91 protein-coding genes, 2 tRNA genes, 2 pseudogenes and 2 riboswitches (2 of these 97 only partly in view) are annotated in these 115343 nt (G+C 72.8%); of the genes and pseudogenes, 43 read left to right on the top strand and 52 right to left on the bottom strand.

Annotation, left to right across the window (positions count from 1 at the left end; all coding sequences use genetic code 11):
• From UQW22_RS09490 to UQW22_RS09480, 3 genes are all read left to right on the top strand, one after another.
• Positions 1-306 carry the 3' end of a leucine-rich repeat domain-containing protein gene (locus UQW22_RS09490; protein WP_407316472.1) on the top strand. 1311 nt of this gene lie to the left of the window's left edge, so only the last 306 of its 1617 coding nucleotides appear in the window; its start codon lies off the left edge, out of view; the stop codon is at positions 304-306.
• A gap of 94 nt (positions 307-400) precedes the next feature.
• Positions 401-979, top strand: a complete 579-nt coding sequence (locus tag UQW22_RS09485) for a hypothetical protein (RefSeq protein WP_407316470.1) — start codon at positions 401-403, stop codon at positions 977-979.
• Between the two features lie 137 nt (positions 980-1116).
• Positions 1117-3711 carry a LuxR C-terminal-related transcriptional regulator gene (locus tag UQW22_RS09480; RefSeq protein ID WP_407316468.1) on the top strand — a complete coding sequence of 865 codons (2595 nt, stop codon included), beginning with the start codon at positions 1117-1119 and terminating at the stop codon, positions 3709-3711.
• A gap of 275 nt (positions 3712-3986) precedes the next feature.
• On the opposite strand, the gene UQW22_RS09475 is transcribed toward UQW22_RS09480, so the two are convergent.
• The 3 genes from UQW22_RS09475 to UQW22_RS09465 form a co-directional block, all read right to left on the bottom strand.
• Positions 3987-4059 (bottom strand) — tRNA-Ala (locus UQW22_RS09475).
• 108 nt (positions 4060-4167) lie between these two features.
• Complete coding sequence (locus tag UQW22_RS09470) at positions 4168-5295, bottom strand: hypothetical protein (RefSeq protein WP_407316466.1); 1128 nt, start codon at positions 5293-5295, stop codon at positions 4168-4170.
• A 69-nt stretch (positions 5296-5364) separates the two neighbouring features.
• The gene (locus tag UQW22_RS09465; protein ID WP_407316464.1) at positions 5365-6000 is read right to left on the bottom strand and encodes a GNAT family N-acetyltransferase; all 636 of its coding nucleotides are present in this window, start codon (positions 5998-6000) and stop codon (positions 5365-5367) included.
• A gap of 66 nt (positions 6001-6066) precedes the next feature.
• On the opposite strand from UQW22_RS09465, the gene UQW22_RS09460 reads away from it, so the two are divergent.
• Positions 6067-6723, top strand: coding sequence for a 5-formyltetrahydrofolate cyclo-ligase (locus UQW22_RS09460; protein ID WP_407316462.1), 657 nt, complete (start codon positions 6067-6069; stop codon positions 6721-6723).
• Positions 6724-6730: 7 nt separating this feature from the next.
• Here UQW22_RS09460 and UQW22_RS09455 read toward each other — a convergent pair whose 3' ends face one another.
• Complete coding sequence (locus UQW22_RS09455; protein WP_407320767.1) at positions 6731-9295, bottom strand: penicillin acylase family protein; 2565 nt, start codon at positions 9293-9295, stop codon at positions 6731-6733.
• 174 nt (positions 9296-9469) lie between these two features.
• Between UQW22_RS09455 and UQW22_RS09450 the strand changes: the two genes are divergently transcribed.
• The 3 genes from UQW22_RS09450 to mscL all read left to right on the top strand — a co-directional run bounded on the left by UQW22_RS09450 (position 9470) and on the right by mscL (position 11072).
• Entirely contained in the window at positions 9470-9829 is a 360-nt protein-coding gene (locus UQW22_RS09450) for an FmdB family zinc ribbon protein (protein WP_407316460.1), read from the top strand.
• Between the two features lie 94 nt (positions 9830-9923).
• Positions 9924-10574 carry an SAF domain-containing protein gene (locus tag UQW22_RS09445; protein WP_407316457.1) on the top strand — a complete coding sequence of 217 codons (651 nt, stop codon included), beginning with the start codon at positions 9924-9926 and terminating at the stop codon, positions 10572-10574.
• A gap of 102 nt (positions 10575-10676) precedes the next feature.
• Positions 10677-11072 carry a large conductance mechanosensitive channel protein MscL gene (gene mscL, locus UQW22_RS09440; RefSeq protein WP_407316455.1) on the top strand — a complete coding sequence of 132 codons (396 nt, stop codon included), beginning with the start codon at positions 10677-10679 and terminating at the stop codon, positions 11070-11072.
• Between the two features lie 4 nt (positions 11073-11076).
• Here mscL and UQW22_RS09435 read toward each other — a convergent pair whose 3' ends face one another.
• Both UQW22_RS09435 and UQW22_RS09430 read right to left on the bottom strand, forming a co-directional pair.
• Complete coding sequence (locus UQW22_RS09435) at positions 11077-11334, bottom strand: hypothetical protein (protein WP_407316453.1); 258 nt, start codon at positions 11332-11334, stop codon at positions 11077-11079.
• A complete protein-coding gene (locus UQW22_RS09430; RefSeq protein ID WP_407316451.1) occupies positions 11331-15533 on the bottom strand; it encodes a hypothetical protein in 4203 nt (1400 codons plus the stop codon). The genes UQW22_RS09435 and UQW22_RS09430 overlap by 4 nt, the downstream gene beginning before the upstream one ends.
• Before the next feature lie 330 nt (positions 15534-15863).
• On the opposite strand from UQW22_RS09430, the gene UQW22_RS09425 reads away from it, so the two are divergent.
• From UQW22_RS09425 to UQW22_RS09405, 5 genes are all read left to right on the top strand, one after another.
• Positions 15864-17090: an MFS transporter gene (locus UQW22_RS09425; RefSeq protein WP_407316449.1), complete on the top strand. Its 1227-nt coding sequence runs from the start codon at positions 15864-15866 to the stop codon at positions 17088-17090.
• An 80-nt stretch (positions 17091-17170) separates the two neighbouring features.
• Positions 17171-19189 (top strand): sigma-70 family RNA polymerase sigma factor, encoded by a 2019-nt coding sequence (locus tag UQW22_RS09420; protein WP_407316447.1) that lies wholly within the window; start codon positions 17171-17173, stop codon positions 19187-19189.
• 51 nt (positions 19190-19240) lie between these two features.
• Positions 19241-19633: a nuclear transport factor 2 family protein gene (locus tag UQW22_RS09415; RefSeq protein WP_407316445.1), complete on the top strand. Its 393-nt coding sequence runs from the start codon at positions 19241-19243 to the stop codon at positions 19631-19633.
• Between the two features lie 29 nt (positions 19634-19662).
• Complete coding sequence (locus UQW22_RS09410; RefSeq protein ID WP_407316443.1) at positions 19663-22686, top strand: non-ribosomal peptide synthetase; 3024 nt, start codon at positions 19663-19665, stop codon at positions 22684-22686.
• Positions 22683-23231 (top strand): hypothetical protein, encoded by a 549-nt coding sequence (locus UQW22_RS09405; RefSeq protein ID WP_407316441.1) that lies wholly within the window; start codon positions 22683-22685, stop codon positions 23229-23231. The genes UQW22_RS09410 and UQW22_RS09405 overlap by 4 nt, the downstream gene beginning before the upstream one ends.
• A 25-nt stretch (positions 23232-23256) precedes the next feature.
• On the opposite strand, the gene UQW22_RS09400 is transcribed toward UQW22_RS09405, so the two are convergent.
• From UQW22_RS09400 to UQW22_RS09380, 5 genes are all read right to left on the bottom strand, one after another.
• The gene (locus UQW22_RS09400; RefSeq protein ID WP_407316438.1) at positions 23257-24996 is read right to left on the bottom strand and encodes a choice-of-anchor A family protein; all 1740 of its coding nucleotides are present in this window, start codon (positions 24994-24996) and stop codon (positions 23257-23259) included.
• A 266-nt stretch (positions 24997-25262) separates the two neighbouring features.
• Complete coding sequence (locus tag UQW22_RS09395) at positions 25263-25646, bottom strand: hypothetical protein (RefSeq protein WP_407316436.1); 384 nt, start codon at positions 25644-25646, stop codon at positions 25263-25265.
• Between the two features lie 278 nt (positions 25647-25924).
• Positions 25925-33520 carry a DUF5979 domain-containing protein gene (locus UQW22_RS09390; protein ID WP_407316434.1) on the bottom strand — a complete coding sequence of 2532 codons (7596 nt, stop codon included), beginning with the start codon at positions 33518-33520 and terminating at the stop codon, positions 25925-25927.
• Between the two features lie 311 nt (positions 33521-33831).
• Positions 33832-40197, bottom strand: coding sequence for a hypothetical protein (locus tag UQW22_RS09385; RefSeq protein ID WP_407320684.1), 6366 nt, complete (start codon positions 40195-40197; stop codon positions 33832-33834).
• A gap of 182 nt (positions 40198-40379) precedes the next feature.
• Positions 40380-40940 (bottom strand): RNA polymerase sigma factor, encoded by a 561-nt coding sequence (locus tag UQW22_RS09380; protein WP_407320682.1) that lies wholly within the window; start codon positions 40938-40940, stop codon positions 40380-40382.
• Positions 40941-41257: 317 nt separating this feature from the next.
• On the opposite strand from UQW22_RS09380, the pseudogene UQW22_RS09375 reads away from it, so the two are divergent.
• Both UQW22_RS09375 and UQW22_RS09370 read left to right on the top strand, forming a co-directional pair.
• Positions 41258-42328, top strand: a pseudogene (locus UQW22_RS09375) (collagen-binding domain-containing protein); the annotation flags it as partial.
• Positions 42302-42844, top strand: coding sequence for a DUF5979 domain-containing protein (locus UQW22_RS09370; protein ID WP_407320766.1), 543 nt, complete (start codon positions 42302-42304; stop codon positions 42842-42844). The pseudogene UQW22_RS09375 and the gene UQW22_RS09370, both read left to right, overlap by 27 nt.
• A gap of 65 nt (positions 42845-42909) precedes the next feature.
• Here the strand turns inward: UQW22_RS09370 and UQW22_RS09365 are convergent, their stop codons facing one another.
• The 5 genes from UQW22_RS09365 to UQW22_RS09345 form a co-directional block, all read right to left on the bottom strand.
• Entirely contained in the window at positions 42910-43173 is a 264-nt protein-coding gene (locus UQW22_RS09365) for a hypothetical protein (protein WP_407320680.1), read from the bottom strand.
• A 249-nt stretch (positions 43174-43422) separates the two neighbouring features.
• Positions 43423-44460, bottom strand: coding sequence for a glycoside hydrolase family 43 protein (locus tag UQW22_RS09360; protein ID WP_407320679.1), 1038 nt, complete (start codon positions 44458-44460; stop codon positions 43423-43425).
• Positions 44457-45350, bottom strand: coding sequence for a carbohydrate ABC transporter permease (locus tag UQW22_RS09355; RefSeq protein WP_407320677.1), 894 nt, complete (start codon positions 45348-45350; stop codon positions 44457-44459). Before UQW22_RS09355 ends, UQW22_RS09360 begins: the two co-directional genes overlap by 4 nt.
• Positions 45347-46333 carry a carbohydrate ABC transporter permease gene (locus tag UQW22_RS09350; protein WP_407320676.1) on the bottom strand — a complete coding sequence of 329 codons (987 nt, stop codon included), beginning with the start codon at positions 46331-46333 and terminating at the stop codon, positions 45347-45349. The genes UQW22_RS09355 and UQW22_RS09350 overlap by 4 nt, the downstream gene beginning before the upstream one ends.
• A gap of 3 nt (positions 46334-46336) precedes the next feature.
• Entirely contained in the window at positions 46337-47653 is a 1317-nt protein-coding gene (locus UQW22_RS09345; RefSeq protein ID WP_407320674.1) for an ABC transporter substrate-binding protein, read from the bottom strand.
• A gap of 156 nt (positions 47654-47809) precedes the next feature.
• On the opposite strand from UQW22_RS09345, the gene UQW22_RS09340 reads away from it, so the two are divergent.
• Together UQW22_RS09340 and UQW22_RS09335 are read left to right on the top strand one after the other, a co-directional pair.
• Positions 47810-48820: a LacI family DNA-binding transcriptional regulator gene (locus UQW22_RS09340; protein ID WP_407320672.1), complete on the top strand. Its 1011-nt coding sequence runs from the start codon at positions 47810-47812 to the stop codon at positions 48818-48820.
• A gap of 79 nt (positions 48821-48899) precedes the next feature.
• A complete protein-coding gene (locus UQW22_RS09335) occupies positions 48900-50708 on the top strand; it encodes a glycoside hydrolase family 2 protein (protein WP_407320671.1) in 1809 nt (602 codons plus the stop codon).
• 106 nt (positions 50709-50814) lie between these two features.
• On the opposite strand, the gene UQW22_RS09330 is transcribed toward UQW22_RS09335, so the two are convergent.
• From UQW22_RS09330 to UQW22_RS09310, 5 genes are all read right to left on the bottom strand, one after another.
• On the bottom strand, positions 50815-52650 hold the full coding sequence (locus UQW22_RS09330; protein ID WP_407320669.1) for a family 43 glycosylhydrolase: 1836 nt from the start codon (positions 52648-52650) through the stop codon (positions 50815-50817).
• Between the two features lie 173 nt (positions 52651-52823).
• On the bottom strand, positions 52824-53342 hold the full coding sequence (locus tag UQW22_RS09325; protein ID WP_407320668.1) for a DinB family protein: 519 nt from the start codon (positions 53340-53342) through the stop codon (positions 52824-52826).
• Positions 53343-53374: 32 nt separating this feature from the next.
• Positions 53375-55522, bottom strand: a complete 2148-nt coding sequence (locus UQW22_RS09320) for a DEAD/DEAH box helicase (RefSeq protein WP_407320666.1) — start codon at positions 55520-55522, stop codon at positions 53375-53377.
• 282 nt (positions 55523-55804) lie between these two features.
• Positions 55805-55877 (bottom strand) — tRNA-Arg (locus UQW22_RS09315).
• Positions 55878-56048: 171 nt separating this feature from the next.
• Positions 56049-57278, bottom strand: coding sequence for an ROK family protein (locus tag UQW22_RS09310; protein WP_407320665.1), 1230 nt, complete (start codon positions 57276-57278; stop codon positions 56049-56051).
• Between the two features lie 94 nt (positions 57279-57372).
• Between UQW22_RS09310 and xylA the strand changes: the two genes are divergently transcribed.
• The 4 genes from xylA (at position 57373) to UQW22_RS09290 (ending at position 63054) form a co-directional block, all read left to right on the top strand.
• Positions 57373-58536, top strand: a complete 1164-nt coding sequence (gene xylA, locus UQW22_RS09305; protein ID WP_407320663.1) for a xylose isomerase — start codon at positions 57373-57375, stop codon at positions 58534-58536.
• Positions 58537-58687: 151 nt separating this feature from the next.
• Positions 58688-60196: a xylulokinase gene (locus UQW22_RS09300; protein ID WP_407320662.1), complete on the top strand. Its 1509-nt coding sequence runs from the start codon at positions 58688-58690 to the stop codon at positions 60194-60196.
• Between the two features lie 7 nt (positions 60197-60203).
• On the top strand, positions 60204-61613 hold the full coding sequence (locus tag UQW22_RS09295) for a serine hydrolase domain-containing protein (RefSeq protein ID WP_407320661.1): 1410 nt from the start codon (positions 60204-60206) through the stop codon (positions 61611-61613).
• Positions 61614-61704: 91 nt separating this feature from the next.
• Complete coding sequence (locus UQW22_RS09290) at positions 61705-63054, top strand: glycoside hydrolase family 6 protein (protein WP_407320660.1); 1350 nt, start codon at positions 61705-61707, stop codon at positions 63052-63054.
• A gap of 84 nt (positions 63055-63138) precedes the next feature.
• Here UQW22_RS09290 and UQW22_RS09285 read toward each other — a convergent pair whose 3' ends face one another.
• The gene (locus UQW22_RS09285) at positions 63139-63645 is read right to left on the bottom strand and encodes a dihydrofolate reductase (protein ID WP_407320659.1); all 507 of its coding nucleotides are present in this window, start codon (positions 63643-63645) and stop codon (positions 63139-63141) included.
• Entirely contained in the window at positions 63642-64460 is an 819-nt protein-coding gene (locus tag UQW22_RS09280) for a thymidylate synthase (protein ID WP_407320657.1), read from the bottom strand. The genes UQW22_RS09285 and UQW22_RS09280 overlap by 4 nt, the downstream gene beginning before the upstream one ends.
• 42 nt (positions 64461-64502) lie before the next feature.
• Here UQW22_RS09280 and UQW22_RS09275 point away from each other — a divergent pair, with 42 nt between their 5' ends.
• Positions 64503-65105 carry a hypothetical protein gene (locus UQW22_RS09275; RefSeq protein WP_407320656.1) on the top strand — a complete coding sequence of 201 codons (603 nt, stop codon included), beginning with the start codon at positions 64503-64505 and terminating at the stop codon, positions 65103-65105.
• A 6-nt stretch (positions 65106-65111) separates the two neighbouring features.
• On the opposite strand, the gene UQW22_RS09270 is transcribed toward UQW22_RS09275, so the two are convergent.
• The gene (locus UQW22_RS09270; RefSeq protein WP_407320655.1) at positions 65112-65408 is read right to left on the bottom strand and encodes a hypothetical protein; all 297 of its coding nucleotides are present in this window, start codon (positions 65406-65408) and stop codon (positions 65112-65114) included.
• A 97-nt stretch (positions 65409-65505) separates the two neighbouring features.
• Here UQW22_RS09270 and UQW22_RS09265 point away from each other — a divergent pair, with 97 nt between their 5' ends.
• The 5 genes from UQW22_RS09265 to UQW22_RS09245 all read left to right on the top strand — a co-directional run bounded on the left by UQW22_RS09265 (position 65506) and on the right by UQW22_RS09245 (position 69863).
• Positions 65506-65976, top strand: a complete 471-nt coding sequence (locus tag UQW22_RS09265) for an OsmC family protein (protein WP_407320653.1) — start codon at positions 65506-65508, stop codon at positions 65974-65976.
• 7 nt (positions 65977-65983) lie between these two features.
• Positions 65984-66478, top strand: coding sequence for an SRPBCC family protein (locus UQW22_RS09260; protein ID WP_407320652.1), 495 nt, complete (start codon positions 65984-65986; stop codon positions 66476-66478).
• 10 nt (positions 66479-66488) lie between these two features.
• Positions 66489-67196 (top strand): hypothetical protein, encoded by a 708-nt coding sequence (locus UQW22_RS09255; RefSeq protein ID WP_407320650.1) that lies wholly within the window; start codon positions 66489-66491, stop codon positions 67194-67196.
• A 135-nt stretch (positions 67197-67331) separates the two neighbouring features.
• Positions 67332-68621: an aminotransferase class I/II-fold pyridoxal phosphate-dependent enzyme gene (locus UQW22_RS09250; RefSeq protein ID WP_407320649.1), complete on the top strand. Its 1290-nt coding sequence runs from the start codon at positions 67332-67334 to the stop codon at positions 68619-68621.
• Positions 68622-68882: 261 nt separating this feature from the next.
• Positions 68883-69863: a hypothetical protein gene (locus UQW22_RS09245; protein WP_407320648.1), complete on the top strand. Its 981-nt coding sequence runs from the start codon at positions 68883-68885 to the stop codon at positions 69861-69863.
• A gap of 77 nt (positions 69864-69940) precedes the next feature.
• Here the strand turns inward: UQW22_RS09245 and UQW22_RS09240 are convergent, their stop codons facing one another.
• From UQW22_RS09240 to UQW22_RS09225, 4 genes are read right to left on the bottom strand one after another with little or no spacing between them, the layout of a single operon-like run.
• Positions 69941-70726: an amino acid ABC transporter ATP-binding protein gene (locus tag UQW22_RS09240; RefSeq protein ID WP_407320647.1), complete on the bottom strand. Its 786-nt coding sequence runs from the start codon at positions 70724-70726 to the stop codon at positions 69941-69943.
• A 28-nt stretch (positions 70727-70754) separates the two neighbouring features.
• Complete coding sequence (gene ehuD / locus UQW22_RS09235; protein WP_407320646.1) at positions 70755-71402, bottom strand: ectoine/hydroxyectoine ABC transporter permease subunit EhuD; 648 nt, start codon at positions 71400-71402, stop codon at positions 70755-70757.
• Entirely contained in the window at positions 71399-72160 is a 762-nt protein-coding gene (locus tag UQW22_RS09230) for an amino acid ABC transporter permease (protein ID WP_407320645.1), read from the bottom strand. The genes ehuD and UQW22_RS09230 overlap by 4 nt, the downstream gene beginning before the upstream one ends.
• 4 nt (positions 72161-72164) lie before the next feature.
• On the bottom strand, positions 72165-73121 hold the full coding sequence (locus tag UQW22_RS09225; protein ID WP_407320644.1) for a transporter substrate-binding domain-containing protein: 957 nt from the start codon (positions 73119-73121) through the stop codon (positions 72165-72167).
• A 240-nt stretch (positions 73122-73361) separates the two neighbouring features.
• On the opposite strand from UQW22_RS09225, the gene UQW22_RS09220 reads away from it, so the two are divergent.
• The gene (locus UQW22_RS09220; protein ID WP_407320643.1) at positions 73362-74117 is read left to right on the top strand and encodes a GntR family transcriptional regulator; all 756 of its coding nucleotides are present in this window, start codon (positions 73362-73364) and stop codon (positions 74115-74117) included.
• A 4-nt stretch (positions 74118-74121) separates the two neighbouring features.
• On the opposite strand, the gene UQW22_RS09215 is transcribed toward UQW22_RS09220, so the two are convergent.
• Complete coding sequence (locus UQW22_RS09215) at positions 74122-75567, bottom strand: serine hydrolase domain-containing protein (RefSeq protein ID WP_407320642.1); 1446 nt, start codon at positions 75565-75567, stop codon at positions 74122-74124.
• Between the two features lie 65 nt (positions 75568-75632).
• Here UQW22_RS09215 and UQW22_RS09210 point away from each other — a divergent pair, with 65 nt between their 5' ends.
• The 5 genes from UQW22_RS09210 to UQW22_RS09190 all read left to right on the top strand — a co-directional run bounded on the left by UQW22_RS09210 (position 75633) and on the right by UQW22_RS09190 (position 79419).
• Positions 75633-76544: a hypothetical protein gene (locus UQW22_RS09210; RefSeq protein WP_407320641.1), complete on the top strand. Its 912-nt coding sequence runs from the start codon at positions 75633-75635 to the stop codon at positions 76542-76544.
• Positions 76541-76942, top strand: a complete 402-nt coding sequence (locus UQW22_RS09205; RefSeq protein WP_407320639.1) for a GntR family transcriptional regulator — start codon at positions 76541-76543, stop codon at positions 76940-76942. Before UQW22_RS09210 ends, UQW22_RS09205 begins: the two co-directional genes overlap by 4 nt.
• Positions 76943-76978: 36 nt before the next feature.
• A complete protein-coding gene (locus tag UQW22_RS09200; protein WP_407320638.1) occupies positions 76979-78007 on the top strand; it encodes an ATP-binding cassette domain-containing protein in 1029 nt (342 codons plus the stop codon).
• On the top strand, positions 78004-78828 hold the full coding sequence (locus UQW22_RS09195) for an ABC transporter permease (RefSeq protein ID WP_407320637.1): 825 nt from the start codon (positions 78004-78006) through the stop codon (positions 78826-78828). Before UQW22_RS09200 ends, UQW22_RS09195 begins: the two co-directional genes overlap by 4 nt.
• A gap of 219 nt (positions 78829-79047) precedes the next feature.
• Positions 79048-79419: a hypothetical protein gene (locus tag UQW22_RS09190; RefSeq protein WP_407320867.1), complete on the top strand. Its 372-nt coding sequence runs from the start codon at positions 79048-79050 to the stop codon at positions 79417-79419.
• A 573-nt stretch (positions 79420-79992) separates the two neighbouring features.
• Here the strand turns inward: UQW22_RS09190 and UQW22_RS09185 are convergent.
• The 4 genes from UQW22_RS09185 to UQW22_RS09170 all read right to left on the bottom strand — a co-directional run bounded on the left by UQW22_RS09185 (position 79993) and on the right by UQW22_RS09170 (position 84205).
• Entirely contained in the window at positions 79993-80934 is a 942-nt protein-coding gene (locus tag UQW22_RS09185) for a universal stress protein (RefSeq protein WP_407320636.1), read from the bottom strand.
• A 152-nt stretch (positions 80935-81086) separates the two neighbouring features.
• Positions 81087-81818 carry a C40 family peptidase gene (locus tag UQW22_RS09180; protein ID WP_407320634.1) on the bottom strand — a complete coding sequence of 244 codons (732 nt, stop codon included), beginning with the start codon at positions 81816-81818 and terminating at the stop codon, positions 81087-81089.
• A 96-nt stretch (positions 81819-81914) separates the two neighbouring features.
• Positions 81915-82106: riboswitch (cyclic di-AMP (ydaO/yuaA leader) on the bottom strand.
• Positions 82107-82391: 285 nt separating this feature from the next.
• Positions 82392-83135: a C40 family peptidase gene (locus UQW22_RS09175; protein ID WP_407320633.1), complete on the bottom strand. Its 744-nt coding sequence runs from the start codon at positions 83133-83135 to the stop codon at positions 82392-82394.
• Between the two features lie 51 nt (positions 83136-83186).
• A riboswitch (cyclic di-AMP (ydaO/yuaA leader) is annotated at positions 83187-83344 on the bottom strand.
• Positions 83345-83506: 162 nt separating this feature from the next.
• Positions 83507-84205, bottom strand: a complete 699-nt coding sequence (locus UQW22_RS09170) for a metal-dependent transcriptional regulator (protein ID WP_407320632.1) — start codon at positions 84203-84205, stop codon at positions 83507-83509.
• 103 nt (positions 84206-84308) lie between these two features.
• Between UQW22_RS09170 and serC the strand changes: the two genes are divergently transcribed.
• Positions 84309-85436 (top strand): phosphoserine transaminase, encoded by a 1128-nt coding sequence (gene serC / locus UQW22_RS09165; protein WP_407320631.1) that lies wholly within the window; start codon positions 84309-84311, stop codon positions 85434-85436.
• A gap of 90 nt (positions 85437-85526) precedes the next feature.
• Positions 85527-86297 (top strand): MHYT domain-containing protein, encoded by a 771-nt coding sequence (locus tag UQW22_RS09160; protein ID WP_407320765.1) that lies wholly within the window; start codon positions 85527-85529, stop codon positions 86295-86297.
• Positions 86298-86359: 62 nt separating this feature from the next.
• On the opposite strand, the gene UQW22_RS09155 is transcribed toward UQW22_RS09160, so the two are convergent.
• From UQW22_RS09155 to UQW22_RS09125, 7 genes are all read right to left on the bottom strand, one after another.
• Positions 86360-87658 (bottom strand): MFS transporter, encoded by a 1299-nt coding sequence (locus UQW22_RS09155; protein WP_407320630.1) that lies wholly within the window; start codon positions 87656-87658, stop codon positions 86360-86362.
• Positions 87655-88080 (bottom strand): MarR family winged helix-turn-helix transcriptional regulator, encoded by a 426-nt coding sequence (locus UQW22_RS09150; protein WP_407320629.1) that lies wholly within the window; start codon positions 88078-88080, stop codon positions 87655-87657. Before UQW22_RS09150 ends, UQW22_RS09155 begins: the two co-directional genes overlap by 4 nt.
• A gap of 65 nt (positions 88081-88145) precedes the next feature.
• Positions 88146-88880: a class I SAM-dependent methyltransferase gene (locus UQW22_RS09145; protein ID WP_407320628.1), complete on the bottom strand. Its 735-nt coding sequence runs from the start codon at positions 88878-88880 to the stop codon at positions 88146-88148.
• Complete coding sequence (locus UQW22_RS09140) at positions 88877-90601, bottom strand: methyltransferase domain-containing protein (RefSeq protein WP_407320627.1); 1725 nt, start codon at positions 90599-90601, stop codon at positions 88877-88879. Before UQW22_RS09140 ends, UQW22_RS09145 begins: the two co-directional genes overlap by 4 nt.
• Complete coding sequence (locus tag UQW22_RS09135; protein WP_407320626.1) at positions 90598-91773, bottom strand: glycosyltransferase; 1176 nt, start codon at positions 91771-91773, stop codon at positions 90598-90600. Before UQW22_RS09135 ends, UQW22_RS09140 begins: the two co-directional genes overlap by 4 nt.
• Positions 91770-92717: a glycosyltransferase family 2 protein gene (locus UQW22_RS09130; RefSeq protein WP_407320624.1), complete on the bottom strand. Its 948-nt coding sequence runs from the start codon at positions 92715-92717 to the stop codon at positions 91770-91772. The genes UQW22_RS09135 and UQW22_RS09130 overlap by 4 nt, the downstream gene beginning before the upstream one ends.
• Positions 92718-92861: 144 nt before the next feature.
• Positions 92862-94490, bottom strand: a complete 1629-nt coding sequence (locus tag UQW22_RS09125) for a DUF2142 domain-containing protein (RefSeq protein WP_407320623.1) — start codon at positions 94488-94490, stop codon at positions 92862-92864.
• A gap of 113 nt (positions 94491-94603) precedes the next feature.
• Here UQW22_RS09125 and UQW22_RS09120 point away from each other — a divergent pair, with 113 nt between their 5' ends.
• From UQW22_RS09120 to UQW22_RS09110, 3 genes are all read left to right on the top strand, one after another.
• Positions 94604-94972, top strand: coding sequence for a hypothetical protein (locus UQW22_RS09120; protein ID WP_407320622.1), 369 nt, complete (start codon positions 94604-94606; stop codon positions 94970-94972).
• Positions 94973-95092: 120 nt separating this feature from the next.
• Positions 95093-95956, top strand: a complete 864-nt coding sequence (gene rfbA, locus UQW22_RS09115) for a glucose-1-phosphate thymidylyltransferase RfbA (RefSeq protein ID WP_407320621.1) — start codon at positions 95093-95095, stop codon at positions 95954-95956.
• A 105-nt stretch (positions 95957-96061) separates the two neighbouring features.
• The gene (locus UQW22_RS09110; protein ID WP_407320764.1) at positions 96062-96256 is read left to right on the top strand and encodes a winged helix-turn-helix domain-containing protein; all 195 of its coding nucleotides are present in this window, start codon (positions 96062-96064) and stop codon (positions 96254-96256) included.
• A 45-nt stretch (positions 96257-96301) separates the two neighbouring features.
• Here UQW22_RS09110 and rfbD read toward each other — a convergent pair whose 3' ends face one another.
• Positions 96302-97165: a dTDP-4-dehydrorhamnose reductase gene (gene rfbD / locus UQW22_RS09105; RefSeq protein WP_407320620.1), complete on the bottom strand. Its 864-nt coding sequence runs from the start codon at positions 97163-97165 to the stop codon at positions 96302-96304.
• Between the two features lie 49 nt (positions 97166-97214).
• Here rfbD and UQW22_RS09100 point away from each other — a divergent pair, with 49 nt between their 5' ends.
• Positions 97215-97832: a dTDP-4-dehydrorhamnose 3,5-epimerase family protein gene (locus UQW22_RS09100; protein WP_407320619.1), complete on the top strand. Its 618-nt coding sequence runs from the start codon at positions 97215-97217 to the stop codon at positions 97830-97832.
• Positions 97833-97836: 4 nt separating this feature from the next.
• Here the strand turns inward: UQW22_RS09100 and rfbB are convergent, their stop codons facing one another.
• From rfbB to tagD, 3 genes are read right to left on the bottom strand one after another with little or no spacing between them, the layout of a single operon-like run.
• The gene (gene rfbB, locus UQW22_RS09095) at positions 97837-98832 is read right to left on the bottom strand and encodes a dTDP-glucose 4,6-dehydratase (protein WP_407320617.1); all 996 of its coding nucleotides are present in this window, start codon (positions 98830-98832) and stop codon (positions 97837-97839) included.
• 2 nt (positions 98833-98834) lie between these two features.
• Positions 98835-100289, bottom strand: coding sequence for an NCS2 family permease (locus tag UQW22_RS09090; RefSeq protein ID WP_407320616.1), 1455 nt, complete (start codon positions 100287-100289; stop codon positions 98835-98837).
• Between the two features lie 41 nt (positions 100290-100330).
• Positions 100331-100723 carry a glycerol-3-phosphate cytidylyltransferase gene (gene tagD, locus UQW22_RS09085; RefSeq protein WP_407320615.1) on the bottom strand — a complete coding sequence of 131 codons (393 nt, stop codon included), beginning with the start codon at positions 100721-100723 and terminating at the stop codon, positions 100331-100333.
• A gap of 107 nt (positions 100724-100830) precedes the next feature.
• Between tagD and UQW22_RS09080 the strand changes: the two genes are divergently transcribed.
• Positions 100831-101082 carry a DUF2530 domain-containing protein gene (locus tag UQW22_RS09080; RefSeq protein WP_407320614.1) on the top strand — a complete coding sequence of 84 codons (252 nt, stop codon included), beginning with the start codon at positions 100831-100833 and terminating at the stop codon, positions 101080-101082.
• Between the two features lie 376 nt (positions 101083-101458).
• On the opposite strand, the pseudogene UQW22_RS09075 reads toward UQW22_RS09080, so the two are convergent.
• Positions 101459-101944, bottom strand: a pseudogene (locus UQW22_RS09075) (SDR family NAD(P)-dependent oxidoreductase); the annotation flags it as partial.
• A 170-nt stretch (positions 101945-102114) separates the two neighbouring features.
• Between UQW22_RS09075 and UQW22_RS09070 the strand changes: the two are divergent.
• On the top strand, positions 102115-102735 hold the full coding sequence (locus tag UQW22_RS09070) for a TetR/AcrR family transcriptional regulator (protein ID WP_407320613.1): 621 nt from the start codon (positions 102115-102117) through the stop codon (positions 102733-102735).
• Between the two features lie 43 nt (positions 102736-102778).
• Here the strand turns inward: UQW22_RS09070 and UQW22_RS09065 are convergent, their stop codons facing one another.
• The 5 genes from UQW22_RS09065 to UQW22_RS09045 form a co-directional block, all read right to left on the bottom strand.
• Entirely contained in the window at positions 102779-105862 is a 3084-nt protein-coding gene (locus tag UQW22_RS09065; RefSeq protein ID WP_407320612.1) for a sacsin N-terminal ATP-binding-like domain-containing protein, read from the bottom strand.
• Positions 105859-106725, bottom strand: coding sequence for a DUF3027 domain-containing protein (locus UQW22_RS09060; protein WP_407320610.1), 867 nt, complete (start codon positions 106723-106725; stop codon positions 105859-105861). The genes UQW22_RS09065 and UQW22_RS09060 overlap by 4 nt, the downstream gene beginning before the upstream one ends.
• 13 nt (positions 106726-106738) lie before the next feature.
• Positions 106739-107122 (bottom strand): cold-shock protein, encoded by a 384-nt coding sequence (locus tag UQW22_RS09055; protein WP_407320763.1) that lies wholly within the window; start codon positions 107120-107122, stop codon positions 106739-106741.
• A 115-nt stretch (positions 107123-107237) separates the two neighbouring features.
• Positions 107238-108740, bottom strand: coding sequence for a sugar transferase (locus UQW22_RS09050; protein WP_407320608.1), 1503 nt, complete (start codon positions 108738-108740; stop codon positions 107238-107240).
• 138 nt (positions 108741-108878) lie between these two features.
• Positions 108879-109616, bottom strand: a complete 738-nt coding sequence (locus UQW22_RS09045; RefSeq protein ID WP_407320607.1) for a WHG domain-containing protein — start codon at positions 109614-109616, stop codon at positions 108879-108881.
• A gap of 115 nt (positions 109617-109731) precedes the next feature.
• On the opposite strand from UQW22_RS09045, the gene UQW22_RS09040 reads away from it, so the two are divergent.
• Both UQW22_RS09040 and UQW22_RS09035 read left to right on the top strand, forming a co-directional pair.
• Complete coding sequence (locus UQW22_RS09040; protein ID WP_407320605.1) at positions 109732-110649, top strand: NAD-dependent epimerase/dehydratase family protein; 918 nt, start codon at positions 109732-109734, stop codon at positions 110647-110649.
• Positions 110650-110801: 152 nt separating this feature from the next.
• Positions 110802-113135, top strand: coding sequence for a helicase-associated domain-containing protein (locus tag UQW22_RS09035; RefSeq protein ID WP_407320603.1), 2334 nt, complete (start codon positions 110802-110804; stop codon positions 113133-113135).
• 18 nt (positions 113136-113153) lie between these two features.
• Here the strand turns inward: UQW22_RS09035 and UQW22_RS09030 are convergent, their stop codons facing one another.
• Both UQW22_RS09030 and UQW22_RS09025 read right to left on the bottom strand, forming a co-directional pair.
• Complete coding sequence (locus tag UQW22_RS09030) at positions 113154-114008, bottom strand: ABC transporter permease (protein WP_407320601.1); 855 nt, start codon at positions 114006-114008, stop codon at positions 113154-113156.
• On the bottom strand, positions 114005-114994 hold the full coding sequence (locus tag UQW22_RS09025) for an ATP-binding cassette domain-containing protein (protein ID WP_407320599.1): 990 nt from the start codon (positions 114992-114994) through the stop codon (positions 114005-114007). Before UQW22_RS09025 ends, UQW22_RS09030 begins: the two co-directional genes overlap by 4 nt.
• A gap of 76 nt (positions 114995-115070) precedes the next feature.
• Here UQW22_RS09025 and UQW22_RS09020 point away from each other — a divergent pair, with 76 nt between their 5' ends.
• A protein-coding gene (locus tag UQW22_RS09020) for a TetR/AcrR family transcriptional regulator (protein ID WP_407320598.1) crosses the window boundary here: on the top strand, positions 115071-115343 show its 5' end (the start). The gene runs 615 nt beyond the window's last position; the window shows 273 of its 888 coding nt (coding positions 1-273); it begins with the start codon at positions 115071-115073; the stop codon falls past the right edge of the window.

Here is a 115343-nt window from a genome sequence, read left to right as displayed (position 1 = left end):
GGCAGCGTGGTCGTCGAGGTAGTCGAGGTCGACGAGGTCGACGAGGTCGACGGAACGGACACCGCCGACGCTCCGGCGGGGTTCGTCGACGACAGCGGGGTGTCCAGGGGCGGGACGGATGGGGGCGACGACGGCGCGAGGCCCGCGACGACGCCGGTTCCGACCGACACCGTCGCGGCGTCGTCCGCGCTGCCCGCCACCGGCGCCTCACCGGCTGTGACCGTCGTGGTCGCCGTCGGGACGATGCTGCTCGGCATGGCGCTCGTCCTGACCGCCCGTCGCGCCGCAGCCGGGCGGAGAGCATGACCGTCCACCACGCGGTCACCGCCGCCGTCTCCTGTCCGTGACGGCACCCATGATCACCCGAGAGGTAGCACCCACGATGAGAACCCTCTGCCGCATGCCGGCCCGCGCGTTCGCCGCAGCCGCCCTGACCACCCTGCTCGTCGGCGGCTGCGCCGCAGGTGACGACACCATCCCCGACGACGACGACGTCGAGGAGTCCGCAGCAGGCACGGAGACCGACGCGGCGGCCGGCCCCGACGGTGCCCCGGAGACCGAGCCGGAGGCGACCGCATCGGACGAGGGTTCCGGGCCGGAGGAGCCCGACGACGACGGGTCGAGCGCCGGAACGGTGACCGTCGGCGGCATCGAGTACTCGCTCGACGAGGTCCGCAGCTGCGATCCGCTGCAGGACGCGGGGATCGACCGCGAGCTCGAGCTGCAAGGTCTGGGCACGCACGAGGGAGAGCGTGTCCAGGTCGACGTCTCCGTGCAGACGATCGGCGGTGCGCCGTTCGACGACGTCTCGTGGGCCGGGCCCGAGGGAGTCTTCGGCAGTCCGGAGTCGGCCGAGGTCGTGCACGAGGACGGCAGAATCATCGGTGCGGCCACCCTGGTCGACGGGCTGACGCAGACCGAGACGGTCGACGTCGAGTTCGTGATGGACGTCCCCGCCGAGACCGTCGCCTGCCGGTGAGCGCCGACATCGGTCAGGTGCCGGCGGGGGCGGACCCGGGCGGGTGAAGTCCTCGACACCCGTCCGGCCCGGCGGGTCGTCGGGGCCGGGGCGCCATAGTTTGGAGGCCTCAGCCCCGCACCGGAGGACGATCACGCTTGCCCGGCCCTGCCCTGACGTCGAACGCCCATGGCGAGATCGTCGCCCTGACCCGCACTGGTCGGGCGGTGCTGATCACCGGCCCGCCCGGCATCGGCAAGAGCCACCTGCTGCGCGCCGTGGCGGCGGACCACGAGGGTCGAGGCGGCAGCGCACCGGTCCTCAGCGCCTGCGGCCTCGGCCGGGAGATCCCCCTCGGCGTCTTCTCGGGCCTGCCGGGCATCGACCCCGCGGAGCAGACGCCGGCCGGCCTCGTCGACGTCCTGACCCGGCGCCGCTCGACCACCCTGCTCCTGGTCGACGACGTCGAGCACCTCGACGACGCCTCCCTGTTCGTCGTGGGCCAGCTGCTGCGCAGGGCTCGCCTCCGCGCCGTGCTCACCGCCCGTGACCTCGCCGCCCTCCCCGAGACCGTCGGGAGCCTGTACGACGCCGGCGACCTCGACGCGGTGCGACTCGAAGGGCTCGACACCGCCCGGTCGGCGCAGCTCCTCACGGACGAGCTGTCGGGTCCCGTCACCCCGGCGACCCTGCCCCGCCTGGTCGCCGCGACGGGCGGCAACCCGTTGCACCTGCGCGAGGTCGTGCGCGGCTCTCTCGACGAGGGCCGCCTCGTGCCGACGCCGCACGGGTGGGAGCTGGTGGGCGACCCTGTGCCGACGACCCGCCTGGCACAGGCCCTGCGCCGCCGGTTCGACCGGCTCGACGAGGCCGCCCGCGAGGCCGCGGCCGTCGTCGCGATCGCCGGCGAGTGCCCACCGGCGGCCCTGGACGACGCACTGCGGCGCGCCCTCGTCCGGGCGGGGGTCGTCGACGTCACCACGGACGGACGGCTGCAGCTCGCGGGCCCCCTCGACGGTGAGGCGCTGCGTGCCGCGATGCCTGCCGCGCTGTGGCGAGATCTCACTGCCGAGGCCGTCCGTGCCCTGCGCGACGGCGACGCGGCCTCCGCCGGGCCGGGACCCGGCGGGCCGTCCCGCCGTCGGGCCGCACTTCTGGCGCTCGACCTCGGTGAGCCGTTCGATGTCGCCGCGACCCTCGACCTCGCGCGGCTGGCCCTGGCCGCCCACGACGACCGCCTGGCGTTCAGAGCTGCCAACGCCGCGCTCGGCCAGGCGCCCGACGCGGTCGAGGCGCACCGGATCGCGGGCCTGGCCGCTTCCGGGCTCGGGGACACCGAGCAGGGCGACCGGTATCTGGACGCGGCCCAGGACAGGGCGACGACGCCCGCCGAGCAGGTGGCGGTCGCCCTCGCCCGGGCACACCACCACGGGCTGCACCACCGGGACGCCACGGGAGCGCGGACGGTCCTGGAGGAGACCCTGGCCCGGCTGCCGGACGGCGACGACGCCGCTCACCTGCGCCGCGCCGCCCTGCGGTGGCGTGCGGTCGCCGGCGCCACGGCCACCACGCCCGTCGAGGCACCGAGCGGACCCACCGACGCCGAGACGACCTACGGGATGATCATGGTCGCGATGTCGGGCGTCGTCACCGGACCGCTGGAGATGACCGAGCGGCTCGTGGACCGGCTACGGCGGGCGCCTGCGGAGATGCTCGCGCAGGTGCCGGCCGGCTCGCTGCTCGTCGAGCTGGCCGACGCCATGGCCCTGTCCTACACCGGCGACGTGCAGGCCACGCGCCGCCGGGTCCGGGACGCGATCGCCGCGGCCACCGAGCAGACCCCCGAGGCGGTCGGCGCATGGCAGTACGCCCTGGGGCTGACCGAGCTGCTGGCCGCCGACGCCGAGGAGGCCTTCGCGCTGGCCACCGATGCCGTGTCCCGGCTGCAGTGGCGGGACGTCTCGGGTGTGCTGCCGGCCGCCCTGGCGCTCGCGGGAGCCGCGGCGCAAGCGACGGGCCGCACTGTCGAGGCGCGCAAGGCGTGGGACGCCCTGCCGGGCGCGGCCTCCGGTGACCCCAAGGTGGTCATGCTGCGCACGTGGGGCGAGGCGTGGCGCTCCGGCGCGGACGGGTACCGCGACCGGGCCGCCGAGCAGCTGGTCGACTCGGCCCGGTGGCTGCTCGCGGCCCAGCACACCTACCTCGCCGGCATGCTCGCTCACTGCGCCGTCCGCATCGACCGGCAGGTGTCGGCCGCGACGTCCGTCCTCGACGACGCCGTGGCGACGGCCGGCGGGGGGCTGCTGCAGCTCCTCGCCCGGCACGGGCGCGCGGCGGCGGACGGGGACCTCGAGGCGCTGTCCACGATCGCCGACGAGGCGAACGAGCTCGGGCTGGTGACCACGGCCACGGACACCTGGCTCGCACTCGCCGACCACCTCGACCGCAGGCGGCGCACACCCGCCGGCCGGCGCCACCGGGTCCGGGCGGACGCGCTACGGTCCCAGGTACCAGGCATGGCCACCTGGCGGGGCGACGCCGACCGGAAGCTGTTGCTCAGCGCCCGCGAGCTGCAGGTGGTGCGGCTCGCCGCTGAGCGGTACCCGGCCAAGGAGATCGCCGCGGTCACCGGGACGTCACCGAACACGGTCACGAACCAGCTCTCGTCCGCGTTCCGCAAGCTCGGCGTCCGCAGCCGTGCCGAGCTGCGGGAGTGCCTCGCCGCCGGGCCCGACCGGACTGACCTAGGTTGAGCACGTCATGAACCGGCCGGTGCCCGCGCCCGCGACGCCGGGCAGGTTTGCCGCGGTTCAGCGATCTTGATGATTCCCTGAGGTGTTCCCGACGGGGCCCTGACGGTGCGTCACTAGCGTGAGGAACAGACGCCCTGCCGGGCTCATCCCCCTAAGCGGGTCCGGCGGGGCGTCAACCATCTCCCCTCCCGTCGCTGCCGTAGCTGCCGTAGCTGCCGTAGCTGCCGTCGAGGGACGACGAAGGCCCGGAACCATCGGTTCCGGGCCTTCTGGGGTGGAGCTAGGGGGATTCGAACCCCCGACCTTCTCATTGCGAACGAGACGCGCTACCAACTGCGCCATAGCCCCATGCACTGCCCCGTGGAGCGGTAGCAAGATTAGCACCCTGCCACCGTCCCCGACCAAATCGGCCCGCCGGCCGGGACGTGACGTGGGCCACCCGGCCGGGCAGGTGAGTCAGCCCGCGGCCCGGCGTCGGGCCAGGATCTGCTCGAGCGGCAGCCCGAGCGTCTCGGTGCGGGGGCGGGGCTCCTCGGTGGTCGACGAGGCATCCTGCCCCCCGTCACGCGCCGGGTGCACCGGCGCGGAGGGAGCGGACGCGGCCGAGGACGCGGCGGCCGGACCTCTCTCGCGTGCCGGTTCCGGTGTCTCCACGTCCCGGGTCCGGTGCGTCGGCACGGTCGTGGCCTGCTCCCGTCGCGGCGCGGCGGGCTTGGTCACGTAGGTGGGCAGGGGCACGGGAACCGGCTCCCAGGGCTCGCCCGTGGGGCGCGACGGGACCGGAGCCTCTCGGACGGGCTCCTGGTCGTCGTCGCCCGCCCGGTCGCCCGAGCCGGCGACGGAGGTGGCCGGCTCGCGCGGTGCGGTCGCACGCCCGGCGGGCTCGGGTTCCGCCGCGGGCGCCGTCTGCTGCACGCGCGGGATCATCCGTGTGCTGGTGTCCGACGGGTGCACGGCGCGCCCCGTGATCCGCGCCCGGTTGCGCGGTGCGTACGGTCCGCCGTGCGCCAGCGTGCGCTGCTGGGTCGCGCGCTGCTGCTCGGCCCGTCGCTCCGCACGCCACCGTGCGTCCGAGCGCCGCGCCGCGAGCACCGCGAACCGGCCCAGGAGCAGCACGACCGCCAGCATCGCCGAGGGGATCATCGCACCCCACCACACCAGGTACCCCAGCCCGACGGCGGCCCACGCCCCGCCCGTGCCCAGCGCCAGGAGCAGCGTCACCAGCAGGCGGCGGCGCGCCCGCGCGGCACGCCGTTCCAGCACGGCGAGCCGCTGGGTGCGTACGCGCGGCGTCGCGCCCGACGGCGGCCCGGCCGCCCGTGCAGCGGCGAGCGGGAGGCCGCCGGTCGCCGTCGAGACGCTGTCGCGGTCCTGTCGCATCGCACGCTCCTTCCGTCGTCCACCGGCCCCCGGTCCACCTGTGCCCGCGTCCGCCACCGCGAGGACCCGCAGACCGCCGGAGAACCGGTCGTCGAGCTGCGCGTCGGCGAGCTGCTGACGGTGACGCACCCGCTGCGGGACCCAGAAGCCCAGCCACAGCACGAACAGCGCGAGGGCTGCGAGTCCTGCCGGCGACGTCTCCACACGACGACGGTAGGCGAGGCAGGGCGAGCCGTGCCGGACCGACTGGCGGCGTGTCCGCGACCTGGACGCTCAGGCGCCGCCGCGCACCTGCTGCCACCGGGCCAGCAGCCCGCCCGGCACCTCCTCGGCCGTCAGCGCGAAGGTGCGGTGGTCGCGCCAGTCGCCCTGGATGTGCAGGTACCGCTCCCGCAGCCCCTCGTCGCGGAATCCGAGCTTGGCCACGACCCGCAGGCTCGCCACGTTCTCGGGCCGGATGTTGATCTCGATCCGGTGCAGCCCCAGCACGAAGAAGCAGTAGTCCGTCGCCATGGCCACCGCGGTGGGGATGATGCCGCGGCCCGCGTGCTCGCGCGCCACCCAGTAACCGATGCTGCCCGAGCACAGCGACCCGTACTGGATGGACGACACGGTGAGCTGTCCGACGAGCGCTCCGTCCAGCTCCACCACGAAGGGCAGTCCCGTACCCGCCCGGGCCTGGGCGCTCAGCGCACGCACGTAGTCCGCGAACGAGGTGGCCTCGGGCCGGTCGCCCGGCGTCGTCGCCTCCCAGCTCTGCAACCAGGACGCGTTGAGCTGGCGCAGCCGCATCCACTCGCCGCCGTCCCGGCGGCGCAGCGGGCGCAGCACCACGGCGCCCGACGGCGTGTCCTCCCGCAGGGTGACGGGCCAGGGCCTGGTCACCGCCCACCTCTTCGCATCGTTCATCCCGGTTTCCCTCGTCCACCCGGCGCGCCGGGTCCCCCGTGCCCCGGACCCTGCCACAATAAGGACATGCACGGCGACCTCAAGGCCTCGACAGCGCGCCAGCCGTACCCGGTCGTCGCGGGCATGGAACCCGAAGACGCCAAGGACGAGCTCCGGCGCGCGATCCGTCACCATCGCACGGAACGGTCCCAGCGGCTCCGCGACGAGGCTGCCGCCGCGCTGGCCGAGGTCCTCGCCACCATCCCCGCGGTGCGCGACGCCGCCGTCGTGGTCGCCTACGCGGCGCGGCCCACCGAACCGGGCACCGGCCCGCTGCTGGAGATGCTCGCCGGGCGCGGTGCGCGGGTGCTGCTGCCCGTCCTCGGTGCCGGGCTGGCCCGCGACTGGGCCGACTACACCGGTCCGTCCGACCTGCTCGAACGCGCTCCGGGACGCCCGCCCGAGCCGGGCGGACCCAACCTGGGCGCCGACGTGATCGCCGAGGCCGACGTCGTCATCGCCCCGGCGCTGGCCGTCGACACCCGCGGTACGCGCCTGGGGCAGGGCGGCGGCTGGTACGACCGCGTGCTCAAGCAGGTGCGCGCCGGCGTGCCGTCCGTCGCCGTGGTGTTCCCCGAGGAGCTGTACGACGCGACGCAGCGGCCGCTGCCCGTGCTCCAGCACGACGTGGCGGTGGACGCCGTCGCGACGCAGGACGGCTGGCTCCCGCTGCCGGCGGTCTAGCCGGCGCTCAGGGCACGAGCGTCGCCGTGTCCTGCGCCGACTCCTCCACGGCCTGCCGGCTGAACGGCCAGGCGAACGTCTCCCCGGCCGCCCATGCCGAGAGCTGGTCCGTGTAGTGCGCGGACCCGGGGTGCCCCGACGTGCCGGTCACGGTCACCCACGTCGATCCGTCCAGGTCGCCGAGGTCGACGACCATCCGCATCGACGGGCCGGTGGTCACCGCGAAGCTGCCCGTGGAGGCGTCCCACGACGTCGCGTTGACGATGGAGCTGCCGCCGGGCATCTCGACGGGTCGCGGGTTGACGTAGTCGCGCACGAGCGCGGGCACGCCCTCGCCCCCGACGACGGGGTGGCTCAGGGACAGGGTGTGCAGCGCGCCCCAGCTCCAGTCCTCCGGCTCCTTGGACAGCTCGACCGTGAGGTCGCGGCGTGCCGTCACCAGGGCCTGGGTCAGGGCCTCGTCCCGGGTCTCGACGACGTTGACCGTCGACCGGTCGTCCCAGAACGGGTCCTCGGGACGCTCCAGCATGTCGCGCACGACGACGAGCCACCGGGAACCGCCGCTCGGGCGCATGCCCTCCGGCACGTCGTCCCAGAACGTGGCCCGCAGCAGGTTGCGCCAGACCGCGTTGAAGTACGCCGCCGCCGCGGAGTCCGTGCCCGTCGTGTAGTCCCACCCGGCCAGCAGCTCCTGGCCCGCGGCGTCGTACGGGTCGTCGAGCTCGACGTCGAGGAGCACCGGGACGAGCTCGGCGGCGAACGGAGACCAGTCGTCGTTCTGCAGGCCGTTCATGTCGGTGACGGTGAACGGGCGGCCGGCCGCGACCTGCTCGCCGAGGAGCTCGCGGATGCGTTCCGAACGGAACCCGTGGTCCCAGTCCTGCGTCAGGTACGGCCCGGCCCCCGAGGGCAGCACCGCCTGGTTCGCGGCCACGATGAACCCCTCCTCGGGGTCCAGCGCACGCGGCATGTCCTCCGCGTCGACCCAGCCCTGCCAGTCGTAGCGCGGGTCCCAGCCCGGCCGCGGCCAGGTGCCGTCCGCGGGGACCGGGCCGGTGACGCGGCGGCGGTCCGGCACGCGCCCCGGCGCCTGGTAGCCGATGTGGCCGTCCGTGGTCGCGAACACGATGTTCTGCGCCGGCACGTCGAAGAGCGCGGCCGCGGCCTGGACGTCGTCGGCGTCGCTTGCGGCGTCCATCGCGAAGATCGCGTCCGCCGTGCGTCCCGGTTCGAGGGCGGTCCACGACAACGACACGGCGTACTCGCCGAACGCGGTGCCCGCCTCGGTCGGGGAGCCGACGACGGCGCCGACGTCGACGACGGACGACACCACCGGGCCGTGGCCGGTCGAGCGCACCTCGAGCTCGACAGGGTCGCCGCCCGCGACCCGGATCGTCTCGGAGCGCACCTCCATCGGCTCCCACTCCTCCGCGTCGGCGTCGCGCAACCAGGTGTCGTCGCGGATCCGCTCGACGAAGAAGTCCGTGACGTCGGCACCCATGTTGGTCAGGCCCCAGGCGAGGTCCGCGTTGTGCCCGATGACCACCCCGGGGAACCCCGCGAGCGAGAACCCGGCGACGTCGAAGGGACAGTCGTCGCCCACCTGCTCGCAGTGCAGGCCCACCTGGGACCACAGGCTGGGCACGTCGAGCGCCAGGTGCGGGTCGTTGGCCAGGATCGGGGAGCCGGACTCCGTGAGGTCTCCGGACACCACCCACGAGTTGGACCCGGTGCCCTCGCCGGTGCCGACGAGGACGGGGACGGCCTCGACGGCGGCGGCGGCGGACGACACGGCGCCGTCCAGCGCCGCGTCACCCCAGGCGACCTCCGTGACGGAGCGGGACCCCCGGGCCCCGCCCTCGTCGCCGACGGTCAGGTCGCTCTCCGCGAGGATCGGCGTGTTGCCTCCCTCGGCGAAGCTCGGGAACAGCTCGTTCACGAGCTCGACGTCCTCGAGCGTGCTGTAGGCGAGCGCCCGGTCGAGCTCGTCGTCGTAGTTGCCGCGCAGGTCCCAGGCCATGGCCTTGAGCCAGGCCAGGGAGTCGACGGGGTCCCAGGGTGCCGGGTCGGGGACGTCGACGGCGGTGCCGAGCACGGTGTACTCGAGGGCGATCTCGTCCGGGCTGCGGTCGGCGAGGTAGGCGTTGACCCCCTGCGCGTACGCCTGCAGGTAGCTGCGCGACTCCGGGGAGACGAGGTTCCACTCCTCCTCGGCGACGTCGCGCCAGCCGAAGGTGCGGATGACCTTGTCGGCGTCGATCGCGGCGGGGACGTCGCCGACGAGCTCGGCGAGCCGGCCGGCCGTCACGTGGCGGCGGTAGTCCATCTCGAAGAACCGTTCCTGGGCGTGCAGGTAGCCCTGGGCGGCGAAGAGGTCCTCGGACGTGGAGGCGTAGACCTGGGGCACACCCTGCTCGTCGCGGTGGACCGTGACCTGACCGGTCAGCCCGGGCACGTTCTGCGTCCCGGACACCTCGGGCAGCGGCTTGCGGACCGTGACGACGGTGAACGTGACGGTCGCGACGAGCGCGAGCGCCACCAGCACCGCGACCCCGACCAGGGCGCGGCGCAACCGGGAGTGCGCAGGAGCGGGATCGGCCTCGCCGGCCGGCCGGTCCGGCTCACCGGGTTCGAGGTCGGAGTCGTTCGCTGAGGGCAGGTCGCTCGCTGACACGCAGGCGAGACTACCGTCCGCGTATGATTGGCACTCGCAACTTCTGAGTGCCAGCCCGACGAGGAGAGCCCCGTGCCCACGTACGCCTACCGGTGCGCCGACTGCGGCCACGCCTTCGACATCCACCAGGCGTTCACCGACGACTCGCTGACCGTCTGCCCCGAGTGCTCCGGACAGCTGCGCAAGCAGTACGGGTCGGTGGGCGTGACGTTCAAGGGGAGCGGGTTCTACCGCACCGACTCGCGCAACAGCTCGAAGAGCTCGGGCGGCTCGTCGTCCGGGGACTCCGGCTCCGGCGCCAAGAAGTCCGGCAGCTCCGGCTCGTCCGGCTCTGGTTCCAGCGGCTCGTCGGGCTCGGGTTCGTCGGGCTCCGGCTCCTCCGGATCGGGGTCCAGCGGATCCGGGAGCTCGTCGAAGGCCGCCCCCGCCTGACAGCGGGCCACCGTCGCCACCCACAGGCCGCCGTCGTCCACACGGACCCACGCCACTGCCTCGGCGTGCCGGACACCGGCCTAGCGTGCCGGGCATGCAGCCCACCACCAGGACCCGGCTCGCCCGCCACGCCCGGACGGTGTTGTGGCGCGGACGGTTCGTCGTCGCCGCCGTCTGCTGCGGTCTCGCCGCCGGCGCGACCGTCGAGGCGCTGCGGCCCGCGCCGCCGCCCACCCAGGAGATCGTCGTCGCGGCCCGCGAGCTGCCCGCCGGCGCGGCGCTGACACCCGGAGACCTGGACACGGTCACGGTGGCGGCCGAGCTCGCCCCGCCGGGCGTGCTGACCGACCCCGCCGACGCCGTCGGCCGGTCCCCGGCCGTCGCGCTGGCCCAGGGCCTGCCCCTGCACGCCGACCTCGTCGCCGGCGGCGGCATGGCAGCCCGCGCGCCCGACGGGACCGTCGTCGTCGGTGTGCGGCTCACCGAGGCGTCGTGGCTGCGACCCGGCGACCGCGTCGACCTGCTGGGCACCGACGACGACGCCGACTACCTCGCGCGCCGGGCGCTCGTCCTGCCCCCGCTCGGGTCCGACGACGACGCGCCCGGTGCCGCGGGGCTGCTCGGCAGCGCCCCACCCGCGGCCCGGGACGCGGCCGTCACCCTCGTGGCCGTCGACCCCGACGACGCCGCTGCCGTCTCGTCCGCCGCCGAGTGGGGCGCCGTGGCCGCCGTGCTCGTGCCCTGAGGGCCACGTTGCTGTCACGCCGCGCGCCCGCGACAATCGGTGCCGGGTGCCGGGACCGTCCCGGCGGGGCGCACCGCGCCCGGGCAGGAGGACTCACCACGCATGCTGGCCGGATTCAAGACTTTCATCCTGCGGGGCAACGTCATCGACCTCGCCGTCGGGATCGTCGTCGGGGCCGCGTTCACGGCCGTCGTCACCGGGCTGATGAACGGGATCATCACGCCGTTGATCGCCGCGATCTTCGGCAAGCCGAGCATCATGAACGTCTGGTCGTTCACGATCAACGGCTCGCAGTTCAGCATCGGGCTGTTCCTCGACGCCGTGCTGAACTTCCTGCTCGTCGCCGCGGCGCTCTACTTCGTCATCGTCCTGCCGATGAACAAGCTCAACGAGCGCCGGCAGCGGGTGGACGACGAGGTCGCCGAGGAGCCGGCGGCCGACCTGGCGCTGCTCACCGAGATCCGCGACCTGCTCGCCGCGCAGTCCCGGCAGCCCTGACCCGTCACCAGTGCGGCGGCACGTCGCGGCGCAGGCGCTCGTCGTTGGAGTCGTGACCGCCCTCGTCGTCGGTCGTCGCGCCCCAGACGGTCTCCCGCTCGGTCCCGCGGCGCACGGCCCGCCGAGGGCCGCGCCGCCGGCCGGGAGCGGGCTCGGTCGGCACGGCCGACTCGTCCGCCACGGCCGACTCGTCCGCCACGGCGGACCGGTCGGCCGGCGCGCACCGGGGGGACTCGTCGGAATGCTTCGCGGGGTCGGTCACTCCCCCATCGTCTCCCGCGGGTCCTGGACGATCTCGTCGGGCACGTCGTCGGCCAGCACCGGCACGACGACCTCCGGCGGCACCGGTACGCCGCCAGGGGTGCCGACCCGGTCGTCGCGCACCTGCTGCACCAGCCGGCGCACCCGGTCGGCCTCGCCCTCCGGGTCGAGGAACGCCGCCGCCGACCACACCTGGGCGACGGTCCAGCCGAGCCGTTCGAGGCGCTGCGCGAGCTGGCGGTCACGCACCCTGACCGACGGCTCCGCCACGTAGGCGGCGTCGTCCGTCAGCACGGCCACGAGCAGCTCCCCCGGCAGGTCCGGGTGGCCCACCACGAGCGGGATCCGGTCGCCGTCGCCGATGCCGTAGTCCGTCTCCACGAGGTACCCCAGCCTCCACAGCCGCTCGCCGAGGTCCATGAGCAGCCGGTCCGGGACCCGCCCGGCGTCGATCCCGTTGCCCAGCTCGACCTGGTCCGCGACGCCGGACCGGCGCTCCGCGAGCTCGAGGAGCTCGCGCAGCAGGCGCGGGCCGCGCCCGCGCAACCGGTCGGGGTCGAGGGCGTCGGCAGGGAAGCACGAGACCACGTGCAACCGGTGCCGCGTCGCGCCGAGCGCACCGAGGAGCATCGCCGCCCCGCCGTCGTCGCCGAGCACGCCGAACCGGTGCAGCACCCGCCCGTGGGGTGTGCGGCCGAAGCCCAGCGAGAGCAGGATCGTGTCCCGGGACAGACCGGCGACCCCCGTGATGTCGGCCACGACGACGGGTTCGGCCCGGCGCCCCGAGAAGAACGGCGCGAGGGCAGGGTTGGCTCGCACCTCGGCCAGGAGCGCGTCCCGGATGCGGTCGGCGTGCGCCGCGGTGACGGTGACGATGCCCAGGGTCTCCTCGGGACGGGTCAGGGCGTGCTCGATGGAGACCTCCACGACGCGGTCCACCTCGGCGCGGGTGCTCTCGACCGACCCGGAGTCCGGGTCGGGCATGCCCGTGCCGTCGACCACGTCGAGCCGGACCAGCGCCTCCGGCCGGGGCAGCGGCGCGGGACGCAGCAGCCCCTCGTAGCCGTGCGCGGCCAGGAGCCGGGTGAGCTCGGGGTCGCGCCGGTTCTCCTGCGGCTGGAGGGTCACCGTCGGCAGCAGCTCCGACAGCTCGCGCACGCTCGTGCCCGACGCCGTGCGCGGGTCCCCGACGACGACCACCTGCCGGCCTCGGGCGAGGCAGGTGACGACGACCTCGATCGGCACGTGCTGAACGGCGTCGAGGACCACCAGGTCCACGGTGCGGTGCGGCGGCAGCAGGTGCGGCACCAGGGTCGGCGTCGCCAGGACGACCGGTCGCAGGCGCCGCGCGACGTCGCCGTAGTCCTCGACGAGGTCGCGCAGGGACGTCATCCGCCCCTCGATGAGCTCGGCGAACAGCGCCTCCGCGCCCTCCCTGTCCTCGCGCATCGCCGTGCCCAGGTGCGCCCGGGCCGCGACCCTGGCCGGCTGGGACAGCGCGGCGAGGTGACGGACGTCCAGGTCGCGGAACCGACGGGCCAGCGCGTCGAGACCGGCGCCGTCCTGCCCGGCGAGGGTCGGGTCGCCGTCGAGGATCTGCTCGAACACCGTCGTCCACCAGGCCAGGTCGAGCTCGGCGCCCACCTGGTCGGCGGCCGCACGCCGGGAGGTGAGGTCGTCCACGAGCTCGCCGATCCCGGCGTCGCGGGCCCGACGCAGCAGGTTCGTGCGCTCCGGCAGGGTCTCCAGCGCCTCGGGGTCGCCGGCGAGCCGGTGCAGGCGTTCGGTGAGCGCGTCGAGATCCAGGTCGAGCAGGCGGCCACCGTGGGTGGTCGGGCTCAGGACCGGTTCCAGGGCGGCCAGGTCGATACGGACGGCCTCGTAGGTGTCCTCGATGGTGGCCAGCCCCTCGGGCAGGGTGGGCCACCCGCCGCGGGGCGAGTGCTCGGCCCAGACGTCGCGCTGCTCGGCGACCTCGACGAGGGCCGCGTGCAGGTTCGTCACCCGCACGCCCGGCCGGACCATGTCACGCGCCCGCTTGCGCAGCCGGCGGCGCGTGAACCAGCCCATCTCGACGCCGCGCTCCCGGCGCCAGCCCCGGGTCGCGGTCGCCTGGACCAGGTCGGTGGCGGTGCGCTCGAAGACCATGGGGTGGAAGACGTCCAGCGTGCTGCGCATCCCGGCGAGCATCGAGAGCTGGGTGCCCCACGAGCTCACGGTGGTCGGGGCGGCCAGCCCGGTCACCTCGCCGGTGTAGGCGATCTGCCGGCGCAGCTGCGGCAGGCTCGCCTCCTGCAGCCGCCGCACCCTCGCCAGCGCCTCGCGAGCCTCGTCCATCGTGGTCAGGTGGGCCCCGAACCACGGTGTCGACGACGGTCGCAACGTGAACGCGCCGAGCGCGGCCGCACGTCCCAGGTCCGCGGCGAGCCGCCGTCGTCGGTCGCCGTCCAGGGCGACGGCCGTGCGGGCGTCCAGCCGGACGGACGTCGACGGCGCCGGACGCTCCGAGGTGAGTCGGGCCAGCTCCTGCAGCGCGTCGTAGGCAGAGACCCCCCACGGCTCGCGCCGGGCGTGCAGGGCGTCGATGTACCCGGTGAGCTGGGCGCGCGCGCCGATGAGGGCGTCACGCAGGCCGGCCGTCTCCGCCGTGCTCACGGACTCGGGTTCGGTCGCCATCGCGGACAGCAACCGTTCGGACATGTCGTCACGCCACGTCTGCCGCGGGGTCACGTCCAGCGAGAGGCCTTCGAGACCGAGCTCGTCCAGGCGCTGCGCCAGCCGGTCGGCGGCCCGGCGGTGACCCGTCACGTACAGCACCGACCGGCCGGCGGCCGCCGCCTCGGTGACCACGGCGGCGAGAGTGCCCGCGACGTCCGCTCCGAGCGGCGCGTCGACGAAGAAGTGCTGCCCCGAGCCCAGCACGTCGACCACGTGCCGCTGGTGCGGGTCCAGGTCACCGACGCCACGCTCCCGCGACGGGTCGGCATCCCCCCGGCGCGAGGACGGCAGCTCCGCCGTCGACACCCGCTCCACCGCCTGGTCGGCACCGGCGAGCGCCGCGACCAGTTCGTGGCGGCCCAGCGCGGGCGCCAGCTCGTCCAGGTCGTCGACGAGGGCCTGCCCCGGGTGCACGAACGTGCCCACGAGCACCCGCTTCTCCCACCGGAAGTCGGCGAGGTGCTCGGCCGCGAGCGCGGCCACCCGGTCGAGCACGTCGTCCGGGTCGAACCCGGCGGCCGTGAAGGTCGCCTGGGCGAGGGCGGTCAGGTCCTCGCGCACGCCGCGGGCCCGCAACGTGCGCGCCAGGACCGGGTTGATCTCCGCCGTCGGCTCCAGCGTGAGCTCGTAGTCGGTCTCGCCGTCGCCGCGAGGCGTGAGCGTCACCGGCCGCAGCAGGATCGGCACGTGCACGGTCCGGGTGCCCGGCGTCACCTCGTCGGGCGGGGTGGGGCGGCGCGCCGGGGCGTCCCGGCGCCGGGCCACGCTCACGACCGGGATCGACGTCGTGACGGCCGGGGCCGTGTCCGCCGCCGCCTGCGCGAGACGGGCAGGTGACGCGGCGGAGGCGGAGCCGACGTCGTTCGGCGAGTCCGCGGAGTCCTCCGGCGGGCTCGGCGAGCTCGCGCTGGCCACCTCCGCGAGCGCGGTCAGGTCACCGTGCCGGTCACCGGCTGTCTGGCCCGCCTCGCCCGCCTCGACGGGCTCGGACCACGACGCGACACCGATCGCCAGGGACGTCGGGGCCAGACCGTACTGCGCGGCGTGCTCCGCCGAACGGACGACGACGGCGCGCGCCCGGCGCCGTGCCGTCGGGAACGTGCCGGGTTCCCGCACCAGGTTGGACAACCGCGTGGAACGTCCGGCGAACAGCTGGGCGACACCGGAGGGGTGCGCGGCCGACAGGTCGACGACGGCCTCGCCCAGCGTGCCGACGTCCGTGAGCGTGGAACCCCCGACCATCTCGGCCAGCCCGGCACGCCACCGGCGCACCGCCTCGACGAGCGGGGTCGTCGTGGTGGGCCCGGACGGACGCGGCGGCCCGTCGGGTCCGGTCGGCTCGTGCGGACCGGTCGTCGGGGGGCGCGAGCCGGCGTCCGACGGGCTCGTGGCGTCGGACGGCCGCTGCGGCGCGCTGTCGTCCTGCGGCTCGACCGAGGGTTCGGCCGCGGCCGCGGCTGTGGATCGGCGGAGGACTCTCACGCGAGCACGGTAGACCCGGTCGTCCGGGCGGCGGCGCCGGGCACGCCGGGTCGGCCGGAATCACCGGCGCACCGAGCGGGCCGAGCGGTCGAACCGTCGACGCCCCCTCGGCGGGGGTCCGAGGAGGCGTCTGACCGGAAGTCCGGTCGAGGACAGCGCGCACCGCGCAGGGGGCGGGCGATGCGCGCTGCCACCAGGTAGTCTGCCCCGCGTCTCACCTGGCAGTCAATACAGAAACAGCATTCACCGCCTCCGGTGCGAGACCGCTCCCACACCCTGTGACGTCGAAAGATGTGGCACCGGTCCCGGTCGCGGTCCTACGCTCCACCGGTGAGGAGAGTCATCGAGGCGGTCGTGCCGGCACGGATGGGTGTGCCCTTCCGGTGGATGCTCGCGTCGAGCTGGACGAGCAACATCGGTGACGGAATCGCGCTGGCCGCCGGACCCCTCCTCGTCGCCTCGCAGACCGACTCGGCGTTCCTCGTCGCACTGGCCGCGATGCTGCAACGGCTGCCGTGGTTGCTCTTCGGGCTGTGGGCCGGTGCGCTCGCCGACCGGCTCGACCGGCGACGCGTCGTCGTGGTCGCCAACCTGCTGCGGGCCGCCGTCGTGACCCTGCTCGTCGCGGTGATCGCGACCGGGCACGTCTCGATCGAGCTCGTGCTGCTCGCCATGCTGCTCATGGGCACCGCCGAGGTGTTCGCCGACACCACCTCCCAGACGCTGCTGCCGATGCTCGTGCCCACGAACGACCTCGGTACCGGCAACGCCCGCCTGCAGGCCGGCTTCCTCACCGCGAACCAGCTCGTCGGGCCGCCCGTGGGCGCGGCGCTCTTCGCCCTCGGCACCGCGTGGCCGTTCGCCGTGCAGGTGGTCACCGCGCTGCTCGCGGTCCTCCTCATCGCCCGGATGACGCTGCCCGCCGTACCTCCGCCGGCCGAACCGACCCGGGTACGCCAGGACATCGTCGACGGCCTGCGCTGGACCTGGACCAACCCGCCGGTGCGGACCCTCGCCCTCGTGATGCTCTCCTTCAACATCACCTGGGCGGCACCGTGGGGCGTGCTCGTCCTCTACTCCCTCGACCACCTGCACATGGGGCCGGTCGGCTACGGCCTCCTGACGACGTCGGCGGCGGTCGGCGGGCTGGTCGGCACCGTGCTCTACGGACGGCTGGAGCGCCGGTTCGCGCTGTCCACGCTCATGAAGGTCTGTCTCTCGCTCGAGGTGCTGTTCCACCTCGTCCTCGCCCTGACCGAGACAGGATGGGTGGCGATGGTGGTGCTGTTCGTCTTCGGCGCCTACGGCTTCGTGTGGGGGACGGTGGCGAACACCGTGCGGCACCGGGCCGTGCCCACCCGCTACCAGGGACGCGTCGGGTCGCTGTACATGATGAGCCTCTTCGGCGGCATCGTCGTGGGCAACGCGCTCGGCGGCGTCATCGCCCAGCACTGGGGACTGACCGCGCCGTTCTGGTTCGGGTTCGTTGGCGCGGCGCTCACGCTGGCGCTCGTGTGGCGCCAGCTCGCCCACGTGGCGCACGCCCAGGCGGACTGAGGCCGACCCGGCACGGGCACCGCCCGGCGTGCGTGACAATGGGTGGGCAGCAGGCACGTGCGCGGGGGGAGGCTGCGTCGATGAGGTTCGGTCACCGAGGACCGCAGGACGGCGAGGCCGCCGATCTCCACGAGCTCGGCGACGACCAGCTCGCCACGGCGGCCCGGACGGGCACCGAGCGCGCGTTCGGCGTCCTGTGGGACCGCCACGCCGGGGCCGGAATGGCCGCCGCACGCCGGATGACGGCCGCCTTCGACCCCGAGGACCTGGTCCAGGAGGCCTACCTCCGCATCTGGAACGCCCTGCTCAACGGTCGCGGCCCCGACGGTCCGTTCCGCCCGTACCTGTACAAGACGCTGCGCAACATCGCGGCCTCCTGGTCCCACCGGCCCGCGGACCTGCCCGTCGAGCACCTGCCCGAGCAGGCCGACCCGCGCGACCTGTCCGACGACGTCGTCGAGGGCTCCGTGGCGATGCACGCCTTCCGCGCCCTGCCCGAGCGGTGGCAGTCCGTGCTGTGGTACCTCGAGGTCGAGGAGATGCGGCCCCGCGAGGCGGCGCCCCTGCTCGGGCTGTCTGCCTCGGCCACCGCGGCGCTCGCCTACCGGGCCCGCGAAGGGCTGCGACGGGCGTGGCTGCAGGCACACATCAACGTCGGGGCGGTGGCACCGGCCTGCCGGTGGAGCGTCGAGAGGATGGGCGACTTCCTGCGCGACAACCTCAGCCGCGACGTCCACCACAAGGTCCGTCGGCACGTGGCGCAGTGCGACGACTGCACCGCGCTCGTCGGTGAGCTCGACGACGTCTCGACGCGGTTGCGCGCCGGGCTCCTCCCGCTGTTCCTCGGTGTCCCCGCGCTCGCCGCCGAGGCGGGGCTCGGCGGGACCGCAGCGGTCGGCGCCGCCGGTGGGAGCCCCGGTGCCGGGGCCGGCGGGACCGGGCGTCGTGCGGGACGGCTCAGCACCCGTCAGGTCCAGGCCGTCGTGGGTGGTTTCGCGGTCACCGCCGTCGTCGGCGCCGCGGCGTGGGCAGGCAGCGCCGTGCTGGGCGGTGCACCGGTGTCCGAGGCACCGGGCGCGGTCCCCGTGGCGTCCTCGGCCCCGCCGTCGTCGGCCGGCGAGGAGACGCCGGAGGAGCCGGAGGAGCCGAGCACGACCTCGGAGCCGACGCCCTCCGATGCGGAGGATGCCCAGGAGACCGATCCCACCGAGGGGACGACGTCGCCCGGGCCGGGTGGGGCAGCACCAGGCACAGCACCCGCCGGGGCCGACGACGCACCGGACGAGAACCTCACGACCGGGGCCGACGAACCCGCACCGGCGCCCGAGACCTCGACGGTCGTGCCGACACCTACGCCCGCACCCACGCCAGCCGTCACGTCGACGGCGACGCCCACGCCCTCCCCGACCAGGACCGCGCCCACGCCCACGCCCACGCCCAGCCCGTCACCGACACCGACGCCCAGCCCGTCGCCCAGTCCGACACCGACCGAGGACCCGCCCGACCCGCCGGTGCTCGGCACGACCACCCCTGCGGGCACCGTCACGGTCTTCCCCCGGACCAGCGGTCAGGCACCGCCCGGGACCGTCGTCACGGTCACCGACGAGGCCGGATCGCCCGTGAACTCCCTCACCGTGGGCGAGGACGGCACCTGGGAGCTCACGCTCGACGGCCTGGGGACCGGGTACCACGGCGAGCTCACCGTGACGCAAGCCGCCCCGGGCCAGGCACCGGTCGAGGACCCGATCGGGACGTACACGTTCGACCTGCCGCAGATCCTCGAGCCGGCCGACGGCGCCGTGGTGACCGGACGGCTGACCTTCGGGCGGCCGGGGCTGACGGTAGACGTCGAGTTCGACGGCACCCCCGAGCTCCACGTACGCGCCCTCGTGGACGGGAAACAGACCGCGACCCGCCACACCCTCGGGAACGTGCCCTTGAAACGTGTGGTGTACGACCTGGAACCAGGGACGCACACCTTCGGGCTCCGGGTCACGGAAGGACCTGAGGCGAATCCTCGCTACGGCCCGACGACGACGGTGACCTTCACCGTGGTCTCCCCCTTCGGTGTCGCGGGTGCGGTGCCCGCATACCCGTGAGACGGTGAGTTCGGCTCGACACCCCACCCACCTCACACTGAGGAGAGTTCCGTGTCCCTGACCCACCGCAGCGTCCTCGCGAAGGTCTACGAAGCCTTCAACGCCGCCGACGCCGACGCCCTCGACCAGCTCTTCCACGACGACGCCGTCATGTCGATCCCGGGTGAGACGCAGATCTCCGGCGTCTACCACGGCAAGGCGGAGATCCTCGGCATCTTCGCTCGCATGGCGCAGCTCACCGACGGCACCTCGCGGGCCGAGGTCCGCCGTATCACCCTCGACGACGACGGCGGCGTGGTGATCGCCGTCGACGCGGCCACGCGCTTCGGGGAGCAGGTCACGGCCGAGTTCGCCGACGTCTACACCCTCCGGGACGGCGCCGTGAGCGAGCTCCGCGTGTTCCCCGCCGACCCCGCAGCGATGACGTACTTCTGGCGCGACTGAGCCCGACCAACCACAGTCAAGGAGTCCTCATGACCGACCTCCGTGGACTGATCGAGCACCTCGACGGCCTGACCGAGCGGCAAGCAGACGAACCGGCGGTGGTCGACGCCTCCGGGACGAGTACCTATGCCGACCTGCGACGGGCCTCGACCAGGATCGCCGCTGACCTCGCGGCAGCAGGGGTCGGACACGGCGACGTCGTCGGAGTCCTGGGACCCCGGGGCCGTCGCACCCTCGCGGCGATGATCGGGGTGCTGCGCCGGGGCGCCGCGTACATGCCGATCGACCAAGCCGTACCGCGTCGCCGGTTGGCGACCATGCTCGACGTGGCCGGCTGCGGAGTCGTCGTCTCGACGGCACCGGACACGTCGGTCGCCGAGGGCCTGGTCGACATCGTCGACGCCCGGTCGGACGAGTCGACCGCCGACGTTCCGGACCTGCGCGACGTCACGGTCCCCTCGACGGCGGAGGACCACGCCTACGTGATGTTCACCTCGGGATCCACGGGCACGCCCAAGGCTGTCGCCGTGTCGCAGGCCGGTGTGGCGCGGCTCGCCACGCAGAACGGGTGCTGGAGCGTCGGGCCGGGCAGCCGCTTCCTGCACGCCTCCGCGCTCGCCTTCGACGCCTCGACCATCGAGATCTGGTCGTCGCTGCTGAACGGCGCCTGCCTCGTCGCCGTCGACACCGACATGCTGCTCGCCCCCGAGGCGCTCCGTGAGCACCTGCGCCACCACGAGGTGGACACCGCGTTCTTCACCACCAGCCTGCTCCACCACCTGGCACGGACGTCGCCCGAGGTGTTCGACGGCCTGGCTCAGGTGATCACCGGCGGCGAGGCTCTCGACGCCCGGTACGCCGAGGTCGTGGCACGACACGTCGGCGTCCTGATCAACGTCTACGGTCCCACCGAGGGGACGGCGGTGGCCATCGCCCACGTCGTCGAACCAGGGGCTGCCGGTCCGGTGCCCATCGGCCGACCCCTTCCGTACGTCGAGTGCCTCCTGCTCGACGGCGACCGAACGGTCTCGGGGGAGGGCACCGGCGAGCTCCTCATCGGGGGCGTCGGCGTCGCCTCGGGCTATCTCTCCGACCCGGAGCGGACGCGAGAACGGTTCGTGGAGATGAGCGTCGGCGAGAGCGGGGCCCGCGCGTTCTACCGCACCGGGGACCTGGTCCGTCGATCGTCGGACGGTACCTACGAGTTCGTGCGCAGGCTCGATGGACAGGTGAAGATCCGTGGGTTCCGGATCGAGCTGGGCGACGTCGAACAGTCGCTCCGCGGTCTTGACCACGTCGGCGAGGCAGTCGCGGTCGTCGTCGGCGAGGGGGCCGACAAGCGGTTGGTCGCCGTCGTCGTCCCGGCTGCAGGCGTGCGGTTCGACGCGGCCGGTCTCCGTGCCCGGCTGTCAGAGGTCCTTCCGACCTACATGCTGCCCAACGACATCGTCCAGGTGACCGAGATTCCCCGGACGCAGAACGACAAGGCGGATCGCGCAGCGCTGCAGCGCATCGCGGCCGAACGCACCGCCGCGCCAGGTCCGGACCACCGACCTCGACACGGGTCGGTCGCCGATCAGGTCGCGGAATCGTGGATGGCGACACTCGGCACTTCGGAAATGGCGCCGGACGAGCACTACTTCGACGTCGGCGGGACCTCGCTCGGCGCTGCTCGCCTGGTCGCCCGGGTCCAGGCCGACCTGGGTCTCGCAGGGGCGACCGGCTACGACCTGATCCGTGCGCTGCTCTCCGCACCACGCCTGGACGAGTTCACGGCGCACGTGATGTCGGTGGTCGCTGGCACCAGGTCGGCGGCCGACGAGATCGACGGCGACGCGGACCGCTGGCACGGCGACGTCCATCTCCCCGCGACCACACCGCTGACGACCGCTCCGACGGGGGACCGCATCCTCCTGACCGGCGCGACCGGATTCTTCGGTTCCTATGTGCTGCGCGACCTTCTCGCCACCACCGACGCTGTCGTCGAGTGCGCGGTCCGCGCCCCCGACCCCGTGGCTGGCCGGGAGCGCATCGCCGAGGCCCAGATTCGCTACGGGCACGGACCGCTCGACGCCGCCGACCGTGTCGTCGCGCTCCCCGCGGACCTGACGGAGGCGGACCTCGGGCTGTCGCCGGACGACTTCGACGCGCTGGCGCGCCGTACACGCGCCATCCACCACTCGGCCGCTCACGTCAACTTCGTCTATCCCTACGAGTGGCTGCGACCGACGAACGTCGACGGGACTCGCACGGTGGCCCGGCTCGCGTTGCGGGGTGGTGGGATCCCCGTGCACTACGTGTCCACGATCGCGGTCCTCTCCGGGATGGGGTCGGCGAACGTCCGGCACCTCTCGGAGAACGACGACGTCGGCCATGTGGAGCGGATGTCGATGGGCTACCCGGAGAGCAAGTGGGTGGCGGAGAAGATCCTGGGCCTGGCGGCGGAACGCGGTGTCCCGGTGTCGGTGTACCGCCCGTACGAGATCACGGGGAACCTGCGCGACGGCGCCTGGAACACCGAAGCGGCGATCGTCGCACTCTTCAAGGCCATCGTCGAGATGGGTCTCGCACCCGACGCCCGCCTGCCTCTGGATTTCGTGCCGGCGGACTACCTGGCGCGTGCGTTGGTCCATCTCGCCGAACGGCCGGATCACGTCGCGGCCACCTACCACCTGACGAACCCGTCCTTCGCCGTCCTGTCCGACATCGTCGAACGTCTGCGGCTCGCGGGACACCGGATCAGGACGATCGGCTACGACGAGTGGGTCGGTGCGCTGCGAGAGTTCTGCACCGCTCACCCGGAGCACCCGATCGTGGCGTTCCTGCCGATCTTCACCACCGTGGCTGCCCAGCGCGACGTCAGCGTCAAGGAGCTGTACTTCGAGGACCTGTTCCCTCAGTTCGGCCGCGAGAACGTCGAGGCAGGGCTCGCGGGGTCAGGCATCGAGTGCCCCCCGGTCGACGAGGCGATGCTGGACACCTACATCTACTGGTTCCACACGATCGGATGGATCGATGCTCCGGCACGCACCGACGTGTTCGAGAGGGCGTGATCGTCGACCTCTGGGTCGGTCCGGTGGTCCCGGTGGCGCGCTGCGCCGCCTCGCTGTCCGCGGAGGACGCGGCCGCTGTCCGCCGGGCGGCGACGCCGGCGGTCGCCGACCTCGTCGCGACGTCGCGGGCGATGCAGCGCTCGGTGCTCGCCCGGGCGCTGGGCGTCGGCGTCGAGGACGTCCGGATCGCCCGTCGCTGCGCGCGCTGCGGTCGCAGCGGCCACGGTCGTCCGGTGGCCGTGGACGGGCCGGCGTACTCGATGGCGAGGGCCGGTCGGGTCGCGGCGATGGCCGTCGTCCCGGACGGCGTCGTCGGGCTCGACGCCGAGAAGGACGGCGTGGGTTCACGCGCCTGGGTGCGCGGCGAGGCCGCGCTCAAGGCCCGGGGCCTGGGGATCGACCGGCTGTGGGCACCGGAGCCGCAACGGATCTTCGACGGTCTGCACCTGGTCGACCTGCGCGCGGGTCCGCAGATCGGCGCCCTCGCGACCGACCGCCCGGTCACCTCGGTGCACTGGCACCGGTGGCGTCCCGGGCCGCCCTGAGCGTCAGGGCGGCCCGGGACGGCTCTCACACCCGTCCGCCGCGGGCTCGGCGGCGCGCCATGACGACGAGCCACGCACCGGCGGCGAGCAGCGCGACCGCGACCGCCGCGGCGATGCCGGCCTCGGTCCCGGTGACGGGCAGCGTGCCCGTCTCGTCCGACGTCGCGACCACCTGGTCGGCCGTGTCCGTGTCGGGGTCCGCTCCCGTCACCTGCTGACCGGTGGTGTCCTGCGGGTCCTGGTCCTGGGACCCGCCCGGCTCGTCGACCTCCGGCTCCTCGACCTCGGGCGTGGTCTCGTCGCCGGGCTCGGTCACCTCGGGCGTGGGCTCAGGGGTCTCCTCCTCGGTGCCGACGGCGTCCGCGGTGTTGGTGAGGGTCACCCGCACGACCTCGTCGGCCGTCACGGTCACCGACGACGGCGAGAACTCCGGAGCACCCCACACGACGCCCTCGACCTCGGGCAGACCCGACTCGGCGAACGTCACGATCGTCCCGGCCGGCAGGTCCTGCGGACCGTCCACGACGGTGCCGCCCGCCGGGACCACCAGCGTGCCCGCGACGGGCTCGCCGTCGACGGTCGCGGCGTACTCGACGGAGAACTCCGTGCCCGGGTCCACCAGGCCGGCGCCCGCGCCCGTGACCTCCTTGACCACGGAGAACCCGCCGACCGCGGCGATCTCGGTGACGCAGCTGGTCTCCGGCGCGCCGATCCAGGGGTAGTTGTGCTGCTCGTTGCCGGTGCCGCTGGTCGTCAGGTCGCCGCCGACGTAGACGCGGCCGTTGGTGCTGGCCGTGATCTCGGTGTCCGCGGCGGGCGCGAGGATCGTGCCCATGAACTGGCTCGTCCCGCCGATGGTCACCTGCTCGGCGTCCGCGAGGTTCCACAGGAGCTGGGACGCGGCGTTCCCGTAGCCGGGGCTGGCGAAGTCGTCCACCCGCTCCCCGTCGATCATGAAGTAGGTCGGGGCGAGGTCGACGGGACCGCCCGTGACGGTGATCGCGACGGCGGCGCCCTCGTCGATCCCCTCGACGTAGACCTCGGTGACGCCGTTCAGGTCCGCCGCCGAGATCTCGACGGTCTCGAGGTCGGTGCCGCCGCTACCGGTGAACGTGACCTGCTGTCCGGACCGCGCCGCGGTGCCGGTGGTGCCGGCGCCCGCGAGGTCTGCCGACACGTCCGCGATCGTGGACTGGAAGCCCGCGTACGGGGCCATGGCGGACTCGGCGCCGAGCCCCTCCTCCACGATCCCTCCGAAGGTGTCGACGCCTCCTCCCGGCGTCAGGGTCCCGCCGACGCGGACCGCTCCGCCGTCGTCGATGTACGCGCCGACGTGCACCTCGGTGTCGTCGGCGACGGTGACGTTCCCACCGACGGCGAGCATCGTCTCGCCCGGTGCCGGGACGATGCCGGACCCCGCGCCGACGGCGCCCACGTTGAAGACACCGCCGGCGTCCTTGGCGAACGTCGCGTCGCCGCGGACGAGGAGGAGACCCTCGGACTCGGCCGCGGTCCCGGTGGCCAGGTAGTCGCCACCCGCGTAGACGGCGACGTTGCCGTCGGTGAAGGTCGGCGCGCCACCCATGCCGGGCATCTCGCCCTCCGCCGCACACCGGTCGGCGGGCACTGCGGCGGCAGCGGGCGCCGCTCCGGGCCCGACGGTGACGGCGAGGGCGCCGCCGAGCGCGAGGCCCGTCGCGGCGGCCACGGTCGCCGCGCGCCGGAGGCGTCCGCGGACGGCCCACCCGTCCACTGCGTGAGTCATGAACACTCCGTTCGATCGCTGGTGGAGGCTCTCACCACCAGATAGTTAGACAACCGTACTTATCGATCATGACGCGAATCGATCGTGACGTGGATCACTCCGCGCCGCGTCATCGACCCGGCCCGGCGAGGTCTGAGCAGGTGGCGGCGGCTCACGGGCAGCACCCTCCTTGCCTGAGGGCCGTCGCTGCCGGCACGGGTCGACATCGACCACGGTCCGGGACACGTCGCAGGGGGACGGGTCCCGGACCACGTGCCGCGGCACCGTCAGGTGCGGTCCGACGTCGCCAGCAGAGCCTCCAGCGCCAGCACCGCGTCGACCATGCTCGGGGTGTCCCCCACGCACGCCGCCCGGACACCGGCCCAGGCCAGCTCGCGCGCCAGCGCAGCACGGGAGACCGTGAGCATGCTCTGCCCGCCGCGGACCACCAGGCCGGCGAACGCGCCGACCAGGGGCGACTCGGCCACGTTACGGTCGGCCCGGTCGAGCGCCTCGCTCGTCCGGACCTCGATCGCTCCGGCGAGGGCCTCCCGGACGACGCGACGAGTCCCCAGCCCGGCATCGACCTCCCGGCCGCCTTCGGCCGCCGTCGGCCGCAGGCGCGAGTGCAGGTCGGCCAGCTCGTCGGGCGTCAGGAGCGGCGGGACCATCACGTCGACGCGGACCGTTCCGTCCTGCGATCCGGGCCGTTCCGGCGGCCCGGAGCCACCGATCCGTGCATATCCCCAGATCGTCGGGGTCAACGCATATGTCGTCCGCATCCTCACCGAGGCCCCCTCGCCTGTCGCCGCCCGGTACCTGTCATGACGCAGGTCGCACCCGCACCTGACGGCCGCCACCGGGTGAAGTCCGGCCGGGCGCACCGGCGCGACCCGACGACGGCGCCCCTGCCGGCGTGGGCAGGGGCGCCGTCCGTCGGTGCTCGGCCTCAGGACTCCCGACGACGGCGGACCGTCAGCAGGAGCGCGCCGGCCGCGAGCAGCAGCACCATGAGGCCCAGCGTCCCGGCGATCGCGACACCGGTGCGGGGCAGGTCGCCGCCGCCCGAGACGTTGTCGCCGGCGCCCTGGGAACGGGAGTCACCGTCGTCCCCGGAACCACCCCTCTCGGGCTCGGCCGGCACCGGACCGAACGTGTTCGTCACGGTCACCCCGGCGGCCTCGCCGGACGCCACGGTGACCGCACCCGGCTCACCGCCGTCGACGGCCGACACGGTGGTGGCGTCCGCACCGCCGTCGCCGGTCTCCGAGACGACGCACTCCGCGCCGTCGGGCAGGCCGTCGTACGACGCCGGCTCGCCGGGCACGAGCTCGCGCGTCGCCCCGCCGGGCACCTCGATCACCTCGCCCTGGAAGGTGCACTCCAGGGTCACCTCGAACGGCCCGGCACCCCAGAGCTCGGCACCCGGGCCGTCCACGACCTTGTCCACCTGCACCGCTCCGACCTCGAAGGTGTTGGTGACGGTGACGACGGCCGGATCGGCGCCGGCGCCCGGCACCACCACCGCACCGGGTGCGCCGCCGTCGACCGTCGTGGAGACCTCGCTGCTCGTCGCGCCGTACGCGTCGGTCTCGGTCACCAGGCAGTCGGAGCCGACGGGCAGGCCGGTGTACGTCACCGTGCCGTCCGCCGCGAGGGCCTGGGTCGCGCCGCCGGGGACCTCGACGGGCTGGCCCCGGAAGGTGCACTCCAGCGCCACCTCGAAGGGCCCGGCGCCGAAGGCCGCACCCGGACCGTCGACCACCTTGGTGACCGCGACCTGCCCGAGGTCGAACGTGTTGGTCACCACGACCTCGACCGGGTCGGCCCCGACCGACACGGACTCCGGCGCGACCACCACACCGGTGGCACCGCCGTCGTCGGTCTCCGTCACGGCGCACCCGGCACCGACGGGCAGCCCGTCGTAGAGCACGGGTTCGCCGGGAACCAGCGGGCGCACCGCACCGCCCGGCACCTCGACGGCCTCGCCGGCGAAGGTGCACTCCAGAGCCACCTCGTACGGGCCCGTCGCGTACTGCGCGGCGTCGCCGTCGACCACCTTGTCCACCTGGACCGACCCGGCGTCGAAGGTGTTGGTGACGGTCACCTCCGCGGGCTCTGCGCCGACGGTCACGGCGCCGGGCGCGCCGTCGTCGACCGACGACACCTGGACGGAGGTCGCCCCGCTGTCGACGGTCTCGGTGACGACGCAGTCGGCGCCGACGGGCAGGCCGTCGTAGGTCACCGGCTCGCCCGGCACCAGCTCGCGCGCCGCGCCGCCGGGCACCGCCAGGCCCTCGCCCTGCCAGGTGCACTCGAGCAGCACCTCGTACGGGCCGACGGCGAACTCGGCGGCGTCACCGACGACGACCTTGTCCACCACGACGGACCCGACGTCGAAGGTGTTGACGACCTGGACGCCGACGGTGTCGCCGCCGTCCACGACCACGGACTCCGGGGTGACGACCGTGCTGGTCGCCCCACCGTCCTCGCTCTCGGTGACCGCGCACTCCGCGCCGGCCGCCAGGTTCGTGATCTGCGCCTCGAGCGGACCGGCTCCGCCGAGCACCACGGAGCCGTCGTAGACGACCCGCGGTTCCGGCTCGGTCCCCGTCACGACGCACACGACGTCGATGACGAACGGGCCGGTGCCGTAGGACTCGGCGCCGTCACCGCCGACCACCTTGAGCAGGTCGAGCGACCCGACCTCGTAGGTGTTGGTGATCTCGACCGAGGTCGCGACGTCGTCCTCGGAGCCCTCGGGCAGCTCGGTGAGCACCACGGTGGCGGACGCGCCGTCCGTCGTCACCGGGTCGGTGCCGTCCTGGCTGACCTCGATCGACGTCGAGGCCGCGGACATCGTCTCGGTCTCGGTGACCGTGCACTCGGTCCCCACGGGGAAGCCGTCGAGCGTCGTGGGGGCAGCACCGTCCTCGAGCGTCAGCACCATCGGGGTGTCGGCGTCGTAGCCGTCGGCGTACACCGCCTCGTCGAGGAACGTGCACTCCACGGTGACCTCGAACGGGCCGTACGGTACGGCCCCGCCGGTGGCGTCGACGGCGTCGCTCTCCACCTGCTTGGCGAGCTCCATCCCGGTGAGCTGGTAGTCGTTCGTCGCCGTGATCTCGGCGACGTCCGGCTCCTGGCCGATGGTGACCGTCTCGGTGGAGAAGCTCGACTGCCCGTTGTCCCCCTCGGTCACCGTGCAGCGGGAGCCGTACGGAAGGTTCGGCACGGTCACGGGCTCACCGGGCGTCACCGTGACCGTGATCGGCTCCAGCGCGGTCTCGACCCAGGTGTCGACGGCGGAGACGCACTCGACCGTCAGCTCGAAGCGCTCCGGGGCGTACGCGAGGCCGGGCCCGGTCACCGCCTTGTCCACGGCGAGCGAGCCGGTCGCCGTCGCGACGCCGACCTTCGTGCCCTCGGTGGGCAGGATCGATGACGAGCTGCCGTCGGCGAACACCGAACCGGAGGCCGCCGCGGAGTTCCAGGCGATCGAGAGATCGCCGGCCTCGGGCGCCACGGGCGGCGTCGTCGTGGTGCCGTCCAGGTCGACGTGGTCGCCGGGCTGGAAGAGGTCGTCCTCGGGGAACGTGATGACCATCTTGATCGCCGTGATCGACGCGAACAGCTCGTCGGACTCCGTGCCCGTCAGCGGCACCCACCCCGTCTCGGGGTCGTCCGTCGGGCAGATCGGCTCGTTGGCCGCGTCCTCGAGGTCGTCCATGCAGTAGTCCTGCACGGTCGAGTACGCGAAGCTCAGGTCGGCCCCCTCGGGAGCGTCGACCAGCTCCGGCGGCGGGTCGGTGGTGAGGTACGGGCCCCACGCCGAGTCGCGCGCCGAGTCCGCGTAGGAGCCGGTGTCCCCGGGCGTCGGCAGCCGGTCGTAGATCACGAGCTTGTCCATCGGCAGGTTGCCGACGTTGTTGATCTCGATCCGCCACGTCTCGTTCTGGCCCGGGGCGATGACCGGGGTGCAGGGGTAGGAGTAGAAGCCGTCCGCGTCCGGGACGCACTCCGCCGGCGGGTTCGAGGCCGCCGGGTCGACGATCACGTCGAGCTCGTCGTCCTCGGTGGCCTTGACGTGCTTGGTCTGGGCGAGCACCGCGGCCGGGATCGGGGTGACGTCGGCGTCCGCCTCGCAGGCGCCGGTCTCCTCGTCGAGCCGGGGCTCGCAGAGGTCCCACGGCCGGTCGGCCGTGACCCCGGCCGTGTTCTCCACCAGCGTCCGGGCCGGCAGGCCGAGCCGGAACTGCACCTGCACGGTGATGGTGTACGACTGCCCCACCTCGAGCACCGACCCCTCCGGGAAGGTGAACCCGAGGGTGTCGAGGTCGCCGGTCTGGTCGACCGTCACCTCCGCAGGGTCGGTCGGCAGCGCGGGTCCGGTGGCGGGGTCGGGTGCGGCGCCGTCGAGCGTGTAGCTGAACGGTTCGTCGACGTCGGCCAGCCGGAGCTGGGCGCCGTCGCCGTCCGCCGGCATCGGGTCGTCCACGATCACCGGGTCGACGATCGCGCGGTCACCGGCGTTGGTGACCGTGATGTTCATCGGGAACACGCCGTCGGGCGTCTGCGTGCCGCCGGAGACGACGTCGTCGAAGTCCTTGACGATCTCGACGGCGTTCGTGGCGTGCACGTAGACGATCTCGGCGTCGGCCTCGTCCGTCGCGGAGACCGGGACGGTCTCGCCGGAGTCCGGGTCGACCACGAGGTCGGCGCCGGTCACCTCGCCGTCCACGGTGTTGCTCGCGACGCCCGGTGCCGACTCCCCCGGTGCGGGGTCGTTGTCCACGAGGTCGTGCTGGACGGCACCGCCGCTGCGCATCTCGAGGCGCCGCTCGACCGAGACCGGTACCTCCTGCACGGGGCTGGCCGGGTTCTCCCAGACGGAGCCGTCCGTCCGGGTGAAGGTGAACCGCAGGCCCTGCACGTCGCCCGGGGCGACGCCGTCGGGCAGCTCGAAGGCCGCGGACGGCGTCCCCTCGACCCAGGTGCCGCCGTCGACCGCGACCGGGTCGGCCGACCCGGGCTCACCGGTGAAGGTCGCGCCGGTGAAGGCGTCGACCTGGACCTGCTGGATCGGGGCCGAGAGCGTCGCGCCGTCGAAGCCCGCGAAGTCGTACTGGTTCCAGAACTGCGGGTCGTCGTCGGTGAGCACCATCTCGACCGCGCGCGACGGGCCGACCGGCTCCCCGGTCAGGGTCATCGTCACCGGTCCCGTGCCAGGCTCGACGATCTGCTCGGGCGAGAAGGACTTGCCGACCTCGAGGCCGATCTCGGCGTCCTGCAGCGCCATCGTGGCGTCGTCGTACGCGAGCCGGACGTCGTCCTCGGTGCCGCCCGGGTCGGCGATCGTCGCCACGGCCCCGTTCGGTACGGGGTTCGACTCGAGCGTGTCGAGGGTGATGGTCTCGCCGGTGTACCGGTCCGCCTCCCGCAGCTGCAGCGTGAGGTCCATCGCGCCCTGCGCGCCGGCCTCGACGAGGCCGTCGTAGGCCACCTCGACACCGACGACGTCGGACTGGTCGGCGGGCAGGCCCGTGCCGTCGGCCTCGACCACGTACTCCGTGCCGGTCGTGGCTCCGCCGTCCCAGGTAGTGAGGGTGACGGTGATCGTCTCGGCACCGTCCGGGGGCGACAGGTCGATCGCCGTCAGGGTGAAGTCGTCGAACGGGCGGGTGCCCTCGGCGGTCTGCACGTCGCCGCTGCCCGGCACGCCCGGGTCGGCGAGCCGGAGCTGGTCGACCTTCGCCGCGGACGTGTTGGTGCCGGTGATCGTCGACGTCGTCGACGGGTAGGACCCCGCGGGGGTGCCGGCCGGCGGGACGGAGATCGGGCCGCCGGTCCAGGCCTTGTCGACCGTGACGTTGAGCGGCTGGTCGAAGATCAGCACGTCGTCGCCGTCGACGTCGGTGTACTCCGTCTCGCCGAGCGAGGCGGTCTCGCGAGCGGTGTCGTTCACCAGCCCCGGGTCCGCCGTGTTGTAGTCCGACTCACCGAGCGCCGGGCTGCCGTCGCTGCGCTTGGTGTCCCGCACCTGGAAGCTCAGGTCGAGGTGCCGGCCCGCGTCCAGGGTCGAGCGGGCGACCCCGTCGCCGGGCTGCGGGGCCGACGGGTCGTCCGTGCCGCGCGTCGGCGACTCGACGTAGGTGAGCCGGACGGACGTGGCCGCCTCCTGCTCGGCCTCGGTGAGCGTGTACCCGGGGAAGGCGCCGTCGCACGGGCACGGGTCGCCCTCGGCGGCGACCCACGCGCCGTCGACGAACAGCTCGACGGACTCGACCTGGTCGTACGGCAGCAGCGGGTCGTCCGCCGCGATGCTCACCAGGTCGAAGGCGTCGAAGAACGAGTCCGCGATCGCCGGGTCGTCGGCCGCGACGGGGTCGGCGGTGTCCTGCACGACGACCTGCTCCATCCCGGAGAAACCTCCGGTCGACCAGGTCAGGCGTGCCGTGGCCTGCTCGTCGGAGCGGGCGATCACGTCCGCCGGGTCCTCGAGGAACTCCTTGGTGAGGAGGTCGGGGCCCTCGCCCGGGTCGACGGGCTCCGGCGTCACGTCGGCGCACCCCTCCGCCCACGGCGTGTCCGTGACCGCGTCCGACGACGCGCTGGACGCCGCGCAGTTCGTCAGCGGCTCCGCCTGGTCCGGCGACCCGGTGTACTCGGCGACGAGGTTCGGCTGCACCTGGGTGCCGGGCGCGAAGCCGTCGGCCGTGGAGTCGTAGACGAGCTGGACGCCCTGGGCGTCCTCGGGGAGGTCGCAGCTCACGGTGTCGGGGCCGGTGAACGGCCCGCAGCCGGGGGCGGCCACCCAGTCGGCGCCGTCCCAGTAGCTGACGGTGAGCGTGGAGTCCGCCGGGACGTCGGTGCTGCGCACCTCGGAGGGGACGAAGCTGCCCCAGAAGCTCGACGGGTTCTCCGGCTCGGTCGGGTCCTGCACGACGATCTGGTCGGCGTTCGTCGTGGAGCCCTCCGGACCGAACGGCAGGAGCTGGGTCGGCAGCTGCATGATGACGCTCTGCCCCGGGACGGCAGGGATCGTCGACGGCGAGATCGACTTGGTCGTCTCGGTCGCGAGCCGGTCGGTCAGGGTGACGAGCTCCGCGGCGGCGGTGTCCTCGGCGTTCGGGACCTGCGCGGTGATCTCGTTCGGGTGCGTGACGTCGTCGGCGTCCTGGTCGGGGTCCGTGTCCCCCGTGAAGGGGATCGTCGCCCCGGCGCTCGAGACGATGTCACCGGTGAACTCGACGGTGAAGCCGACCACCTCGCAGCCGTCGGGCGCAGCGGGCAGGCTGTTCACCGCCGTGGTCCTCTCGTCGGACGTCCCGCCGTCGGCGCACGTGAACGTCACGGTGGCCTCGGTGGCGTCCGCCGGCCAGACGACGCCCGCCCCGGCGCCGTCGGTGCCCCACCCGGTGAAGGTGATCGGGTCGTCGCCCTCGAAGGGGCTGTCGGCGCCCGGCGACGGCTCGGTGATCGTCAGCGAGCCCACCTGGGTCCCGGCGTTCGTGGCACCCAGGGTGACCGTGGTCGGGTCGCCGGCGCTCACGGTGGCCGGGTCGAAGCTCTTGGACGCGGTCACGGCGTTGTTCGGCGGCGTGATGACGTAGGTGTCCTCCGCCGTCGTCGGGTCGGACTCGCCCTCGGGGTGGGTGACGTGGGAGGACACGTCGTTGGTGACCGTGGTCTGGTCGGCGAGCTCGGTGACGGCCTCGCTCTGCTGCACCTCGACGGGGATGGTCGCCGAGGCGCCAGGCTGGACGTCGCCGCTGAACGTGTAGCGCACGCCCTGCACGGTGCTCGGGTCCACCGCGGCGTCGAGCGGCTCCCAGGAGTCGCCGTCCCAGTACTCGCTGTCCACGGTGTCCGCGTCCGGCGGGAGCGTGATGTCGCCGGTGCCCGTGTACTCGAGGTACGTGAACGGGTTCGGGTCGGCGGTCGGGTCCACCGGGTCCTGCACCACGAGCGTGTCGACCGCGTCGTTGGAGGTGTTGGTGGCCTCCAACGTCATCGTGGCCGGCGTGCCGGGCTCGGCGAGCGCGCCCTCGGGGTCGATCGTCTTGGCGGTCCGGGAGTCCAGGACGAGATCGACGACCGGGACGATGTCGTCCGTGTCGTCGGCCTCGGCGGCGTTGTCCGCGACGACGGTCGCCGTGTTGGTGATCGGCACCCCGGACGCGCTGTACGGCAGGTCGGGGTCGATGCGCCCGGTGATGGCGATCTGGACCTGCGTGCCGTTGCCCACCGTCGGCGCCGTGTAGGTGACCGTGTTCGCCTCGAGGTCGGCGTCGATCTGGCCGTCGGAGCCGTTCTGGTTCTGGATGGTGGCGCTGACGAGCTCGACGCCCTCGGGCAACGGGTCGCTGAGGACGGTGTTCGTGCACGGGTCCTGGTTCGGGTCCGAGCAGGAGATCGTCACGAGCCACTGCACGTCCTGGCCGGGCGCGTACGGGCCGGCGCTCGTCTCCTGCTTCTGGATGCCCCAGGTCGCGGCGCTGGCAGAGGTCGCCGGGACGGCCACGAGGGGCAGCGCGAGCGCCAAGACCCCCAGGAGCGACCAGCCGCGTCGCCACCGTCCTGACCGCCGTTCACGCAGCACTCCACCGGCTGCTCGCCTGTCCGTCATCTCGCCCTCTCGTCGTCGCTCGTCCGGAAGTGGCTGCTGACCGCTGCTGATCAGGGTCGGCACAGGCACCACCGGGCAAGACGTCGACGAACTGCTGACATGACGCCGCAAGATGTGAGGCGGCCCACAGGATGCAGCCGTGGCCGGCGGTCGTCCGCACACGACGACGGCGCCGCCCTCCCCGCGGGGTGAGCGACGCCGTCGTGGTCGACGACCTGAGCCGTCGGCTACTGGTGGAGCCGGCGGTGGCGGGTGGTCAGGACGACCGCCGCGCCGAGCAGCAGCAGCAGGACTGCGGCCGCGGAGAGCCACCCGATCGTCGCGCCGGTGACGGGCAGGCTGCCCGGTCCGGCCGGCGTCGGGTCTTCCGGCTCGTCAGGTGTCGCGCAGGCGTCGGCCTGACCGGTCAGGCCGTTGTGGTCGACGCCCGCGGTGTTGGCGAACCCGCCCGGCTCCCCCGAACCGGGTGCGGGGCAGGCGAACGTGGACTCGTCCGCCTGGTCCTCGTCGAGGTTCGCCGTGACCCGCACCTGGTAGGTGTGGGCCTGCTCTGCGCCCAGCAGGACGTCGGTGGCGACCACGTTCGCGGGGTCGCCCTCACCGCCCTGGCCGGTCCAGCCCGACGCCGCCGTGACGCCGTCGGGCGTGACGGTCACGGCCGCGGACGTGATGTCCAGGCCGGCACCGAAGCGCAGACGGTCGGTGAGGGTGTACTCGCCCTCGGCCGCGCCGTCGTTGGTGGCCGTGATCTCGTACTCCACCGTCCATGTGCCCCCGCTGCCCTGGGTCGGTTCCCCGACGAGCTGCTTGTCGATCGAGATGGACGGCAGCGGACCGCAGTCGGTGTCCGTGGTCTCGTTGCCGTTCTCGTCCGTCAGCGTGGCGGCGTTGTTGAGCCCCTGCTCCAGGGTGTTGCCCCCGGCCGGCTCGGTGCAGTCCGGTGCGCCCGTGCCGTCGGCCTCACCGGGACCGACCTGCAGCGGCACGTCGGCCAGGACGTTGACGGTGTAGACGTGCGGCGCATAGGCCTCGTCGTCCAGCCCGATGATCGGCACGTCGGTGGAGATCCGCGTGTCCTCCATCCCGTCGAAGGTGTCGCTGACCGCAACGCCCTCCGGCCCGACGACGCCCACGTCCGTGACGGTGACGTCCTCGGCGAAGTGCAGCTCGTCGTCCAGGTCGTAGAACGTGCCCTGATCACCGACGTTGCCGACGGTGATGTCGTAGACGACCTCCCACTGGCCGTCACCGACCGGCGCGGCCGACGTCAGCTCCTTGTCGATGGTCGGCTTGCCGGCCCGCAGGCACTCCTCGTCGTCCTCGGTGATCCCGTTCCAGTCCACGGACGCCTCGTTGGCCAGCGCACCGGGGACGGGTCCGCCGTCGGCCGTCGAGCAGACGTCGTCGGTCGGGACCTCGACACCGAACAGGTCGGCGCTGTAGCGCACGACGACCTCGTAGCGGTGCTCGACGGCTGCGCCGTCGGCTCCCGCGATCGGCTGGTCGGTGACGATGGTGACGTCCTCGATCCCGTCGAAGCCGTCGTTGAGCACGGCGTCCGGCGCGTCGGTCGTCACGTCCTGGACGCCGATCACCTCGATGCCCTCCCCGGCCGACAGGGTGTCGGTCAGGTCGTAGGCACCGTCACCGGCCCCCTCGTTCGTCACGAGCAGCTCGTAGGTGGCGTCGTACACGCCGTCCTCGCCCTCGACCGGCATCACCGCGCCCACCAGGGACTTGGTGATGTCGATCAGCGGCAGCGGGGCGCACACGTCGTCGTCCCGGTTCTCACCGTTGTGGGTGAGCTCCGTGGAGTTCGCCAGGCCACCGCTCTCGCCCGACCCGGGCTCGGGGCACTCCAGCGCCTCCGGCGTGACCGTCTCGCGGTCCAGAGAGACCACGACGTCCACCTCGTAGGTGTGGTCGCTCTCGGCCGGCAGGGTGACGCCGGAGGCGATGACGTTCTCCGCCGCGCCCTCGTCGCCCTGACCCGTCCAGCCGGCCTCCGTCTCGACGCCGTCAGGTGCCGTGACGACGGCCGCCGACTCGACGACGACTCCCTCGCCGTACAGCAGACGGTCCGCGAGGTCGTAGTCGCCCTCGGCGCCACCGGAGTTCATGGCCACCAGCTCGTAGGAGATGGTCCACGTCCCGTCACCGTTCGGCACCGGGCCGTCCGCGATGGACTTGGCGATGTCGATCAGCGGCAGCGAGGCGCACACGTCGTCGGAGTCCGTGATCCCGTTGTGTTCGAGCTCGGTCGAGTTCGCAAGGCCCCCCGACTCACCGGAGCCGGGCTCGGGGCACTGCAGCACCGACGGGTCGATCGTGTCCTCGTCCAGCTGGACGAGGACCTCGACCTGGTAGGTGTGGGTCGTCCCGGCGTCGAGGGAGACACCGGAGGCCACGCTGTTGACCGCCGCGTCCTCGGCACCCAGCCCCGTCCACTCGCCGTTCGTCTCGACGCCCTCGGGCGCCGTGACGATCCCGGCCTCGACGATCTCGATGCCCTCGCCGTACTGCAGCCGGTCGGTGACCTCGTACTCACCCGCGGCGCCACCGACGTTCTCGGCCACCAGGTCGTACGTGATCGTGAACGTCCCGTCACCGTTCGGCACCGGGCCGTCCGAGATCGACTTGTCGACCACGATCGCGGCCACCGAGGTGCACTCCTCGTCCGTGTCGGTCAGGTCGTTGTGGTCGATCTCGACCGTGTTGGCCAGACCGCCACCCTCGCCACCCGGCTCGTCCGGGCAGGCTGACACGTCCGGCGGGTACGCGGCGTCCTCGGCCATGCCGAGCACCACCTCCACCTGGTAGGAGTGCTGCGACCCACCGGCCAGCGTCTCACCCCTGACGATGACGTTCTCCGGCGACCCTTCGGCGCCCAGCCCGGTCCACAGCTCGTCCGGAGTGACACCCTCCGGCCAACCGGTGAGCGAGGTGTCGACGACCTCCAGGTCACCGGCCGCCGTCATCGCGTCCGACAGGTCGTACTCACCCTCGGCCGCGCCGTCGTTCGAGGCGACGAGGTCGTAGGACACCGTCCACGTGCCGTCACCGTTGGGCACCGGCCCGTCGGTGATCGACTTGGTGACGTCGATCGACGGCAGCTCCGCGCAGGCCTCGTCCTGCTCGGTCTCCCCGTTCGACTTCGTCAGCTCCGAGGTGTTGGTGAACGCCCGGTCCTCGGGCTCGCCGTCCTCGGCGCCGCAGGCCGTCGGGTCATCGGCGCCGCCGGCACCCTCGAGCTGCAGCGGCACGTCAGCGACGACCGTCACCTGGTAGACGTGCGGCTCGTAGTCCGGGTTGTCCATCCCCTCGATCTCGGCGAAGTCCGTGACCATCAGGTTGCCCTGACCGTCCCACGCCGGGTCGGTGAGCGTCACGTCGCCCGGGGACGCCGTGACCTCGGCCGAGGTGATCGTCGCCTGGTCGGTGAAGTGCAGCTCGTCCGCCAGCGCGTACTCCGCGGCCGGCGTCTGGACGCTCTCCACCACGATCTCGTAGACGATCTCCCACTGCCCGCCACCGATCGGAGCGGCCGAGACCAGCTCCTTGGTGTGGGTGGTGTCCCCCACCGGCGTGAACCTGGCCGGGTCGCAGTTGATCTCCGGCGGCAGCGGGTCGCCGTTCTCGTCCACCGAGTCCTCGGGGATGTCGGACTCGGCGCACGCCGTGTTCACCACGTCGTCCTCGCCCACCGGCTCGGTCAGCACGATCTCGAACCCGTGGACGTAGCTCTCCCCCGGCTCGAGCACGTCGATCGTGAATGAGCCGAGCTCCGGGTACAGGTCGTCCGTGACCTCGATGTTGGTCAGCGTGCCCTGCCCGGTGTTCTCCACCACGATCTGGTACGGGACGGTGTCCCCGATGTGGAACTCGGGGCCAGTCCCCGGCTCCTGCGCGTCCTGCCACTCCCCCTCGGAGTCCTGGACGTACTTCTTCAGGTTCGCCGAGTAGTAGGTGGCGATCTGCGTCTCCGCCGAGGTCCGCATCACCAGACGGGTGTTCTCCGCCCGACCCTGCGCCCGGTTGACCAGCACGTCCGCGCTGTCCATCCCGTCGGTCACGATCGGGATCGTGAAGTTGAACGCCCCCCGTGGCTCGAGCTCGTCGGTGATGACACGCACCGCCGTCGCGTCCGGGTCGAACGTCGTGGTCCAGCCCACCGTGTTGCCCGTCGTGTCACCCGAGGCCCCGTTCATCGGGTCGGCCGGGTCGTCGGACAGCGTCGCCGGGTCCGCCGTCGTGTAGTAGACGGTGGCGCCCATGCTCACGGTGACGTCACCGCTGAGCTCGTACGTGCCCGTCATGTCCGTACCGCGGCCGTCCCCCGCGTACGGCAGGATGTCGATCGTGTCCGTGAACACCTGCGCCGACGAGTCCTCCGAGACCACGTCCACCGTCCAGGACCCCTCACCGACACCGTCACCGTTCACGTTCGGGATGAATGCCTGATCCGCCGTCTTGAGGATCGATGTGGAACCGGCGGCGTTGACAGTGACCGCAGCCGTCGCCGGCTCTTCGGTCTCAAGACCACCCACGCTGCCGTCCACACTGTTCACCAGCCGCGCACCAGGGTCGACGTCTTCGGCGACATCGACCTCGTAGGTCAGGGTCTGGTCCTCGTTGGTCGGCACCCCGTCAATGGTCCACGTCAGCGTACTCCCCTCGATCTCGGGATCGCTACCCGTCGACGAGGACCCTGCCACGTACGTCATTCCCTCGGGCAGCGTGTCCACGATCTCGTAGCCGTCAACCGTCGGGGAGAGATCGCCGACTCCCTCGGCCGCGTACGTCACTGTGAAGGTCGCCGAGTCGCCCGGGTCCACCGTCGCCGGGTCCACCGACTTGGACACCGCCGGCGACACCGTCGAGATGCGCAGTACATCTCGGTGAGGACCGGTGAACGGGTACCGGGCATCCGCCGTCGAAACGCCCTCGTTCGAGACATCATCAGGGTCGTTGCTACGATTCGGGTAGGTCCATGGAGCGCCACTGCCGGTCCCGCGGTAGGCACTCCACATCCACACGTCTTGACCGGGATCGATGTCACTGTCGATGGTCTGGTAGACGCGCAAGGCTGGCCGCGAGTCCGTGCCGACGTCGGCGATGTCGTACTGCGTGCGCACCGCACGCACCGTCGTCAGGTCAGCCGGCGGTGTGGACACCCAGTTGAGACTCTCGTTGCCGCAGGGCTCGATCGCGTTCGGATCGGCGTACGGAGCGGCGGCGACCAAGTACTCGACCGGCACGTCAACCTCGGTGAATCCGTTGTTGACGTCCACGACGTCCACACTGGTGAAATCGACATACTCGGAGTCGAGTATCACGCACATGCCACCTACGGTCGCCACCTCATCCACGTTCCGATAGTTCATCGAGACAGAGGCCCGCACCTCGGTTCCCGGGCTGACGCGGTAGGTGTCGGCCCAGCTCGATGCACTCGATCCGGTGTAGTTCGGGCTCCAGCCGCCGTAATGTACGCCGCTGATCCAGTTGTTGGTCGAGGAGTTGTTGGTCCCGTCGTCCTCTGCCAAGGCACCGTTGACCGACGTGTACGTCGGAGCGCTCGATTCCACGGTCACCTGTCCCGAGTTCTCGTCGGTGATGACACGAAACTGCACCTGCCCGGACGCAACGGCGACTCGTGCGTGGGGCAGCGTGTTCCCGGTCGAGTCGTTGGTCGGAACCTGGGCGTGGCTGTAGTCGATGCCGGACAGCGTCAGTTCAAAGGTCGTGCCGTTGATCTGTGTCAACGTGCAGTCGTCGACGAACGGTGCCATCTGGTCGGCAGGGTGATCACCCCCGGACCACGGGTGACCGGTCGCCGTCCCCGTCTCAAAAGCCGAGCATGCCTCCGGGCCGATCTGCATCGGACCACCGACCGAGTTGCTCACGTCCAAGGTATAGGTGATCGGGTCCTGGCCATCCGGGCTGAACGCACCATGGATCAACGTCCAGTTGAACGTCATGTCCCGGGAGTCGCCATTGTTCGACGCAGCCCCGGAGTTCTCGTCCCACACGATGTCCATGACGAACGGGTTCTCCACCGGGATCTCAGGAAGTTCCGCCGCCTGGTCGGCCACCGTGGCCGACAGCGAGACCGACTCACCGTCCACGGCCGTCACCGTCACCGCCGTGTCCAGGCGGAACGCGGTGCCCTCGTCGAACGTGCCCCCGTTGCACACCAGCGTCGCGCCGTCGTCCAGGATCTCCGACGGCGGATCGACTCCCTCCGTCAGACAGACCGGGGGAATCTCCTCGAAGACCGCACCGACCGCCGTGACCGTGATCGTCACGTTGTCGACCGGTTCGTTGCCCGGCGCCTCGGAGTCGTCGTTGACGTTCGCCCACCACGTGCCGGCGACCGAGTCCCCGGTCTGCACGACGTCAGGCGTGTCGTCGTCCCACTCGCCCTCGAGCTCGTAGACGGTCACCGCCTGCGCGGGCGTCGCGATCGCGACGCTGCCGATCAGCGCGGCCACCAGCAGCACGGCGAGGCCGGCCAACCGGTGCCGCAGCGCGGCGAGGCGAGTGGTACGGGGGGCGGACCGACTGCCCCTGGAGGTCCGGTGCGATGCGAGCACGCTGGCCCCTTTCCTTGGCGTGACTCTGGAACTTCGTCGTCGAGGTATTGCCCAAACCACGTGAGGCCCGAGGGCCCGGTCGACGGACGCCCTCGTGTGGTCTCCGTCACTTCACCGATCACCCGTCAAGACCCCGACCCCGGGAGGAAGTGACGGAAGCACCGATGTGACCTGTGTCACATCTAGGGCGCCCGCTCTTGCCAGGTCGGGTCGCGTTCGGACGTCAGGAACCGCCACTCGCGCCGGAGCCCGGCCCGCGCGCGGTACAGCAGCGCAGAGACGGCTCCGTCGTCGATACCCAGGAGCTCGCCGATCTGCTGCCGCGGCAGGTCCTCGACCTCGGCCGCCCACAGGGCGATCCGGTGCCTTTCGGGGAGGCTCTCGAAGGCCTCGCGCACGACGAACCCCTCGGTCGCGTCGCGCGGCACGACGACTTCCTCCTGGGCGGCGGCCTGCTCGGCAGCGATCTTGCGGACCTCTCGGGCCGCTCGCGTGAACACCACGGACCGGATCGCCGAGTAGTAGTACGGGGTGAACTCCTCGCGAGGCCCGGCGCCGGCATGGATCGCGTGCAGGATCTTGGCCCACGCGTCGTGGAGCGCATCCTCAGGGTCGAAGGAACGGCTGATGCGCCGCACGAGGCGCAGCCCCGCGGGGCGATGACGCTCGTAGAGCTGCGACGCGGCCCACCGCGCACCGTCGCGGATCTCGCCCAACAGCTCGGAGTCCCCCTGCTCCACCACGCCCGCCACTCCCCTTCGGGCAGGGAGCAACAGGCCTCGTGGCGTGCCCCCTGCAGCGCCTCGTTGCCCGTCGTCACTGACGGGCCGGTCACCGGCGACGCTAGGCGCGGTTTGAGGCAACCGCATGCGCTGGCAAAAACTTCACCCGCTCCAGGCCTTGCGAACGCCCTGCGAACCTGCTGCTCATATCACGGCGCCCGGCTAGGAGCATCTTGAGTGAGCGAAGCCACAGAACGTGGCGTCATAGGCCTCCCGCCCCGGTGTCTTGCCTCGTGGTCGACCGGCCTGTCCGGCGTCCGCCACAGCCCACCGAGAGGATGGCCGTGGACTCACCCGACCGCCGTCGGATCCCGTCCCACCGCACGCGACACGGAGCGCTGACTCGTACCGCCGCCCCGCTCGGACTGGCCCTCGCCCTGAGCATGCTCGCTGCCCCCGCCAGTGCTGCGACGGCGCAGGTCGACCCGTTCGACATCGCCGGTGGCTTCTCGGTCTACTCCCGGGGCGACGCGACGCTGGACAACCACGAGACCGAGGGCGAGATCGCCGTCGGCGGCGAGCTGACGGTCCGCGCCGACGGCGGAACCTGCCCGGTGATCCACCAGGCCGCCGGCACGGCCGACTACACGATCCCCACCGTCGACGGTGACCCCACCCGGCTGCTCATCGGCTCCTGCACCCCGACCTCCGGGCTCACGAAGGTCGAGAACAAGGGGGTCCCGGCGGGCAGCGGCAGCGAGCTCGAGGGCTACCTCAAGGTGGTCGGTGACGACCCCGCCTTCGGCACGTACGAACGCGGGGGCTGGACCCGCTACCGGACCGCGACAGAGAACGCCCCCGCGATCGACGCGACGAACCAGGCATGGCCCGACGGCGCGGACACCGTCGCCACCGACCTGGGCTCGGTCGCCGCGTACGTGGAGTCGGGCCCGGGCGTCGACACCGTCCGCCAGTGCCTCGCCGACCTGACCAGCGGCACCGGCTCCCACCGGCTGACCGTCGCAGAGGACGTCGGCGACCGGGTGGTGCTCTCCGCGGTCGAGCCCGGCGTGCCGAACGTCGTCGACTACGCGGACATCGCCGGCGCGAGCCAGGTGCAGTTCGCCGACGGCACTCTGCCCTCGGCGGACTCCCCCCTCATCGTCTCCGTCCCGGCCGGGACCACCGAGCTCTCGGGCAAGGTCTTCGGCTCCGAGGGGCAGGTCGCCCCGTACGTCCTGTGAGACCTCTCCCGGCACGACGGCGCCGTGACGCTCGACGGCTCCGGCACGCGCATCGACGGCTCCGTCTACGCGCCCGAGGCGGACCTCACCGTCGACGCCGCCCCGATCGACGGCCAGATCGTCGCCCGCGACCTCGACCTGCGCGGTGGCGAGGCCCACGCCTACTTCTTCGCCGGCACCCTCCCGTGCGACACGACGGCGGAGCCGACCGGGAGCATCAGCGTCACCAAGAGGGTCGGCGGCGAGGCCGCGGACATCGTGCCCGGTAGCACCTCGTACACCGTCTCCTACCAGGTGGCCGGCGGCGACGCCGGCACGCTCGAGCTGCTGGCCGGTGAGGAGCAGACCCTCGCCCTCGCCCCGCTGCCCGTCGACACCGAGGTCACACTCACCGAGCAGGACCTGCCGCCGGTCGACGACGTCGCCTGGGAGCCGGTCGAGTGGCGCGTCGACGGCGAGCCCGTCACCGGCGCGTCGGCGACCGTGGAGGTCGGGACCGACGTCGAGGTCGTGCTCGTCAACACCGCTACCGACGTCGTCCGGGGACAGTCCTCGTCCGACGTCGCCACCGGCGGGCAGCTGCCCGTCACCGGCCCCCGGGTGGCCGCGCTGGTCCTGCTCGCCCTCGCCCTCGTCGGATCGGGTGTCCTGGTCGTGCTGTTCCGCCGCCAGAGCCGCTGACCCTGGACGCACGTGGCCGGGACGGGTTCCCGTCCCGGCCACGTGCCGACGCAGATCTCGCGGCGCTACTGGACGATGACCTGGACCTCACCCATCTCGAGCGAGGTCGAGCGCGTCAGCGCGGGGATATCGATCGTCACCTCCTGGTTGCCACCGTTCGACGTGGTGTTCCAGTAGGCCGTGCCCGTGAGCGTCAGTCGGCCCGTCCGGGTGTTGTCCCGGGCGTCGAAGCCACAGGTCGGCGACGCGGCACGGCCACCGTCATCCACCTCCTCCGTCCACGCGGTCCCCGGAGCGTCGTCACCCGCGCACTCGACGGTGCGGTACACCTCACCCGACTCGTCCGCGAGCTCCCGACGATCCGGTCGAGCTCACCCGTGACGGTCACCGTCAGACCACCGTCGGTCTCGGACTCGTCGATCGGGCCGGTCGTGCTCTCACCGACGGCTCCTGGTCCGCGGCCACATGCCGTCGGCATTCGGATGTGTGGTCACCTTGTGACGCCGGTGGGTCCGCATGGCAATACGCGCGCGAGGCACGACGTGCCCGGTTCGTCTGCCCTCGCGGCGAGACGGGGATCAGCGCGACGAGCGTGCGACGGGGAGCACGGGGACCGGCTGGTCACCGTCCCACTCGAGCGGCAGTGCGTACAGCGCCCGCGCCACGTACGCCCCGTCCCACCCGTGGAACACGAGCACGTCCCCGTCCGGCGTCGCGACGACGTCCTGCCCACCCGGCCCACGAAACATCTCCCCCGTGCCCGCGGTGGAGAGCAGCGGCTCGGAGTCCTTGGTCCACGGTCCGTCCAGGGCAGGCGCGGTCGCGTGCCCGACGGCGTAGGTGTCGTCGCCGTAGAAGTTCGCCGAGTAGAACGCGTGGTACGTCCCGCCACGACGCACGATCGTCGGCGCCTCCACGAGCTCGCCCTCCCACGCCAGGTCCTGCCGGAACAGCCGCACCGGGTCGCCCGCGAGCGCCGTCCCGTCCGGAGCCAGCGGGGCAGCCTGGATCCAGGTGTCGTGCCCGCAGCAGTTGCCGTCGTTCTTCCACAGCAGGTAGGTCGTGCCGTCGTCGTCGAAGGTCGCCGCGTCGATGGCCCCACCCTCGCCCTCCGGGCAGACGAGCATCCCGTCACCGACGGCCTCGAAGGGCCCGAGCGGGTCGTCCGACACCGCCACGCCCACGCACTGGACGCCGTGCTCCGTGCTCGCCGCGGTGAAGTACAGGACGTACGTGCCGTCGTCGGACCGTGTGACCTCCGGGGCCCACGTCCTGCCGGGGATCACCCAGGGCGGCAGGTCCGGCATGGCGTCGTCGTGCTGCTCCCAGGTCGCGAGGTCGTCAGACGTCGCGACGCGCACGTTGGTGTGCGGGCCGTTGGTGGCATAGGCGACATACCCGTCGTCGGTCACGAGCACGTCGGGGTCGGGGAAGTCCTGGCCGATCAGCGGCTCCGGGCGCCAGGTCTCCGCTCCCTCCTCGGCCACGACGTCCGCCTCCGGCGGCTCGGTCGGGCCACAGGCCGTCAGGCCGACGACGACGGCGCCCGCCCATGCCGCGCACGTCACCCGTCGCCAGGGCCGGGCCCGGCCGGGCCGGCGCGCGGCGGCGCTCACCCCTTGAGCCCCGACCGCGAGACGCCCTCGATGATGAAGCGCTGCAGGAACGAGAACAGCACCATGACGGGCACGCTCGCGATCACGGCGCCGGCCATCAGCAGGTCGTACCGCACCTGGTTGGCGCCCTGCAAGGTCGCCAGGCCTGCGGGCAAGGTGCGCGTCTCGGGGCTGAACAGGACGTACACGGGCCACAGGAAGTCGTTCCAGTTGGTGAGGAACGCCAGCAGGGCGAGCGTCGCCATGGCCGGTCGCGCCAGGGGCAGGACGATCTTGACGAACACCTCCCAGCGGTTGGCGCCGTCGAGCAGCGCCGCCTCCTCGAGCTCGACGGGCAAATTGACGAAGAACTGCCGCATGAAGAACACCCCGAAGGCGGAGGCCGCCGTCGGCACGATGATCGCGAGCAGGGAGTTCAGCCAACCGATCTCGGACACGATGAGGTAGTTCGGGATGACGAGGATGACGCCGGGCACCAGCAGCATGGCCACCACCAGCCCGAAGACGATGCCCTTGCCGCGGAACTCCATGCGCGCCAGCGGGTACGCCGCCATCGACGCCGTCGCCACGACGAGCACGGCGTTGGCCGTGGCGGCGACCATCGAGTTCGCGAACCAGGTCAGCACCGGCGTGTCCGACGCGGTGAACAGCGTCTGGAACGCCTGGGTCGTGAACGGGTCCGGAACCCAGCTCGGCGTGACGCCGGTGGCGTCGGCGCGGGTCTTGAACGACGTCACCAGCATGTACAGCAGCGGGCTGACGAAGACCAGCGCGAGGGCGTAGAGCGCCACGTAGCGGGCGACCCGCCGGCGGACGACGCTGCCGGCGCGGTGGCCGGCGACCCGCACGGTGCGGTCGGGGAGGGATGTGGTGGGAGGAGCGGCGGTCATCGGCGCACCTTCTTTCCTGTGCGGCGGGCGTCCCGGTCCCGGAAGAGCCAGAAGATCGCGGCGCTGAGGATCATCAGGCACACGGTGAGGATGTAGCTCATGGCTGCGGCGCTGCCCATCTGGAACGAGCTGAGGCCCGTGTCGGCGATGAGGTAGATCGCGGTGCGGGTGCTCCGGCCGGGTCCGCCCTCGGTCATCAGGTAGGACTGGCCGAACATGTTGGCGGAGAGGATCAGCGTGTTGACGACGACGAACATCAGCACCGGCTTGAGCCCGGGAAAGGTCACCGCCCAGAAGCGCTGCCAGGCGCTCGCGCCGTCGACGTGCGCCGCCTCGTACAGCTCGGCGGGGATGTCCTGCAGCGCCGCCAGGTAGATGACGGCGTTGAAGCCGAGGGTCCACCACACGGTGACCCCCACCAGCGCGACCCACGCCCAGGGCAGGGACGTCAGCCACGCCGTGGCGTCGGGCAGCCCGACGAGGCCGAGGTAGTGGTTGACCAGCCCGATGTTGGTGTCGAGCAGGTACCGCCACAGGACGGAGACGACGGCGACGCCGAGCACGAACGGTGCGAAGTAGACGGCCCGCAGGAAGTTCCGCCCGGGGAACCGCGCCTTCATCATCATCGCCACCAGCAGCGGGATCACCAGCAGCAGCGGGACGCTGGCCAGCGTGAAGATGCCGGTCGCGCGCATCGACTCCCAGAACGGCCCGCTCGCCGTGGACGACGGGTCGATCAGGGCCTGGTAGTTCTCGAGCCCGACGAACGGGTGGTTCGGGAACGTGTAGTCCCAGTCGTGCAGGGAGATCCACACCCCGAGCGCCGCGGGGAGCAGGACGAACGTCCCGAACAGCAGGAGGAACGGTGCGAGGAACAGCCAGGGCGTGGCCGGGGCCGGGTCGATCGGACTCCGACGGCGCCGAGCGCCCCGGGCGGACGCCCTCGCCGTGGCGAGGGCGTCCGTCGGAAGGGTGGCGGTCATGCGTCAGCCTCCGAACCGGGCCAGGTTCTCTTCCATCAGCGCGGTGGCGCGCTCGGCCTCCTCGGTGAGGGCGACGTCGGGGGCGCGGTCACCGAGCACGCCGTCGGCCACCGCGACCTCGAGGGTCTCGGCCTGGATCGTCCCGAGGCCGGGGACCGGCGGGAGGAAGCGCATGGTGTCGATCGCGTCGGCGATGGGCTCCTGCACCGTGCCGTCGAGCACGCCGCCGGTCCGCACGGACTCGCGGGCGGGGATCATGCCGGCGCCGGCCCACTCCCCCGAGTGCTCGCTCATCCAGGCGACGAACACCTGGGCGGCGGCGACCTTGTCCTCGTCCGGGTCGTTCTGGTGCGGCAGGAAGAACTGGTGCGAGCTCGCCCACGTCGCCTGCTCGCCGAGGAGCGCGGGGACGGGCACGGCCGCGTACGGCAGGCCTGACTCCTCCAGGTCGTTGATCTGCCAGATGCCGTCGAACGTGATCGACGTCTCGCCGTTCTTGAACGCGACGTACTGGGCGTCGGCGTCGACGCTCTCCGGGCTGTACCCGTCGTCGACGATCGAGCGCATCCACTCGAGGGTCTCGACGCCCTCGGCGGAGTCGAAGGTGGCGCTGGCGCCGTCGGCGGCGTACGGCTCACCGCCGCCCTGCCAGACTCCCGACAGGAACATGAGGTGGGCGGGCCACCGGGCGGGCATCCAGAACGGGTGCTCGTGCCCGGCCTCCTGCAGCGCGTCGAGCGCGGCGTCGAACGACTCGGCGTCCGTCGGCGGCTCGGTGATCCCGGCCTCCTCGAGGTGCTCGGTGTTGTAGTACATCGCGAGCGAGTGGACGTCGAGCGGGACGCCGTAGTGCTGCCCCTCGTACTCGGTGGCGTCCCAGATCTCCTGCGTGAAGTCGTCGGCCGTCAGCCCGATGCCCTCCAGGAGCGGGTCGACGGGGTCGATCACCTGGCGCACGGCGTTCGACGAGAGCTGCTCGACGTGCATGACACCGACGTCCGGACCTTCGCCGGCGGTCACCGCGGCGGGCAGCTTCTGGTAGAACTCCGCCCACTCGATCGTGTTCGACTCGACGGTGATGTTGTCGTGCTCGGCGTTGAACTCGTCCACCATGCTCTGCATGAACGGGCCGTCGCCGCCGGTGAAGCCGTTCCAGTAGCTGAGCGTGACCTCGGGGCCGTCGTAGGTGCCGGTGAACTCGGCCGCCTGCTGCTGGCCCGGGGCGTCGCCGCCGCCGGAGCACGCAGCCAGGGCAAGTGCTCCGGTGGCAGCGAGGGCTGTGGCGCGAACGGTGCGTCCGCGCCCGGTGTGGTTCGTCATGAGTGTCGTCCTCCTCGTCGAAAACGCCTGCGCGATGCGCGCTGGCGACGAATGTACAGCGCTGTAACGTGCGTTGTCGACCCCCGGCCCCGACGACGGACACGCGGGCACTACGATCACGACAACGAGCGGGCAGCGGCGGGCGAGGGAGGCGGCATGGCACGGGTACGGCTGGTCGACGTGGCCGAGCGGGCCAACGTCTCCATGAAGACGGTGTCCAACGTGGTCAACGGCTACGCCCACGTGCAGCCGGCGACGCGCGCCCGGGTGCAGGCGGCCATCGACGAGCTCGGCTACAAGCCGAACCTCACCGCACGCCGGCTGGCGACCGGCAGGACGGGCATGATCGCCCTGGCCATGCCCGAGATCGACCACCCGTACTTCGCCGAGGTCGCCCGGCACGTCGCGGAGGTCGCGAGCGACCACGGCTACCGCGTCATCATCGAGCAGACGCTCGGCGACGAGACGGCCGAGCGGGCCGTCCTGCGCGACCGGGACGCCGGGCTCGTCGACGGGGTCATCTTCCAGCCGCTGCGCATCGCCACGCTCGACATCGCGCGGTTCCACCAGGACCTCCCCCTCGTGCTGCTCGGCGAGGTGGAGGCCCCGGTGACCACCGACCACGTCATGGTGGACAACGTGCGCGGGGCCGCGGACGCCACCGCCCACCTGCTCGCCGCGGGGCGTACGCGCATCGGCTTCCTGGGCCTGGTGGAGGGCGACATCACCGCGACGAACAGCCGCCGGCTGCTCGGCTACCAGGAGGCGCTCGTGGGCGCGGGCGTGCCCCTCGACCCGGGCCTGGTGCTCACCACCTCGGGCTTCGGCTCGGGCGCCGCCGCGGCGGCCGTGGACGACGCCCTGTCGCGAGGACTCCGGTTCGACGCCCTCGTCTGCCGGGACGACCGCTTCGCGGTCGGCGCGCTCACCGCGCTGCGGCGGCACGGCCGTGAGGTGCCGGGCGACGTGGCGCTGGTCGGGTGGGACGACTCCGCGATGGCGCAGTGGGCCTGGCCGCCGCTGACGTCGCTGGCCCCGGACAAGCACGAGCTCGCCCGCGTCGCGTTCGAGCTGCTGCTGGAGCGGATGCAGGGGACCACGGGCGTGGGCCGGCACCGGCTGGTCCCCCACACGCTGCAGGTCCGCGCCTCCGCACCCGGCGCCTGACCGACCCTCGCCCGCACCGAGGTACCAGCGTCTCGATGCCCTGCTTTACAGCGCTGTATTAATGGTCCATGCTCATGCCATGCGTGAGACCTCGATGATGAGCACCACCGACGGCACCTGCCCCCGACCCCAGCTCGTGCGCCCGCAGTGGCACGACCTGTCGGGAGAGTGGGAGTTCGCCATCGGCGACGACGACGCCCCCGCGCGCCGCGCCGGCGACACCGCCCTCCCCCGGCACGTCCGGGTGCCGTATCCGCCCGAGTCCGCCCTGTCCGGGATCGGCGACACCAGCGCCTACGACGTCGTCTGGTATCGCCGGACGATCACCGCCGACGACGTCGCCACCGCCGGTCTCGGCACGCAGGGTGACGTGCTCATGGTTCACTTCGGCGCCGTCGACCACGACGCGCAGGTCTGGGCGGACGGCCACCTGCTCGGTACCCACACCGGCGGGCAGACCCCGTTCTCGCTCGAGGTGCCCGCGGAGATCGCCCGGCGCGGTTCCTTCGCCCTCGTGGTCCGCGCCCACGACGACCCGCACGACGTCTCGCAGCCACGCGGCAAGCAGGACTGGCGCGACGAGCCCCACAGCATCTGGTACCACCGCACCACGGGCATCTGGCAGCCCGTCTGGCTCGAGGCCGTGCCTCGAGCCGCCGTCGTCCGCCTCGACTGGTGCTCCGACGTGCCGCGCGGCACCGTCGATCTCACCGCGCTCCTCGCGCGCCGCCCGGAACGGGGCACCCGGATCGCCGTCGAGATCACCACCGGTGACGAGACCCTGGCCCGCCACGAGATCGAGGTCGACGACCCCCAGGTCACCCTCTCGCTCGCACTGCCGCGGCAGGCCAACGGCCAGGCGTACGAGGAGCTCCTGTGGAGCCCCGAACGACCCACCCTCCTGGATGCGCAGGTCACGGTCGTCGGACCGGACGGTTCCGTGCTCGACGACGTGGCGTCCTACCTCGGGCTGCGATCGTGCGGTGAGGCGGACGGAAGGTTCCTGCTCAACGACCGCCCGTACTACGTGCGCTCCGTGCTCGAGCAGGGCTACTGGCCCGACTCGCACCTCGCGGCCCCGAGCGCCGACGCGCTGCGCGACGAGGTGCAGCTCATCAAGGACCTCGGGTTCAACGCCGCACGCGTGCACCAGAAGGCCGAGGACCCGCGGTTCCTGTACTGGGCGGACCGCCTCGGCCTGCTCGTCTGGGGCGAGATCGCGGCGCCGTTCACCTTCACGACACGCGCGGTCGAGCGCACCGTGCGCGAGTGGACCGACCTCGTGCTCCGGGACCGGTCGCACCCGTGCATCGTCACGTGGGTGCCCGTCAACGAGAGCTGGGGCGTCCAGCACATCGCGCACGACCCGGCGCAGCAGCACCTCACCCGCGCCCTGTACCACCTGACCAAGGCGCTCGACCCGACACGCCCCGTGATCTCCAACGACGGGTGGGAGCACACCGAGTCGGACCTGCTGACCCTGCACGACTACGCGTCCGAGCGTGCGGTCCTCGAGCCCCGGTACGCGACCGCCGATGCGCTGGCGGCGCTCCCCGGCTCCATCGGCCCTGCCGGCCGGCGGGTGGCCCTGCTGCCCTCCGCGGTGCAGGGCAAGCCGGTCATGGTGACGGAGTTCGGCGGCGTCACCTGGGCGCCCGATGCGGACATCGACACCTGGGGGTACTCGGTGGCCGGCTCACCGGAGGACTTCGAGGACCGGGTCCGCTCGCTGTTCGACGCCCTCCATGCCAGCCCCGTGCTGGCCGGGATCTGCTACACCCAGCTCACGGACACGCTGCAGGAGGCCAACGGGCTGGTGGACTCCCACCGCAAGCCCAAGCTGCCGGTGGAGGTCATCCGCTCGATCGTGCAGGGCACGCCCCGCTGATCCGGGGCGCCCCGATGATCCGGGGCTCCGGCCCGTGGCGCGCGACGCCCGTGGGCGCGCATCCCGGTGATGCGCGCCCACGGGCGTCGTGCGCGGACGGGGTGGGTCACGCCACGTCGATCGCGTCGATCTCCGCGAACCAGCTCAGGCGTGTCAACGTGACGGTGTTCCAGCCCGGCTCGAGCACGACCTGGTGCTCGACGACGTTCCAGTTGCCCCAGCCGGTGTGGGGATAGGTGACGGTCCCGTTCGGTGCTCCGTCGACCGTGACCGCGTGCTCCGACTCGAGCGGGTACCCGCCGCGTTCGGAGCCGTTGGCGAACCGGACCCCGAGCACCGCCCGGCCTCCGTGGTCGGACCAGACCTGCACCGAGACGGCGCTGTCGACGAAGTCCAGCCCGCCGACGGCGTTGCCCCCGGACGCCGTGGTGTCGGCGCGGACGTGGGCGCGGGTGACGACGCCGTCCTCCGCCTCGTACCGCGTGGCGTCGACGAGGTCCTCGGGGTGGACGGGCACGACCGCGTCGGCCTTCCCGCGCGACAGGTAGATCGCGTCGAGCTCGGCGAACAGGTCGCTCCTGCGCAGGGTGATCGTGTTGGTGCCCCGGGCGAGCCGGACCGGCACCTCGACCGTCTGCCAGTTCGCCCACCGGGTGTGCCAGTAGTCGACAGCCGCGACCTCGTCGTCGTTGACCGTCAGGACGTGGCGCGCGCTCGCCGGTCGCCCGTCGGCGTCGAGGGAACCGTTGGCGAACCGGATCCCGAGGGTGTGCCGGCCCGCTTTCTGCGCCTCGACGGTGAACGTGACCGCGCTGGAGCCGTGGTCGAGCCCGCCGACCTTGCCGAGGCCCGACGCCGCCGGGTCGTCCAGCGCGACGGCGTCGGTGAGCAGGGCGTCCTCCGCCTCGTACCGTGCGGCCGTTCCCTCCACGGAGGGAACACCGTCGGGACCGTAGGTGAGCGCGGCGGTGTAGACGCCGCGCTGGGTGAAGTCGTCGTCCCACCCGTGGAAGACGACCTGGGGGTCGCCCTTGCGCGTGCTGACGACGTCGAGCCCTCCGGGCCCGACGATCTCGCCGGCGAGGTCCTCGCTCGTGAGCAGCTCGTCCTCCGCGACGGTGAAGGGTCCGGTGACGCTGTCCGCGACGGCCCACCCGGTCCGGTACTCGCCGCCGAAGTAGTCGTTCGCCGCGAAGAACAGGTAGTACCTGCCGTCGTGCTCCGCCATGGCGGGAGCCTCGACCACGGTTCCCTGCCACGGGAGGTCGTTGCGCATCAGCTCCACGGGCGGACCGGCGAGCGTGAGCCCGTCTGCGGACAGCGGCTGGGTGTAGATGATCGCCGGCTGGGCACAGCAGTTCCCGTCCGACTTCCACAGCAGGTAGAGCTGGTCGCCGTTCCGGAACGTCTCGGCGTCGATCGCGCCACCCAGCTCGACCGGGCACACGAGGGGCTCACCCAGCGCGTCGACGAACGGACCGTCCGGGCTGTCGGCCGTCGCCGCCCCGATGCACTGCCTGCCCGATGCGGCGTCGCGCGCCGTGTAGTAGAGCACGTACCCGCCGCCGACGGCCGCGACCTCAGGTGCCCACACGCAGTAGTCGTGGGTCCCGTCCGGGAGGGTACGGCACGGGCCGACCCAGTCACCGGCGGCCTGGCCGATCCCCGGGGCCGCGTCGGGCTGCGTCTTCCACTCCCGCAGGTTCCTGGACGTGCGGTGCTGGACCTGGTGCTGGCCGTCGTTGTTGGTGGCGTAGGCGTGGTAGGTCCCGTCGACCAGCAGCACGTCGGGGTCGGGGAAGTCAGCGTCGATGACGAACCGTGGTGAGTCGGCGTCTGGTGTGGCGTGCGCGGTCGGTAGCGCGACGAGTGCTCCTGCGAGGACGAGGAGGCCCCCCAGGACGGCGGCCATCGATCGGCGGGGTCTCGGACGACGAGGCATGCGTGCTCCTTCGCAACATGGGCGGCCCACCGTCGGGCCGCGCTGGGTCGTGCGTCGTTTGTCGGTTCGGAAACACTACAGCGCTGTAATCCTGAGCACCAGAGGGAATTCAACATGGAATCTGGGCAGCTGTTCCGGTCTACAGCGCTGAATCTGTGGAGCAGCCAGCCCGACTACTCGCCGGTCGCGCCGTCGGACAGCTCACGGGCGACGTCGAGGTGCCCCGCGTGCCGGGCGTACTCCTGCAGCACGTGGAAGCAGATCCACGTCAGGGTGGGCGGGTCTGCCGTGAAACGACCGCCGACGGCTCCCCGCGCGGCGAGGTCGTGCTCGGCGAGGATCTCCCGTGTGCGCTCGCCGCCCGCGTGCAGCGCGGCGACCAGCTCGGCCGGGCTGACGCCGTCGGGCACCTGCCACGGGCCGTCGGGCTCGCCGTCGGCGTGGTCGCCCCACGGGTCGGGCACCTGCTCGGCGAGGAAGCCCCACACGAACCACCGACGTTCCATGTGCACCAGGTGGATCAGCAGCTCCGACGGCGTCCAGCCCGAGGGAAGCCGGCTGGTGCGGAGCTGCGCCTCCGTCATGCCGTCGAGCTTCCGCTCGACGGCTGCCCGGTAGTAGTCGAGGTAGGCGACGAGCTGCGCCTTCGGGTCCGAGGAGTCGAGGCAGGGTTCGACGACGGAGAGCGGCATGCGCTCAGCGTACGGCGACGTCGTCCGGCGGCTCAGCCCACGCCTTCTGCGGCGAGCGCGTCGGTGAGCAGCTCGACGAGGGTGTCGAGCTGCACGTCCGTGGACGACGCGACGTCCTCGCCCGCCGCCCCGTCCAGCGCCCGGGCGGCCAGCCCCGACTTGCTGTCGATCAGCTCGGCGATCTTGGAGTCGATGGTCTGCGCGGCGATGACTCGCCACGCCGTGACGGGCTCGGACTGGCCGATCCGGTGGATCCGGTCGATGGCCTGGGTCTGCTCGGCGTGCGTCCAGGAGAGCTCGGCGAGCACGAGGTTCGAGGCGACCTGAAGGTTCAGCCCCACGCCGGCGGCCGTCAGGGAGCACACGGCGATCGACACGTCGGGGTCGTCGGTGAACGCGGCGAGGTTCTTCTGGCGCACCGTGGGCGTCTGATCGCCACGGATCGACGCGTACCGGATGCCGCGGTCGGCGAAGGTCTGCTCCGCCTGGTCCATCACGTCGACATGCTTGGCGAAGAACACCACCTTGCCGACGTTGCGGGCCAGCTGCGCGGCATAGTCGGCGGCCAGCCCGGCCTTGGCCTGGCCGATCCGGCGGACCATCGAGAACACGTTCTCGCCACAGGCCTTGGAGCTCGAGTCCTTGAGCTCTGCGGCCGCGACCCGCCGGGCTAGATCCAGGTCGACGTCCTCCACGACGACGTCGGCGTCGCGGGCTGCCAGGGCAGCCCGGTAGCGATCGACGAGACGCCGCTGGAGCGCGACCTCGGCCGCCCGGACCGAACGACCGACGGCGCCCTCGAGCTCGACCGGCAGGTCCGCCACCCGGCGGGCGGGAATGTCCGCCGCCACGTCCACCTTGCGGCGTCGCACGATGCCCATGGCGACGACGTCTGCCCGGGCGGAGGCGTAGAACCCGCGGTCCGCCGGGGTCAGCCCCGCCTCCTCCAGGGCGGTCGTCAGCTTCCCGATCGGCTTCGTGTCGTCGATCCAGCCCAGGAACTGCCAGATCGCGCGGAAGTCCTCGATGTCGTTGATCAGCGGGGTGCCGGTGAGGGCCATCAGGAGCGGCCGGGTGGTGCGTTCACGGATCTGCTCGGAGAGCGCCAGGACGTGCTGCGAGCGCTGCGACGACTTGTTCTTGATGAAGTGCGCCTCGTCGACGACCATCCCGCGGAAGCCGAGGTCGCCGAGCCAGTCGACGTGCCGGCTCAGGATCTCGTAGTTCACGACCACGACGTCGGCGAAGGCGTCGACCCGGTCGCCGTCGCCGTGGACGACCGTCACCCGCCGCTGCGGCGTCCACAGCTCGACCTCGTGGGCCCAGTTCGTCTTGACCACGTTGGGCGCCACGACCAGCAGCGGGAAGGCGTCCGCCGCCTGGGCCGCGAGCAGCGCCTGGGCGGTCTTGCCGAGCCCGGGCTCGTCCGCGAGCAGGAACGTGCGATGTCCGCGCGTCGTCGCGGCGACGACCTGGGCCTGGTGGGGCATCAGCGCACGGCCGTGGGACTCGGCGACGGATCCCGCCTCGGGCAGCGCCATGCTGGAGGGCGTTCTGGGGGACGCCTCCTCGAACGACCGGAAGAGGGGCTCGAGCAGCTCCCACCCGGCCAGCCGGCGGGGGCGCGTGGCCGCGCGCTCGGTCGCCGCCTCGAAGTCCGGCGCGAGGAAGGGGTTGGCCAGCCGGCGCGAGATCGCCGACTGGGGCACGACACGCTTCTGGGCACCGGGCGGCGGCGCGGCCGGTGCCGGGCGCTCCGGTTCCTCGGGCGGCTCGGGTCCGTCGTCGCCCATCACGCTCGCCTTGTACGCACGCGCCGCGTCGGAGAGCCGGGCGTCCTCCGCGAGCAGCTCGAGCAGCGACGTGTCGCGGGCAGCGACCTTCGCCAGCAGCGTCGCCACCCCGTCGAGCCTCTTGAGCTCCTGGGCCTGCTTGGCTGCGGGCAGCGCGCCGTCGGCCATCACCCGGGCCCGCTCCTCACGCACGAGCAGCGCCACGACCTGGAACTTCGTCCGCACCGCCGGGCGGGTGGGAGGTCGCTTCACCGCGTCGTCGACGTCACGAGCGATATCGGCGAGCACGGGGATGATGCCCCGCTCGGCAGGACGGGGGGCACGGCGGCGCTGAGCGCCGACGTCAGGGCGCGCGCCACCGGACCGGCGTCGGCCTCGTCTTGCCACATACACTCCTTCACTGTTCTGCACCTCGGCCACGACGCAACGCGGGAGACGACGGCGAGCCGGACGGCCGTCGGCCGCGCACCGCCCTCGCCTCACCCCTCCACGCGTGCTCGCGCCGACGGGTCGGGCGCAGCGTCGCCACGCCGGGTCCCCCGCGGCGACGCCCGTGGGCCTCACGCCGATGGCAGGACGCCGTCGGACATTGCGGCGAATTCACCGCGAGCACGGGCGCGGCCCTGGTCGGGCCACGTCGCCAAGGCTGCCTGTGACCTTGAAACCCTGTGCGCCTGGGCAGACTCGAACTGCCGACACCCGCTTTAGGAGAGCGGTGCTCTATCCGCTGAGCTACAGGCGCTCCCAGCGTCCTCGGACGATGGTGACCCGGCGCCGAGCACGAGGCACGCGGCCCGGGTCGCCCCACAGCCTAGCGTGCGTGGCGGCATCACCGAGGCAACGACGGTCCGGTGGGCTGCCATCCCGGCACACTCGCCGTGCACGGGGCTCCTCGTCGGCCGGCTCTCGCGAGTCACACCCACGCCGCCGGGTCGGCGACGACCTCGCGCAGCACCTCGCGCGCTCCCCCGGTCAGGGCCGCGTGCTGGCTCGCACGAGCGGCCCGCACGTCCGGCTCCGCAAAGGGTGCGGCCAGCACCCGCTCGCGCAGCACGGCCACGACGTCGTCCCGCAACCACGGCTCGAGCTCGGTGTACACCCCGCCGAGCACCACGGTGGAGACGCCGGTGAGGTTGACGAAGTCGGCGAGCGCCGAGCCCAGCGCCCGCCCGGCGCGTCGCAGCGCGTCGCGGGCGCCGTCGTCGGCCTCGAGCGCTGCGACGAGCCCGCGAAGCGGCGCGTCGAGCGGCAGCCCGGCCGCGAGCAGCACGGCCTCCTTGCCGGCGTACTGCTCGAGACAGCCGTGCGCGCCGCAGGAGCAGCGCGGCCCGGCCGGGTCGACGACGACGTGTCCCACCTCGCCGTTCCAGCCGCGCTCGGCGAGGAACAGGGCACGGTCGACGACGATCGCGGCACCGATGCCGACGTCGCCGGAGACGTAGAGGAACGACGGCGGGACGTCGCCGGAGAGCTCGGCGAGCGCGGCGAGCTTGGCTTCGTTGGCGACGTGTACGGGGAGGCCGCCGAGACCGAGCAGCCCGACCGGGTCCACCGACGACCACCCGAGGTTGGGGGCGACCTCGAGCTCGCCCGTGCGGGCGTCGACGAGGCCGGGCAGCGCGAGGCGCGCACCGGCGACCCGCATCCCGTCGGCCTGCAGGCGGGTGGCGACGTCGGCGGCGAGCGCTCCGAGTCGGGTGAGCACCGTGGTGGGGTCGGAGTCGTGGAACGACCCGTGCTCGACGGCGTCGGCGACGGTCTCGCCGGACAGGTCGAGCGCGCGCACGCCGAGGTAGTCGACGTTGACCTCGAGCCCGAGGCCGACGACCGTGCGTCGCGCCGGGACGAGCGGCACCGCGGGTCGGCCGGCCCGCTGGGCGGAGACCGGCGCGAGCTCGGCGACGAGCCGCGCCGCGACCAGGTGGTCGACCAGGGTGGAGACGGTCGCGCGCGTGAGCCCGGTGGCGGCGGCGACGTCGGCGCGAGACGGTGGCGTGGCGGCGGACGTCTGGGAGGGCGCGGCGTCGTAGATCGCCCTCGCCACGAGCCGGAGGTTGCGTTCGCGCAGCGTGTGCTGGCGCGAGGCGCTGCCCGCCGGTGGGCGACCGGTGGCGCGCTGGGTCGTCGTCGGCTCGGCGGTCACGTCTTGACTCTAGCCCAACGACCCGCAATAGTTCAGCCGTACAACAAAACGCCGCGGCCGTGCCCGGCGACGAGCTCTCGACGAGGAGAAGACCGTGAGCGACATCAAGTACTCCTTCGGCCTGTGGACCGTGGGCTGGCCGGCGAACGACCCGTTCGGCACCGCGACGCGTCCCGAGCTGGACCCGGCCGAGTCGGTCCGCAAGCTCGCGGACCTCGGCGCGTGGGGTTTCACCTACCACGACAACGACGTGTTCCCCTTCGGCGCCTCCGAGGCCGACCGCCAGGCCGGCATCGACAGCGTGAAGAAGGCCGCCCAGGAGTCGGGCCTGGTCTGCGAGATGGTCACGACCAACACGTTCAGCCACCCGATCTTCAAGGACGGCGCGTTCACGTCGAACAACCGCGACGTGCGCCGGTTCGGCCTGAAGAAGGTGCTGCGCAGCGTCGACAACGCCGCCGAGATGGGTGCCTCCACGTTCGTCATGTGGGGCGGCCGCGAGGGCACCGAGTACGACAACTCCAAGGACCTCGCCTCCGCGCACGCCCGCTACGCCGAGGGCATCGACACCGTCGCCGCCTACATCAAGTCCAAGGGCTACGACCTGAAGATCGGTCTCGAGCCGAAGCCGAACGAGCCCCGCGGCGACATCTTCCTGCCGACCATCGGGCACGCCATCGCGCTGATCAACACGCTCGACAACGGCGACATCGTGGGCCTCAACCCGGAGACCGGCCACGAGCAGATGGCGGGCCTCAACTACACGCACGGCCTCGCGCTGGCGCTGTACTGCGGCAAGCTGTTCCACATCGACCTCAACGGCCAGCACGGCCCGCGCTACGACCAGGACCTCGTGTTCGGCCACGGCGACCTGCTGTCCGCGTTCTTCACCGTCGACCTGCTCGAGAACGGGTTCCCGAACGGCGGCCCGCGCTACGAGGGCCCGCGGCACTTCGACTACAAGCCGAGCCGTACCGAGCACCTCGACGGCGTGTGGGAGTCGGCGAAGGCCAACATGGCCACCTACGACATGCTCGCCGCCAAGGCGAAGGCCTACCGCGAGGACCCGAAGGTCCAGGAGGCGTTCGAGCACGCCGGCATCTTCGAGCTGGGCGAGTCGACGCTGGGTGAGGGCGAGTCGTTCGACGCGTTCCTCGCCGACGAGTCCGTGGACGGCATCGACGTCGACGCGACCGCCGCACGCGACTACGGTCTGGTGAGGCTGCACCAGCTCGCGCTGGAGCACCTCATCGGCTGAGCCGAAGGTGGAACCCCGAGTTGTCAGACTCTCGATCCCGTCTACCCGGCCGAGAGTCTGACAACTCTCCAACGCAAGGAGTTGTCAGGACGAGAGCGGGGCATACCGCGCTCTCGTCCTGACAGCTCGTGAAGCACAGACTGGAGCGAAGATGCCCCTCGTGGCCGGCGTGGACACCTCCACGCAGTCCTGCAAGATCGTCGTCCGCGACGCCGAGACCGGCGCCCTGGTCCGCTCGGGCTCCGCCCAGCACCCGGACGGCACGGAGATCCACCCCGACCACTGGTGGACGGCGTTCACCGAGGCGGCCCGCGCCGCCGGCGGGCTCGACGACGTCGCCGCGATCGCCGTCGGCGGCCAGCAGCACGGCATGGTCGCCCTCGACGCCGAGGGACGCGTCGTGCGCGACGCCCTGCTGTGGAACGACACCCGCTCCGCACCGGCCGCCGAGGACCTGATCCGCGAGCTCGGCGACGGCGACCGCGCCACCGGCGCCCAGCGGTGGGCCGACGTCACCGGATCCGTCCTCGTCGCCTCGCTGACCATCACCAAGCTGCGGTGGCTGCGCGACGCCGAGCCCGACAACGCCGCCCGCGTCGCCGCCGTCGCGCTCCCCCACGACTGGCTGAGCTGGCGCATCGCCGGCTACGGCCCCGAAGGCGAGTCCCCGCTCGGCCCCGACCTCGACACGCTGTTCACCGACCGCTCCGACGCCTCGGGCACGGGCTACTACGACGCCGAGGCCCCCGGTGGGACCGACGGCGCCGGCCCGGACCAGCAGGGTGCCTACCGGCCCGACCTGCTGCGCCTCGCGTTCGGACGCGACGACGTCGTGCTCCCCCGCGTCCTGGCGCCGTCCGAGTCCGACGGCCGCGCCCACCCGTCGGTGGCGGGTGCCGACGTCGACGGTGGCGCGCTGATCGGTCCGGGGACCGGCGACAACGCCGGCGCCGCGCTCGGACTGGGGATGCGCCCCGGCGACATCGCGATCTCCCTCGGCACGTCCGGCGTGGTCTCCGCCGTCGCCCCGCGCCGTACCGCCGACGGCTCCGGCGCCATCAACGGGTTCGCCGACGCCACGGGCAACGCGCTCATGCTCGCCGTGACCCTCAACGCGGCCCGGGTGCTCGACGCCGCCCGCTCGGTGCTCGACGTCGACTACGACGAGCTCTCGCAGCTCGCCCTGGCGGCGCCGCCCGGGTCCGACGGCCTCGTGCTCGTGCCGTACCTCGAGGGCGAGCGCACCCCCAACCGCCCCGACGCCACCGGCACGCTGCACGGCATCCGGATCGCCACGTCGACGCGTGAGCACCTCGCCCGCGCCCACGTCGAGGGCATGCTGTGCGGGCTGGCCGACGGCCTCGACGCCCTGCGTGCCCAGGGCGTGCCCGTCGAGCAGATCATGCTCATCGGCGGTGCGGCGCAGTCGCCGGCCGTGCAGACCGTCGCCACGCAGGTGTTCGGCCTGCCCATCGGGATCCCCGAACCCGGCGAGTACGTGGCCGACGGCGCAGCCCGCCAGGCGGCCTGGGTCCTGGCCGCTGCGAGCACCCCGGACGCCACGGCGCCGCAGTGGTCCACGCGGGTGGCCACCACCCTCGACGCCGACCCGCGTCCGGAGGTCCGGGAGCGGTACGCCGCCGTCCGCGACCTCTTCTGAGTCGACGGTGCATCCGCTCGCCCGCCTGCAGCGCGAGGCCGAGGCTCTCGGCCTCGCGCTGCACAGCGTGGAGGTGCTGCACGGCGACGACCTGGTGCTGAGCACCACGTGCCCGCCGCTGACCGTGCACACCCCACGACGGGCCTACTCGGTGTCCAAGACGGTGACGGCGCTCGCCGTCGGTCTCCTGGCCGCCGAGGGCCGCCTCGGCCTGGACGACCCCGTCGTGCGGCACTTCCCGGAGCACCTCCCGGTGCACCCGTGGGTCGCGGCCACACGCGTGCGCGACCTGCTGACCATGCGCGGCCCGCACCACGCCACGACCTACGACCGGGCGGGCCGCGACTGGGTGGCGTCGTGGTTCCGGGTGGAGCCGACCCACCGGCCCGGCGTCGTCTTCACCTACGACACCAGCGGGTCCCACGTGCTCGCGGCTCTGGTCGAGCGGCTCGCCGGGACGTCCCTGACCGACTTCCTGCGCCCGCGGGTGCTCGACCCGCTGGGTGTGAGCGACGGCTTCCGGTTCCTCACCGACCCCGAGGGCGTCTCGCAGGGCGGCTCCGGCCTGGTGTGCAGCCCGCGTGACCTGCTGCGGCTGGGACGCCTGCTGCGCGACGGCGGCACCGCCGGCGGTGAGCGTCTCGTCCCGGCCGACCTCGTGCAGCAGATGACGACGGCGCAGGCGGACACGTCGCTGCAGGGCTGGGGCGCACAGCTCACCGGCGGCTACGGGCACCTGCTCTGGCTGCCGAGAGGTGGCGGGTGGCTGATGTTCGGGATGGGTGGCCAGCTCGTCCACGCCGACCCGGACCGTGACCTCGTCGTGGTGGTCACCGGGGACACGCAGGTCTGTCCGACCGGCGACCACCAGCTCATCGACCTGCTCGTCGGAGAGCTCGCCGACGGCTGGGACCCTGACGCCTGGGACCCTGACGCCGCCGCCGCCGGGCCGACGCCGGCACCTGCGGCCGCACTGTCGTGGCCCGCACCGCGGCACGACCCCGCGCACGCACGGCACGTCGTCGGGCGCTGGGTGTTCCGCACCGAGCACGGACCGGTGACGATCGACCTGGACCTCGGAGGCGACGGCGGGACGCTGCGCCGGGAGGCCGCCGGGGTCGACGGGGCCGGCGGCACGGTCGTGCTGCCGCTGCGGTACGGGGAAGCGGTGAGCGTCGACCTGACGGGGCACACCGAGCTGCCGGGCCACGGCGGTCCCGGCACGGTCGTGGTGACCAGCGGCTGGAGCAGGCCGTCCACGCTCGACGTGCGCTGCGCCGTCGTCGGCGACCAGCTCGCCACGCTCGTGCTGCGGGTCGTGGTGCACCCCGACGGACCACCGACCGTCCGGTCGTGGGGCCACGGGGAGGCCGTCGACCCGACGTGGACGTTCGTGGCGACCGGCCGCGAGGCCTGACCCCCGGTCGAAACGTTTAGGCGGTGGGCCTGCCCCGAGCGCCGACGTAGCGTGGCCCGCGACCGACTCGACGACGATGCGGAGCCCACCGATGACCCAGGGACGACGACGTACCCGCCTGACCGCGCTCACCGCGAGCCTGGCCCTCGTGGGGGCCGGGACGGTCGGTGCGGTCGCAGCGACCAGCGCCGCGGCCGCCACCGGATGCACGGTCGACTACCGGGTGACCAACGAGTGGGCCGGAGGCTTCCAGGCCGACGTCACCGTCACCAACCTCGGCGACCCGGTGCCGTCGTGGGAGCTCGGGTGGACCACGGCCGCCGGCCAGTCCGTCGCCCAGGCGTGGAACGCGGACGTGACCCAGTCCGGCACGTCGGCGACGGCGTCCGGCGTGAGCTGGAACGCCGACCTGGGCACCGACGCGAACGCGAGCTTCGGGTTCATCGGCACCTGGTCGGGGTCGAACCCGGTGCCGACGGACTTCGCGCTCGCCGGCGTGCCGTGCACGGGCGACGTCGGCGGGCCGGACCCGACGCCGGACCCCACCGACGAGCCCACTCCCGACCCGACCGACGACCCGACGGACGAGCCCACGCCACCGGCGTCGGAGCTCTACGTGGACGTGACGAACCAGTCGTACGAGGCGTGGGACGCCGCGAGCGGCGCCGACAAGGACCTCCTGGCCAAGATCGCGCACACGCCGCAGGCCTACTGGGTCGGCAACTGGAACGACGCCACGACCGAGCGCGAGGCGGTCGCCGGCTACACCGGTCGCGCGGTGGCCGACGGCACCACGCCCGTCCTCGCCGTCTACGCCATCCCCGGCCGCGACTGCGGCAACCACTCCGGCGGTGGGGTCGAGCAGAGCGAGTACGCCCACTGGATCGACGAGGTCGCGGCCGGCATCCAGGGCGACCCGTACATCGTCCTCGAGCCGGACGCGCTCGCCCAGCTCGGAGACTGCGACGGCCAGGGTGACCGGGTCGGCTACCTGCGGTACGCCACCGAGCAGCTCACCGCCGCCGGCGGGCGTGTGTACATCGACGCGGGTCACTCGGGCTGGCTGAGCCCGTCCGAGGCGGCGGACCGGCTGAACCAGGTCGGGTTCGAGCACGCCGTCGGGTTCGCGCTGAACACGTCGAACTACAACACCACGGCGTCCGAGCGGGCGTACGGCGAGCAGATCTCGGCGCTGACCGGCGGGGCGCGGTTCGTCATCGACACCTCGCGCAACGGCAACGGGTCCAACGGCGAGTGGTGCAACCCGCGCGGCCGGGCGCTCGGCGAGCGGCCCGCGGTCGTGACCGAGCCCGGTGGCCTGGACGCGCTGCTGTGGGTCAAGCTGCCCGGCGAGTCGGACGGGACCTGCAACGGCGGCCCGGCGGCCGGCGCCTGGTGGCAGGAGATCGCCCTGGAGATGGCGGGGAACGCCTCCTGGTGACCCCCGCTGCGGGTATGAGATCTACGGCCTCGACACGTCCAGGGCCGTAGATCTCATACCCACAGCGTCAGGGCGGCGCAGGGATCAGCGTTCGTAGGAACGGATGCGGTAGCGCAGCCCGCCCGACGACGTCGCCCACCCGGCGCCGCCGTCGGCCCGCCACACGGCGGGGTCGAGCATCGGCGCGAACGCGTCCCCCGAGACCTCCAGGTCGACCTCGGTCACCACGCAGCGGTCCGCGAGCGCCACCGCCTCCGCGTACACCTGCCCGCCACCCATCACCCAGACCTCGTCGCCACCGGCGGCGTCCCGGGCGAGACCCAGCGCGGCGGGCACCGACGACGCCACCACGGCACCGTCGTCGGACCACCCCGCCCGCCCGGTCACCACGACGTTGGTCCGGCCGGGCAGGGGGCGCACCCGGGCCGGCAGCGACTCCCAGGTGAGCCGTCCCATCACCACCGGGTGTCCCGCCGTCGTGCGCTTGAAGTGGGCGAAGTCCTCGGGCACGCGCCACGGGATCGTCCCGCCCGCGCCGATCACCGGGCGGCCCTCGGCGTCACGCGCCTGGGCCCAGATCAGCCCGATCACACAGCCACCGGAGCTTTGATGCCCGGGTGGTGCTGGTAGCCGAGCACCTCGATGTCCTCGTACTCGTAGGCGTCGATCGACTCCCGGGGTGCGAGGCGCAGCGTCGGGTACGGGTACGCGTCGCGGCCGAGCTGCGTGGTCACCTGCTCGACGTGGTTGTCGTAGACGTGGCAGTCGCCGCCGGTCCAGACGAAGTCGCCGACCTCGAGCCCGGTCTGCGCGGCGACCATGTGCGTCAGCAGCGCGTAGGAGGCGATGTTGAACGGCACACCGAGGAACAGGTCCGCGGAACGCTGGTAGAGCTGGCAGCTCAGCCGCCCGTCGGCCACGTAGAACTGGAACATCACGTGGCACGGCGGCAGCGCCATGGTGTCGATCTCCGCGACGTTCCACGCGGAGACGATGTGCCGCCGCGAGTCGGGGTTGCTGCGGATCTGCTCGATCACCGCGGCGATCTGGTCGACGTGGCGGCCGTCCGGCGTCGGCCACGAGCGCCACTGCACGCCGTAGACGGGGCCGAGCTCGCCGGCATCGTCGGCCCACTCGTCCCAGATGCTCACGCCGCGCTCCTGCAGCCAGCGCACGTTGGAGTCGCCGCGCAGGAACCACAGGAGCTCGTAGGCGATCGACTTCAGGTGGACGCGCTTGGTCGTGATCAGCGGGAAGCCCTGCGAGAGGTCGTAGCGGAGCTGGCGGCCGAACACGCTCCGGGTGCCCGTGCCGGTGCGGTCCCCCTTGGGGGTGCCGTGCTCCAGCACCTCCCGCAGCAGGTCCTCGTACGGTGTGGGGATGCTCGGCACCGGGGCTGCGCTCATGTGCGAGAGTCTACGGACCGCTCGCTGACGGAAGGAGAGCCCATGCCGCGACGCGCGACGCCCGGACGCGGCTTCGCCACCGGCGGGCTGGCCGGGCTGGTCTCCGTGCTGATCGTGCTGCTGGTCCTCGCGCGGATCGGGCGCCGGCTGGACACCCCGGGCGTGCTCACCGGTCTGGGCGTGGTGCTGGTCGTCGCCACGCTCGGGGTGCTCCTGTGGCTCGCGTTCGTCAGTACCCGGGTGCGCGGTCAGGTCGCGCACGTGGCCCGGCACCGACCGGGTGCACCACTGGTGGTCGGGCGTCCGACGGCGGCGCTGACGGCCGAGGCGCGGCGCCTGCGGGCCGGGACGCGCGGCCTGCCGCCCGACTGCCCGGACCGGGAGCACGTCGTCTACGCCGTCCTCACCGAGCGCGTGGAGCTGTGGGTGCGCGGGGACGACGTGCCGCGCTGGTGGGTGACGCTGCCCGCCCCCGTCGCGACCGGGTCGGTCCGGGTGGGCTGGACGACGCTCGAGACCCTGACGATCCGGGACGCGTCGGCGCGCCTGGAGCTCGCCCCGACGTCGCACGCCGGGCGCGCGTGGCCCTCCCGCGCCCACCGGGCAGCCGCCGTCGAGCAGGTGCGGGCGCTGCTGCGTCGCTGACCGCGGCTACGCGGAGCCGGCCGACCGCGCGTGCTTCGGCGGGTGCGGCGGGTCCACGGGTTCCTGCGGGGCGTCGCCGTCCTCGTCGGCCCGGAAGTGCGCGCCACGTTCCACGTGTGCGTGGGAGGCGCGGTCAGCAGCCTCGGCCGCGGCGATGTCGGGGCCCGTCGCCCAGTCACGGTCGGGGTGCACGACGCCGTGATCCCCGTCCGCGGTGGCCGCGGCGTCGGGGCCCGCCGCGCCTGGCAGCTCGTCCGGCAGGAGCTTCCCCGACCCGAAGTCGGACTTGTCCCGTGTGCTCATCCTTTGATCCAAGCACCGTCCGGCCTGCCTCGCCCGGCGGGCCGCAGTGTGACGGACGCCGTCGCGCCGGGGCTCGTGCCGGTGCGAGGATCGACCCATGAGCGACCAGACCGACACCGAGACGCCCGCCGCCGTCACCCCCACCCCGACCGACCCCCTGTGGGTCGAGCGCACCGGGACACGCACCTACCGCGGGCACACCGCACGGGGCGCCAGCGTCGAGATCGGGCCGGCCTCCGAGGGTGCCGTCTTCACGCCGGGCGAGCTGCTGAAGATCGCGCTCGCCGCCTGCGCCGGGATGTCCAGCGACACCAAGTTCTCCCGCGTGCTCGGTGACGACTACCGCGTGACCGTCCGGGTCGAGGACCCCAAGGACATGGAGGACGACAGCTACCCCGTGCTCACCGAGAAGTTCGAGATCGACCTGTCGAGCCTGGACGACAGGACGCGCGAGAAGACGCTCCTGCTCGCCCAACGCTCGATCGACCGGGCCTGCACCGTCGGTCGCACGCTCAAGGCCGGCGCCGAGGTCCCGCCCGCGGTGTTCGTCCAGCCGGACGAGGGCTGAGGACGCCGTGACCGCGCGCGCGGCGCACCGCGTCGAGGTGTCCCGGCTGGTGCCGGTCGGCGCCGAGGCCGCGTTCGAGCGTGTCGCGGACCCCCGGAACCACCCCCGCTGGATCCCGCTGACCCGCTACGACGGTCCGACGGCGGCACCCGCCCCGGGCGAGGCGTTCACCATGGTCAGCGGGCCCGGCGCGCGGCGGGGCCGCCGCGGGTTCGTCGACCGGATGACCGTCCTGGAGCACGTGACACCGTCGACGGCGCGGGCGGCCGTCGGTCGCAGCGTGCTGCGCAAGGACGGGCCCGCGCTGATCGGGACGGCGGGGCTCGACGTGGTCCCCGTCGACGAGCACCGGGCGCGCGTCGTGTGGTGGGAGGAGACGCGCCTCGCCGGACCGTGGCCACGACGACTCAACGAGGCCGCCGTCGGGCTGTTCCTGCGCGGCATGCTGGCGCTCGCCCTGTGGCGGTTCGGCCGTGAGGTCACCAGCGGCGGTCGCGGGTAGAGTCCCGGACGTGAGCACGTCGGACGTTTCACCACCGGGCGGCGGCGAGGTCGAGAGCTGGACCCGCTACCGTCCCACTCCCCTGCTCGACTCCCTGCTCGACAAGGCCGTGACGATCCCGTCCGCCGCGATCCACAAGCACGTCGACTCGGTCCGGCGCCGCAACCCGGAGGCGGACCCGGCCCGCGTCATCCGCATCCTGGAGCGCGAGTACCTCACCGTGGTGTCCACCACCGGGGGCGCCGTGGGAGCCGCGGCGGCCGCACCCGCGGTCGGCACGACGGCCGCCGCCGTCCTCACCTCGAGCGACATCGCCACGTTCTTCGCGACGTCGGCGGCGTTCTCCCTGGCGGTCGCCGACGTGCACGGCATCCCCATCGACGACGTCGCCCGACGCCGGGCCCTGCTGCTGGCGAGCGTGCTCGGCGAGGCCGGCGCCCGCGACGTGCAACGCGCCACCGAGGGCTCCCAGCTCGCCTGGGGCAAGGTGCTGCTGACCTCCATGCCGCAGACCGCGATCAAGCGCGTGAACAACGTGCTGACGCACCGGTTCCTCAAGCGCCAGATCGCCAAGCAGGGCACGCTGGCGCTCGGTCGGATGATCCCGTTCGGGGTGGGCGCCGTCGTCGGGTTCGCCGGTGGGCGCGCCCTGGGGCACGGGGTGGTGTCGCAGTCCCGCTCGGCGTTCGGGGTGCCTCCGGACCACTTTCCCCGGTGATCGAGAACGAACGCCCGGCTCTCGAGGAGGGCGGCGGCGAGGACCGTCGGACTGTGCGGTTCCGCCGATTCCGTCGGCGAGGTTCGGCCATCTCCGACGACGACGGCGCGCAGCCGGGCGCGTAGTCTCGTGCGCGTGAGCATCTCACCCGACCAAGCAACCGCCGTCGACCCCGCGCTCGCCGCCCGCCTGCCGGAGCTGCGCGAGCAGTACGCTGCTCTGCAGGCTCGCGGACTGAGTCTCGACCTCACCCGCGGCAAGCCCTCGGCCGAGCAGCTCGACCTCTCCGAGGGGCTGCTGGCCCTGCCCGGTGAGGGGAACCACACCTCCGCGTCCGGCACGGACGTGCGCAACTACGGGGGCCTGACGGGCCTGCCGGAGCTGCGCGAGATCTTCGCCGAGCTGCTCGGCGTGCCGACCGACCAGCTCCTCGCCCAGGACAACGCCTCCCTGCGCCTCATGTACGACTGCATCGTGCAGGCGATCCTGTTCGGCGTCCCCGGCGGCGACGGACCGTGGTCCGCGCACGACGGACCGATCACGTTCATCTGCCCGGTGCCCGGGTACGACCGGCACTTCGCGATCTGCGAGGAGCTGGGCATCCGCATGGTGACCGTCCCCATGACCCCGGACGGGCCCGACGCCGAGGCCGTGGCCGAGCTCGTCGCCGACGACCCGTCGGTCAAGGGGCTCTGGGCCGTGCCCACGTACGCCAACCCGGACGGTTCGGTGGTCTCCGAGGCCGTCGCGCGGCGTCTGGTCTCGATGCCGACGGCCGCCGGCGACTTCCGCATCTTCTGGGACAACGCCTACGCCGTCCACCACCTGACCGAGCACGAGACGAAGACGGCGAACGCGATCGAGCTCGCCGCCGAGGCCGGGAACCCGGACCGGGTCCTGATGTTCGCCTCGACGTCGAAGGTGACGTTCGCGGGTGCGGGCGTGTCGTTCCTCGCGTCGTCGCCGGCCAACATCGCGTGGTTCTCCGAGCACCTGGCGTTCCGGTCGATCGGCCCGGACAAGGTGAACCAGCTCCGGCACGCCCAGTTCTTCGGTGACGCGGACGGCGTGCGGGCCCACATGGCGAAGCACCGCGAGATCCTCGCGCCGAAGTTCGCCGCCGTCGTCTCGATCCTGTCCGAGCGGCTCGCGGACACCGGCGTCGCCACCTGGACCGACCCGGACGGCGGGTACTTCGTCTCCGTCGACGTGGTGCCCGGGACGGCGTCGCGCGTGGTGGAGCTCGCCGGCGAGGCGGGGATCAAGCTGACCCCCGCCGGTGCGACGTTCCCGTACGGGCAGGACCCGCACGACCGCAACATCCGGCTCGCACCGTCGATGCCGCCGCTGGACGAGGTGCAGGTCGCGATGGACGGCGTCGCGACGTGCATCCTGCTCGCCGCCGCGGAGACCGCCGCCGCCTGACCCCTCCGCCCCCTCGCTGTGGGTGCACGACACGCCGTCTGCCCGTTCGGGAAGGCGGCGTGTCGTGCACCCACAGCGAGGGGGCGGAGGCAGGGAGCGCCTGAGACGTTCGGCACGGCACGAAAACTCCTCGGCGTCTGTCGGGGTGCTGCACATCGGTCGGCCTAGGCTCGGGGCACGCCCGCCGCCGACGCCGCAGCACGACACGGCTCCTGAGCGCCGGGTGATGCGGGCGCTCCACCGCTGCACCCTGGAGGCTCCGTGCCGGCGACCACCGCTCCCCCGACCGACGACCGCGCCGACGACCGCGCCGCGACCCCGTCGACGCGCCTGTCCGGCACCCAGATCCTCGCCAGCGGCCTCGCCGCCGTCAGCACCACGGTGCTGCTCTCGTTCTTCGGCGTCGCCGGCACCATCATCGGCGCCGGCCTGGCGAGCGTCCTCACGGTCGTGGCGAACTTCCTGTACACCCGCTCGATCGAGAAGACGCACGCGCAGCTCAAGCCGGTGGTCGGTCAGATCGTGCGTCCCCGGCCCGGGTCCAGCGCGGTGGCCACCGGGTCCACCGCTGTGTCCGTCACGTCCGCCGGTACCGTCGTCGAGACGGACGACGCCGACGGCGGCACCACGGTGGCGCTCGACGTCGACGGCACAGAGGCCGCCGCCCCGCGCAACGCCTGGCTGCGGCTGATCGACCGGCACGGCACGGTCCGGGTGCTCGCCGCCTCGGCCGCCGTGGTGTTCGTCGCCGTCATGGGTGTCGTGGTCGCCGTGGAGCTGATGATCGGCAAGCCCCTCGCCGACGCGGTCCAGGGCACCGAGGGGTCCGGGACGAGCATCAGCCGGACGGACGGAGACGACGCCGGCTCGTCGTCCCGGGCGGGGACCGGCGTGGATCGCGAGGCACCGGCGGACCAGCGACCGGCAGGCAGTACGACCGAGGACTCCACGTCGTCGGAGAACTCCGACGAGGAGACGACCGAGCCCACGCAGGGGCCCGCGGCCGAGGACGGCCCCGGCACCACGGCTCCGACGGAACCGGCCGAGCCGGAGGACTCCGGCGAGGAGTCGACCGGCGGGTCCGGCACCGAGGATTCGACCGGCGGGTCCACGGACGAGGAGACCACCGGCGGCTCCACCGGTGACGAGACGACCGGCGGGTCCGGCACCGACACGCCGTCGTCGGGGACGTCCCCCGACCAGGAGCCGAGCTCCGCCACGGACGGCGCCACCACCGGCTGAACGGCCACCGGCCGAGAACGACGGCGGCCCGCACCGTCCCGCTGAGGGACGGCACGGGCCGGGGCAGGCGGGACCTGTCAGCCGAGGACGGCCTTGAGGAACGCCTGGGTGCGCTCGTGGGACGGGTTGGTGAACATCGTCTCGGGGTCGGCTTCCTCGACGATCTGCCCCTGGTCGAACATGAGCACGCGGTCCGACACCTCGCGGGCGAACTGCATCTCGTGCGTGACCAGCAGCATCGTGATGTCCGTCGTGTCCGCGATCTCGCGGAGCACGTCGAGCACGTCGGCCACGATCTCGGGGTCGAGCGCCGACGTGACCTCGTCGAGCAGCAGGATCTCGGGATCCATCGCCAACGCCCGGGCGATCGCCACCCGCTGCTGCTGACCGCCCGAGAGCTCGTTCGTCTTGAAGTCGCGCTTCTCCGACATCCCGACCTTCTCGAGCAGCCGCTCGGCGTCGGAGACGGCCTCGTCCTTCGACTTGCGCAGGACGTGGACGGGCGACTCGATGATGTTCTCCAGCACGGACATGTTCGGGAACAGGTTGAACTGCTGGAAGACCATCCCCACCCGGTTGCGCACCACCCGGCGACGCTTCTCGGGGACGGGAACCCACTTGTCGCGCTTGTACTCGTGCGTGTACGGGTCACCGTCGATGAGGATGAGTCCGCCGCTGAGCTCTTCGAGCGTCATGAGCAGGCGCAGGATCGTCGTCTTGCCCGAGCCGGACGGACCGATGAGCGTGATCCGCTGGCCTTGCGGGACGGAGAAGTTCAGCTTGTCCAGCACGGTGTTGTCGCCGAACCTCTTGACGACGTCCTGGAACTCGATGGCGGGCACGTCGCCCGAGGCAGTGGTCATGGTCTGGCTTCCTGTGGGACGAGTCGAGTCAGGCAAGACGGATCTCCATCCTGCGCACCAGCAGCGAGGTCGGGTAGCTCACCGCGAGGAAGAGCAGGCCCACCATCGTCAGCGCCTCGACGTAGGAGAACGTGTTGGCACCGTAGCTCTGCGCCTCGGTATACATCTCGACGATGCCGATCGCGAAGAGGAACGGCGTCTCCTTGAACATCGAGATCGCATAGTTGCCCAGGCCGGGCAGCGTGTTCCGGATCGCCTGCGGCAGGATCACGGCGCGCCAGGTGCGCCCCGGTGCCATGTTGAGGGCCGTGGCAGCCTCCCACTGCCCCTTCGGCACCGCCTCGATACCCGCGCGGTACACCTCGGACATGTACGTCGCGTAGTGGATGCCCAGCACGCTGAATCCGATGAACAGGACAGGGACCCAGGGCGGCGAGAGCAGGTAGACGAAGGCCAGCTGCACCAGGAGTGGCGTCATCCTGATGAAGTCGGTGACGAACCGCAGCGGCATCGTCACCCAGCGGGTCGGGGTCCGCATCGCCAGCGCGATGAAGAGGCCGAGGATCGAAGCGATCACCATGCCGACGACGGTGGCCTCGATGGTGATGACGAGGCCCTCGAGGAGTCGAGGGAGAACCTCCCAGGCCTTCTCCCAGTCCCAGATGCCGTCGTTCATGCGAGACCACCTCCCACCGGGGGCGGCTGCGTGTTCGCCAGTCTCAGGTTGGGGCTCGGCTTGATGCCGAAGGTCTCACGCAGCGTCGGTTTCGTGCCGCGGCCCAGGCGTCGCTTGGCGCGTTCCTCGAGCAGGTTCATCCCCCAGGTCAACAGATAGGCGATGACGAAGTAGACGATGAGCCCGGCGCCATAGCTGAAGATCGTGTCGTTCGTGGCCTTGCGCAGCTCGACCGTCCAGAAGTTCAGGTCGTGCAAGGTGATGTAGTACGCCAGCGCCGATCCCTTGATGAGCTGGATCAGCAGGTTCGCCAGCATGGGGATCATCAGTGCCCACGCCTGCGGGAAGATCACCCGGCGCACCTTGTGGAACCACGTCATGTTCAGTGCGGTGGCGGCTTCCCACTGCCCCGGCGGCACGGACGCGATGGAGCCACGGACGACCTCGGACGCGTAGGCCCCGTAATTGAGCCCCAGCGCGACGATGGCGACCGCGAGCGCCTCCATCTTGAAGCCGAACTGCGGCAGCACGTAGAAGATCCAGAAGATCTGGACCACGAGCGACGTACCGCGGAAGAACTCGACCACCACGCGGGACGGCCCGCGCACCCAGAGGGACTGGGTGCGCGAGCCGAATCCGAGAACCACGGCGACGACTATGGCGAGGGCGGCCCCGCCGAGCGTCATCTCCAAGGTGACGAGGACACTGGTCCCGAGGTCAGGAAGCCTGTCGATCAGTGTCTGGATGTCATCGGACATGCGTTCAGTAGTCCATGCCCAGCTCGTCCGCGAGGTCGGAGAGGTCCTGGTCGGGGTCGCACAGCTGCTCGGCCGTCAGCCCCTCGGGCGGGAACTCGGTGGCGCTGAAGCCGAACGGCTCCATGATCTCGAGCCACGCGGCCTCGTCACCGAGGTAGGTGGCGAGCTGCTCGTTGTAGGCGTCGAGGAGCTCGGTGTCGTCCTGGCGGAAGACCTCCGCACCGGCGCCGATCTGCGGCTCACCGTTGATCGTGGCGACGAAGGCCTCGGTGGCTTCGACGGGCTCGTCCGTCTCCTCGGCCAGCGCACGCAGCGAGATGCCGGTCAGGGCGTAGGCGTCGGCGCGACCGGTCGTGACGGCGTCCAGGCCGGCCTGACGGTCCGGGACCTCCATGCCGTCCACGTCGGTCTCCTCGACGTAGCCGGCCTCGATGGCGCCCTGGGTCACGGCGACCGTGACGTCGCCACCCTCGACCGACTGCCAGTCGGTCAGGCCCTGCGGGTTGCCCTCGGGCACCAGGAACGCCGTGGTGTACATGATCGTCGGGTCGGCGAACGCGGCCTGCTCACAACGCTCCGGAAGGATCGACATGCCGGCGCTGACGGCGTCGAACCGGTCTGCCTGGACACCCGGGATGAGAGCGTTCCACTCGACCTGGGTGCCCTCGACCGTGTCGATGCCGAGCTCGCCGTAGATGGCACGCCCGAGCTCGATCGTGGCGCCGGTGAGCTCGCCGCCCTCCTCGTAGCTGTAGGGCACCTCGCCGAAGAAGCCGACGTTGATGCTGCCGGCGTCCTGCAGCTCGGCCAGGTGCGACATGCTCTCGCCGTCACCGCCGTCGTCGCCGCCGTCCGAGCCGCCGTCGTCGACGCTCGAGCACGCGGTCAGCGCGGTCAGAGCAAGAACTGAGCCGGCCGCGGCCAGTGCGCGGCGGCGATGCGTGGTCCTGGTGGACTGCACGGTGGTCTCCTTCCGTCGCCCCGACGCGAGCGCTGCGGGGCTGGATGTGCGGACGATCCGTTACGGTAGCCGCGTTCCGGACGATCCGACAATGGGCGTGTCCCCTCGTCTGATTGTCCTACAATCTTGAGATCGGCGCGAACAAGCGGTTGAGCACGGCAGAATTCACCCCGCGACACACGCCGGCAACATCGCGCGATCCGTGATCGTTGTCGTGTCGTGACCTCGGAAGGAGCCTGGATGCCCTCGTCCCGCCGCGCTGCGCCCGGCGCAGCGCCCACGCTGTCGCCCGTGACGCGGCCCTCGACCGTGGACCTCATCACCGCCGAGCTGCGGAACGCGATCTACTCCGGGGCGCTGCGCGTCGGCACCCCGATCCGCGAGGTCGAGATGGCCGGTCAGCTCGGGGTGAGCCGCGGACCGTTCCGCGAGGCGGCACAGCGCCTCGTCTCCGAGGGTCTCGTCGTCGCCACGCCGGGGCGCGGGCTCTCGGTACGGAAGATCGGGAAGGAACGCATCCGACCGCTCTACGACGCCCGCACGGTGGTCGAGACGTCGGCCGCGCGTCTCGCCGTCGAGCACGCGACCGCCGAGCAGGTCGCGGCCGTCCGCGACGCGCACGATGCGCTCGCCCGCGCGGACGCCACGCACGACGCCCTCCAGGTGGGTGCCGCCGACCTCAACGTGCACTGGGCTCTCGTCGCGGCGAGCGGCAACCCGTGGCTGCTGCGCTGGATGACGACCCTCATCGTGGAGGTGCGCATCGCCAGCTTCACGGTCAGCGAGGAGTACGTGGTCCGCAAGGACGCGGCCGAGTCGCACGCGCCGCTGGTCGAACGGCTCGAGGCACGTGACGCCGACGGCCTGGACGCGGCCATCCGCGCGAACCTCGACGACGCCGTCACCCGCCTGCTGACCCCGGAGGCCGCCGGCGTGGAGACGCTCGAGGAGCCGCGCCCTCTCCCGGCTCCCCGCCTGGACCCGATCGACCTGTAGGACGTCAGCTCGCGAGCCGCGCCCCCTGGGCACGCCGCTCACGCTCGTAGTCGGCCGCCCGCCACGACGTCATCCCCCCGACGACGACGGCGACCGGCTCGTCCGCGGCGTCGCGCAGCACCTCGATCGGCTCGCCCACCGGCCCGAACCCGTCGTGGACCTCCGGCCGCAGCACCGTCCCGTCGACGGTCAGCCGCTCGGCGCCGACGAACGGGTCCGCCTGGCGCGGGTCGATCAGCCACAGCCGCTCTCCCAGGCGGGCCACGTCGACCATCCCCCACAGGTTCGCGAACCGGCCGGTCCACCGGTCGAGGTCGCCGTGTTCGACGTCGGCCGTCCCGCCGTCGTCGGGCAGGGCCGTGCTGACCAGGGCGAACAACCCGGAGGCGATCTGGTCGGCCGGGCCGTCGACGGCGTTGGTCAGGACGGCGACGGCGATGCGGCGCCGCGGGTCGAACCACGTGCGGGTGATCTGCCCGGGGAAGCCGCCCGAGTGCCCGACGACCCGGTGCCCGGCGATCTCGCGGGCCTCGAAGCCGAGGCCGTACTCGCGGCGCGGGGCGCCCGGCCGCTCCACGACGGACTCCGCGCGTTGCAGCAGTCGTCGCATCGTCGGGCCGAGCAGTCCGGATCCCTCTCCGTGCGCCGCCGCCCACCGCACCAGGTCGTGGGCGGTGGAGCAGAACCCTGTGGCCGCAGCCAGTGCACCGGTGGTGGTCGCCGCGACGGGCAGCCTCCCGTCGGCGAAGCGCGCGGGCAGGCCCGGCTCGGCGAGGGTCGGCGCGGAGTGCCCGACGACGGCGCGGCGCTCCAGGCTCTCCTCGAGCTCCGGGTGGGTGTCGGTCAGGCCGAGCGGGTCGAGCAGGTCGCTGCGGACGTGCTCGGCGTACGGGGTGCCGGTGACCGCCTCCACGGCGAGGCCGAGCAGGCCGTAGGCGAGGTTCGAGTACTTGAACGCCTCGCCCCGCGCGAGCACGTCTCCGCCGGTGAGCACCTCGTCGAGCAGGCGGGCGCGGTCCGGGAAGGGCGCGCCGAGCTGCCAGAAGTCGGCGTCCTGGCCGTCGCGGCGCACCCCGCCGGTGTGCCCGAGCGCCTCGCGGACCGTGACCTCGCCGACGGGGGCGCCGTCGAGCTCGGGCACGAACGACCCCAGCGGGGCGTCGAGCCGCATCTCGCCCCGCTCCACGAGTCGCGCGACGGCCGTCGCGGTGAACGTCTTGGAGTGCGAGGCGACCCGGAAGAGGTGGTCCGGACGCAGCGGGCTGCCGGACGTGAGGTCGGTGACGCCCCACGCGCCGTCCAGCACCACCTCGTCGTCGACGAGCACGGCGTACTGCACGCCGGGGACCCGGGCGAGCGCGGCACGGGTCATGACCCAGTCGCCGAGGTAGGAGGTGTTCAGGTCCGTCGTCGGGCGCCCGAGGGCGCACCCGGGGGCACCGGCGGTCATGTCGACACCCTAGCCGCGCCCTCCATGATTGAATGAGTCAACGCATTGATCCAATAGGAGTCGCCTTGTCCATCGTCCTCACCGTCCTCGTGGGCCTCCCCGTGGCGGCCGCCACCCTCGTGCTGTGGCTCGCCGGCCGTCGCACGCACGACGGCGCCGCCCTCCGCCGGGCCCGGCGACACGACTCCCTCATCACCCTCGTGGCCACGCTGGCCGCCGCCGCCACCGCCGTCCTCGCGCTCAGCCTGCCCCTGGCACCGGACCGGCAGCCGTCGCCCGCCGCACCCGGGGTCGTGCAGGCCGTCGCACCCTTCGCCGTCGCCGTCGTGCACTGCCTGGTCCGCCTCGCCGGCGAGCTGACGTGGCCCCGCCCCAGCGGCACCGTGCGCCACGCGTCGCTCGCGCGCCGGACCGTCCGCCGGACCGGCGGCACCTCCCTGACGCACCTCGCGGTGACGGCGACGGTCCTCACCGCCGCCCTGCTCGTCACCGGGGTCACGGCAGCCCCGGACGGACGGTCGGTGGCCGGCCCGCCCGTCATCCTGCCCGACGGCGGGCTCCTCACCGGGAGCAGCGGCCCCTACCCCGGCTGGCCGTACGCCGTGCCGATGCTCGCGGGTCTCGCCGTGGCGCTCCTGGCGACCCTCGCCACGCTGCGGGTCGTGGCCCACCGGGCGCCGCTGGCGAGCCTCGACCGGTACCAGGACGACGCGCTGCGCCGGACGTCGGCGGCCCGCGTCCTCGCGGTGACCCACGTCTGCGTCGGCGCGACGACGACCCTCACCCTGCTGGTCGTCGCCCTGGCGGTCCGCAACGCGGGGATCCACCAGACGTCGGCGGCGACGACGTCCGACCCCGGCATGCTCGTCGCCGCCGCCGTGTCCGGTGCCCTCGCCGTGGCGGTCGCCGCCGGGACCGTCGTCGCCGTCGTCGTCGCAGGGCGGGCGCACGTCGCCGTCGGACCGGACCCGCGATGACCGACGTCAGCGTCGACCTGCGCTCTCCCACCCCCGTCTACGAGCAGATCCGCAGCCAGGTCGCCGGGCTCGTCGCCGTGGGCGTCCTGACTCCCGGCGACCGGCTGCCGACCTCGCGCGACCTCGCCCGGGACCTCGGGATCGCCGTCGGGACCGTCCAGCGGGCGTACCGCGAGCTCGAGGCCACCGGCGTCGTCACGTCCCGGCGCCGGGTGGGCACGGTCGTCGCGGACGCCGAGCCGGATCGCCCGGGCGCGGCTGCGGTCACCGAGCTGCGGGCGGCGGTGCGCCGGGCACGAGCGGGCGGGCTCGGCGACGCGGCGATACTCGACGTCGTGCACGGCGAGCTGCGCACCGTTCGGCCGACCGATGAAATGACTGTCGGAGGCGAGTCCTAGGTTCTACGTTGGGAACAACCACCTGAGGAGCTCACCATGACCGACCACGCGGGCGGGTCGCCGCCCCTCGCCGTCGAGGCGACCGGCCTCGTCAAGCACTTCACCTCCGGCAAGAAGACGACCAAGGCCGTGGACGGCGTCGACCTCTCGATCCCCACGGGGAGCGTGTTCGGTCTGCTGGGTCCCAACGGCGCCGGCAAGACGACGGTCGTGCGCATGCTCGCGACGCTGCTGCGCCCCGACGGCGGCACCGCCCGCGTGCTCGGCCACGACGTCGCGCACGACGCCGACGCCGTCCGCGCCGCCGTCGGCCTCACCGGCCAGTACGCCTCCGTCGACGAGGACCTCACCGGCACCGAGAACCTCCTGATGCTCGCCCGGCTGTACGGGTTCCGCGGCCGTGCGGCGACCCGACGGGTGGCGAACCTGCTCGAGGCCTTCAGCCTCACGGACGCGGGCCCCCGCCAGGTCAAGACCTACTCCGGCGGCATGCGGCGCCGCATCGACCTCGCCGCCTCGCTCGTGCTCTCCCCCCGGGTGCTGTTCCTCGACGAGCCGACCACCGGCCTCGACCCCCGGTCGCGCAACCAGGTCTGGGACATCGTGCGCGTCCTCGTCGACGACGGTGCGACCGTCCTGCTCACCACGCAGTACCTCGAGGAGGCCGACCAGCTCGCCGACCGGATCGGCGTCATCGACCACGGAAAGCTCATCGCGGAGGGCACGTCCACCGAGCTCAAGCGGTCCGTCGGCCAGGGTGCGGTGGACCTGCGTCTCGCGGACGCCTCGCAGCGCGCCGCGGCGGCCGCCGTCGTGGCGCGGGTGCTCGGCACTGAACCGACGCTGCCCACCGACCCCTACGCACTGAGCGCCCGGGTGCCCGACGACGGTGCCCATCTCGTGGCGCAGGTCCTGCCCGCGCTCGGTGAGGCCCGGATCGCCGTTCCCGAGTTCTCGCTCGGCCAGCCGAGCCTCGACGAGGTGTTCCTGACGCTCACCGGTGCACCGTTGCCGGCGGACGAGACGAGTGACGGCCCCGCCGTCGAGGAGGAGATGTCCCGATGAGCGCTGTCGACATCAGCACGACGTCCCTGCGCGAGGCCGTGGCGCTGGAGTCCCGGCCCGCGCGCCCCTCGGCGGTCGCCACGTCGCTGACGTTCGCGTGGCGGGCGCTGCTCAAGATCAAGCACGTGCCGGAGCAGCTCTTCGACGTGCTGGTCTCCCCCGTCATCTTCACCCTGATGTTCACCTACCTGTTCGGCGGGGCGATCGCGGGATCGACGGACGCCTACATCCAGTTCCTGCTGCCCGGCATCCTGGTGCAGACGATCATCATCGTGACCGTGTACACGGGCTACACCCTCAACACCGACATCACCAAGGGGGTGTTCGACAGGTTCCGGTCGCTGCCGATCTGGCGGCCCGCCCCCATCGTCGGCGCTCTGCTGGGCGACACCGTGCGCTACACGATCGCGTCGGTGATGTGCATCGGGCTCGGGCTCCTCATCGGGTTCCGGCCCGACGGCGGCGTCCTCGGCGTCGTCGCGGGGGTGGCGCTGCTCCTGGTGTTCGCCTTCGCGCTGAGCTGGATCTTCACGATCCTCGGCCTGCTGCTGCGCACCCCGAACGCCGTGATGGGCGTGTCGATGATGGTGCTCATGCCGCTGACGTTCGCGTCCAACATCTTCGTCGACCCGTCCACGATGCCGTCCGGGCTGCAGACCTTCGTGGACCTGAACCCGGTGTCACACCTCGTCACCGCGGTGCGCGGGCTCATGGCGGGCACCGCCGGACTCGGTGACGTCACGACGGTGCTGATATCGGCCGTCGTCATGACCGCCGTGTTCGCCCCGATCACGATGTACCTCTACCGCAACCGCCACTGACCCGCGGCCCCGCCGCCTCGCTGTGGGTATGCCGGCCGGCACGCTCGTGGCGGGTCTGGCAAGGACACCCCGGACCCGGTCGACGAAGCCACTCTGCTCGCGCCGTGCACCTCCAGACCCGCTGAAGTCGCTCCCCACCACCACGACGACCTGATAGTTCAGTGCCTCGAGCCACCGTCGGCGCTCGACGTCGTCCCGCCACTGATCCCTGTCGGGCCGGTGCTGGTCACCGTCGTACTCGACGACGAGCCGGTACCGGGGGTAGATCAGGTCACATCGCTTGACGTAGGTGCCGTCCCTCAGCCATACCACCTGATTGACCTCCGGGCACGGGAGACCTGCCTCGACCAGCCGCAGGCGCGTCCGTGTCTCCATCACGGAGTCGGTGCCGGGCCGGATCCGCGACATCTGCTCGCGGACCCTGGCGATGCCCTTGACCTTGTGCGTCCGTTCGGCGATGCGGGCGAGCTCCGCCACCGAGGACAGCGTCTGCTTGCGGCGCAGCACCGCATCGCCGAGGACGACGATCTCGTCGGGAAGCAGCCCTCCGGCGACGTGACGGGCAGCGTCGTCGTCTCAAGGAAGGTCTGACGGGACCGGTGGGACACCACGCCGCGGCGCTGCGGTCGGTCCTCCTCCCGATGGGTCACGACCTGCAGCGGGGCCGAGTCGGCAGCTTCCTCGCGGAGCGCCCACGGCACGTCGATCCCATGGATCCGCAGCGCGGTCACGTGGCTGAACGCCACGCCGTCGGCCAGCGTCGGCAGCAGGCTCCGGCATCGAGCCAGGAGGTCGAGGTCGCCGGCCGCCACCCGGACGCCGGCGAAGGGGGCGACAAGGTCCCGGCGTCGGAGCCGCGACCACGGGACCCCGTCGGCGAGCGCGTCACGCACACGAAACGGTCCGTCCGGTACCTTGCCTGCTCGTCGAAGCATGCGCCGACCCTGGCACGGGCCGGCCCCGAGGGTGCAGACGTTTTCCACAGGCCAACACCGCCGCCCCAGACCCGGTATGCCTGATCCCTCTCTCCCGCCCCACCTCGGCGCTGTGGGTATGCAATCTCCAGCTCTTGCTGCCGGGGAATCGGAGATTTCATACCCACAGCGCCGGGGTGAGGCCCGGGCGAGAAGAGGGTGGCCAGGCGGGGCGGGGCGAGTGGGGAGGTCAGGCGGCGGGGTCGGCCTGCATCTCCTCGTCGCACTTGCGGGTGACCACCAGCACGGGGCACTGCGAGTGGTGCAGCACGGCCTGGCTGGTCGACCCGAGCAGCAGCCCGCGGAAACCGCCACGGCCACGAGAGCCGACGACGACGAGATCCGCGGCGGAGGAGAACTCGGTGAGCAGCTCGGCGCCGGACCCGTCCAGCACGTGCCGCTTGATCGTGATGTCCGGATGCTCTGCCTCGACCTGGTCCACGATGACGTCCAGCCCGGCCTTGACGTCGGCGAGCACCTGCTCGTGGTCGATCTGGGACGGCAGCCAGGCGAGCACCCCGGCTCCCGAGCCGAGCGGGACACCGGCGACCGCGACCAGCTCGGCGTCCCAGGACTCGGCCTGCTCGACAGCGTGCCGCAGCGCGACCTCCGAGGTCGGCGAGCCGTCCACGCCGACGACGATCCGCCGGACCTCGTGCACGACGTCGCCGTCGCGACGCTCCGGGTTCTCCGCTCCCTCCCGGTGCGGGACCACGACGGTCGGACAGTGGGCGTGCGCGGGCAGCGCGGAGGAGACGGTGCCGAGCAGCCGCTCCGCGAAACCTCCGCGTCCGCGCGTGCCGACGACGGCGAGGCAGTGGTCGCTCGACATCTCGACGAGCACACCGGCCGCGTCACCCGTGGCGACGGTCCCCTCCACGGGGATGCCCAGCCCCTCGACGCGCGCCTGCGCCTCGGCGAGGACCGCCTTCGCCCCCTCGGCGATGGCCGTGTCGTCGAGAGCCGCGTACCCGCCGTCGAGCGATGCCGCTGTGAACGAGGGCAGCGAATAGCTGCACACGATGTGCAGTCCCCATCCGACCCGCTGAGCGTACGTCGCCGCCCAGTCCAGGGCGTGCAGGCTCGCGGTGGAACCGTCGACGCCCACCAGGACGACCTCTGGACGTGTCATGTCGCGCCTCCCGTCATGCCCGGACCTCGACGTCCGGAACAACTGTGGTTCAAGCGTAACGAAAGACGGCCGCAAGGTGTAGCAAAGGACAGCACGACGCCCCGACGTTCACGGGGAACGTCGGGGCGTCGTGGATGCTGAGGACGGTCAGGTCAGCCGGTCACCCGCAGGTAGGTGGGGCTGGACTGCCAGATGCCGGACTGGCGCACGACCCAACCACCGGGACGCGTCGCCTCGATCTGCTGGCCGTTGCCGATGTAGATCGAGATGTGTCCGGGCGACCAGATGAGGTCACCGGCACGAGCCTCCGACGCGGAGATGACGGAGGTGTTCGACGCGCTGCGGATCGCGCTGGAGGAGTGCGGCAGCGACACGCCGAGCTGGTTGTAGACATAGGTCACGAGCCCGGAGCAGTCGAAGCCGGACGGCGACGCGCCACCCACGACGTACTTGACGCCGATGTAGCGGGCGGCGATCGAGACGGCCGAGGAGCCGCTCGCGCTGGCAGCGGGCGCCGCCGACGACTCGGTGCTCGACGACTCGGTGCTCGACGACTCGGTGCTCGACTCGCTGGTGGACTCCACCGCGGTCCGCTCGGCCGAACGCGACGGAGCGACCTCACGCACCGGCTCCGGCTCGGGCTCCGGCGCCGCCTTGATCTCGGCACTCGCAGCGATCTTCGGCGTGACCTTCTCCACCGAGACCTTCGCCTCGGAGTCCACGGTCACGACCGGAGCCGCCTCCAGCGCCGAACGCGCCTGATCCGTCAGAGCACCCAGATCGACCGTGCTCAGCTTCTTCGCCGCGTCGCTGTCGACCGGAGCGGCATGCGCCGCAGAAGCCCCACCGATCGTCGAGACCAGCAGACCACCAGCGGTGGCCACCACAGCAGCCCGACGACCGGCCGCCGCGGACGGCGCAGCCAACATCGGACGCCTCGCAGCGCGGTGCTTGCCGCGCGTCCTGGTAGATGCGTTCACGTCTTCCCTCTCCTGTCGCCTACGAGGTCAGCTGTCGGGTTCGGGTGGGAGAAATCACCCGGCCCCACGGAACCAGAGGTCCCGTGCGGCTTCACCCCAAGGACACCGTCACCGATGCCCACAAATGGGTCCCCCGCTCCTGCCGGCGGTCTTGGTTCCCCGACCGATGGCAGGACTCGGCGTCCGGTCAGGATCCGGCAGAATTCTCCACCGGACGTGGAAACCGTAGCGGATCGCGGCCCCCATGTCACGTTTAGGTCACGGCGACGCGGGATGAGTTCCGTCACCGGGCCGCTGGAGGCGCTGGAGCCCCCGCAGAGGGCCGGAGATCCTCCGTCCGTCCCCCTGTCGCGGCGCCGGCGTCAGGGCCTCCAGCATCCCGGCACGCCGCCGGCGGCGCACAGGGGCCGGGACACCACGAGGCCCTGCCGCACGCGGAGCGCGGCAGGGCCTCGTGGTGGCGTGGCGACCCGGGGGTCAGCCGACGCGGATGAAGGTGGGGTTCGACTGCCAGATGCTCCGGAACTGGATCGTCTTGCCGGGGCGCGGGGCGTCGATCTGGGTGTTGCCGCCGGCGTAGATCGCGATGTGACCCGGCGACCAGATGAGGTCGCCCGGCTGGGCGTCCGCCCGGGAGACGACCGTGCCGGCGTAGCGCTGCGCCGACGAGGCGCGCGGGAGCGAGATGCCGGCCTGCGCGAAGACGTACTGGGTGAAGCCCGAGCAGTCGAAGCCGGACGGCGAGGTGCCGCCCGAGACGTAGGGCACACCCACGTAGCGCGAGGCGATCGAGATGATGGAGCCGTTGGCCGACGCGGGTGCCGCCGTGGACTCGGTGCTGGACGACTCGGTGCTCGACTCGCTGGTGGACTCCACCGCGGTCCGCTCGGCCGAACGCGACGGAGCGACCTCACGCACCGGCTCCGGCTCGGGCTCCGGCGCCGCCTTGATCTCGGCACTCGCAGCGATCTTCGGCGTGACCTTCTCCACCGAGACCTTCGCCTCGGAGTCCACGGTCACGACCGGAGCCGCCTCCAGCGCCGAACGCGCCTGATCCGTCAGAGCACCCAGATCGACCGTGCTCAGCTTCTTCGCCGCGTCGCTGTCGACCGGAGCGGCATGCGCCGCAGAAGCCCCACCGATCGTCGAGACCAGCAGACCACCAGCGGTGGCCACCACAGCAGCCCGACGACCGGCCGCCGCGGACGGCGCAGCCAACATCGGACGCCTCGCAGCGCGGTGCTTGCCGCGCGTCCTGGTAGATGCGTTCACGTCTTCCCTCTCCTGTCGCCTACGAGGTCAGCTGTCGGGTTCGGGTGGGAGAAATCACCCGGCCCCACGGAACCAGAGGTCCCGTGCGGCTTCACCCCAAGGACACCGTCACCGATGCCCACAAATGGGTCCCCCGCTCCTGCCGGCGGTCTTCCGTGGGGCCGGGGCGGCGGCAGGACTTGGCGGTCCGTCCCGGCACTCGGCGGAAGGCACTCCCGCGAGCGTGTCTGACCGTACCCGAACCCACCGGTGATGTCACGTTCCGATCACAGCCCGATCGCGGCGGCGTCCCGCGCCTCGCGGCGGGCCTGCGGGACAGCTCAGCGGGCCGCCACGAACAGGTGCTTGGCGAGGTCGTCGGGCAGCTCCAGCCCTTCGCTCGCGCCGTCGGCCTGGACGGCGTAGTAGTCGCCGAGCGTGCGGGCCGCGATGCGAGCACCCGGCACCAGCCCGACGCGCTCGAGCCGCGCGAGGAACTCGTCGTCGACCTGCACGGGCTCGGCGATGCGCTGCAGGACGATCTCGACGTTCTCGGTCTGCCCGCGCAGGAAGGCGGGCAGCGACTGCACGCCCTCGAGGAACGGCAGGTCCTCGTACTGCTCGCCGAGCTCGGACAGCCCCGGGATGGGGTTCCCGTACGGGTCGTGGTGCGGGTGGTCGAGGAGGGTGACGAGGCGGCGCTCGACGAGGTCGCTCATCACGTGCTCCCAGCGGCACGCCTCGTTGTGGACGTGCTCCCAGTCCAGCTTGATCACGTCGGTCAGGAGCCGCTCGGCCAGCCGGTGCTTGCGCATGACGCGCGTCGCCTTCGCCTGGCCGTCGTCGGTGAGCTCGAGGTGCCGGTCGCCGGTGACGACCACGAGCCCGTCCCGCTCCATCCGGGCGATCGTCTGCGAGACCGTCGGACCGGAGTGTCCGAGGCGTTCCGCGATCCGTGCGCGGAGCGGTGTGATGCCCTCCTCGCCGAGCTCGTAGATCGTCTTCAGGTACATCTCGGTGGTGTCGATCAGGTCGGTCACGTCCACTCCCGTCTTGAGGCCCGGGCCTAGTCTATTCGCACACGTCACCGTTCCGGCGTCCGTCGCCGACGGTCGCCCCCCACACGTCAGCCACGGAGTCCCCATGCCCCTCCAGATCCCCTCGTCGCTGCTGCCGTCCGACGGCAGGTTCGGTGCCGGTCCGTCCAAGGTCCGCCCCGCCCAGGTCGACGCCCTGCGGGCGGCCGGCGACCCCCGGCGCCCTCTGCTGGGCACGTCGCACCGCCAGCCCGGCGTCAAGGACCTGGTGCGCCGCGTGCGCACGGGCCTCGCGGAGCTTTTCGACCTCCCCCCGGGGTACGAGGTCGCGCTCGGGAACGGCGGGTCGACGGCATTCTGGGACGTCGCGACGGCGAGCCTCGTCCGGGAGCGGGCGCAGCACGCCGTGTTCGGGGAGTTCGGCGGGAAGTTCGCCGCGGCCACCCGCCGCGCGCCCTTCCTGGCGGACCCGGAGGTCGTCGAGGCCGCGCCCGGCGGCGTCGCGCACCTCACGCCGTCGGCGTCCGTCGACGTGTACGCGTCGCCGCACAACGAGACCTCGACGGGCGCGATGGCCCCGGTGCGTCGCCCGGCCGGCTCCGACCAGCTCGTCCTGACGGATGCGACGTCGGGTGCGGGGGCGCTGCCGGTGGACCTGCGGGAGACCGACGTCTACTACTTCGGCCCGCAGAAGGTCTTCGGCGCCGACGGCGGGCTCTGGCTCGCGCTGTGCAGCCCGGCCGCGATCGAGCGCGCCGCCCTCGTGGAGGCATCCGGAGGCGGCCGCTGGGTGCCCGAGTTCCTGTCCCTGACGACGGCGTTGGCGAGCTCCCGCCTGGACCAGACCTTGAACACCCCGGCCGTCGGGACGCTGGTGATGCTGGCGGAGCAGATCGAGTGGATCCTCGAGCAGGGCGGCCTGGAGTGGTCGAGCGGGCGGTCCGCGACGTCGGCCAGGATCCTCTACGGCTGGGCGGAGGCCCGTGAGTGGGCGACGCCGTTCGTCGCCGACCCGGCGGAGCGGTCCACCGTGGTGGGGACGATCGACCTGGACGAGCGCGTGGACGCCAGCGCCGTCGTCGGCAACCTGCGCGACAACGGGGTCCTCGACGTGTTCCCGTACCGCAAGCTGGGCCGCAACCAGGTCCGGGTGGGGATGTTCCCCGCGGTGGACCCGGAGGACGTCCGAGCACTGACGTCTTGCATGGATTTCATCGTGAATCAAGTGCTGTAGCCTTCGGGAAGAAATTTCACCCGCTCCACTGCTAGCATTCCGGCGTTTCGTACAAAGCCGACATAGCAAAGGAGCTGGGACGTGCCAGAGATGGAGCACTTCACGTACGGGCTGCTGACGCCGCTCGCCGGGTACATCGCGTCGTTCATCGGCTGCCTGACAGGACTGTCGGCCACCTCGCGGGCACGTGCCACCACGAGCGCCGTGGCCAAGAGCATCTGGCTCACCATCGGCGGCGTCGCGATCGGTGGCACCGGCGTGTGGGTCATGCACTTCATCGCCATGCTCGGCTTCACCGTCGACGGGATGCCGATCAACTACGACGTCCCGCTGACGATCCTCTCCGCTCTGCTGGCGATGGCCGTCGTCACGGCGGGGCTCTTCCTCGTCGGGTTCCTCGGCGACAAGCTGCTCTACCTGCTGGTGGGCGGACTGTTCGTCGGCCTGGGCGTCGCGAGCATGCACTACCTCGGCATGGCCGCGATGGAGATGAGCGGCGAGACCCACTACGACAGCCTCCTGGTCGGGGCGTCCCTGGTGATCGCCGTCGTCGCCGGGACGGCCGCGCTCTGGCTCTGCGTGAACGTCAAGGGCTGGCTGCTCGCGACGGTTGCCGCACTGGTGATGGCCGCCGCGGTGGCCGGCATGCACTACACCGGCATGGCCGCGATGCACATGACCGGGCCGGCCGGCCCGCCGCCGGGCGGCACCTCGGCCCTGGAGCTGCTCGGCCCGCTCATCGCCGGGGTGTTCCTGAGCACGGTGGCGATGGTCTTCGTGGTGCTCATGTGGCCGACGGAGGACGAGATGCGCGAGCGCGAGGCGCTCGAGGAGCGGATCACGCCCACGCCGACCGGCTGACGCGGTCGCCCGGCACGCCCGGCGCCCGCCGGCCTCCTCGGCGCCCGGCACGCCCGCCCCTGTCAGGCTGCGCGGGCGTGCCGGCTCTCGACGGCGGCGGGCGCGTCGAGGTAGACCACCTCGAGGTGCGGGCGGCTCAGCAGCCGGTAGCGCACCCTGAGCCGCCAGCTCCGCACCGCCCAGACCGTGGCGCCCAGTGCCACGAGGAGCGTGGCGACGGACCCGACGAGGATCGACCAGCGGGGGCCGAAGGTCTCCCCGATCCAGCCGACCACGGGCGACCCGACGGGGGTCGCGCCGAGGAACACCATCATGTAGAGCGACATGACACGGCCCCGCATCGCCGGGTCCGTCGAGGTCTGCAGGGTGGAGTTGGCCGCGGTCATCATCGTCAGCGACGCGAGCCCGACCGGGATGCAGGCCACCACGAACGCCGGGAAGGTCGGCATGAGCGCCATGACGGCGGTGGCGACGGCGAAGGCGAACGCGGCACCGATGACGAGCCGCACGCGCGGCCGGTCGCGCCGGGCAGCCAGGAGCGCTCCGGTCAGGGACCCGACGGCGAGCACCGATCCGAGCAGGCCGAACTCCCCCGCGCCCCGCTCGAACTCGACGCGAGCCATCATCGCGGAGGTGAGCTGGAAGTTGAGGCCGAACGTCGACACGACGGCCATCACGACCATGATCACCATGATGTCGGAGCGTCCCCGCACGTACCGCAGCCCCTCACGGATCTGCCCCTTGCCCCGGGGGGCGGGTTCGCGCGCCCAGGTCGCCTCCGCCTTCATGAGCGCGACGGCGGCGATCGTGGCGGCGAAGGTGACGCCGTTGATGACGAACACCCAGCCGGAGCCGACGGCGGCGATCAGCAGCCCGGCCACGCCCGGGCCCACGAGCCGGGCAGCGTTGAACGACGCCGAGTTCAGGCCGACGGCGTTGGCGAGGCGCTCGGGCGGCACCAGCTCGGCGACGAACGTCTGCCGCACCGGGTTGTCGAACGCGGTGACGACACCGAGCCCGAGCGCGAACGCGTACACCTGCCAGAGCTGGGCGTGGCCGGACAGCACCAGCACCCCGAGGCCGAGGGCGAGCACCCCCATCGCGCCCTGGGTGACCATGAGGAGGCGTCGTCGGGGCAGCCGGTCGGCGAGCAGGCCCGCCCACGGACCGAGCAGCAGCAGGGGCAGGAACTGCAGGGCGGTCGTGATGCCGAGGGCGACGCCGGAGTCGTCGGTGAGGTCGGTGAGGACGAGCCAGTCCTGGGCGACGCGCTGCATCCAGGTGCCGACGTTGGCCACGAGGGCGGCGCCGAACCAGAGCCGGTAGTTGGGGTAGCGCAGGGAGGAGAAGGTCGCGCTCATCCGGCCGCCACCCGGGCCAGGATCTCGGTGGCGGCGGCGAGCGTGGCCCGCTCGTCGGGGTCGAGCTCCTCGAGCCGGCAGGTCAGCCAGGCGTCCCGGCGACGGCGCGTCTCGGCGATCTCGTGGCGTCCGGCGTCGGTGAGCCGCACCACGACCTGGCGCCGGTCGGTGGGGTGGTCGGCCTTCTCGACGAGGCCGAGCTCGGCCAGCGTGGTGACGGCGCGGGTCATCGCGGGGGGACGGACGCGTTCGTGCTCGGCGAGGGCCCCTGGGCTCATCTCCCCGTGGCGGTCGAGGACGGCGAGGACCCCGAACTGCCCCTCGGGCAGGTCCGCCTCGCCGCGCTGGGTCCGCAGCCGGCGGGCAGCGCGGGTGAGGGCGACGCGGAGGTCGCCGCTGAGCTGGGCGGGGTCGTCAGGCACTTCCCTTACTCTAGGTCATTACCTTGCCGAATGATATGTGGGGGCAATCACAGCGGTGCGCGTCGTCAGCGCGTGCCCCAGGCGACGAGCGCCGGCCCGGAACGCGGCAGCGCCCGCTGAGCGACCCGGAACGGCCACGTCGCCACGGCGACGGCCGCCCCCTGCGCCGCCGACGACGGCTGGAAGAGGCGGCCCGAGCGCGCGGTGCGCTCCGCCGTCGTCGTCCCGTCGCCCTCCAGCCGCCGCGCGGCCACCCGGTTGCGCACCGCTTCCAGGGCGTAGCCCAGGGGTGCGCCGTAGAGGCGCCCGCCGACGTCGGTGAGCCCGGCCCCGGTCAGCAGCGCCCGCATCTGCACGGGCTCGTAGCGACGGTGGTGCCCGACGGCAGCGTCCATGGGGCCGTAGCGCGCCTGCCACGCGGGCGTGGAGACGAGCACCAGGCCGCCCGGGCGCAGCAGCTCGACCCAGGAGGCGAGCGCCGCGGCGTCGTCCTCGAGGTGCTCGAGCACCTCGAAGGCGCAGACGACGTCGAACCCGGCGCCGGCGTCGAGCTCCTGGGCGTCCCCGTGGACGACCTCGCCGTCCAGGCCGGCGTCCGAGAACCGCCGGCGGGCCACCTCGGCGCTGGCGCCGTCGAGCTCGACCCCCGTGTACCGGTGCCCGGCGGCCGCGAGCCGGACACCCACGGCGCCCTGCCCGCAGCCGACCTCGAGCACGCGGCCAGGCTCCGGCGGGAGCACGCGCCGCACGACGTCCCAGCGCAGGGAACCGAACAGGGTCAGGGGTGGGGCGGTGGTCACGCGTCCTCCGGGTGTCCGTGGTGTGAGTGGCGAACCGGGGCCGGGGTGGGGCGGCGGCCGTGGGCCACGATGCCCGTCCCGTGGTGGGGAAGGGCCCGCTGCAGCAGGCAGAACGGCCAGACCGCCGCGGTGACGAGGGCGCCAGCAGCCCACGAGGTGGGCTGCAGGACCCGGCCGCTGACCGCGGTCTGCTCCGCCGGGACCGGGGCGCCGGACCGGGAGCGCGCCCGACGGCGGGCCACGCGGTTGCGCACCGCCTCCAGCAGGTAGCCGAGCGGGGCGTCGTAGAGGCGCACGTCGACGTCGCTCAGCCCGGCGTCCAGCAGCAGGGTGCGCAGCCGCTCGGGGTCGTAGCGGCGGTAGTGCCCGGCGAGGGTGTCCCACGGGCCGAAGCGCTCGGGCCACGCCGGGGTGGACAGCAGCAGCAGACCGCCGGGCCGCAGCCGGTCGACCCATTCGGCGAGGGCCGCGGCGTCGTCGGCGACGTGCTCGACCACCTCGAACGCGCACACGACGTCGAAGCGTTCGTCGGTGCCCAGCGCATCCGGCCCGCCGTGCACGACGCGCGCTCCCGGCGCCACCGCCTGGACCCGTGCGGCCGCGACGGCCCGCGTCGTCTCGTCGAGCTCCACGGCGGTGTAGTCGTGGCGGGCGGCGATCCGGGCGCCGACGGCGCCCTGTCCGCACCCGACCTCCAGCACCCGTGCCCGCTCCCGCGGCAGGGTGCGGCGCACCGCGTCCCAGCGCAGCCGGGCGCGGGGGGCGAGCGGCGGGAGCGGCCCGCGACGCCCGAGCGCCCCGGCCCCGGCCCCGGCCCCGGCGAACGCGAGGTCGGCCAGGGTGACGAGGGCACGACTGACCAGGACGACGAGCAGCAGCTCGGCGTGCGGCAGCGTGCCGGCCAGGACGGCGAGCAGCACGAGCTCGCGCGCCCCGGCCCCGGCCGGCACCACCACGACGAGGAACCCCACCATCCAGGCCAGCGCGTAGCCGCCGACGGCGAGCGCGAACGTCCGCGCACCGGTCGCCATCCCGAGGCCGGTGGCCAGCAGCCACACCTGGAGGCCCGCGCACACCCATCCGAGCACGGCCCACGCGGTGGCCGCCCCGAGACCCCGCCACGACAGGGGGTGCTCGAGCGGGGCGCGGCGCGCGACCCGTAGGGCGAGGGCGAGCAGCCGGTTGAGCACCGGCGGCAGCAGCAGGACGACGACAGCGGGCAGCAGCCACAGCGTCCAGCCCCACGGGCCGAGCGCGTCGGCGGCGAGGAACGGCAGCGCGACGGCGCCGACGACCGCCCCGGAGACGACCCCGACACCGGTCGCGACGGCGGTGGCCGTCATCGTGCGCCGGCGCGGGACACCGTGGTCGGCGCCGACCTCGGCCGCCGCGACGATGTTCCACACCCCGCCGGGCACGTACTTGCCGAGCTGGCTGATGCCGAACACCGCGACGACGGAGCCCGTCCCGAGCCGCGAGCCGAGGTCGGTGAGCACGGCCCGCCACGACATCATCGTCGCGGCGACGAAGAGCAGGGAGACGCCGAGCGCCGCGGCGAGCCGCCCGGCGGACATGGCACGAGCGGCTTCGAGCAGGTCGTCGCGGACGGCGACGACGGCGTAGACGGCCAGGCCCAGCGCGAGCACGAGGAATCCCCACCGCACCCAGGGGGTGCGCAGCACGGCCAGCAGCCGTGCTGTCGCGCCGGGCCGCCCGGTCACGGTCGGACCCCGCGGGCGGCGAGCGCCGCGTGCAAGGGGCCGACGACGGCGCCCGGCCGGACCTGCGCACGCGCGGCGGCCGCTCGGGCCCGGGCGGCGGCGAGCCGGGCGGGGTCGGCGAGGTCGAGGAGCCGCCGGGCGAGGGCGGCCGGGTCGGCGGGCGGCACGAGCTCGACGTGGTCGGCGAGCAGCCGACGCTGCGGCGGGGTGTCGGAGGTGACGACCACGCACCCGGCGGCGAGCCCCTGGAACACCTTGTTGGGCACCACCCGCAGGCCCTTGGGAGTGTCCGAGAAGATGCCGAGGCAGACGTCGTGCCCGGCCACGAGGGCGGGCAGGTCGGCCGGCTCGACCCAGTCGAGCCACGTCACGCCGGGCACGCCGTCGAGCACGGCCCGCACGGCGGCGTGGTCCTGGCCGTGCCCCACCAGCGCGGCCTCGACGGGCCGGCCGGCACCCGGGTCACGGGAGCGGGGCAGGGCGTCCGCGAGCGCCGCGGCCACCACGGTGGCGCCCTGCAGGGGGGTGAACAGGCCGAAGAACACCACGCGCAGCGGCGCGGGACCGGCCGGGGCGGCGCCGTCGGAAACCGCGCGCCACGGTGTGCCGCCGTCCGGTCCGGGAGTGTCGGCGAACCAGGCGTCCGGGGCGCCCACGGGCACGACGACGCCTCGCCGCCCTCGCGAGGGCGCCAGGAGCGAGAGCATGTCGCGGTGCTCGGCGGTGTCGAGGACGACGACGTCCGCGCACGCCACCGCGAGCCGGTCCAGGCCGCGCAGGAGCGTCACGCGCAGCCCGGCCGCACCGCGGTCGGTGGCGGTGTCGGCGGCGAACACGAGGTGGTCGAGCACCACGGTGGTGCGGGGGTGCAGCAGGCGGGCGAGGACCACGTCGAAGTGGCCGAGGTAGCCGACGAGCAGGGCGTCCGGGGAGCCGTGCGCTCGACGGTGGGCGACGTCGTCGCGGACGAGCAGCGCCCAGCAGGCCAGGAGGCGGACGAGCAGCAGCGGCAGGCGCCACGGCTCGCGGAGCATGCGGACACGTTCGGCGGTGCTGAACCCGAGGGGGCGGTTCAGCTCGGTGACGGTGTACCCGCGGGCGCGCAGCCCGGCCACGAGGACCCCGGCCCGGGGGTGCCGGGCGACGTCGTAGGTGCCGAACGCGACGATCACTCGTCCGGCCCGTACTGCAACGTCTTGAGACGTTCGAGGGAGTCCTCGAGCAGCGTGCGGTTGGTGCGCAGCAGGTCCGCGAGCACCAGCAGGGCCAGGCACAGCAACGAGCCGACCAGCATAGCCGCGGCGAACACCAGAGACTGCACGTGGCCCCCTCCCTCGCCCTGGGCGAAGTACACGAGGAACCGCACGGCGGGGATCGCGGACGCCACGAAGAACACGCCCGCGAGCGAGAGGAACACCAGGTGCGGGCGGAACATGATCCAGCTGCGCACGATGGCGCGCGCGGAGCGGCCCATGTGCTGCCAGATGTTGCGGAAGAGCCGCGACTCGCGCGTCTTCGGGTTGGTGGTCACGGGGACCGAGGCGATGCGCAGCCCCTTGTTGCCCGCCTGGACGATCGTCTCCATCGTGTAGCTGAACTGGGTGACCACGTTGAGCCTCATCAGGGCGTGACGCGAGTAGGCACGGAACCCGCTCGCAGCGTCGGGCAGGCTCGTCCGGGCCGCGGCGCTGACCACCCGGCTGCCCACGCGCTGCATGCGCTTCTTGAAGGGGCTGAAGTGCTCGATGGTGGCCGTCTGCCGGTCGCCGACCACGACGTCGGCCTCCCCGGACAGGATCGGCGCGACGAGGTCGGCGACCTTCTCGGACGGGTACTGGTTGTCGCCGTCGGTGTTGACCACCACGTCGGCACCGTGGGAGAGCGCGAAGTCGACGCCGTCGCGGAACGAGCGGGCCAGCCCCATCGTGCTGCGGTGCTGTACCACGTGGTCGACCCCGAGGTTCTTCGCGACCTCGGCCGTACCGTCGGTGGAGCCGTCGTCGATGACCAGCCACTCGACCTCGTCGAAGCCGGGCACCTCACGCGGCAGGGTGGCCAGCACGAGAGGGAGCGTCTCGGCCTCGTCGAGGCACGGGATCTGGACGACGAGCTTCATCGATGCCCTTCGGTGGGGACGACGGCGGCGCTGGCGGGTCGGCGCGGAGGCACCGACGGCGCGAGTCTAACGACGAAGGGCCGCACCCGGCGGGACCCAGCCGGGCTGCTTGAGCGCGGACGAACAGGTCGGCGTCGTGGGGAGTCAGGCATCAGGGGCTGATGCCTGAACTTCCACGACGTCGCCCCGCGCCACTGGCTGCCGTGCTCGCCAGCGGGCCGCGACGACCACCGCGGCCACCATGCCGACGACCGTGACGACCAGGACGACGGCGATCACCGGCTCGCTCAGCGGACTCCACGCGACCCAGCGCTCCCACGCGACGCCCGCCGACTCCCCCGGCCCCCGGTACATCGCGACGAACGCCCACGCCAGGCCGGCGACGGCCGCCAGCACGCCGATCCCGGTGGCGACCGGCACGGCCAGGGCCACGGCACGCCGCCGCCGGCGGCACGCCTGCCAGACGGCGACGGCCAGCAGCGCGGCGAGCGCCGTCAGCCCGCCGAACACGTACCGGCCCTGCAGCGCGACGAGCACGCCCGACTCGGACCAGCTCTTGACCGCGTTGACGATCACGCCCGCCGCCAGGCCTACCGGCAGCAGCGCGATCGCCAGGGAGCCGCGCCGCGCCCCGGGGACGACGACGGCGACCAGCGTGGCGCCGATCAGCAGCACCGAGCCGAGCACCACCAGGTGGCCGGGCAGACGCACCTCCAGCCAACCGATGTTGCCGAAGAACGCCTGGGCGGTGCGCCCGAGCGCGTCCGGGAGCACCTGGTCGGCCGGGACGGGCGTCATCCCGGAGTAGTCGCGCGGCAGCCCGACCGGCTGCACGGCGCCGTCGACGATCCAGTTGCGCGCCCACCACCAGCCGCCGACGACGAAGGCGAGCGCCAGAGCGACGAACCCTCGCACGGCGCGGGAGACCGCCGTCGGGCCCGCGGGGGCGCTGCGCGGACCGGGGGCGAGCAGGTAGGCGAGCGCCACCGTGGGGATGGCGAACGCGAGCATCACCTTGGTGAGCAGCCCGACGCCGAGGACGAGACCGATCGCCACGGCGACCCGCCACCGGGCGTCGCCGGTGACCACGCGTGCGGCAAGGTAGGTGACGCCGGCACCGGTGAGCACCACGAGGGCGTCGTTGTTCGCGGCGCCCATGATGTGTCCCACCTGGGGGATCAGCATCGGGAACGGCGCGGCGACCAGCGCCGCCGAGCGCGACCCCGTCAGCCGGCGAGCGGTCGCCGCCGCGAGCGGGACGGTGGCGGAGAACAGGGCGACGTCGAGCAGCCGCAGGGTCAGCAGCGCGACGTCCCACCGGGCGTCGGCCGTCCCGGTGGCGTGCAGGACGGCCGCCCCGAGGGCGTAGTACGCCGGCGGGTGCTGGGTCATCTGGTCGACGGTGGCGCTCGTGCCCGGGGCGGGCAGCGCGTTCCCCGCACTGATGCGCACGCGCTCGTCCGCGGGGACGGGCGTGAGCTCGACGAACTGCGTCGCGCGGTCCCGGTACCGCCAGCGGCCCGGCAGGTCGGCGGGGTAGGCGGCCTCCGCGACGGCCTGGTCGGTGAAGGGCGCGAAGTGCGCGTCGCCCGGCGCGGGCCAGCCGCCGCCGTAGGCGATCCGGACCGCACTGTTGAGGTGGTTCTGCTCGTCCGGCGAGCGGAACCCGGGGGTCAGCACGGCCCACGCCACGGCCCACAGCGCCACAGCGAGCGTCAGGACGGCGAGTGTGCGGCGGTAGGCACGCTCGCACGGCGGCGTGTCACGCGTCACAGGGACAGTGTGCCAGGAGCCGGCGTCCACGGCCGTCGGGCTCCCCGGATGCGACGAGCCGTCCTCCGGGCCACGGTCGGAGGAACAGCAGCGCCACGAGGGAGGAAGCACCGATGACCGAGTTCGCTGGACCAGAAGGCCCGATCCGGCACGTCGCCGAGGGCATGACGGTGGTGGACGTCGACGGGGAGACGGTCGGGACCGTCGACGCCGTGCGCATGGGCGACGCCGGCGCCGTGACCGCGGGCGGCCAGGGCCTGGACACCGGCGCCGACGACCCGCTGTCCCTGCTGGCCGACGCCTTCGGCGCGGGCGCCCAGCTCGACGAGCACACGCAGGAGCGCCTGCTGCGGATCGGGTTCCTCCGTGTCGACGCCAAGGGCGTGTTCACCGGCGCCCGGTACGTCGAGGCCGGCCAGATCGCCGACGTCGTCGACGACGAGGTCCGCCTGTCCGTGCCGAAGGACCGGCTGGCGGGCTGAGCCGTCGAAGTACCGCCGCCCGGGCCGCGGCGATCGTGGCGGCTCGCGGCGGGCGGGCACCTCACGTCCCGGCGATGGTGGCTGAGCTCGTCCGGGACGGGACGTGAGACCATCCATCACATGCGCGGCATCATCCTGGCCGGCGGTTCCGGCACACGGTTGCACCCGATCACGCTGGGCGTGAGCAAGCAGCTCGTGCCGGTGTTCGACAAGCCGATGATCTACTACCCGCTCTCGACGCTGATGCTCGCGGGTATCCGGGACGTCCTGGTGATCACCACGCCGCACGACGCGGAGCAGTTCCGGCGTCTGCTCGGCGACGGGTCCCAGTTCGGCATCTCGATCGAGTACGCCGTGCAGGCCGAGCCGAACGGGCTGGCACAGGCTTTCGTGCTCGGCGAGGAGTTCATCGGGGACGACCCGGTGGCTCTCGTGCTGGGTGACAACATCTTCTACGGTCAGGGCCTGGGCGACCAGCTCCAGCGCTTCGCGGACGTGGACGGCGGCTCGATCTTCGCCTATCGCGTCGCGGAGCCGTCGGCGTACGGGGTGGTCGAGTTCGACGACGCGGGACGCGTCATCTCGTTGGAGGAGAAGCCAGCACATCCGAAGTCGAAGTACGCGGTGCCGGGTCTGTACTTCTACGGCAACGACGTCGTCGACATCGCGCGGCGCCTGGAGCCCTCGGCACGCGGCGAGTACGAGATCACCGACGTCAACAACGAGTACCTGCGCCAGGGTCGCCTGCACGTCGAGGTGCTGCCCCGCGGCACAGCCTGGTTGGACACGGGCACGTTCGACACCCTCATCGACGCCGGAGACTTCGTGCGGACGGTCGAGCAGCGCCAGGGTCTCAAGGTGGGCTCTCCCGAGGAGGTCGCCTGGCGGCGCGGGTTCCTGTCCGACGACGAGCTGCGCGTGCGCGGCGAGAAGCTGGTGAAGTCCGGCTACGGCAGCTACCTGCTCGGTCTGCTCGAGGACTGAGCTGCGCGAGCACCTCGTGCGCCGCAGCAGGTCGTGCTGTCCACCGTCGAGGCAGTGGAGGCCTATCTGGACTCGCTGCGAGCCTGGAAAGTATGACCGAGGGGCATCCGGCCCGCCCGAGAGCGAGGGCGGATCAGCTCCACCGAGCTCGGCTCCCTGGTCGGCGCCGCCCCCAGCAACGTCCACACGGTGCTCCGCACGCTGGAGGCAGAGGGGATTCTGGAGCCGTCGCGCCCCAATCGGCGCGGAGCAGGGTCCTTCTACCGTCCGACAGCCGTCAGCAATGCGGTTTCCGAATAGCGCACCGCTACGGCACCTACCTGCTCGGCCTGCTGGCGGACTGAGCTACGCCAGCACCTCGGGTGCCGCGGCGTCCCAGCGTTCGGCCCAGTCGCCGATCGGTGCGACGCCCGCCGCGCGCAGGGAGTCGTGGCCGAGGACCGAGTAGGCCGGACGCGGGGCCGGGCGAGGGAAGTTCTCGCTCGTGGTCGGCTCCACGGTCGTGTCGTAGCCGGCGGTCACGACGATCCGCTGGGTGAAGCCGAACCACGACGTCCGACCCGACGACGTCCCGTGATACGTCCCGGCCGGGGCGTCGGCGTCGACCAGCCGCACGATGAGCTCCGCCAGGTCGCGCGTCCAGGTCGGTTGGCCGACCTGGTCGTCGACGACGGCGAGCTGGTCGCGCTCGGCGGCCAGGCGCGCCATGGTCTTCGGGAAGCAGCCGCCGTGCGCGCCGTAGAGCCACGCCGTGCGCACGATGAGGTGGTCCGGCGCCTCGGCCCGCACGCCCCATTCGCCCGCGGCCTTGGTGCGCCCGTAGGCGGACCGTGGCGCAAGGGGCGCGTCCTCGGCGTACGGCTCATGGGCGTCACCGTCGAACACGTAGTCGGTCGAGACGTGGACGAACCTGGCACCGGCCGCGTGCGCCGCCCGCGCCAAGTTCGCCGCACCTGTGGCGTTCACGACGAACGCCTCGGCCTCATGCTCCTCGGCGTCGTCCACCGCGGTCCACGCCGCACAGTTGACGACGACGGCGGCACCGACGAACGCTCGGCGGGCGGCTTCGGCGTCGGTCACGTCGAGGTCCGCGCGGCGCAGACCCGTGACGTCGCTGCCCCGCGAGGCCAGCAGCTCGATCAGATCAGTGCCGAGCATCCCCGAGGCGCCCACGACCACCCAGGGTCCGGACCGCGCCAGGGTGTTCACGCGTAGCATCCTAGGGCGCGACACCGTTCCCCGACCGGAAGGCCGCCCAGTGCAGATCCGTGAGCTGTCCGTTCCCGGCGCGTTCGAGGTCACCCCGAGGCTGTTCGGCGACCCGCGCGGGGTGTTTCTCGAGTGGTTCAAGGCCGGGCCGTTCGCCGAGGCCGTAGGGCACCCGCTGGACCTGGCCCAGGCCAACTGCTCCGTCTCGGCCGCCGGCGTGCTGCGCGGCATCCACTTCGCCGACGTCCCCCCGGGCCAGGCCAAGTACGTCACCTGCGCCCAGGGTGCGGTGCTCGACGTCGTGGTCGACATCCGCGTCGGCTCGCCGACCTTCGGCCGGTGGGACTCCGTGCTGCTCGACGACACCGACCGGCGAGCCGTCTACCTCGGCGAGGGCCTCGGGCACGCCTTCATGTCCCTGCAGGACGACTCGACCGTCCTGTACCTGTGCTCGTCGGGCTACGCACCGGAACGCGAGCACGGCATCCACCCGCTCGATCCGACCGTGGGTATCGAGTGGCCCACGACCGCCCGCGACGGCTCGCCCCTGACCCCACGGCTCTCGGACAAGGACACCGGCGCACCGACACTTCCCGAGGCCGATCACCAGGGCCTCCTGCCGTCCTTCGACGCGGTCAGCGCCTACGTCGCCGGCCTGGGCGGCTGAGGAGCTACCGGCCGCTCTGGGCGTACTTCGCCTCGACAGCCGCCTTGACGGACCGCCACCACGCCTCGTTCTCGCGATACCACTGCACGGTGGACTCCAACCCGGCACGGAAGTCCGTGAACCGCGGCGCCCAGCCCAGCTCCTCGCGCAAACGGCTGGCGTCGATCGCGTACCGCATGTCATGGCCCGGCCGGTCGCTGACGTGGTCGAAGTCGTCGGTGTCACGGCCGAAGACCTCGAGAAGCGTCCGCACGACCTGCAGGTTGTTCGCCTCCCCGTCGGCCCCGATCAGGTACGTCTCGCCGATCTGCCCGCGGTCGATGATCGCCCACACCGCCGCGTTGTGGTCCTCGACATGGATCCAGTCCCGCACGTTCAACCCCGCGCCATACAGCTTGGGACGCACCCCGTCGATCAGGTTCGTGATCTGCCGCGGGATGAACTTCTCGACATGCTGATACGGCCCATAGTTGTTCGAGCAGTTCGAGATCGTCGCCCGCACACCGAACGACCGCACCCACGCCCGCACCATCAGATCCGAACCCGCCTTGGTCGACGAGTACGGGCTCGACGGGTTGTACGGCGTCTGCGCCGTGAACTTCGCCGGATCGTCCAGCTCCAGATCCCCGTACACCTCGTCGGTCGAGATGTGGTGGAACCGCACACCGTGCTTCCGCACGGCCTCCAGCAGCGTGAACGTCCCCACCAGGTTCGTCTGCACGAACGGTGACGGGTCGTTCAACGAGTTGTCGTTGTGCGACTCCGCGGCGAAGTGCACCACCACGTCCGCCTCGCCCACCAACCGGTCCACCAACGCCGCATCAGCAACCGAACCCTCCACGAACGCGACCTCATCGGCCACCGGGTCCAGAGACGAACGATCCCCCGCGTACGTCAACGCGTCCAGGACCGTGACCCGCACCTCGGGGCGCTCACGCACCGTCTGGTGCACGAAGTTCGCACCGATGAAACCGGCACCGCCGGTGACGAGGACCCGCATGATCAGCCGATCACCGACTCCAGCGGCTCCAGGAGGAAGTACGCGAGGAAGGCCAACGACGACACCCACATCAGCCAGTGGATCTGCCGGACCTTGCCGAGCGCCAGCTTGATGACGACGAACGCGATGAAACCCGCGCCGATGCCGTCCGCGATCGAGTAGGTGAAAGGCATGATGACGATGGTGAGGAACGCCGGGATGGCGATCTCCACGTTCTTCCAGGAGATCGCCGCGACCTGCATCATCATGAGGTAGCCGACGAACACGAGCGCCGGTGCCGCCGCCTCGTACGGCACGAGGGCGACCAGCGGGGACAGGAACGTCGCGGCGAGGAACGCCAGCCCCGTGACCACGGAGGCCAGACCGGTGCGTGCGCCGTCGCCGACGCCGGACGTCGACTCGACGTACGCCGTGTTGGAGGAGACCGAGCCCATGCCGCCGGCCACGGCGCCGAGCGAGTCGACCACCAGGATCTGGCGGGTCTTGGGCGGGTTGCCCTTCGCGTCGAGCAGCTTCGCCTCGGCCCCGACGGCGACCATCGTGCCCATCGTGTCGAAGAAGTCCGCGATGAGCAGCGAGAACACCAGCAGCAGGACGGTGACGACGGCGATCGACTCGAACGAACCCAGCAGCGAGAACTGCCCGAGCAGACCGAAGTCGGGCACCGTCGCGATGCCGTCCCACGTGGGGGCGTTGAGGTTGAAGCCGTTCGGGTTGGAACCGTCGGGCGCCTTGGCACCGATGTCGAGCGTGTTCTCGAGGATGACGGCGAGCACCGTGGCGGCGGCGATGGCGATGAACATCGCCCCGCGCACCTTGCGCACGAACAGGACGATGACCAGCAGCAGACCCACCACGAACACGAGGATCGGCCACGTGCCGAGGTAGCCGAGTGCGACAGGAGTGCCGTCCCCCGGCACCACGAAGCCCGCGTTGACGAACCCGATGAGAGCGATGAACAGGCCGATACCCACGCTGATCGCCGTCTTGAGCTCCAGCGGCACCGCGTTGAACACAGCCTCGCGGAAGCCGGTGAGCACCAGGACGAGGATGATCAGGCCCTCGATGACCACCAGGCCCATCGCGTCCGCCCACGTGACGTCCGGCAGGCTCGCGATCGAGTAGGCGACGACGGCGTTCAGGCCGAGGCCCGCCGCCAGCGCGAGCGGGAAGTTCGCGGCCAGGCCCATCGCGATGGTCACCACACCCGCGACGAGCGCCGTCGCGGCGGCGACCATCCCGAGGTTCGGCGCGTCTCCCCCACCGAGGAACTGCCCCGTGCCGTCCTGCACCGTGCCGATGATGAGCGGGTTGAGCACGACGATGTAGCTCATCGCGAAGAACGTGACGAGACCGCCCCGGACCTCTCTGCCCACGGTCGAACCGCGTTCGGTGATCTTGAAGAACCGGTCGATCGCGCTGGACCCCTGAGTGGGCGCGCTGGTCTGGTTGGCCATGAGCACCTATGGTGCCAGAGCCGTGAAGGTGCTGGGGAGGCTCAGGCCTTGGAAGCCAGGCCCGCCTTGATCTGTGTGGTGGAGATCTCGGGCGTCCGCTCGAGGTAGACGACCTCGCAGTGCTCCTTGAGCTCGTCGAACTTGCCCGCCCAGTCGTCGCCGATGACGAACGTGTCGACGTGGTAGAGCTTGATGTCCTCGGCCTTCTGCTCCCAGGTGTTCTCCGGGATGACGAGGTCCACGTGCCGGATGGCCTCGAGCATGCGGCGGCGGTCCTCGAACGAGAAGTAGGACTTCTTGCCCTTGCCCGCGTTGAACTCGTCCGTCGACAGCGCGACGATCAGGTAGTCACCGAGTGCACGCGCCCTGCGGAGCAGCTCGATGTGCCCGTAGTGCAGCAGGTCGTAGGTGCCGTAGGTGATGACTCGCTTCATGCCCTCGTCCCTCGTCGTAACCGTCACGCCGCGCAGCGTTCGTCGCGCGTTCATCCTACGCCGCGCGGGGTCACCTGCGGCGACACGCGCCGACGTACGATCGACCCGTGCCCACCGTGATGTCGCTGCTGCTCCACCCGGAGCGACGCCGCCCGACGCCCCCGCCCGAGCGCGTCGACCTGCGGCGCGTCATCCTGCTCGGCATCATCGTCTGGTCGGTCGCCCTGGTGGTGACGAGCGTCCTGGCCCTGGCCGGCCAGCCCACCGCCGACGCCGTCGCCGTGTGCCTCGCCGGCATCGCCCTGGGAGGTCTCGGCCTGCTCTGGGCGCGCCGCCACCGCGACGATCCCGCGGACTAGCTCGAGGACTGGCCTAGGTCGCGCCGGCGGCTCGGTAGAAGAATCGTCGGATGGCTTGGGGCAGGTGGGACAGTGACGCGTCCGGTGCGGAGCCGTCCGACCTGATCGTGTCCGACGTGCCCATGCGGTCTCGGCCTGAAGGGCGGGGCCGAGGGAGAGCCCACCGTCGATGACGTACTCCGCGCCGGTGATGAACGACGCCTCCGACGACGTGAGGAACAGGAGAAGCCGGGTGACATCGTTCGGCTCGCCGAGCCGGGGGACGGCGAACGGCGCGGGTGAGTAGAAGTCGGCGATCGCGGCGGTGGCGCCGGCTGCTGGTTCGTGGATGAGGGGGGGTCGCGATCACGCCGGGGTGGATGCTGTTCACGGGGATGTTGTCACGACCGAGCTCGAGGGCCGCCGTCCGGGTGAACCCTCGCACGGCCCACTTGCTGGCGACGTAGGGCGCGTAGCGTGCTGTGCCGCCCAGGGCCATGGTCGACGCGATGTTGACGACGGCTCCACCCGCCGCACGGCGCAGAGCGGGAGCGGCGACCTTGATCCCGAGGAACGTCCCGCTGACGTTGACGTCGAGGATGCGCGACCACGTCGCCTGGTCCGTGTCCTCGATCAGCGCCGGCGGATTCTGGACGCCGGCGTTGTTGACGAGCACGTTCAGGGCACCGAAGGTGCTCTCGGCAGCCTCCACAGCGGCCGCCCACGAACCCTCGTTCCTGACGTCGAGGCGGGCGAAGCGAGTGCTGTCCCCGAGCTCGTCGGCGAGAGCGGTGCCGCGGTCGGCGTCGAGGCCTCCGATGACCACGTTCGCCCCCTCCGCGTGGAGGGCGCGGACGTGGCTCGAGCCCTGACCGCCGGTCACGAGCACTGTCTGGTTGTCGAAGCGGGTCGTCAGGGGTTCCTCACTCGAGGGACGACCGACCGGGATCCGTGGTCGACCGGGGCCAGGTGGTGATCCGATCGACTCACCAGGACATCGACGCTAGGTCTCGAGCTGAGGCGAGTCAAGCCACTCACCTCATGCCTCTACCCATGAACAACGCCCTGTCGGAGTACCACCAGCGGGTCGCCCAGGAGAAACGTGCACTGATCGTGACAGCCGCGACCGAGCTCTTCCTCGATCGGGGCTACGACCGGACGTCGCTGGCGCGGATCGCGGAGCGCTCAGGCGTCTCCCGAGCCACCCTGTTCAAGCAGTTCCGGACCAAGGCCGCCCTGTTCGACGCCATCGTCACCGAGTCCTGGTCGACCGCGACCGAGGAGGATCCGCCGTCGGCGGGCGACGTCGTCGACGGTCTCACCACCATCGGTCGCCGGTACGCCGCACTGTTGAGTCGCCCGCAGATGACCGACCTCTTCCGGATCGTCATCGCCGAGCGCCCACGCTTCCCCGAGCTGGCCCAGGCGCAGTTCGCCCAGGGGAAGATGCCCTACTTCGAGTCCGTACGCGGCTACCTGCTGGCGGAGCACGAGGCAGGAACGGTTCGGGTCGACGACGCGGATCTCGCCGCCACCCAGTTCCTGGGCATGATCTCCAACTACGTCTTCTGGCCGGCACTCCTGGTGCCGGACTGGGAGGTGAGCGCCGAGCGCGTCGATCAGGTGGTCGACGAGGCCGTCCGCACCGCCGTCGCCCGCTACGCCGCCGCTTGACCGGTCGACGGGTGGCGCCGCACGAAGGCCTCGACCCGTCGCTCTACCCCCAGGCGGTCGTCGCCCAGAGCGCGACGGCGCGGTCCGGGTCCGCGAGCAGGGCGCTCACCAGCACGGTCCGGTCCGGGCGGCCGAGCACGTCGGCGATGCCCGCGGCCAGGCCGGCCACCGACGTCGCGTGCACCCGCCCGTTCGCCTCGACCCACCAGGGCACGGGACGGCCGGCCACGGACAGGCGCTCGTGCTCGTACCAGGTCGTCGGCATCCGGTGGTCCAGCGCCGCCAGGCGCGGGTCCAGCTCGCGCTCGACGCCAGGCATGTCGGGGGCCGGCAGGCCACCCTCGCCGGCCAGCGGCAGGTCGAGCAGGTCGGCCAGCGCCTCGGCGTCGGCCGCCGGCGCCGGCAGCACCGCCCCGAGGGCGGCCCAGCGGGCGGTCCCGGCCACCTCGACGTCGTCAGCCCGGTGCACGACGACGTCGCTCGCGTCGAGCGCGGGCAGGCGGTCCGGCAGGGGGTCGAGGGCCGAGGAGCGGTCCGCGGGGTCGAGCCGGGCGGAGAGCCGCGCCAGCCCGCGCCACACGACCAGGGCGTCGCGCAGGGGAAGGCTCGACCCGGCGGCGGGCAGCCGGTCGAGGGCGGCCGGCCAGTCCTCGGCGTCGAGGTCCGTGAGAGCCTCCACACCCCCGAGAGCGCGTCGTGTCGCGATGTCGAGACCGGCCAGGGCGCGCGGTGCGGCGGGCAGGAGGGGCACGCCGTCGTGCAGGGCGAAGGGCGCACCGAACCGTCGGCGCAGCCACCACGCGGTGTACGACGGCGCGGCGGCGCGACCGTTGCGCACGGGTGCGAGCAGGGCGTGCCGGGCGTCCGGGTCGGACGAGAGCCGGGAGAGCACGCTCGGCCAGGCGTCGTCGCCGACGGCGTCGAGGTCGGCCACGGCCACCAGGTCACCGAGACCGACGCCCCCGCCGAACCGTGCCGTGAGCACGTCCAGGTAGTCCGACCACCCGGCGAGCCACCCGGACGGGTCGTCCGGCCCCTGGTCGGCACCGTGGTCGTCACCCTCGCCCAGGTCAGGGTCGTCCTCGTCGGGCGTGACGACGTCCGCCACGGTGTACACGGCGGGCTCGGTCCGCGCACCGGCGGCGGCGAGGACGGGCGCGCTGTACCGGGCGACGAACTCGGGGGCGACGGGCGCCAGCCCCGTGAACAGCTCGGCAGCCCATGTGCCGGGCAGCACGGCCTCGCGCAGCGCGACCGTCTCGCCGTCGCCCGTCGGGACGGGCAGCTCGCCGGTCCAGAACGGCACGTCGGTGCCCCCCGCCAGGCGTACGAGGGCGAGGGCGTGGCTGACCAGCTCCAGGGCACCGTCGTCGCCGCCGTCGTCGAGGACGGCCTCGGCGGCGGCGAGCGAGATGTCCCGCACCTCCTGGTCGTGCAGGAGCCGGCGCGGGTCCGTCGCCACGGCCCCGGCACGCAGCAGCAACGGGTGCGTGGCGTCCGGGTGCACCACCCGCAGCCCCAGGGCGCGGGCGGTCGCGGCGAGGGAGGCCTCGTCGCCGTCGTCCGCGGACTCGGGCAGCACCACCGCTCCCCGCACGCCCGCGACCCGGCCGTCCGCCAGCGGGATGCGGGCGCCGGCGAGCGCCTCGAGCACCCCCGGCTCGGCGGCGTGCGGCTCGAGAGCGGTCAGCAGCTCGTGCCAGCGAGCGGCGGGCAGCCCTGAGGGAAGGTCGTCGACGATGTCCGCGAGCGTGGCGACCGTGGCACCCAGCGACCGCACCACGGCCTGGTGGGCCGCAGCGACGGTGACGATCCCGGGAAGCACCGGCGCCAGCGCCGCGACGAGCGCCGGGTCCTCACCGGGTCCGCCCGCGATCGCGAGGGCGTCCACCGGTGCGACGCCGCCGTCCAGCACGGGGGTGGTGCGCAGGGCGTCGACGGCCGCCGAGCGGATCGCCGCATCGAGCTCGGACGCGGGCAGCCCGGTGGGCACGAGGCCGAGCACGCCGGCCGCGCCGCCGTTCTCCGCACCGTCCGCGCCGTCGGCGCGCTCCTGCTCGCGGGCCACGTCGCCCAGCAGGGCCGCGTACTCCCGGCCGGCGGCCTCGGCCAGCCGGTCGGTCGCCGGGCAGGGCAGCACGTGACGCCGCCCCGCGTCCACGGGGAACGTGGCCAGCAGGACGGCCGGCAGGTCGAGCGCGACGTCGGTCGGGGTGGGCGCATGCAGGACGCGGCGCCGGGAACCGTCCGGGGGGCCGTCGTCGGGCACGAGCGCCCAGGTGAGCGACCAGTCGAGCCGCCGGTGCTCGCGCGGCAGGTCCGCGACGTCGGCCTCCTCGAACCGGCCCGTCTCCGTCCTCCGCGGGCGCGAGCTCTGGCCCGACAGGTGCCGCGTGTCTGCGTCCGTGACGCCAGGAGCCGAGCCCTCCATGCTCATGATGCTCACGGTGACCGTGTCGAGGGCGGGGAACGCGAGCAGCAGCACGTCGTCCAGACCGTCGAGCTGTGCGCACACCGAGGCGAGCGCCGCGTCGTCGCGCAGCTCCAGCTCGACCACCGTGTCGTGCTCGGCGTCGGCGGGCAGCGGCGGCGCCTCCACCGGCAGGCGCAGCACCGGCAGGTCGTCGCCACGCGCCGCGACGTCCGCGGCGAGCCGCTCGGCACCCGTCGGAGCGTCCGCGGTCAGCTTGGCCAGGAACTCGCGCGTCGCCATCGCCGAGAAGCGCACGCCGCCCGAGCGCGAACGCACCGCCACGTCGTCGGACACCGAACGCACCGCGGCGAACCCCACGCCGAAGCGGCCCACCTGGCCCGGCCCGGACTTCGCGGAGGCGCGCAGCGAGGCGAGCGACGCCACACCGTCGGCGTCCAGCGTGGCACCCGTGTTCGCCACCACGAGGCGGCGCTCGGCGGGCTCGAGACGGACGAGGGCGTGGCCCCGCACACCGGCGCGCGCCGCGGCGTCGGCCGCGTTCTGCAGCAGCTCGACGACGACACGGTCGCGGTAGTGGCCGCGGGCGTGGTCCTCCTCCGAGTTCGCGTCCTCACGGAAGCGGGTGGCGGACCCGAGCCACGCCTCCGCGACCGCGTGCCGCAGCGCGGCGGTCCCGAAGACGTCTTCCGTCACGCGATCCCGTTGCCTTCCGCCACGTCGCCGGACTCCTGCCCCGCCGACGGCTCGGTCTGCCCGGGACCGGTCCCCGGGACCGCGACCCGCTCGATCGACGACTCGTCGATCAGGGGGGCGGGCGCCGGCCAGTCGGTCCGGCGGCGGCTCACGTCCGTCTCCGAGTGGGCGCCGCAGCCGTGGTCGAGCGAGACCACCTTGCCGTCGTCGGGCGACCACTCGTTCGCGCACACCCCGAAGAGCTGACCCAGCGGGCCCTGGAGCGGCACGAGGAACCCGCACGTCGTGCACCCGGCCGGCGAGGCGACGGCACCGGGCGCGGTCGGGCCGCGCGAGCCGCGGTACCACCGATCGGCGGCCTCGTCGCGGCCCTGCGGGGAGAGCACCCGCTGACGGGCCAGGGCGAGCTCGTCGATCGCGACCCCGTCCAGCTCCTCGTCGCCGGTCGGCGTCCAGCCGGGCTCCAGGCGCGGGTCGTCGGCACGGAACGGCAGGGTGTCGCCCGGGCGGACGTCACCGGGTCGCAGCCGCTCCGACCACGGGACCCACTCCGGTGCCAGGATCGCGTCGTCACCGGGCAGCAGCTCGACCTCGCACACGGTCGCGGACCGGCCGCGCGGCACGCGGGCCAGCGTGACCGTCCAGTGCCAGCCCTGGTAGCCCTTCATGCCGGCCGCGAACCGGTGCGACATGAGCCGCTCACCCTCGGCGACCGTGCCCAGGTGCTCACCGACGTCGTCCGGCGATGAGGCGACGTCCAGCGCCGCGGCGCGCGCGAACTCGACGGCGCCCAGCAGGACGGCGTCGTTCCGGGCACGCGAGCTCACGCGGCGTGCCCTCGCGGGCGCGTCGGCGGTTGCCATGATCGTCTCGCTCTCAGGAATCGAGGTTGTCGGCGACGGCACGGAGCATGGTGGCGACGCGCTTGCCGGCCTCGCCCTCGGGATACTTGCCGCGCTTGAGCTGGTCGCCCGTGCGGTCGAGCACCCGGATGAGGTCCTCCACGATGCCCGCGAGCTCCGACGGCGGCCGACGCTTGGCCTTCACCACCGACGGCTGCGGGTCGAGCAGGGTCACCGACAGCGCGGACGGTCCACGACGCCCGTCCGCCACGCCGAAGTCGACCCGTGTGCCCGGCTTGGGGCTCGGGACGTCCGCGGGCAGCGCCGAAACGTGCAGGAAGACCTCACCGCCGTCGTCGTTGGCGATGAAACCGAACCCGCGCTCCGCGTCGTACCACTTGACCTTGCCGGTTGGCACCTGGACCTCTTCGTGCTCGTCGTTCTTCTCAGCCACCCGGCCGGGTGCGGCCGAGGCAGTGTCCCAGGGTACCGGGAAGTTGGGCGCCGCTCCGTCGCAGCGCCTCTGCGGATGCTCAGTACGCGCCGCGCGCGCCGAGCACGACCTTGGCCGTGCGGGCCAGGATCAGCAGGTCGCCGAACGGCGTCCAGTTCTCCGCGTAGTACACGTCGAGGCGCACGGCCTCCTCCCACGGCAGGTCGGACCGCCCGCCGACCTGCCACAGCCCGGTGATCCCGGGCTTGACGAGCAGCCGGCGACGCATCCGCGCCTCGTACCGGCTGACCTCCTGCGGGAGCGGCGGGCGCGGGCCCACCAGGGACATCTGCCCCGCCAGGACGTTAAAGAGCTGCGGCAGCTCGTCCAGCGAGTACCGGCGCAGGGTGCGGCCGGCGGTGGTGACCCGTGGGTCGTCGCGGCGCTTGAACAGCGCCCCGGCGCCGTCGTGGTCACCCCGCAGGACCTCGTCCTCCCCGTCCGCGCCGACCCGCATCGTGCGGAACTTCAGCATGCGGAAGGCGCGTCCGCGGCGGCCCACCCGCTGCTGGCTGTAGAAGACCGGCCCCCGGCTGGTCGTCGCCACGACGAGGGCCACCCCGACCAGGACGGGCAGCACGAGCAGCGTGATCAGCGCGGCGCCGGTCCAGTCCATGATCGTCTTGGCCACGTACTTGGGGCCGGCGAACCGCGGGGCGTCGACGTGCAGCAGGGAGACCGACTGCTCCGGGGTGACGGTGATGCGCGGGCCCGCCACGTCGGCCAGCTCGGCCATGAGCATGAGGTCCACGCCCACGGGCTCCAGCTCCCAGCCGAGGCGGCGCACCGCGTCGGCGGTCATGTGGTCGGATCCGGCCACGGCCACGCAGTCCGCGCCGACCTGCGCCGCGATCGTCGCGGCCCCGTCGAGGTCGCCCAGCACCGGCACGCCGAGCACCTCCTCGCCGGGTCGCGCCTCAGCAGGCGGGCAGCACATCCCCACCACCTTGTAGCCCGACGCGCGCTCGTTCAGCTCACGCACGAGCCGCTCGGCCTGGTCGCGCAGCCCGACGGCGAGCACCGACGTCGTCGACTCGCCCCGGGCCCGGCGACGCCGCAGCCAGCCGCGCCACTGCCAGCGGCCCAGGAGCAGCACGACGAGGCCCACCGGGAAGGCCACCAGGAGGTAGGAGCGCAGGCCCGGCCAGGACAGCAGGAACGCCCCCAGCGCGAGCACCGCGAAGAGACGCAGGGTGGCGTCGAAGACCCGCTCGAACTCCCGGGGGCCGGACCCGAAGACGCGGACGTCGTAGCCCCGGCTCATGGCGATCGAGACCGGCCACACGACGGACACCACGGCGACGAACACGACCTGGTCCGCCCGGAGGCCCTCCGCGGGCGGCCACGCGCCCCCCAGGTTGTTCACGACGACGGCGAGCAGCGCCGCCAGGGCGACCAGCACACCGTCGGTGGCCATGAGCCGACGGCGGTACGCGGACTGCCAGCTCGCCGCCCGGAAGATGGCGCGCACCTCCCGCAACCGGGCAGCGCGCACACCGGCGAGCGCGCTGCGGGTGCGCTGCTGGACGTCGGTGGTGGACACGGTAGCGGCTCCTCGGGATGACCTGTTCTGTCATGACTGTAGGAGCGCCGAAGCGGTTCGATGTGCTTTTCCGGAGGCCTTTCACCCCCTCTTTCACCCCGTGGCCGAGGGCAGCGTCTTCCCCGGTCAAGCGCCATTTCACCCGGGTGAGAAGCCCTCCTGGAGGCCGATTCCCAGGTCAGCGGCCAAGCGCAGCGAGACGACGTCGAACCATGCGTGCGGATCGTCCACGGAACCGACCAGATGACCGAAGAGCTCGAACGACACGGTGCCGAGCACGGTGGTCCATGCCATGAGGGTGCGCACGACCAGCTCTGGTGGGGCGTCGTCGATCAGCCCGCGCGCCGCGACGACCTCCCGCGCCGGGGCCACGAGGGACGTCAGGCCGCTCTCGGCCGTCGGCCCGAGCGGTGGGACGACGCCCGCGTGGTAGGCGTCGGCGACGACCCGGACGAGCACCAGGACGGTGCGGATCGCCGGGTCCACGGTGTCGCGGGGCGCCGCGTACCCCGGGACCGGGGTGCCGTAGAGCAGGGCGAACTCGCCCGGGTGCGCGACCGACCACGCCCGGGCCGCCCGGCACGCGGCGAGCCAGCGGGTGGCGACGTCCTCCCGGTCGGGCACCTGCCGCTCGGCGTCCTCGACGGCGGCGCCCAGCTCGTCGTAGCACTCGACGATCAGCAGGGTCAGCAGGGCGTCCCGGCTCTCGACGTAGCGGTACACGGCAGAGGACACCATGCCGACGTCGCGGGCCACGGCGCGCAGCGACAGACCTGCCGGGCCGTCGGCCGCGAGCCGGGCGCGGGCCGCGGTGAGGATCTCGCGGGTGATCGTCTCGCGGGCGAGGGCACGGGCGGTGCGGGGCGCGGTGGTCACGTCGGCATCGTCGCACGGAGTGGTGCTCCTTTTCGAGAGCGCCGCTCTTGCCTTGCCGCACCGACGCGTCCACACTGGGTTCCGAGAGCACTGTTCACACAAAGGAGCACCGATCATGGATCGTCATCTCGTCGTCGGCGCCGGACCGGTCGGCCGGCACGTCGCCGCCCTGCTGGCCGCGCAGGGAGAGACCGTCGCCGTCGCCACCCGCTCGGGGCGCAGCACCGGCATCGACGGCGTGGAGCACCTGACGCTCGACGCCACCGACCCCGACGCCCTCAGCCGTGCCGCCGAGCACACGGCCGTGCTGTACAACTGCGCCAACCCGACCGACTACACCCGGTGGGACGAGGTCTGGCCCCCGCTCGCCGCCGCGTTCCTCGCCGCCGCCGAGCGCACCGGCGCCGTCTACGCCATCACCGGCAACCTCTACCCCTACGGACCCGTCGACGTCCCGATGACCGAGGACCTCCCCGACGTCGCCACCGACCACAAGGGGCGCCTGCGCGCCCGCCTGTGGGCCGACGCGCGGGCCGCCCACGACGCCGGCCGCCTGCGCGCCGTCGAGGTCCGCGGCTCCGACTACATGGGGCCCGGCGTCGGGCAGAACGGGCACGTCTCCCGCGTCCTGCCGGCCGCCCTGCACGGACGTCGGGCCTGGATGCTGGGCCGCACCGACCAGCCGCACACGTTCACCGACGTGCGCGACGTCGCCCGGACCCTCGTCGCCGCCGCGGCCGACCCCGGCGCCCACGGCCGCACCTGGCACGTCCCCAGCAACCCGCCGGTCACCCAGGTCCAGGCGTTGACCGACGTCCTCGCGGCGGCCGGACACCCCCCGGTCCCGGTGTCGTCCTTGCGCGGGCCCGGGCTGGCCGCCGCCGCCGCGTTCTCCCCGCTGCTGCGTGAGCTGCGACAGCTGGGCTACCAGTGGGAGGCGCCGTACCTGCTGGACTACTCGGCCGCGCAGGACCGCTTCGGGATCGACCCCACGCCGTGGCAGGAGGTCTGCCGCGCCACCGCCGAGCCCTGACCCTCCGGTGCGTTCTGCCGACATCGGCACCTCGTGTCGAGATCGGCAGTGCGCACTGCCGATCTCGAACCGTTCTGCCGACATCGGCAAAACGGACAGCTCGAGCCGGGACGAGGGCCCCGTGTCCAGGCAGCGGGCGTAGCATCGTGCAGATGGTCGGCAGCTACACCGAATGGGTGCGCCACCGCACCGACGACGAGCTCCTCGCGCTGCTCTCTGCCCGCCCCGACCTCAGCACGCCCGCCCCGTCGACACTCCGTTCGCTCGCGGCCCGCGCCGCGAGCCGGACCAGCCTCGACCGTGCGCTGAGCCACCTCGACGCCGGCACGCTGCAGGTCCTCGAGTCGTTGCTCGCGCTGTCCGACGGCGGCCGCCCGGTGGGGGCCGAGGAGGTCGCGGCCGCGCTCGGGGCACCCGGCGCGAGCACGGCCGTCGGGCGCCTGCTCGACGCGGCACGGACCGCCGCGCTGGTGTGGGACGACGGGGACGGCGTGCACCCGGCTCCGGGCCTGGACGAGGTGCTCGGTCCCTACCCGGCAGGTCTCGGCCCCGTGCGAGATGCCCCGCCCACGGCGCCCCCCGCGCTCGACGATCTCCCGCCGGGTGCCCGCCCGATCCTCGACGCCCTCGCGTGGGGCCCCCCGGTCGGCGTCGTGCCACCACCCGGGACGGCGCCGCGCGACGCCGTCGACGCGCTCGTCGGGTCCGGACTCCTGCTGCGCTCCGACGGCCGGCACGTGCTCCTGCCCCGCGACGTCGGCCTGACGCTGCGCGACGGCCGCACCCACCGCGAACCCGACCTGGCGCCACCACGGCCCACGGGCCGGGAGGTGCCCGCCGCCGGCGCCGACGCGGAGGCGGCCACCGCGGCCCTGGAGACGGTGCGGCAGGTGGCCCGGCTGATCACCTCCTGGGACGACGCCCCGCCGGCGACCCTGCGCGCCGGTGGCCTCGGCGTCCGTGACCTGCGCCGCACCGCGCTGCTGCTCGACACGGACGAGCCGACCGCCGCCCTGGTGGTCGAGCTGGCCGCGAGCGCCGGTCTCGTGACCGACGACGGCGACGCCCCGGCGTCGTACGTTCCGACCACCCGGGCGGACACGTGGGAGGAGCACGACGACGCCGAGCGGTGGGCGTGGCTGGCGACCGCGTGGCTGACGTCGCGGCGCACCCCGTGGCAGGTCGGTTCGCGCGACGAGAAGGGAGTCCTGCGCGCACCGCTGTCACCGGACCTGCACCGCCCGTGGGTGCCGCGGCTGCGCGCCCAGGTCCTCGACGCGCTGGCGGCGCAGCCCGGCACGGCGCTGACCCCCGACGACGTGCTGGCGGTGCTGCGCTGGCACTCCCCGCGGGCGGTGCCCCCGGAGGCGGCGCTGGCCGGGCTGCTGCGTGAGGCGTCGCTCCTGGGGGTGACGGGTGCCGGCGCCCTGTCGTCGCCCGGCGCCGCGCTCCGCCGGTCCGGTACCGACCCGGCGACGACCCCGGACGGACCGGACCCTACGGACGCCGCCCGTGCGCTGCGCGTGGTGCTGCCCACGGAGGTCGACGAGGTGCTGCTCCAGGGCGACCTCACCGGGATCGTCCCGGGGCGCCCGTCGCCGGGGCTCGCGCGGCTCCTGGACCAGGCCGCCGACGTCGAGTCGCGCGGCGCGGCGACCACCGTGCGGTTCTCCACGGCCTCGGTCACACGGGCCCTGGACCACGGCCGCAGCGGCCCGGAGCTCCTCGCCGAGCTCGCCGACCGCTCCCCCGTGCCCGTGCCCCAGCCGCTGGAGTACCTGGTCAAGGACACCGCCCGCCGGCACGAGGCCGTCCGCGTCGGATCGGCGACGTCCTACGTGCGCGCCGCCGACCCGACGGCGCTGGCGGGCCTCGCCGACGACCCCCGGCTCGCCGGGCTGGGGCTCGTCCGGCTCGCGCCGACGGTGCTCGCCGCCGCGGTCCCGGCGGCCGAGCTGCACGAGGCGCTGCGGGAACGCGGCCTGCTGTCCGGGCTCGAGGGCCCCGACGGCCGCCCCCTCGGCCCGGTCCGCCGCTCCGTCCGGCTCGACCGCACCGCGTGGTCGCGCCGACCCGCGGCCCCCGTCCGCGACACCACGGCCGAGGCCCGCACCGCACTGGTCGCCCGGCTGCGCGGCACGTCGGCGGGCAGCACGTCGCCCTCCGGCAGCAACGGGGCCGCGCTGCCCGACGGCGGCACGCCGGCGCGGGTGAGCCTCTCGGCCGGCGACGGCCCACCCGCGGCGGGTGCCGTCGTCGGGCACGGGGCGTCCGAACCCGGGGACGCGTTGGCCGTCCTCCACGACGCCCTGCGCGAGGGTCGGACCGTGCGCATCGAGATGGTGGGCGGCTCCGGCACGCTCGTGCGACGTGAGCTCAAGCCGATGCGGCTCGACGGCGGTCGCCTGCGGGCGCTCGACCCGCAGCGTGAGGCCGAGCTGACGGTCGCGGTGCACCGCATCGCGTCGGTGGAACCGGTCGACTGACGCGGCGCCACGTCGGTCTCAGCGACCGAGCTTCTGGAACTGCCGCACGGCGAGCACCGCGAAGACGGCGGTCACCACCGCCGGGAAGAGCACCGCCCCACCGATCGCGTGCCCCTCGATCCAGTAGGCCGCTTCGCCCGCGCCCACCCCCGGGGTGTGGAACAGCTCGCGGATGGCGCCCGCGGTCGACGACACGGGGTTCCAGGCCGCGACCGCCCCCAACCAGCCCGGCATCAGCTCGGGAGGCGTGAACACCGAGGAGATGAAGCCGACCGGGAACGCCACGGCGAAGAGCGAACCGGCCGCCTCGGTGTTCTTCACCCGCAGGCCCAGGTAGACGCCGACGAAGATCAACGCGAACCGCAGCCACAGGAGCAGCCCGAACGCGGCCAGCGTCTCGCCGAGGGTGCCGCCCGGCCGCCAGCCGATGACGAGCGCGATCACACCGATGGTCGCCAGGTCCAGCACCGCCTGCAGCAGGTCGGAGACCGCCCGGCCGGTGACCACGGCCGACGGGGACATCGGCATGGACCGGAACCGGTCCATGAACCCCTTCTCCTTGTTCTGCGCGACGGGGAAGGCCGTGTTCATGAAACCGAACGCCATGGTCATCGCGAACATGCCGGGCATCGCGTAGTCGATGTACCCGACGCCGGCGCCCATCCCCGTGACGTCCATGGCGCTGCCGAACACGTACACGAACATCAGCACCATCACCACCGGCATGCCGAGCTGCCAGGCGAAGGTGGACGGCTGGCGTGCCAGGTGCGTGAGCTCTTGCACGACGATCGTCCAGCAGTCCTTGGCCGCCCAGACGGTACGGGACAGCAGGGAGTCGTCGGAGGCCGGTGCGGCCGTGGTGGTGGCGGTCATCGTGCCTCCTGGGCGATCGGTGCGGGGCCCGCGACGGGCGTGCCGGTGAGCTGGAGGAACGCCTCGTCGAGGGTGGGACGACGCAGGCCGATGTCGGCCACGTCGAGGCGGCGGGCGCGGAGCTCGGCGGCGACGGCGGTCAGGGCGCCGACCCCGTCGGCCACCGGCACGCTGAGGACGCCGGCGACGTCGTCGACGTCGGGTTCCTTGCCGGCAACCTGGGTGACCAGCTCCCGGACGGCGTGCGCGTCGTCGACGGCGGAGACCGTCACCTCGAGCCGCTCGTCGCCGATGCGACGCTTGAGGCCGGCCGGGGTGTCCTCGACGAAGTTGCGGCCCTCGTGGATCACGGAGATCCGGTCGCAGAGCTGGTCCGCCTCGTCCAGGTAGTGGGTGGTCAGCAGCACGGTGGTGCCCTCCGCGGCGAGTCGTCGCACGACCTGCCAGACCTCGCGGCGACCGGCCGGGTCGAGGCCGGTGGTCGGCTCGTCCAGGAACAGCACCTGTGGGGACAGGATCATGCTGGCCGCGAGGTCGAGGCGGCGGCGCATGCCGCCGGAGAACTTCTTGGGCGCGCGGGCGGCGGCGTCCGCCAGCCCGAACTGCTCGAGGAGCTCGTCCGCACGCCGCCGGGCGCCGGCCTTGTCGAGCCGGAACAGCCGGCCGAACATCGTGAGGTTCTGGCGGGCTGTGAGCAGGTCGTCGACCGCCGGCTGCTGGCCGGTGAGACCGATGGAGCGGCGGACCTGTCGCGGTGCGGTGCGGACGTCGTGGCCGGACACCTCGGCGGTCCCCGTGTCGACCCGGGTGAGCGTGGTCAGGATCCGCACCGTGGTCGTCTTGCCGGCGCCGTTCGGGCCGAGGAGCCCGTGCACCGTACCGCGGGGGACGGCGAGGTCGACGCCGTCGAGGGCGAGCGTGTCCTTGAAACGTTTGGTGAGGCCGCTGGCACGGATCGCCAGCTCGCGGTCAGGTGGGCCCGACATACTGATCTCCTTATTGGGTACGCTGCACGCAACACACTACCGTACGGCGTACTCAGTACGCCAGTAGGATGGAGCGATGCGAGACCCCGAACTGCCTGAGGAATCCGCCGTCGAACCGCCCCCGCTCGGCGTCGCCCTCGCGGCGGCGTCGGCAGCCGAGCGCGAGGCAGCTGCTGGAGACGCCGCCGACGGCCGGAACGCGAACCACTCCTCAGCGCGCGACATGCTGCGCACCACGCTCGAACTGCTCTGGCACGGCTGGCAGGCCCCCGCGAAGGGGCCGCGCCCCCGGCTCACTCTCGACCAGATCGTCGACCAGGCCGTCACCATCGCCGACGCCGAGGGCCTC

Origin of the sequence: Isoptericola halotolerans, assembly GCF_045689585.1 — a bacterium.
Taxonomy (GTDB): Bacteria; Actinomycetota; Actinomycetes; order Actinomycetales; family Cellulomonadaceae; genus Isoptericola; species Isoptericola halotolerans_B.
This window is presented reverse-complemented; position numbering and strand designations above follow the sequence as displayed.

Bases quoted from the DNA above. Each gene is read 5' to 3' on its own strand.
- UQW22_RS09290 (WP_407320660.1), top strand. From the start codon at position 61,705: ATGACCCAGGGACGACGACGTACCCGCCTGACCGCGCTCACCGCGAGC.
- UQW22_RS09400 (WP_407316438.1), bottom strand. From the start codon at position 24,996: ATGACTCACGCAGTGGACGGGTGGGCCGTCCGCGGACGCCTCCGGCGC.
- UQW22_RS09035 (WP_407320603.1), top strand. From the start codon at position 110,802: ATGGTCGGCAGCTACACCGAATGGGTGCGCCACCGCACCGACGACGAG.
- UQW22_RS09275 (WP_407320656.1), top strand. From the start codon at position 64,503: ATGCCGCGACGCGCGACGCCCGGACGCGGCTTCGCCACCGGCGGGCTG.
- mscL (WP_407316455.1), top strand. From the start codon at position 10,677: ATGCTGGCCGGATTCAAGACTTTCATCCTGCGGGGCAACGTCATCGAC.
- UQW22_RS09070 (WP_407320613.1), top strand. From the start codon at position 102,115: ATGAACAACGCCCTGTCGGAGTACCACCAGCGGGTCGCCCAGGAGAAA.
- tagD (WP_407320615.1), bottom strand. From the start codon at position 100,723: ATGAAGCGAGTCATCACCTACGGCACCTACGACCTGCTGCACTACGGG.
- UQW22_RS09460 (WP_407316462.1), top strand. From the start codon at position 6,067: ATGCACGGCGACCTCAAGGCCTCGACAGCGCGCCAGCCGTACCCGGTC.
- UQW22_RS09240 (WP_407320647.1), bottom strand. From the start codon at position 70,726: ATGACCACTGCCTCGGGCGACGTGCCCGCCATCGAGTTCCAGGACGTC.
- ehuD (WP_407320646.1), bottom strand. From the start codon at position 71,402: ATGAACGACGGCATCTGGGACTGGGAGAAGGCCTGGGAGGTTCTCCCT.
- UQW22_RS09270 (WP_407320655.1), bottom strand. From the start codon at position 65,408: ATGAGCACACGGGACAAGTCCGACTTCGGGTCGGGGAAGCTCCTGCCG.
- UQW22_RS09200 (WP_407320638.1), top strand. From the start codon at position 76,979: ATGACCGACCACGCGGGCGGGTCGCCGCCCCTCGCCGTCGAGGCGACC.
- UQW22_RS09230 (WP_407320645.1), bottom strand. From the start codon at position 72,160: ATGTCCGATGACATCCAGACACTGATCGACAGGCTTCCTGACCTCGGG.
- UQW22_RS09340 (WP_407320672.1), top strand. From the start codon at position 47,810: ATGGCACGGGTACGGCTGGTCGACGTGGCCGAGCGGGCCAACGTCTCC.
- serC (WP_407320631.1), top strand. From the start codon at position 84,309: ATGCCCCTCCAGATCCCCTCGTCGCTGCTGCCGTCCGACGGCAGGTTC.
- UQW22_RS09205 (WP_407320639.1), top strand. From the start codon at position 76,541: ATGACCGACGTCAGCGTCGACCTGCGCTCTCCCACCCCCGTCTACGAG.
- UQW22_RS09215 (WP_407320642.1), bottom strand. From the start codon at position 75,567: ATGACCGCCGGTGCCCCCGGGTGCGCCCTCGGGCGCCCGACGACGGAC.
- UQW22_RS09355 (WP_407320677.1), bottom strand. From the start codon at position 45,350: ATGACCGCCGCTCCTCCCACCACATCCCTCCCCGACCGCACCGTGCGG.
- UQW22_RS09155 (WP_407320630.1), bottom strand. From the start codon at position 87,658: ATGAGCGCGACCTTCTCCTCCCTGCGCTACCCCAACTACCGGCTCTGG.
- UQW22_RS09160 (WP_407320765.1), top strand. From the start codon at position 85,527: ATGGAGCACTTCACGTACGGGCTGCTGACGCCGCTCGCCGGGTACATC.
- UQW22_RS09280 (WP_407320657.1), bottom strand. From the start codon at position 64,460: ATGAGCGCAGCCCCGGTGCCGAGCATCCCCACACCGTACGAGGACCTG.
- UQW22_RS09220 (WP_407320643.1), top strand. From the start codon at position 73,362: ATGCCCTCGTCCCGCCGCGCTGCGCCCGGCGCAGCGCCCACGCTGTCG.
- UQW22_RS09175 (WP_407320633.1), bottom strand. From the start codon at position 83,135: ATGTTGGCTGCGCCGTCCGCGGCGGCCGGTCGTCGGGCTGCTGTGGTG.
- UQW22_RS09265 (WP_407320653.1), top strand. From the start codon at position 65,506: ATGAGCGACCAGACCGACACCGAGACGCCCGCCGCCGTCACCCCCACC.
- UQW22_RS09185 (WP_407320636.1), bottom strand. From the start codon at position 80,934: ATGACACGTCCAGAGGTCGTCCTGGTGGGCGTCGACGGTTCCACCGCG.
- UQW22_RS09120 (WP_407320622.1), top strand. From the start codon at position 94,604: ATGACCGAGTTCGCTGGACCAGAAGGCCCGATCCGGCACGTCGCCGAG.
- UQW22_RS09090 (WP_407320616.1), bottom strand. From the start codon at position 100,289: ATGGCCAACCAGACCAGCGCGCCCACTCAGGGGTCCAGCGCGATCGAC.
- UQW22_RS09300 (WP_407320662.1), top strand. From the start codon at position 58,688: ATGCCCCTCGTGGCCGGCGTGGACACCTCCACGCAGTCCTGCAAGATC.
- UQW22_RS09350 (WP_407320676.1), bottom strand. From the start codon at position 46,333: ATGACCGCCACCCTTCCGACGGACGCCCTCGCCACGGCGAGGGCGTCC.
- UQW22_RS09420 (WP_407316447.1), top strand. From the start codon at position 17,171: ATGAGGTTCGGTCACCGAGGACCGCAGGACGGCGAGGCCGCCGATCTC.
- UQW22_RS09030 (WP_407320601.1), bottom strand. From the start codon at position 114,008: ATGACCGCCACCACCACGGCCGCACCGGCCTCCGACGACTCCCTGCTG.
- UQW22_RS09335 (WP_407320671.1), top strand. From the start codon at position 48,900: ATGCGTGAGACCTCGATGATGAGCACCACCGACGGCACCTGCCCCCGA.
- UQW22_RS09025 (WP_407320599.1), bottom strand. From the start codon at position 114,994: ATGTCGGGCCCACCTGACCGCGAGCTGGCGATCCGTGCCAGCGGCCTC.
- UQW22_RS09195 (WP_407320637.1), top strand. From the start codon at position 78,004: ATGAGCGCTGTCGACATCAGCACGACGTCCCTGCGCGAGGCCGTGGCG.
- UQW22_RS09330 (WP_407320669.1), bottom strand. From the start codon at position 52,650: ATGCCTCGTCGTCCGAGACCCCGCCGATCGATGGCCGCCGTCCTGGGG.
- UQW22_RS09040 (WP_407320605.1), top strand. From the start codon at position 109,732: ATGGATCGTCATCTCGTCGTCGGCGCCGGACCGGTCGGCCGGCACGTC.
- UQW22_RS09060 (WP_407320610.1), bottom strand. From the start codon at position 106,725: ATGGCAACCGCCGACGCGCCCGCGAGGGCACGCCGCGTGAGCTCGCGT.
- UQW22_RS09345 (WP_407320674.1), bottom strand. From the start codon at position 47,653: ATGACGAACCACACCGGGCGCGGACGCACCGTTCGCGCCACAGCCCTC.
- UQW22_RS09395 (WP_407316436.1), bottom strand. From the start codon at position 25,646: ATGGTCCCGCCGCTCCTGACGCCCGACGAGCTGGCCGACCTGCACTCG.
- UQW22_RS09465 (WP_407316464.1), bottom strand. From the start codon at position 6,000: ATGAACGATGCGAAGAGGTGGGCGGTGACCAGGCCCTGGCCCGTCACC.
- rfbA (WP_407320621.1), top strand. From the start codon at position 95,093: ATGCGCGGCATCATCCTGGCCGGCGGTTCCGGCACACGGTTGCACCCG.
- UQW22_RS09410 (WP_407316443.1), top strand. From the start codon at position 19,663: ATGACCGACCTCCGTGGACTGATCGAGCACCTCGACGGCCTGACCGAG.
- UQW22_RS09485 (WP_407316470.1), top strand. From the start codon at position 401: ATGCCGGCCCGCGCGTTCGCCGCAGCCGCCCTGACCACCCTGCTCGTC.
- UQW22_RS09325 (WP_407320668.1), bottom strand. From the start codon at position 53,342: ATGCCGCTCTCCGTCGTCGAACCCTGCCTCGACTCCTCGGACCCGAAG.
- rfbB (WP_407320617.1), bottom strand. From the start codon at position 98,832: ATGCGGGTCCTCGTCACCGGCGGTGCCGGTTTCATCGGTGCGAACTTC.
- UQW22_RS09130 (WP_407320624.1), bottom strand. From the start codon at position 92,717: ATGAAGCTCGTCGTCCAGATCCCGTGCCTCGACGAGGCCGAGACGCTC.
- UQW22_RS09445 (WP_407316457.1), top strand. From the start codon at position 9,924: ATGCAGCCCACCACCAGGACCCGGCTCGCCCGCCACGCCCGGACGGTG.